Here is a 115,343-nt window from a genome sequence, read left to right as displayed (position 1 = left end):
TGTTAATTCTGTGATGCGTTCAAAGTGGGCCTCGTAGGAAGCATCAAATATTTGGGAGTTTTGTAGCACTTTTAATCGTTCTTTTTCATTTTCGGGAAGAGGAGTGTATTTCATATGAAAGGTTACCGATAGAACATCTTTAACAACCGAGTAAAAATAGTTATTTATACATAAAGTATATACGTAAAAGCTATAAAAAAGCTTTCGCTGTCCTCTGTTTGTTGGTTTTTTATGTATAATTGATTGATTTTCAGTTATTTAAATTTAATTTTACTTATGTTGTTGATCGTATTTTCTTTATTGATAGTTAGTAAAATGTGTTAATAACGGGAGAATGTGGGGATTTTTGTGTGTGTTGATGAGCAAAATCCCCAGATCGGGTAATTTTAGGGAATATTTTTTGGATTGAAGATGCGCGATTTCATTATTAATTGAATTGGAATTGTTGCCTTTTATTAATTTTGGATAGAAGGAACCTGCTTATTTGCTTAATTTTGCTTGAGAATTGATGAATTTAGTTTAGTGGCCTGATTTTTTCAATTGTTTTGGTGAAAAAGTAATGAAAATGAAAATCTCAACCCTATTGATTCTTCTCATTTTATCCTTTAGCAGTTGCAAAAAGGAATCATTAACGAACGACTTGTCAAATGTTGTCCTTAATAATAAGGGTATTTTACGAGTTGAATGTAATGATTGCCAGATAAGCTACTCTGTTCAAAACAAGGATTATAATGTTAACATAAAAAATGGAAGCGAAGACATCGCATTTTTTTATGTAACAGATTTTAACTTGAAAACTCAGGTTAAATCACTGGAAAACCAGGGTATACGATTGATGGTCATTGATTCCTTTGGTCGGGTTGTATCCAATGAACTTAATTCTTGCCTGCAAGGCGAGGTAAGGGAAGGGTCTTTCCGGATAAATGCAAAGTGATTTTTGATTCATTTTTTGACTAGCAATACAGGTTGTGTTGCATGGTTTATTGTGTAGAAATTTATCTTTGCAATATTTATTAATTTTTCGAAATAATAGCTAAATTGAATCATTAAATATTTAATGAAATGTTTAAAATTATAGATAAGCATCAATGGTTTGATGATGAGTTTGTTGTTGATTTTAAAGAGATGATAAGTTTAGCCTTTTTTAGAATAAATAGCTAGATTAACATGAATAGATGTTGGAATTATTTGTTTAAGTTTGAATTAATTTTACTAGGCAGACAAATTAAATCGCTTAATACCCATGGAGAGTAAGGACGGTAGTAAAAAGATAATATTAGTGGTTGATGATGAACCAAGCATACTTAAGTTGTTGAATTTTATTTTATCTTCTGAATATACATTGATTATTAAAACAAGCGGTATAGAAGCTATTGCTTGGTTGGAGGAAGGGAATGACCCCGATTTGATTATATCTGATTTGATGATGCCCTATTTTGATGGAAGTACATTGATTAGAAATCTTAAGATTAGTGGTTTTTATAGAAATACTCCGGTTATATTATTGTCTGGCGCTGATGATTTGGAAGATAAAGTAAAAGAGATGTCTTTTAAAATAGACCGTTTTATGGAAAAACCGTTTAACCCAGCAATCTTAAGATCTCACATAACAGAACTTCTCGCATGATGATAACGACTACTATTAATCGGCCTGAGATAAATGCGAAAATTGTGTATTTCGGTAAATTGCTTAAAAATGCAGTTTTCGAGGACTTTGATTCGAATTTCAATATCGAACACTTAGAGGACCCAGATCTGTTTAGAAGCTACCTGGATAGTAGGTCATTATTGACTTTACCTGATATTATTTTAATAGAGGTAGACGATAATAAGGAGTGTTTTAACCAGGTAAGCTATATTAAGAGCAATCCTCTCCTTCATGGATTGGTTATCGTTTTATTGGGGGTTAAAGAGGATAGAGAGTGGAGGAACAAGGCCTTGAAATTAAAGGTGAATGATTATTATACCTATCCTTTTCCTATAGAAGATTTTTATGAAAGACTTAATTTTTTAATAAAATTTAAGTTGATTAAGCCTAAGCTTCTGGAGCTTTCTAAACAGATGGATGTTGAGTATCAAATTCCCATGACGAAAAGGGTTTTTGATGTGATTGCTTCAGGCTGTGCTTTGTTTTGCCTAACTCCTTTGTTTATTGTTGTTGCTATTTTGATTAGACTGGAATCGAAAGGCGATGTAATTTATAAAAGTAAAAGGGTGGGGGCCGGATATAAGATTTTTGATTTCCTGAAGTTCAGGTCGATGAGAAGTGATGCGGATCAGATGATTGCTTCTATCGCCGGATTAAACCAGTATGCCAGTGAATCGAATAAGAAAAACGGAAAAGCGGCCTTCGTAAAATTTAAGGATGATCCCAGGATTACAAAGCTTGGCGCATTTTTAAGACGGACAAGTATTGATGAGCTGCCACAGCTGGTCAATGTGTTTATCGGTGATATGTCGCTGGTCGGCAACAGACCGCTGCCATTGTATGAGGCAGAACAATTGACTACTAACGAATGGTCGACCAGGTTTTTAGGGCCAGCAGGCTTGACAGGGTTGTGGCAAATTAGTAAAAGAGGAAAGAAGGATATGTCTGAAACCGAAAGAAAAGAATTGGATAACTATTATGCAGCTAATTATTCGATTTTGCTGGATTTGAAGATCATACTAAAGACTATACCGGCTTTAATACAGAAAGAAAAAGTTTAAAAAAAAAATAATTTTAAAATATAAATTAACCTACCAAAAAAAATAAATTCATGAAAAAGTTATTAAATATCATCCTGGTTTCCCTGATGTTTTTAAGTGTTGATGCTGTAGCTCAGGAGTCGATTATTCCGGAAATTAAATATGCTGATCTGGATAAGTACATTGCGTTAGCAAAGGAAAATTATCCAAGAAGGAAGATTTTTGAAACTAGAAAAGAAGTTATAAAGACTGGGATTCCAATGGCACAGGTGTCATATCTGGATTTGTTTAGTGCCTCATATTTTTATAGACCTGATCAGAAAACTGCACTTGACCCTTTAAATCCATATAATGTAAATGGATTTCAGTTTAGTGTAAATTTAAATTTAGGTAATTTTCTCCAAAAACCTTTTTTGGTTAAAAAAGCGAAAGCGGAGTATAAGATTTCTCAATTAGAAGAGCAAGAATACAATACTCAGCTTGAAATGGAAGTGAAAAGGAGATATTATGATTATATTCAACAAATTAATCAGCTAAAAATCTATACTCAAAGCGCTCAAGACAACAAAGAAGTAAATGATGGCCTACGTCGTAAATTTGAGAAGGGAGAAGTTACTTTGGATGTATATAGCCAATCTAGAATTAATCAGTCTGCTGTAAGTACGGCAAAAATACAAGTGGAAATTGCCTATTTGAAAGCCAAAGATTTATTAGAAGAAATAATCGGTCAGAAGCTTTCGGAAGTTAAATAATTTTTTCTCGTAAATAAAAATGGATATTAAATCATTCCTAAAAGTACTAAAGAGATATAAATGGGTGCTTATTTTAGTCCCTATTGTCGTTGTTCTAATCACCTATTTTTTTGTTCAGAATTTACCAAAGGAATACAGTTCTGAGGTTCAGATTTCAACTGGTTTACTTGATCCATCGAAAAAAGTGATCAATGAGCAGAACGTAGATTTTTTTAAGGTTAGCCAACAGTTCAGTAATATTATGGAGAAATTGAAAATGAAGAAGGTTATGAATCTTCTCTCATATAATTTGATTTTACATGATTTAGAACAACCTGAAAAAGCCTTTAGAAAACCTAGTGAAAAGATTGATTCTTTGAGCGTAGAGGATAAGCAAGCCGTGATTAGATTGTTTAAAGAGAAGTTGTTGAATAAATCCGTTTTAACACTAGCTGATAATCATGGAAAATATAAGCTGTTGGATATTGTTGCGTCTGTTGGTTACAATGATTATGCCCTTTCAAAGGAGTTAGATATTAGTCATGCAGATAATAGTGATTATATAACGATTCAGCTTGTATCTGAAAATGCTGATCTTTCTGCTTATGTAGTAAATACGCTAGCTCGTGAGTTTATTAATAATTACAGCTCAGATGTCAGTACTAATCAAAATAATTCAATCGTTTTGCTGGATTCCTTATTAAAAAATAAGGCGCAGGTTATGAATCAAAAAAATGAGGCTTTATCTTCATTTAAGCGAAACAAGGGCGTTTTAAACCTTAATGAACAATCTGCTATAGTTTACGGTCAGATCTCAGAATATGAAGCTCAAAGAACGCAGGCTCTTAAAGAGATTCAGTCAAATCAAGGAGCTATTAACATTATTGAGGGGAAACTGAGGGGGAGCGACCCATTGTTAGCAGGAAGCAGCAGGGCTGATAATAGGGCTATTATTGACTTGAAAAGACAGTTGGAGATTGCGAATTCGAATTTGGTTGATGGAAACTTTAAAGCGGCTGACCAAAGAAAGGTAGATTCCTTAACCCGGTTAATCACGGCGAGAAATAATCAAAATTCTGATGATAATGTAGTGGATATAAGGTCTTCAAAACAGGCTTTAATACAACAAAAGCTTGCATTAGAGGTAGCTTTGCAGCAAGCCAAAAGCAGCATCAGTTCACTAGATAAACAATTAAGCGTGTTAAGATCTCGATATAGCGGTATGGTTCCATATGACGCTGAGATATCAAATTATCAAAGAGATGCCGAGTTGGCTACTAAGGATTATATGGCTGCTCTTGATCAATATAATAATAATAAGACTGAGCAAAATTTAGGGCTCAAGTTACAAATAGAGGAGATAGGTGTTCCTGGTTTACCCCTTCCGTCAAAAAAGTGGTTGTATCTTTTGGGTGCAGGAATGGTTAGTTTTCTACTTGTGTTAGCAGTTGTTTTTATTATTTTCTTTTTGGATGGATCTATCAATAATTCGAGACAGCTCGAATCAGCGACTAAAATGCCTGTCTTGGGGAATTTGAATTTTCTTTCTAGTTCTGACAGGAGTATTAGAAGCATATGGAATCATAAGGAAGAAGAAAAGGAATATGGCATTTATAAAAATTTGCTTAGATCTTTAAGATTTGAGATCAGTAACCGCTTGGTTAAAGACGCTAGTAATATTTTGGGTGTTACTAGCTTAGATAGTTCGGAAGGAAAGACCACTATTGCCTATAATTTAGCATATTCGTTTGCTATGGTAGGCAAGAAAGTATTACTAATTGGTGAAGAACCTAGACCTGTTGGCGATGCTAATATTAAAAGTTTGACTACCAGTCAGAATTTTGAGGCTTTCCTTGTAAAAAAGGAAATTGTTGCTGAAGATCTAATTACCATTCTTAGTAAAAGTGTTGTGAATGCGTCAATACTGGAAATGCAAGATGAACGCAGTTTAAAGGCTGGTTTTGATGTGCTCAAAGGACAATTTGATATGATAATTATTGATATTAATAGCCTAAGAGACACAAACCTGGCAAAAGAATGGTTGTCTTTTACCGAAATGAACCTTGCAGTTTTTGAAGCTGGAAAATCCATTAAAGATGAGGACAAGGAGTATCTTGATCTTTTGAAGAAAAGTAATGGATTTCTAGGATGGATTTTAAATAAAATTAAATTAACTGAGATCAAGACTAATCAGTCTGCGGGTTAAAGAACTAGAACGCTGATCACCGGGTACTATGGCTGCAAAAAGGATATTGTATTTACTGTTAATTTATTGTTTCACATCGTGGTTGATCACTCGAGAATTTAGTTTAAATTTCCCTTCTGGAACGTTAATAGAAGGGTTTTTGGTTATAGCATTTATTGCAGCTATTTTTCAAGTTGCCAAAACTGGTTGGGCTAATGCAAATAGTGATATATTTTATCTGATGCTATTTTGGTTCTTCATTAGTGTAATTGAAGTTATAAATCCAGAAGGGGCTAGTGTTATCGGCTGGCTAAAAGAAATCAGGTCTGCGGCACTTTACCCGCTTCTGATTACTACACTTTCGATGGTTATTTTCGATGAGATCAAAGACTTGAATAATTTTATATTATTGGTGTTGATTTTCTCCACGCTGGCTGCACTAGATGGGTTTAAGCAGCAACACATTGGGTTATCAAAGGGAGATATAGAATTTTTAGCCAGTGGTGGCGCTAATACTCACCTGCTGTGGGGACGACTTCGTGTATTTTCTTTTTATTCAGAAGCAGCTCAATTTGGTGCCAGTCAGGCACACATCGGACTGATGGCATTAATTCTTGCATTGGGGCCTATCCAGAAGAAATATAAGGTCATGTTGCTGGTTGCCTCTGCGTTGATGTTTTACGGAATGCTGATCTCGGGGACGAGAGGCGCGTTGTTTGCACTGATCCCCGGCGCCTTTACGGCTATTATTCTGAGTAAAAAGTTTAAGATACTGATCATTGGTGGCGTACTCGGTATCTGCTTTATCTGTTTTTTGAAGTTCACTTATATTGGTAATGGGAGTTATGAAATCTATAGATTGCGTTCGGCGTTGAACCCCGACGATCCTTCTTTGAATGTTCGTATAAACAGCCAACGCATACTCAGGGAATATATGAGTGACAGGCCGTTCGGTGGAGGATTGGGGGTAACGGGTGCAAACGGTATGTTGTATAACCAGGATAAATTTTTGTCGAAGGTACAGCCTGACAGTTATTGGGTCAAAATCTGGGCAATGTACGGAATTGTCGGATTTACATTATGGTTAGGGATTATGATGTATATTTTGGGCAAATGTTGTGGAATTACGTGGCGGATTCGGGATGAGGGACTTAAAATTAAGGCAATTGCGTTAACCTCCGGTTTTGCAGGGATCCTAATTTGCAGTTACGGAAACGAGGTCATCAATACAATGCCCAGTTCTATCATAATTTATATGTCCTGGGCCTTTATTTATAAAATGCCTAAATTTGATCAGGAACTTACAGATGCCAAACTTTTAACCAATTAAAAAAGAGAAGTATGCCTTACGAAATATTTGCCATTCCTGTAATTTTATGTTTCATAATTGGCTTTTTCAGGGGGCTTAAATATCTGCAAAATGAAGAAGAATAATACTTAACGCAATTGTACATGTCTATCATTTCAAAGATAAAATCGAATCCAGGTTTAAAAAGGATGGCTTTAAAAATGCTAATTCCCGCAAACGAGCATAGACCAAGGTTATGGGTAAGGTGGTTTTTAAATCCTTTTAAACACAAACGTGGACGGCATTCGATCATTAGGAATCGGACCAGACTTGACGTATTTCCTTTTAACGAATTTACATTGGGTGAAAAGTCTGTAGTAGAAGATTTTTCTACAATCAATAACGGCGTTGGTAATGTCATTATCGGAAACGGCACAATTATCGGGATAGGCAGTGTTATTATTGGCCCAGTCACAATCGGTAATGAGGTGATGTTAGCCCAAAACATAGTCGTGTCCGGCTTAAATCATGGGTATCAGGATATTAGCATATCGCCTTCAAAGCAACCGGTAAGTTGTAAGCATATCATCATTTCAGATCATGTGTGGATCGGTGCAAATAGTGTGATTACTGCCGGAGTTACTTTAGGGAAACATTGTGTGATCGGCGCGGGTAGTGTAGTAACTAAAGACGTTCCTGAATATGCTGTTGCTGTGGGGAATCCGGCGCGCATTATAAAAAAATACAACCAGGCCACTGAGATCTGGGAGAAATATAACAGTTAAATTGTCTCTTGAGCAAAAAATATTAAGTGAATGGCTGAACCGATAAAAAAATTTGAAAAAGTAACATTACTCATTACACACTACAACAGGAGCAAATCTTTAGAGAGGTTATTGCTTACATTTTCAAAGGGCGGCTGTGCGTTTGAGGAAATTATTGTTTCGGATGATGGAAGCAAAGCTGAACACTTAGATTATATAAGGCAATTGCAGGACCGTTTTGCATTTACTTTATTGACGACACCGAAAAATAGGGGTCTGGGAAATAATATAAATAAAGGGCAGGACGCAGTTAAAACGGAGTATACCTTATATGTACAAGAAGATTTTATTCCTCTTGAAGGTTTTTGTGCTAATTTTGAAAATGGCCTTAAGATTATAGAAAGTGATTTGGACGTAGATAGTGTACGTTTCTATTCTTATATAAATTATCCGAAACTCAAGCCATTTAAATATGGTTTCTCTGAGATGATATTTGATCCCTGGTCTTTGAATTTGGATAAAATAACGATGTATAGTGACCATCCTCATTTGAGAAGGAGCAATTTTTTCGAGAAATTCGGAAGATACTCAGAAATTAAAAGTTCTGATCAGACAGAATATGACATGATGATCTCATTTTTGAAGAAAAAAAATAAGGCTTATTTTTTTGCGGATTATAAGGCTATTTTCGAGCCAATTAATAGTTCAGATGAACCAAGTATGGTAGCCAGGAATTACTGGAGAAATACAGACAATTTCTTCGTTGCAATAGCCAGAAGGATTTACAGGCAGCTTAAATTTAATTATAGGTACTTTTTGTGTAAATAGTCTTAGTATCGATTAATGATAGTAAACTCGGATGAAAGATAAAATGGACGATAAACACTCGCTAAGGGGATATGACATCATTGTAATTGGTCAGCAGCCGTGGGATACCGAAATCGGGAGCAACTGTAAAAATATTGCTATTGAATTCAGTAAAAGCAACCGGGTGTTGTACGTTAATTCTCCCTTGGACAGAATAACACTTTACAGAAATAAAAAGGATGAAAAAATCTTAAAGAGATTAAACGTTATCAATGGCAGTGCTGATGGGCTTGTTCCTATTCAAGACAATATTTGGAACCTGTACCCGGATTGCATGGTTGAATCTATAAACTGGCTTTTCGGAAATACCCTTTTTGACATAGCTAATAAATACAACAATTACAAATTCGCGTCTGCTATCAAAAGAGCGATCAAGTTATTAGGTTTTAAAAAATTTATCCTGTTCAATGATAATGAAATGTTTAAAGGATTTTATCTAAAAGATTACCTAAATCCATTTTTAAGTATTTATTATTCAAGAGATTATATGCTTGCTGTTGATTACTGGAAACGTCATGGCGAGAAATTTGAACCGAAACTCATTGCAAAAAGCGACGTATGTGTTGCGAATTCTGTTTTTCTGGCTGATTACTGTAGAAAATATAACCCGGCATCATTTTATGTAGGCCAGGGCTGCGAACTGGATCTTTTCGAGGATAGCAAATATCCAGTCCCGCCAACGGATCTTGCCGGTATAACAGGTCCTGTTATTGGTTATGTTGGTGCACTGGAAAGTATCAGATTAGATTTAGAGATAATTCGTCGGATTGCGACAGAAAAACCCGAATGGTCAGTTGTTTTAGTTGGACCTGAAGATGATCTATTTAAATCAAGTGAGCTCCACCAACTCAGCAATGTCTTTTTTACTGGAATTAAACCTGTTCGCACATTGCCTGCTTATATCAAACAATTTGATGTTTGCATCAATCCTCAATTGCTCAATATGGTCACTATAGGAAATTACCCGAGAAAAATAGACGAATATCTTGCCATGGGTAAACCTGTAGTTGCAACTAATACTAAGGCAATGGAGGCTTTTAGTGATTTTGTGTACCTCGCGGATTCAAAAGATGATTATGTTACATTAATAGAAAAAGCATTGAAACAAAACAATACTGAACTGGCGAGAAAACGAAGAGCATTTGCCCTTGAACATACCTGGGAGAACAGTGTGTCCTCAATTTACAAAGCTATTTCTTCTTATCTTTAAACTAGGATAAAACAATAATTTATAACTTTTCTGATGGATGCATTATTTATTTTCTGGAATTTAATACAAGCCTGGATAGGAATCTACCTGCTGCTGCCGCTGATACTTTATATATTCATTATCATAAGAGGAAAGGGCAGAAAAGTGGTCACAGATGTTAGTTCGGAATTAGATTATGCTATTATCGTTACCGCATACGAACAAACAAGTCTGCTTCCCTCGGTAGTTGATTCTATCTTAAGATTAAAATATGATCGTTATCTGGTTTATATCGTCGCAGATAAATGCGACATCTCTGCGCTTAAATTCCCCAGTGAGCGCATAATTTTACTAAGGCCTGAAGAAACACTCGCAAGTAACACGAAGTCCCATTTTTATGCGATCCGCAACTTTCAGAGAGCGCATACACACCTGACGATTATTGACAGTGACAACCTGGTTGAATCTGATTATTTGAATGAGCTGAACTACTTTTTCAAACAGGGGTACACTGCAGTGCAGGGTTTACGCGTAGCAAAGAACCTGAATACAAATTATGCCTGTTTAGATGAAGCAGGCGATATGTATTATCGTTTTATCGATAGAAAATTACTGTTTGAAGTGGGGTCTTCAGCCTCGCTTGCAGGCTCCGGAATGGCATTTTTAACTGACTTTTACCGGGAATGTCTTGAGCTGTTAAATATTGAAGGCGCCGGATTTGATAAGGTTCTGCAGATGGAAATCCTCAATAGGGGTGAGCGTATTGCTTTTGCAGAGAATGCCATTGTATATGATGAGAAGACTTCTAAGCCTACACAACTCGTAAATCAGCGGGCAAGATGGATAAATACCTGGTTTAAATATGCAGGAAAGGGTATTAAGCTTGCGGTCGTGGGACTTTTAAAACTAAATTGGAACCAGTTTTTATGTGGATTGGTATTCTCCAGACCCCCATTATTTATTGTTTTCGGGCTAGCAGGCTGCGCTATTTTGATCAACCTATTTGTGGCTCCCCAATGGCTATACTTCTGGTTATTTGCCCTATTGAGCTTCTTTTTTATCTTTTTTATTGCACTTCGTTATTTTAAGGCTCCTATCTCGGTTTATAAGGCTTTAGGTAGTGTACCTATGTTTGTATTCTTGCAAGTACTGTCCTTGTTTAAAGCCAGAAAGGCGAATAAAATTTCTACAGCAACGGTGCATTACCATGAGCATAAAATTGACGAAGTCTAACACATCCCATTAAGCTTATGTTAAGAAAAATAAAGATCCTGCAGGCGATCAGACAAGGTAAAGTTGGTGGTGGGGAAACTCATGTAATGGACTTGGTCAATGAATTGAATAAGGAAGAATTTGAGTCTGTCATTCTTTCATTTACTGATGGTCCGATGGTAGAACGACTACGTGCAGATGGTTTCAAAGTTTATGTGGTACAGACCGAAAAACCTTTCAATTATAAGGTCTGGAAACTGGTTAAGAAAATTGTGGAACAGGAAAAAATAAATCTGATCCATGCACATGGAACCAGGGCAAATTCCAATACTTTTTCAACCGCAAAATCTTTAGATATACCATTGATTTACACCGTTCATGGCTGGTCTTTTCATCCTGATCAATCGTTAATAGTTAAGATAATCAGGACGTTAAGTGAACGCTTTCTGGTAAAGAAGGCAGATCAGACGATTTGTGTCTCTGAAAGCAACCTGAAAGAAGGCTTGTCGAGATTTCCGATGGCAAATGCCACCGTAATTTTAAACGGAATCAATCAGCAGAAATTTAACCCAGATCAAAGATTTAAGGATGTCAAAGAGGAATTAAATATTGCAGCAGACGCAATTCTTGTAGGATATATTGCCAGAATTACCGCACAAAAAGAACCGCTTAATTTTCTGAGGGCGATTGCTCAGGTTCCAGTGCATTTGAATGTGAAGTTTATGATCGTTGGGGATGGAGAGCTAAAAGCCGAAATGTTGGAACTTGCCTGCTCATTAAACTTAAATGACCGTGTAGTTTTTCAGGATTTTAGAAGCGATATTCCTGAAGTATTGAATGCCCTGGATATTTTTTGTTTGCCTTCACTTTGGGAAGGTTTACCGATTGCGTTGTTGGAGGCGATGGCCATGAGAAAGGCTATTGTAGCTACAGAAATTGATGGGATTAAAGACTTGATCAAGGCCGGCGAAAATGGATTACTAATCCCCATTTCCTGTCCTGATAAAATTGCTGAAGCCATCATTTTATTGATCGAGGATCCTGAATTACGAAGGAGACTTGGTGAACAGGCTGGGCTTACTATTCGCGACAAATTCAATGTAGAAAGGATGACCAGGAGTGTAGAAGAGGTATATAGAAAGTTAGTTCCACTTACGTAGGTGGGTGAAACTTAAGTTTTTTACGAGCCTATCGTAAGTCGCTTTATAAATCCCGCCATCTATCTGAATTCTTCTGTCGGTAGTCCAGACAATACTTCTGTTTGCCATTACCCAATGAAATTTCCCATAACCTTTCTCACGGAGTTTAATAGCCAGCCAACCATCTTCATTGGTTCCAGCTGGGTGATTAAAGCCGCCTACAGAAAGGCATTCCAACCTACGACAGGAAGAATTAAAACCGTATACATTTAATGCTTCTTCCTTAAACAATTGACAGATTTTACGGTTCAGATCTGATACATATTCGTAAAAGAAATAAACTATTCTGGGAGTTGCTGCAATGGGAATAAAAGAAAATTTACCGTAGGTCAGACATACTGATGGATTATTGATGAGCGGTGTAACCATGTCATCAATCCATGGGGCTGGGTAAATTGTGTCTGCATCTGCATTAATGATGTATGTTCCTTTTGCAATGGACAGACCACTGTTCCTTGCATTGGTAATTCCCTGTTTCGGTTCTGTAATACAAATCACCCCACAAGCTTTGGCGAGCAGTTCGGTCGCATCTTTGGAATTATTATTTACCACAATCACTTCGATGCGATGTAAAGATGTAGTTAATGAAAGAGAATATAAAGTTTTTAAAATATTTTCTTCTTCATTGTAGGCAGGTATGATGATGGAAATCAGCGGGTTTTCTGAGTGTAATCGCTTGAAGTTTGCCGCAATATTTGGGATCTCTTTTTCTAGTTCTGTCCGACCTTTGTTAAACTTAGATATGTTTTTTGGAATAGATAGGGGTCTCATTAAAATGATTCTAGCAATAAAATTCAATAAATATAATAAATTACCTCAGAATACTCAATAAGTGTGCCTTATAATGGTTTAAACTTATTATTTGGAGTTTATTCCTTTCTGAATCTGATATTATATTTTTATATTTGAGTTGAAATGCTTAGGTTATTTAAATTAAAATGAACAGAAGGACGCTAATAAAAGGTATCGCTGTCTTCTCATCATTGGGGGTCTCTTCTTTTTCCTTATATAAGTGGTTTAGCTTAAGTGCGAAACCAGATTTTCGTACGCTTCATCATATGCAAGGTTTAATTGCTGAATTGGCGGAAGTCATCATTCCCAGAACTGATACACCGGGTGCAAAAGATGCGATGGTGGATGTATTTATTGTGGATATGATTAAATCTTGTACAGATGTTAAGACCCAGAATAATTTTATCGTCGGGTTAAATGAACTGAAAAATTATACTTTAAATAATTACCATACTTCATTCTCAGACTGCTCCATCAATGATAAATTTGCAATCTTAAAACATTTTGAGAAAAAATCTACCTACCATTTTGATAGCTTAAATAAAATAGACCGTAAGTTTTTAGGTCTACCTTTTTTTATTAAGCTCAAGCAGCTCACAGTAGAAGGCTACTGTATTTCTCAAATAGGGGCAACTACGGGGCTAGTATACGATTATATTCCCCATAGTTTCCAGGCTTGTATCCCACTCACCAAAGACCAGAGATCCTGGGCAACAAAATAGTTTTATATGTATAGTTCAAATAATGCTGGTACTGGTTATGATGCAATAGTAATTGGGTCAGGGATTAGTGGCGGTTGGGCAGCGATGGAATTGTGTAAAAAAGGAATGAAAACACTGTTGCTTGAAAGAGGCAGGGAGGTACAGCATATTAAAGATTATCCTACTGCTATGTTAAATCCCTGGGATTTCAAACACGGCATGAATCATACCATTGAGGAGGCTAAAATGAGCCCTGTTCAATCCAGAAATTCTAATCCAGGAAATGCTCATTTTTATGTAAATGATACTGATCATCCCTATATTCAGGAAAAACCATTTGATTGGGTCCGAGGATATCAGGTTGGAGGACGTTCTTTAACCTGGGGGCGACAATGTTATCGCCTGAGTGACCTTGATTTTGAAGCTAATTTAAGAGACGGTCACGGAGTAGATTGGCCAATTCGTTACAACGATATCGCCCCCTGGTACGATTATGTAGAACGATTTATCGGGGTAAGCGGTAAAAATGAGGGGCTTTCTCAGCTGCCGGATGGTGACTTCCTACCAGCAATGGAATTGAATTGTATTGAAAGTCATCTAGGGGATGTAATTCATAAAAATGATCAGAATCGATTGCTAACCATTGCAAGAGTTGCCAACTTAACGAAAGGGTGGGACCATAGAGGTGCTTGTCAGAATCGGAATTTATGTTCCAGAGGCTGTCCTTTTGGCGGCTATTTTAGTAGTAACAGTTCTACAATCCCTGCTGCTTTCGCAACTGGTAATTTGACTTTAAGGCCCCATGCTATTGTAGCAGAAATTTTATATGACGACCGACTTCAAAAAGCAATAGGGGTCCGGGTAATTGATAGCCTGACGAAGGAAAGTTTCAATTACTATGCAAAAATTATTTTTTTAAATGCCTCTACAATTGCAACTTCAGGTATCTTAATGCAGTCAAAGTCTAACCGGTTTCCAGATGGGATGGGTAATGACAGCGGAGAATTAGGCCATAACCTGATGGATCATCATTCTTCCTCAGGAGCTTATGGTGTATACGATGGCTATAAAGAATTTTATTATAAAGGTAGGAGGCCAAGTGGTTTTCTGATCCCAAGGTATCGGAATTTAAAAAATGAAACACATCTTGATTTTGTTCGCGGTTATAATATTCAGGGACATGGAGAGCGTGCGGAGTGGAATGATCGGGCTGGAGAAGCAGGCTTTGGAGTAGAGTTTAAAGCCAGATTAACTAGTCCGGGACCCTGGTCTGTTTGGATGGCAGGATGGGGCGAATGTTTGCCTTATCATGACAATAAGGTGAGTTTGGATACTAATCTGCGAGATAAATGGGGACTCCCTCTGCTAAAGGTTGATTTCGAGTTTAAGGACAATGAAAACCGAATGATGGATGACATTAAACATAGTTCGGGAGAGATGTTGAATGAGGCAGGTTTTAGAGATATACAGATCTTTAATTACCATAGACCGGGAGGTGCTACGGTACATGAAATGGGAACGGCAAGGATGGGAAGAGACCCCAAAACCTCCGTTTTAAATGCTTATAACCAGATTCACGCAGTTAAAAATGTGTTTGTAACAGATGGAAGCTGTATGACCTCTTCTGCTTGTCAAAATCCATCTTTAACTTATATGGCACTCACCGCAAGAGCTTGCGAATATGCAGCTCAGGAGCTGAAAAATGGAAATCTCTAAAGACTAAGTTCTAAAATATTTGCTGTGAAATTTATTTGGATTCTTTTTTCGGAGGGTAAATTTGGAAGGAATAGGGATTAGGAATTGGACTTTTATAGGGATTGTAAAGCCCCAGGTAATTGATCATTCTGGTTTCGTCTGTCTTATAAATAAAGAAATCTGTAGATAATAAATAGTATTTAATTAGGTCATATACTTGTGTGGATTGTGTCGGACTAACTCTCAGATAATAAAAGGTTTTCCATTTCAAGTTAACCAGCATATTGTTGATTGAACTGTTAAAAAAATCGTCTACATACTTCTCTACGCCATTAGGTTCCAGCTTTAGATAATTAAGTTCTTTATAAATTAATCGTACTGCAAATTTTCTTAACGGCGGTGCAGAGATGTATAAAGCTGGGGGAAGGATCAGTAATCCTGTTGAAAGACCTGCTAGTATAAAAAATCTTCTTCGTTTCATAAAGTTAAAATGAGTGGTCTGCGGAGTATAAGGATAATGCTGATAGTGTTAGTGTAGGATTGGAAGCACTAAACGTGGTAAAGGAACCGGCGCCCAGTATGAATAGGTTTCGATATTGGTGGTGTATCATATTTTTATCCACGACACTATCTGAAGCGGATCGGCCCATCCTAGTCCCACCAATAATATGACCTTCATTGGGAAAGGGATCCAGATATTTTAATTGCTCTACCGGTAGACAAGATAATATACCCGGAAGTTTTTTTTTCATATTTTCGATTCCTTTCATTGTATAGTCAGATCTTTTGGTAAAACTTACTCTTGGAATCAGCTTATTCGCCGAGGGTTTAATGAAATTTTCGTCTAATGGAAGGTCTTCGAAAAGCATCCGGAAGGAAGCCATATTTAACCATTTTCCACGTTCTAAGCGAATGTAATAAGGGGCATTATTGGTTTCGATCAGGCAGGCCGCATAGTCTTTACGATGTTCTCCATCGTAAAGCATATATCCATTCGCGTTTACCCAGGTGCTACCTCCTGTATTTTTCATATTGTTCAGGTAAATGAGTACTTGCATACCCAGTTGTTCCCCAAATCCCTTTCCAGTAAATCTATTAGTATCTCCCGCATTGAGGAGTATATTGGAATTGAAAATAGGGTTGGCTCCCAGAACAATTACTTCGCCTGTAATTTCAAAATCTTTTCCATCTTTCACATAAAGAACCTTTTTAATCTGATTTCCCGCAGTCTCCAGACTAAAAACCTGAGCGCCAAAAACAAGCTCGATTTGCTCATTTTCATAGATCCTCATTTGTGAGTTCTCAACGGTAAATTTAGCATCTACAGGGCAGACGTCGCAGGTAGACTTTGCAAAACAAGCATTTCTGCCTTTGGTAGGTCTGCTGGCTCTAGCACTGGGCTGACTAATGTATTTATTACCATAGGTTTGATTCAGTATTTTATCGACAGCAGTAAAAGTATGTGGTGGCAGGGGGTATTTTCCTTTTCTTGGAAAGGGGGTGTCTTCTGGGCCAGATATAGACATCAATTCTTCAGCTTCATAGTAATAAGCATCTAGTGCATCATAGTCCAATGGCCAGTCTTTTTCTACGCCAAATAAGGTATTCATTTTGAAATCAGAAGGCATGAATCTTGGTGTACAGCCCCACCAGCAATTGGAACATCCACCAAAGCCTAAGGTAAATGGCCATCTCTTTGCTTTATTTTCGTTGATGATCGCATCTTCCCATGGTTCTTCCATATGGGAAAAATCAGAAGGTTCTCCTTGTTTGACCTTTAACCGCTCGGCATGAGGGAAAAACTGACCCCGGTCTAATACCAAAATTCTTTTTGTTGCTTTGTTTTTCTCGAGGTATTTTTTCAAAAAGAAGGTAGAGGCAAAACCGGTACCTACCACAATTAAATCATAATAATCGTATTTCATCTTTAAATAGCTTTAGTAATTGTTGGCGTTTTGAAGGAACCAATGTAGCCATGGAATTTCAACGAACATTAAGATACACAACAGGGAGGTAAATAAAAAAAGATAAAGCATAAACCATTTTCTGGTGTGTAGTTTCTCAGAACCTTGTACTGGAGAGTCGTTCAAAAGACCAATCCTAAGGTACCAGGAAAATAGCAATGCAAAGAAAGGAAAGCTGACTAACAGCTCAATCCGATCTTTAATTAGAAAGATCCCCATAAAAAAAGCGCAGGTAATGGCGTAGAAGAACATCGAAACGAGGAGGGAGTTTTCCGTATAGTATTTAAAAGATTTGCGATATTGCCCCGCTAGTTCCGGGTTACCAATCAGGCGGTACTCAGCAAATCGCTTGGTAGCCATTAAAAATGCACCACCCATCCAATAGGCAATGATGATACTGGCCGGTGGAAAGGTGTTGATCCAGTTGAGATCCCATTTGGTATCGGGTATACCCAAAGAAGGGGTGAAGATAAACCAGCCCAATGCGAAACGGATAGGGTTATTGATAGACTCAGAAAGTACATCTAAAAATACCCGTTCTTTACTTCTAAAAGGACGTACATTATAAATGATACCCATAAACAGTAGAAAAGAATTGGTAATCAGGAATTTCCAGGATACATGGTAAGCGATAAACAATCCTGCTATTACTAATATGGCATACTCAAGGTAAACGAAATTGGGATTTACCTCACTAACTACCAAGGATCTTTTCTTTTTTAGTGGATGAAACTTATCAAATTCCACATCTAAATATTCATTTATCACATAATTTGCAGAAGCAATCAAACAGGTGCTGATTACCCCTGCAATAATTTTGAATAGTAAATGGCCATCAAATGGAGTTTTAAATATAGAAAGGGCAAACAACATCCCCGGGATCATAAATATGTTCTTCACCCAATTGTCAGGGCGGGCAATGGCAATATAGTCTTTGAGAACAGCCGCTTTTTTCATCTTCAATCCGTTATTTATTTAGTTTGTATTTGGTATAGTTTTCTATCAGTTGATTATAAAATTGATTTGCGTCCTTTCTTTTTTTGCTGATCAAAAGAAACGGCATGCCTAGTTTTAACGCAGATTGACCATCTAATTCCTCCCGGTCCCCGATAAACAGACAATTAGAGGCAGTGTAGTTTAAGGTATTTAAAATAAAATTTAACCCTTTAGGATTTGGTTTCAATGCACTTACTTCCGGATCGGTAGCGGCTACAACAAGATCAGCTGGCAGTCGCATAGCCTTAAGTTTTTCAACTGCAGGGTAGTCAGAATAGATCACAATTTTAAATCCTTCTTTGTTCATTAAGTTTATAAATGGAAGTAGGCCAGGATACCTGTAGGCTGCTAAGTACTGGTTTGGTTCCTGGAGAATCCATTTTGTAATCACTTTTTTAACCTTTTCTTCAGGTAGGTTTAGCTGTTCAGCACAAATGCGGTATTGTGCCTCTTCCAGTTTTTCAAACTGTTGACCCGCTATTTTCTCACGCTCTTTGCGGAAATGATACAAAACAAAAAGATCTTTGATTTGCCATGGATGGAGTAAATAGTGTTTCAATAGCAGAAACAACATTTTCTTTCTTAATTTCGACTGATGATACAGGGTTCCATCCACATCCAGTATGATTGCTTTTAAGTTTTTCCAGTCTAAAATATTCACCTATAGTAGATTATTTTTATAAATTTAAACATATTTCTATTATTTATATACTGATGTTCACCGATGGTTCTTAAAATGAAGCGAACCTTGTTTTATAATTATAAAATTTGGTTCATATTATTGCTAATAGTAGGAATAGTGCTAAGGTTGTACCATTTTTTTTATAATCGTTCTTTATGGATGGATGAAATTTATCTTTCCAGCAGTTTGATCAGAATGAACTACCATGAACTTGCCACTCAGCCTTTGGATTATCAGCAAAAAGCACCCATTGGCTTTCTGTGGACGGTGCGTTTCTTTATAGACATTTTCGGAGTGAGTGAGCAAGCATTGCGGCTCTTTTCTCTGATTTGCGGAATTCTATCGTTATTTTTATTTATTCCTGTTTGCAGGTACTTTAGCGATGAAAAAGGGGCTTTATTGGGGCTAGGAATTTTAGCTTTTTCTACACCACTTGTTTTTCATGCAGTGGAGGTTAAACAATATCAGGTAGAGTTGCTGGCAACGCTAGTGGTTTTATATAGTTATATAAAGTTTCATGAAAGAAATACTTACGCTGACCTGTTACAATGGGGATTTATTGGAGCCCTTGTTTTGTGGTTTTCTTATTCGGCTGTTTTTGTTCTTGCGGGGATTGCAACTGGTCTCAGTTTTTATAGAATAATTAAAAAAGATTGGGAATTGTTCTTTAAACAATGTATTCCTTTCTTGATTTGGTTCCTCAGTTTTGGTATGAATTACCTCTATTTTACCCACAAGCATGCCGAATCTAAATGGATTGTGGAGTGGTTTGATTTTTACAAAAATTTTATGCCCGTACCTCCACATTCCTTGGAGGATTTAAAATGGTACGCCCTAAATCTATATCGTTTGTTCGATTATCCCTTGGGATTCCTATGGAATGTAAAATGGCTGCTGGTATTACCACTTGGTTTTCTATTTCTGGGGCTGGGTCTTTTATATCAATGCAGACAGAATTTTTTGATCTTGTGTTTTCCTTTTTTCTTTATGTTTTTGGCTTCAGCTTTAAAACTGTATCCACTCACAGAACGGTTTTGGGTGTTTATCAGTCCGATTCTAATTGTGATACTGGTAAGGGGGTATTTGTGGTTAATGGATTGTTTTAATAGTCTGGTGCTTAAAATTCTTTTTACTTTGTTGCTGTGTTCCGGTTTGTTTATCAATACTATTAAATATGTATTATATCCTAAAGATTTTTTGGGGCATAAACGTTCATTTCAAAGAGAAGCCCTTGCAACAGTAGCTGAAAAATTCCAGAATGGAGATGTCGTGTATATCTATTGGAATGATCTTCCTGGGTATAAAGTGTATCATAAAATTCATCCAGACCATTTTACCACGATTGAGGGGAAGGATTACCGCTTTCTCTCGAAAGATTATTTGAGTTATTTAAATTTGTTAAAGTCTGATTTTGATGGTTTTAAAGGAAAAAGAAGGGTTTGGTTTCTCTACAATGATTATTATAAAACGGATATTGGCGATCCAATAGGGGAGCCAGCCTGGTATTATGAAAAAGGCGCAGATCCAGTCTTAAAGCTACTTAAGCATTTGTCTACTATGGGCAAACCACAGGAAGTTTTTAATTCTTTTGATGTAAAGATATTTTTAATCACATTAAAGAACAGATAAAACTGCAATTATTCTAAAATATGAATTAACTTGCTGTGAATTTATGCGAATCAAAATTATTTATTGGAGTGCTGATATTAGGACTGGCCTAAAAGTTGCATGTTCAGAGCTGAATAAATAGGATGATTTAAGGTTTTAGATCGCTGTGCCACTACTAATAATATATGTCCTTTATAAAAACTATACTTTCATCCTTTAAAAATATACATTTTCAATCTTTACTGGGGAATGGTGTAATGGCCATCTTTGGAGTGGTGACTATAGCTATTCTGTATCGTGCACTTCCTTTTAAGGAAATAGGAGTTTATGTTTTCTTCATGACGGTATGGGGACTAGTGGATACGACCCGATCAGGTTTTTTAACAAATGCCTTCATTAAATTTTATTCAGGAACAGCTAAAGAACGCGCAGATGAGGTTGTTGCTTCTACCTGGTGCCTGGCTTTAAGTATTACTGGATGCTGTGTCTTTGTCAATATCATTACTTTCTTTTTATCACATTATATTACCAATGAAGGAATGACTTTATTCCTGAAATATTTCTCATTGATTTCTGTGGCTACGCTTCCTTTGTTTATGGCCAATCTGGTGGTTCAGGGGGATAAGCGTTTTGACCGTCTGCTTTGGCTTAGAATGATCAATCAAATACTTTTTATGGGAACTGTGATTGTGTTGATTTTCCTTAAAAAAGCTTCTTTGACTGCAATTGTACTCACTTTTATTGGTTCAAATGCCATTGCAAGTATGAGTGTGCTGATTTTAGGCTGGACGAGGTTTGGAGCGATTTCCAAAGTAACAAAGTCTGGTTTGCTGGAAATTTTTCATTTTGGAAAGTACAGTGTAGGTTCAGGATTAAGTGCCAATCTATTTAAAGTCACCGATACCTTTTTTATCAATTTTTTCTTGGGTCCTTCCGCGTTGGCGATTTACAGTTTAGGTGGTAGGCTGATGCAGATTATAGAGATCCCATTATTGAGTTTTGCGGCTTCCGGAATGCCGAGCCTTTCTGCACACTACAACAATAATCAGAAGGAAGAAATGATGTACGTAATGAAAAAGATGATTGGTATGTTATCTGTCTGCATTATTGGTATCGCCTGTGTATCTATTATATTTGCGGAGCCCATCATAGGCCTGATTGGAGGAGCCAAGTATATGGATACGGAAGCACCTAATTTATTCCGTATATTTATGACTATGGCTATTTTATTCCCTGCGGATCGTTTCTTTTCACTGACTTTGGATGTCATTCATCTTCCGAAGATCAATTTTTATAAGTTACTGATCATGCTCGCTGTAAACTTTACCGGAGATTTAATTGGAATTTACCTGTTTAAATCTGTGTATGCCGTAGCTGTTGCTGACGTTCTTCCAGTGATTATTGCCATTATTATTGCTTATTATCCGCTTAATAGGTATTATAGGTTCAACTTTTGGGAAATTTACGTTGTTGGCTATAAAGAAGTTATTTTATTTATAAAACAGATATATTTTACACTTTTCACCAGAGACAAGACCGCAAACTATTAAGCACCCCATCTTATTTTAAATATGAAAAATAATAATAACATTTCCATAGTAGTAGCTAGTGATAACCACTACGCTATATTAATCGCTGCATTGTTAAAATCTATCGAGGTTAACCATAAAACTGAGGAGCATATCGATTTTCATATTATCGATGATGGGATTTCTCCAAAAGTCAAAAAGAAGTTAAGTGCGATTGCTGATCCGAAAATGATCACATTGAAATGGTTTAAAAGTAAAGAAATTATTCCATCTAATATTGTGATTCCTGTTGATAATTCGGCATTTCCATTAACAGTATACATGCGCGTGTTTTCTCCTTATGTAGTAGATCCAGAGGTAAGTCGTTTGATCTATCTGGATGTGGATACGATTGTACAGGATGATATTTCCAAGCTATGGAATATTGACCTGGGGAATTATACTGTTGCTGCGGCTCAGGATGTGGGTAAAACTGTAGATTGTGAATGGGGGGGGATTAAGAATTATAAAGACCTAGGACTGACCGCAGATACGAAATATTTCAATTCTGGTGTGCTAGTTATCAATCCTAAAAAATGGAGAGAAGAAGATTTATCTAATCAGGTGATCACTGCATTGAGCACTTATAAAGAGTATGTGCAATTAGCAGATCAGTATGGATTAAATGTTGTGCTTGCCAACAAATGGCAGATGTTAGATCCGAAATGGAATTGGTTTGCTTTTCAGGAGGATAAAAATCCGTCATTGGTACATTTTCTTGATATCAAACCAATATTTACTTCATACAACTCGCAGGCGGTTTACAGAGATGAATTTTACAGATACTTATCTATGACTCCCTGGAAAGGTTTCAAACCGATTAGCGGCAACCAGCGTTATGTTAGGAAAGTCATCAATAAAATTAAAAAGGCATTTTTGAAGTTGTAATTTCTTTCAGCATTTACAATAGATTATATACACTCTGGTTTTACCTATTGAAAATACTTAAAGCAAAAAGCCTCTCTAAACATGTAATTTAGAGAGGCTTAGCTTTTTATTGTGGGTAATTAAATCCCCGACATTCCTACTCCTGGAAATTTAGATGCGAAATTTTTTGTGTCTGAAACGGCACTTTCCCAGTTAGCGGAGTATTTGTTATTTGATTCAACAATAATTTTTGTATCGCCCATGTTGTTGATCATGTTGCCTATCGTCTTTTTGCTATTTAAATCAAATCCCAGGTTATTGTAATATTCAAGTGTACCGCCGGTTTGGTACAAGTCAAGGATTTGTCCCTCAAAATCCTGTGAGGTATTCATCCTTCCAACCGTATTGTTGTATACTTTTGCGTTTGCGTAGGTTGATTTCCCAGGGTACATGTTCCGGTCAAACGCTTGAAGTTCAAATCCGCCGTATTTTCTGGTGTTGTAACAAAGATTATTATAGATTTCTACTGTAACAGGCGTATTTCCTCTTGAATAAAGCCACATTCTAATGGAATTTCCTTGATAGTTGGTCAGTTTATTATCATGAAATTTACCATTTCCCTGCATATAGAATATACCGTTATGATTATTGTTGTTCTGGTTAACATTGTCTACTGTGTTGTGGTGGATGTTGTAGTCCTGAACATTTGTGAAAGAACAGAGTGTGCCCGCGTCAGTATTGCTAAATGAGTTGTATGCGATTTCAACGTCTTTAAATAGACCGCTGTCTTCACTATTACCCTTGTTCAGATTACCTCCGAAAGAAATGGGCCCGGTATTATCGAATTTGCAATAAATAACCTTAAATCTTTCGGTTCTGCTCTCGGCACTTCCATTATAAGGGAATGCGTCACCATTACTCTTTTCACCGGCTATCACATAATCGGCAACATTTTTAAAACTGATATTTTTAATGGTTACGCCGTTCATTTTCCCATTCATACTGATTGCTCTAAAAGCAATATCTTCAAACTGGAAACCATAAGTTAAATTGGCGACATTGTCTCCTGATATAGTCAGATTATTGACGTTATCAGTATTCAATATGGTTTTAATCATGACTAGTCCATCATTTTTGATTAGTAAGGGATTGCTTTCTGTAGCATTAATGTTCTTAATCAAAATCGAATTATAAGTACCACCTTTAATTCTGACAACCGAATTTTTAACAAAGTTCAATGTGGTGCCGTCTACGACAAGATCGCCCTTTCCTGTTCCCAGGTCGTAAAATGTAGCGTCTGTGGGGATATCGGTTGGAGGAGGAGGGGTGGTGGTCGGTGGAGGTACTATCGGAGCAACTATTTCAGGATTTGGTTCTTCCGGAGTGACGTTCCCCTTTTTACAGGCCACGAAAATAAACAACAGTGCTATTAGTAATAGCGGAGTTTTACATTTTAAAATCATAAATTCTATATCGGCTTTTATCCCTGGTGCCGCACAATTGTAATGAATTTTATACACAATTTCCTATAGTAATAATAAGTTTATGGCATGATAATGATAGCGTAACTGCTCGAAACCTTTATTTCCACAATATGGGTAATGTTTTTCCCGGGTTCAGCAGTTTTTTGTATGTTTTTTTTATGACATTTCGATGACTATTTGGTGCTTTTTGAATGGGCAACTAAATTGTGTCTGGCAAGGCAGAAAGTAAAAATTATTGAAACAAACGGAAGATAAAGTAATGTTCTGCAAGCAAATACTTCTTTTTAAAATCTTCTCTGATTAACCAAGCATTTTTCTATCTTAGAAAAGTTTTTAAGACAATGGGATTATCTCTATTAAGTGGTATTTTTATTGGCGCTTATATTGAGAATAGTCATGTACATTAATAAATCTTAACATGAAAATTGCCCATTTGATAATGGCATACAAAAATCCAGATCAGATAGAGCGGATGATCCGGGCTATGGATCATCCTGATTTCTATTTTTTTGTTCATCTTGATCTTAAGATTAACTATAAATCTTTTGAGCATTTAAGTAAGATTGACCGTGTAATCTTTATAGAAAACAGAGTTTTATGCAATTGGGGAGGATTTTCTTTTGTCAAAGCGATATTTTCATCCCTCTCTGAAATTTTAAATAGGCATAAAGATTTTGATTTTTTTAACCTGATGAGTGGCCAGGATTATCCGATCAAGCCGATAAATGACATCCATAATTTTTATTTGCAAAATCCTGGTAAATGCTTCATTTCTTATGATGTAGACCCACAACGGAATTGGTGGGGGCATGCTGAAAAAAGAGCTCAACTGTATCATTTTACTGACTTTAGCTTTAAAGGAAGGTATTTTTTACAAAAAATGTTAAATAAGTACTTCCCTGTGAGGAAGTTTCCCCTGAAAATGAAACTTTATGGAAGCAGTAATTCATCTTGGTGGACGATTAGTGCGGAATGTGCAGCTTACGTGACGGATTTTATGAAATGTAATCCTAAACTAAATGACTTTATGAAATTTACCTGGGGATCAGATGAATTTCTATTGGCAACTATTATTATGAATTCAAGTTTCAGCGATAAGACAGTAAATAACAATTTCAGGTTCATTACCTGGGTGGATGGAATGGCTAATCCTAGGATATTAACAGCAGTTGATTTTGAGTCAATCAAATCATCACCTGATTTCTTCGCCAGGAAGTTTGATACAAATGTAGACACGGCGATTTTAGATAAACTGGACAGATTGATCAATTCGTGACGAGCAGCACATCTGCTTATGATTGTTTTATAACTACTAAAAGACAAATATACATTGATGAAAAAAAATAATACTACTAAGGCTTTTCTTTTATCTTTTGCGATGGTCATTGCTTTTTCTGGCTGTCGTACAGAAGAAAAAGATATTCCAGTTAATGAACTGGCATATAAAAACATAAAGATTAAAAATCTTTTCGGAGTAAATGCTTTTGAATGGGATTTTTTACAGGACCCAAATAATCCCAATGACGGAAGTATGGTTTTCGAGCCCAAGATGAATTTGCTTAGATCGTTTTCATCAGTCCGGCATTATATGGACTGGGAGAAATTGGAAGATAAACCGAACATGTATTCATTTAACCCGACAACAAGAGGAGGCTGGAACTACGATGCTATGTATGCACGGGCCAAGACTGATGGTATATTTATGCTGAGTTGCCTCAAAAACACACCGGACTGGTTATATAATACTTACCCTAAATCGATGCAGGGTGTTGATAATGTACCAGTTAAATATGGTGCTAATAGGGAAGATCCGGCTTCATATATTGCGCAGGCTAAAATGATATACCAGTTTGTAGCAAGATATGGCGCCAATAAAAATATTGACACTACCGTAATTAAATTAAATACTACACCACGCTGGTCGGGTGATAAGGTAAACCAGGTAAAGGTAGGGCTTGATCTGGTTAATTATGTAGAGTGTAACAATGAGCCGGATAAATGGTGGCAGGGAAAAAGGGCGCAGCAAACAGGTGCTGAATATGCAGCTAACCTTTCTGCTTTTTATGATGGACATAAAGGAAAGCTCGGAAAATATGCAGGAGCGAAGACAGCGGATCCTAATATCAAGGTAGTGATAGGGGGATTAGCAAGACCTGATGTTAATTTTCTTAAGGAAATCGTTGAATGGTGCAGGACAAACCGTGGGGTAAAAGCCGACGGCAGTGTAGATCTTTGCTTCGATGTAGTAAATTATCATCTTTACTCAAATGACAATACTGGGTGGTTTGGTAAGTTTAAATCTAATAAAAGAGGTATCGCTCCAGAACTGAGTAATATGGGTGAAATCGCTGATAGTTTTGTACAATACACCACGCAGCTTGGTAAAGGAATTGAAGTATGGACTACAGAAACAGGATATGACCTAAGCGATAAAAGTGTTCAGAGAGCAATTCCTATAGGTCAGAAATCCGCATTAGTTACCCAGGCTGATTGGATTTTGAGGACTTCACTAATGTATGCAAGGCACGGGCTTAGTCGTGTGTTTTTTTATATCGCCTACGATATAGATCCTCCTGGAACACCATCTGGTAGCAGTCCATTTGGTACCTCAGGATTGTTAAACCAGGGGGGGAGGAGACCTGCGGCTGATTATTTGCTGCAGACAACGAAGCTAATGGGTGAGTATATCTATGAGAATACCATCAAAAAAGATCCGTTCGTTGATATATACGCTTTTAAAGACAAGAAAATGTATGTATTGGTTGTGCCAGACGAAAAGGACAGGACGGAAGTGTATGAACTTGATCTCGGCGAAAAAGTAAAAAAAGCACGGGTTTATAAACTAAAGCCCGGAGCCGATGAGATGGCACATGAAGACATTGCTACGAAGGGAGGAAAGATTAGTGTAACGGTAACTGAGACGCCAACGTTTATTCAGGCAATTTAGCCGCATAACCACCTTTGGATATTACTAAATGTCAGGTGGCTATGAAGGTTGTTTTTTTCTCAATTCAGTAATTTTTCTGCTTAACCCTAGAAAGAAAATATTGGGGATAGTCTTCAACGTAAAAGGGATATCCATAGACATGGATGTCCCTAATAATTTTACAGAGTCAATAAAATTAAATTCCCGGATTAATTTATGTTTTGACAGTTCTACCAAGCTGCTCATGTAACGTTCCTGTAAAACCTTGATTTCATCAATTGTTAGCAGATGTTTAAATTTGTTCATATTTCTTTTTAAATCTGCTATGTGAAGAAATTCTAAAACTTCACTCCATTTACGACCGTCATACACGTTAATGTCATCCACCCTTTTCTTCCATAGTTTCTCCATAGTAAAGGCTACTTTACATTCCTTGTTAAGGATCATTTCCAGGTACATACACCAGTCGTCACCGATATTCATGCGTTCATCCCAACCTGAAATAATGGATGATTTACGCATCACTACTGAGGAAGAAGGAGAAGGACAGGAATGTATAAACAGACTTCTGACTTCCTCATAATTAAGCGTTATCCAGCCGTCTTTCTGTTTATTAAGATATGGTGTCAGAAATGGATCATTATTGAGAAAATCCCAGTTTTTCCCATGCCTGGTTTCCTGTTCCCAGTTCGCAAATACAAAATCAAGCTGATTAGACTCCAGTTTATTGATGCACTTTTCAAGAAAATCAGGATTCCAAACATCATCTGAGTCCAGAGAAGCCACAAAAATTCCTTTTGAATACTTTAAACCTGTATTCCTGGCCGAAGCCTGTCCAGCATTATGCTGAAAATAATATTCCACCTGCGGGTACTTTTTAATTAGTTCTGCGGTCCCATCGGTAGAGCCATCATCGATTACAATGATCTGAGTATTTTTGTAGGTTTGATTTAAAGCGCTTTCAATAGCTTCTCCGATTTTTTTATCTCTGTTGTAAGTTGGAATAATAATAGTAACAAGATTTTCAATTTCCATTAACAAATTTATTTTGGGATGCACTTTCGAATAGCTAAGATAGGGTATATGAAGTTTAAAGGACAATAAAAAAAAACTAAATTTTTATGGGTAAACCAATATAGCTGCAAACTTTCAGGTCGGGCGTTTTCTCTAGAACGGCATCGCCGCGTTGCATCCTGTAAGAGAATAACTGCCCTTTTGAAACGGGTGACTTTAGCTTGAGTAGCCAACTTTTTCCCGAACCCTGTAGTCCTAAAACTACATTGTCACTTACTTCATATGCTGTATGTTTTTTTTGACTAACCGGTTTGTCATAACTGATGCTAATTGTATTGCCATTGGCTTTTAAGCCGGTAATTTGAGGTGGTAAGACATCTTTAAACGGATCTTTTACCCTTGATCTGTCCATTTTATAAATATTAACTAAGCCTGTTTTAGTATTGAAAGTAACGCTGTTAGCACCGGTAGCGATTACATTATTTATTTTACCGCCTATTAATTTTAGGCTTAGATTTCTCCAAATTACATTTGGATCTACTTTACCCATATCTAAAACGATGGTATATTTACCTGTTTTGTAATCATAAACTTTAGTGTCAACGTTTACTTTTTCCTTTGTTTTTACAAAGTCCATCAATTCTTTAGAAGAAGTTATCCAAACACTATCCTTGTTGCCGGGATGGTTTTTGATATAATTTAAAAATTTAAAGAAAACATCAGCGGATTCAGGATGGTCTGAAAACGGACCATGACTAAATGCGGTACCTACAGGTTTTTCATATCTTTTAGGATTGTTGAGTATGTAATCCACGAATACTTTCACATTCAGTAGCTCTTTTTCGTTCCACTGGTCACCCAGGTTAGTCCTGGATACCAGAATTCTTTTGAGATTCTGGGTGGTCATGGGGATGTAACTTCCCCAGGTCATATGCTCATTACCAGGATCGTTGTTCCCGTCCGGAGTGGGTTCCCCAAATTCTGATGAAAACATGGTATAACCAAGCTGTAAGCCTGTTGCGACAAATCCTTCATCATTACCGGGTGGTACCAGTTCAGTCATCCGGTAATGGGTATTTGTCCAAAGGTTCTTTTCTGCATCTTTAATTGCCTTTAGTTTATCTGTGCCACCATGATAGAGTGTATGGTTCATAATGGCATGACCTTTCGCAACCATTTCACTCATTTGCGCCCAGGTAGTTGCATTTTGTGAGGTTGAGTGCTCGTCATTTGGATTAACTGCAAAAGAATATTTATAATTTATGTTTTTTCCCGCGCCATCTGTAAAAGTAAAGCCGGGATATTTTTTTCCGTTGACTACCCCGCCATTCAGTATCTTATAAACTATGGTGTAGTCGGTAACAATGCCATCATCCTTCATCAACAAAAAGCCTTTACTTTTATCGTACAGTAAATCTGTAAACGAGAAATCAGGTTTTCCATGTGCGGTCATATCGATTTGCAACTTCACATATCTTGAAGTATCACCCAAATCAATTTTAGGTACTATGATACTTTTGATGTTTGTGACCGCAACGGAAGGCGTTTTCTCATTGCATGTCGGAAAAAATGAGCTGATTAGCATGAATGCATGCCTTATCGCCCTTGAAACGATATTCAATGTCGACATTTTATTAATTTATTATCCCAGCATAAAGATAGATGATTTGTTCAGATTTTGATTAAAATCTTTAATAACGCGTCGGGTAAAACAGATTCTAAACAAGTTAATCATAGATGCGGTGTACTTTCACGGCAACATGTTTCAGCGTTACACCTTAATATCTATTTAACTAGCACTTAATTTAGAGAACCTTTATATATTTACGGAATAATAGCCAGGTTTCTATTAAATATATTCCGAATTTCATGTTAGGATCTTTATCTGTTAAGCTGCAAGATATCAAAACAAATCTCAATATCGGACGCACTATGCGTTTGGTTTGGTCAGTCACAAAAAGCTGGACGATTATTGTGATAGTTATGATTTTCCTGGAGACGATTTTTATGCTCGCGTCTTTATATTCATTAAAATTGTTGGTTGATGTTGTTTCGAAAACTAATCTTAAAAATTTTGGTAGCGAAAGCTTAGTAATTCAGTACGTGGTATTAGCTGGTGTTCTTGGCGTTCTATATAATGTTATACGTTCTCTAGCCACGTATACGGGTGAAATTCAGGCAGCCAGGGTTTCTGAAAGCATTGATGATAAAATACATGATATTGCGGCTAACCTTGATCTTGCATTCTATGAAAGTCCTGAATATTTTGATGTACTCAAACGGGCGAAGGACGCTGGTTCGTACAGGCCCAATCAAGTGATTCTCTCTATTTTAGAAATTCTTAAAAATATACTCAACCTGATGGGGGTAGCTTTGATCTTGATTACGATCAACTGGATGTTACTACCAATGCTTGTTCTGTTTGTATTGCCTACATTACTTGTGCGTATTTATTTTTCCAACAAGCAAAATATACTTAGGATAAAACATACACCAACAGAGCGGAAAACATCTTATTTGAGTACCTTGATTACTTCTGATACTACAGCTAAAGAAGTTAGAAGTTATAATCTGGGCAACTTTTTTAAAACCCAATATTATCAGATTAGGATGGCCTTATTAGAAGAACGTCTTAAGATTAGTTTTAATCGGACTGTAGGTGAAGCCATTACTTCGGGATTGTCTAGTATAGGTTTTTTTGTTTGCATGGGTTACATCATGCTCCGGGCGGTTCAAGGTAATTCTACATTAGGTGACATTACCTTATTTCTTGTTATTTTCCCCCAAACATTTAGCTTATTGCAGAATATTGCTTCTGGCATATCGACAGTATATCAGAACAATATTTTTGTATCCAGTATTTTTGAGTTGTTTGATTTAAAAAAAGAGATTCCTCTTAGACAAGGCAGCGAGGCAATTCCCGAAGATCATTCTTTAGATCTTGAATTGAGAGATGTCTGTTTCTCTTACCCTAACATGCCCAAGCCTGCACTCAGGAATATCAACCTTAAGCTTCCTGCTGGAAAAATTATTGCAATTGTGGGATTAAACGGAGCTGGTAAAACAACATTGATAAAATTGCTTTGTAGACTATACGACCCCGACTCGGGATTGATTACACTGGGTGGAAAAGATATACGTGATTTTTCTATTGAGGATTACCGCAAGCAAATTAGTATGGTGTTTCAGGACTTTTGTAAATATAATTTCTCTGCAGCTGACAATATCAAATTCGGAGACATTAATCGGTCAGTACATGCCATGGAAGATATAGTCAATGCGGCTAAACATTCGGGGGCACACGAGTATATCAAAGGTTTCGAAAATCAATACGACACAATGATGGGTAAGATTTTTGAAGATGGAAGAGAAATTAGCATCGGGCAATGGCAAAAATTGGCTACGGCACGTGCACTCTATAGTTCTTCAAGGTTTCTTATTCTTGATGAAGCGACAAGTGCACTTGATGCTGTCGCTGAAAAAGAATTGTTTGATTCGTTTAGGCAGCATATCGGCAAACGTGCAGCATTGGTCATCAGCCATAGACATTCCGCAGTAAAGCATGCGGATTATATTTATGTATTATCAGACACCAGGATACTACAAGAAGGAACAGACAAAGAACTTTTGGAAATGGAAGGCGATTACGCGCGTTTATTTAAGAAACAGTTGGATAAAAAGTAGGCATTATGAACTTAGAAAAGATTAAACCTTTGGGAAATGTTGCCATTATATCGTCCTGCAGTGAAGATTGGGGAGGAAGTGAAGAACTATGGGGTAGAAGCGTTCCTTTATTACTAGCTGAGGGTTATTCGGTAACGGTTTATAAAGCTAAGATTAATAGGAATCACCCGGAATTTCTAAAACTCGCGTCTCTGGGTGTGACTTTCGTGGAAATTGATACGCATGTGCCCTTTCTGAAAAGAAACTTTAAACGAATCATCGGAAAACTTGAACAATTAAGAGGAAATGGTAGTGCCTTTACATTTGTCAATAATCCCTGGGTAAACAGGCTAACTGTACTGCTAGCAAAAAATAAACATGTATTTGCCCTTGTTTCTCAAGGTATAAACTTCGATGGACTTGGATACGCTTATGCCTGCAATTCGGTAGGGTTACCCTATGTTTTGGTCGCACAAAAAGCAGTTGATTTCTATTGGCCAGGCAGAAGTGACAGGCCAATAATGACAAAAGTTATGAAAGAGGCTGCTGCATGTTATTTTGTTTCAAAGCATAACCTTATACTGACAGAAGAACAGTTTGGTACAAGATTAAAAAATGGGTATGTCATATTTAACCCGCTTAAAATTGGTAGCAAATTACCTTATCCTGCTATAGACAAGGGCTATAAGCTTGCATGTGTTGGCCGACTCTTTGTCCTTGATAAGGGGCAGGATATTCTTTTGCGTATTTTAAATCAGGAAAAATGGCGTGAAAGGCCAATTACCATAACTTTCGTCGGATCAGGTGTTGATGACGAAGGCCTGAAAGATATGGCTGCATTACTGGATATTAAAAATGTTAGTTTCGCTGGTCAGGTAAAGGATATGGATACCTTATGGACACAATATCACGCCCTTGTTTTACCTTCCCGGAGTGAGGGTTTGCCACTATCGATGGTGGAAGCTATGGCTGCAGGCCGCATTGCAATCGTTTCTAATGCCGGCGGAAATACTGAGCTTATAGAAGAAGGTGTTACTGCTTTTAGTGGCCATCCAAATGAGCAGGCATTTGAAGAGGCGATGGATCGGGCCTGGGCGCAGCGTGAGCAATGGGAAGAATTAGGAAGTATTGCGGCAAGCCAAATCTCGAAACTTGTCCCCGCATCCCCTGAAGCAGATTTCGTAAAATCCTTTTTACAAATTTTAAATGGCTCAAAGTAGGTTAAAACAACTCACGCGCTCTCATGAATGGTGGGATCATAAGACCCCGCAAATTCTTTCCCTGGCTTATGCCACTGCATTAATGGGGCACACACCTTTGTATCTGCTTCTGGGTAATGCTTTCCTCATCTTATTTGGAAGTCTCGTTCTCATCGCTGTTTATGCAAGCATCATTAATGATGTGACTGATTTAGAAATAGACATTGCTTGCGGCAAATCTAATATGATGCAGCGGTTATCCCCAGCTTTGCGACTTTTTCTAGTGCTGCTTTCCCTAGGTTTCGTATTCCTGGCGGCCTATTTTATCTATCCACGAGTATATGCTGTTGTTTTCTATCTGTGCATCGTGCTTGCAATCAGCCTGTACTCTTTTCCTCCGGTAAGGTTAAAAAAAAGGAGGGTATGGGGAGTCATTTCATGTGCAACAGCTGAACACATGTTTCCTGCCTTATTCGCAGTTGCAATTATTTTCTATTTTTCTAATATGGAGATTGAATGGAAATGGATGGTCGCAACTGGTTTATTGTCTTTTTGTTATGGCCTTAGAAGTATCCTTTGGCATCAGTTTTTGGATAAAGAAAATGATGAGCGATCAGGAATAGATACATTTGCAAATGGCATCGATCCTAAAACTTTCGGTTTGAATGAAAAAGTAATTCTGCTCGTAGAGGTTATTACGTTGGCCATTTTACTCTTCCAGCTAAATCTTTGGATTACTTACATCTCATTAATGCTTTATGCAGTTTTTATCCTTTGGCGGCAACGGCAGTTCAAATCAAAAATTATCATCATCATTACCCCTGAAAACAAATTTTTCCAGATTCTGATGCTGGATTTTTATACTGTTTTTTTTCCTATGTCATTATTGTCTTATTGTGCATTTACGCAGCCCTACGGTTGGGTTCCATTGTTGGTGCATACGTTGTTGTTTTATAAAATATTATTAATGACATTTATGGACGGATATCATCTAATAAGGGATGGTATAAAACGAATCATTCGTTAGAAGGGATCTCCGAAATACATCAACTCCCAGATCGCATGGTCATTTTCGAAAGTTTCCGATGGGCCGTCTTTATAGTTAACTTCAAGTTTTGCATCTCCTGCAATTCTAAAATACGCTCCATTAAATCCAAGAAATATTTTAGCAAGCTTCCGCTGAAAATCCTGCTGAATTAGGTAAGTTTCAATGATGTTGGTTTTTCTGGTAAGTTGTAAGCTTAGGTTAAACTCTGAATTTTCGTAATTGAAAATTAGTTCGTTGCTGATTGGTTTGTTACCTGTGGTTACTTTTATGGGATAGCTTCTGTGTAATTTTAATTTAGCAGGATCATCGGCTAGTTTTTTTCCTTCTTTCGCTATGTAAACCAGATCGATTGGTATATCGCCGTATTTTTTTTCCGGAACAATCTGACAGGCAATTACAGTGTAAGGACCAAATTCTGCTCTTGACCAATACCAGTGATTGATGAGCTGGTGCATACCTTTATTACCCCAGTTATGATCGTGATAACAAGAACCTGAAGTATGGACAGTGTATTGACCAATTGAATAGGTGACTGTAGCATTTCCTTTTGGGACGGCGACAAACCAGGAAAACAGATTTTGCTTATCACCGAAATAAAAATGTCCTGTTTCTGGTCTCCAGCTTTCAGCAACACGATTAAATTCCACATCTAGTTTAAAGTCGTAATCTTCCAGATGGATTGAATAGTTTTTTAAGTCACCTTTAAAGGTATTTGCTCCGATTTTCACATCACAGGATGTTTTGGATGCACTGAAAACCGATGATGGTAAGTAGCGCTCTAGTTTTGTACCGTCTTTATAGTCGATGTTCAGCGTTGCATACGCTTTTGTAGGTTTATTTACCTCGGTCAGTGCTTTTGTATAAAACACAATGACCATCTTCGACCCATCTGCAAGGTGTGTGTCAAAATACCACCATTCATATGTCCCTTTACCTCCATGCGTGCGCATTCCATCTTCCCATTGCTCAGGGACACCTTTTTTGAGGTTTAATGTTTCGTAATCGTTTTCTGTCGTTGCTAAATAGCTTAAAGGTGCCATGGGTCAAAGGATTAATCTAAACAGTTCTCGAAGTTAAAACCTCTGGTGAATTTTTATTTCGTTTAAACAAGTTAAACAAGAAATAAAGCAATTGACTGCATATTTTATTTAATGGTTTTTCCACGAGTTGGTTTATCAACCAGGAAGAGCAGATGACCAGGGCTAAAATTGAAAGCAATAAAGCATCTTCTTGAATAGAATCTCTGAAATACCAATATACAATGAGAAAATAAACATGAAATAAGTAAAATGGATAAGCAATTTCCCCGAGCATTACTGTTATTCTGTTGCTGCTGATTTTAAATCGATCGGTAACAATCAGGTAAAATATCCCGTAAATTGCAGCAATAATAGTCACAGCTATCCAGGAATTGATGGTTTGCACATCATCTACTCTACCATTAAGGTATCTCTCTAAGGTACGACCAATCATCAAGGATGAAATGAAATTAAGACACAACAATATTCTAAGGTATATGGGATTTCCGTATTTTATTTTAAGGTAATAGAATAAAATTCCTCCCGCAAACGGAGGAATTACTATATGAGAATATGCTGTAGCGTCCAATCCTCTTACGATGCAAAATACAGTCAGTACTCCAATGATCAGCAACATTCTGTCCCATAATTTGAATACAATAATTATAGCGATAAAAAAATAGAACAAGAGTTCCAATAATAGTGTATGATAGACAGGGTTGATCAACGGTGTTCCAAGTAAGCCGGGGACCATAGTCATGTTGATCAGGTATGTATTAAAACTGGAAAATGCGATGAATGTATGTTCATTAACTGCACGAGGTAAAATAAATGCGACAGTGCAGCTGACCCAAAATAAGGGATATATTCTGGAAAGTCGGATGACTATAAAATCCTTAATGCTTTTCTTCATTGAAGTCATAGTAATCACATAACCACTGACGATAAAAAAGGCCACAAGTGCCAGACTTCCATATTTGAATATCGGCAGGTATTTAAGGTTTTCGGGTACAATCTTGTACACATAATTGAAGGTATCAGTATAGTGCGAAAAGAAAACTATTAGCACAGCTAAAAATCTGAGTAAATCAAGCGCACCTGACCTTTGGGAGAGTTTATCGTTTTTCATTTAGTTTCCAAAAAGATCCTTCATAGCGAAACGGTTTAAGTTCTATATAGTATTTCTCATTTTCTGAGATGAAGTCGAACACCTTGTCATAATTTTCTTCAAGTTGGGATTCCAGTTTTAGCCGATTGAAAAATGTACAGGGGTATGATGCTTCTATACCATAAAAGATCGGGGGGACACGCTGAATGGTAATTCGGTCTTCAATCTTATCATTATATCCTACTAGATCCAACATAAGATATGGTATATGATAAGATTGGATGTCTCGGAGTAATTCATAAGGCTCGGGTATATATTGGAGTACACTCGAAATGAGTAGCAGATCCGGATTGGGATGTGCGGAAAAGCAATCTGCTAATGAATAATAGAATTTGATATGGTCATTTTCAAAAGATCTCTTTCCTATTTCTACAAATTTTGGTTGTTCAATAATACACCAATTCAAACTTGTGAAATGTGAAAGATATTGAATGTTCTGATAATAGGATGTGCCCAATGACCCTCCGAAATCAATAATAGTTAGTTTATTGTTATTTCTAGAGGCCACCAGAAGTAGTGCGTTTAACAAATGAAAATTGAGATGGACTTCGTCATAAACTATGCCGTCACGTTCGTAAGCAATCTCTCCTTTTTTTACTTTATCTGTCGTATTCACGATTCTTTCGAGGATATGGTCTTCATCATATCCTTTGCATTTGACCTTTGCTTGCTCATAAGTTTTGTAATTTCCTTTCCATCCATATTTAAAGCTGTACCACCTTAAGGCATTTAGGATAGGAGGGAATAACTGTTTGATTAAGTAATGCATAGCTTTTATTTACTAAACTGATTCAATACATCAACTACCCTGAGTATATCTTCGGGGGTATGGGCATAAGAGCAAGGCAGGCTTAGTGTTGTCCGGTGGATTTCTGTTGAAACCGGGAAATTTAAATGCTGCATTTGCCGCATTGCTTTCTGCTGATGCGGTGCAACCGGGTAATGGATCTCAGTCCCTATGTTGTGGTCCATCAGATAACTTCTGATCTGGTCTCTCTCCGGATGCCTGATGTTAAATATATGATAAACATTGTCGAAACCTTCCTTAACAACCGGCATAATAAAATCGCTCTTCAAACCTTTTAGATAAATCTCTGCGAGTCTGTTTTTATGGTTGTTGATTGCCTCCAGATAGGGTAACTTAATTCTCAGGAAGGCGGCTTGGATTTCATCAAGCCTGGAGTTGTACCCAACGATACTGTTGTGGTATTTTTTTTCTGAGCCGTAATTTCTTAACTGCCTGATTTTATCATAATCTGCTTTAGATTTACATATTACGGCACCAGCGTCACCTAAAGCACCCAGATTTTTAGTAGGATAAAAACTGAAGGCACCGAAATCACCGAAAGTGCCTGCGAGTCTGTTTTTGTATCTGGCACCATGAGCTTGTGCACAGTCTTCAACTATTTTTAGGTTGTATTGGTTGGCAATGGAAATGACTGGATCCATTTCACAACACTGTCCATACAGATGGACAACCATTATGGCGACTGTTTTTTTTGTTATTGCTGCAGCGATCTGATCCGGATCAATGTTATACGTTTCCAGATTGGGTTCAACCAATACGGGCACTAAGTTGCAATGTAATATCGCGAGAATACTGGCGATATAAGTATTAGAGGGGACAATAACCTCATCACCCCGGTTAAAATCTAAACATTTTAAGGATAAAATCAGCGCATCTAATCCATTTGCAACGCCGACGACATATTTTTCATTGTGAAAATTTCCAAATTCCTGCTCAAAGGATGATACTTCTTCTCCAAGTACATACCAGCCTTTTTCCAGGAAATCTGAGAATTTATCTTTTAATGAATTTTCAAAACGCTTGTTGAGTGTTTTTAAATTCTCGTAGGGGATGATAGGGTTCATATATGTAGTCGCTGGGGTCGAATTCTGTTGAGGCAAGTACAAGCAGAATGGCATCTCTGCTGAAATCATGCATGACATGCCAGTCTTCAGGATTTAATATTAAGCACTTTTCGGGACTATCCAAGACAAAAGTTTCGATTTGTTTATTGTCATCGTTCGTGATGCTGCAACTACCTTGAATGCAGATGGCTGCCTGGTGCGTATCATGGTGGCGGTGTCCTCCTCTGTCAGAATCATCCACAGCGTAAATGTAAAATAAACGTTTGATCTCAAAATCAACAACGCTGTCTAAAACGGTTAAAATTCCTCTCGTATCTTTAAAAGTTCTGAGATTGATTATATGTGCCATGTGATTATACTAAAGAGCATTAAAAGTTCGGTATCAATGAGGTCAAAAAGTTTTGCACTCTTTTCGATGTTTAATTTTCTGGCGAATAGCATGTCAGATGCCTTGATCTGTTCAAAATCATGCTCGTCTAATAATTTGGGGCTTGCACCGCCAAGCGACCAGTCAATATATCGGTAGTTATTGTTGATGATCCTATCTCTGTACGGGGAGTTCATTAAAATGGTTTGAAACACAAACTCATCGCTCGCCCAACAATAGTAGAAAAAGTTTGTGAGTTTCCGATCCGATTCAACTTTATCGACTACATACAGTGCTATTTCAGGACTCAGCATCCAGAACATGGATTTGCCATAAGGGTGCATATTGTAGGGCACGGTCCGTTTTGGCATCAAGACGTTGATCAGTCTTTCCAGGGTATGCCTTCCTTTAAAGGTATGGTTAGCCAGAAAATATCTTTCCATTCTGATCAGTCCTTCTTTCCAGTCATTTTTAATGTCCCTGTAACTCATAAATTCCTTTCCTTTATTTTTTTCAAAGAAATCCATGAGACGTGCCGGAGATGTTAAAGGATAGTCCTGTCCGCTTAAAAAATTAATGAAATCGTATTGGATACCTGTTGCCACGATTTCTTTAATGCATCTGAAAGTTGCTTTAACCGTATTGTACCCCGCCCATTTGACATCTGTTCTGTCATTAATGAAATAAACGTTTGGCAGATCTTTTAAGAATAAGTGGGGGTTAATGTCAAATTTTTTGTCAACATGAATGTAGAAATCAAAATGATCATGCGCCATATTTCTTATCATCCTTTCTGTCTGATGAGGATTGGTATAGGTTAAAATTAGATGGGCAACTCGCATAAATCCGGTGTAATAAAGCGTTATCATTATGGCAATACAAATGAAAGCCAGTTAGTAAATACGAAGAATAAAATTTTTGATTATCTCTACCTACCAAAAATAGAAAATTTAATCATTAAGAATGACGAAGTTGATTTTTTTATAGGTAATAAATTAGTTATATAACATCTTTGTAATCTAATTAGTGCTGTCACAGCAACTCATATCTGATCAGATTAATATTTAAAATGTCATTCAGGAATTAAAAAATTAGTTCATTTTGGGTAAAAGAATTACTTTTATAGGAATGAGTAGCACATCAATAATCTCTGTAAATTTTAATCAACCCCAGGTAACAATGGACTTCCTCCGATCTTTGAAAGCAAATACCGTGGATGAAGATGTTGAAGTCATATTGGTAGATAACGGGAGCAGAGAAGATCATGGATTATCCTTTAAATCGGTTTATCCAGAGCTGATTTATATCAGATCAGAGGTCAACCTTGGCTTTGCTGGCGGAAATAATCTGGGTGTCAAAGCAGCCAAGGGCGATTACCTTTTGTTTCTAAACAATGATACAGAGATTGTTGAAAATATGGTTGAAGTGATGAAAGAGGAATTTAAGCTTCATCCTGAAATAGGCATACTTTCACCGCTAATCTTATATTTTGATCAGCCAGAAACAATACAATATGCGGGTTTTACACCCATGAATTACCTTACTTGCAGAAACAAGGGCATTGGTAATATGGAAAAGGACAAAGGGCAATACAACTTGGATAGCAGGGAAACTGGCTATTGTCATGGTGCAGCAATGATGTGCCGTAAAAAAGATCTTGAATCCGTTGGTCTTATGGCCGAGCATTTCTTTTTATACTACGAAGAACTCGATTGGTGTGAAAAATTTAAAAAGGCAGGTAAACTAATCTGGTTTACTGGGAAAACAAGAATATACCATAAAGAATCTATAAGTGTGGGAAAAGAAAGCAGTATAAAAACCTATTTCATGACAAGAAATAGAATGCTCTTCATTCGAAGGAATACCAATATAATAAACACTTTTTTCTTTAGTATCTATTATATACTATTTGCTTGCACTAAGCAAATTCTGGCATATTTTATAAAGGGCCGTTCAGATTTGGTGAAATGGGTTTTTAAAGGAATAATTTGGAATTTTACGAATTCGAAAAATAGTGATAAACTAGGCTTTAAAATATAATAAATGATTATAACTTTTTGGATTTGCTTGTTTTTAGTAATTTATACCTTTATCGGTTACGGTTTTATATTGTTTTTACTAGTAAAACTTAAACGTTTTTTTGTCAAACCTTTTAAATATGAGGCTGCTGTTGAACTTCCTTCGGTTACGATACTGATAGCAGCTTATAATGAAGAAGATTTGATCATTGAAAAGGTGAACAACACATTGGCGCTAAACTATCCTCAGAATAAGCTCCAGATCATTTTTATTACAGATGGCTCTACAGATCAGACCGCTGAAAGGATAAGGAGTTTTACCGATATTACCTTATTACATCAGGAAGGGCGTAGCGGAAAAATGGCAGCAATTAAGAGAGCTATTCCTTTTATAAATGGTAACATCACTGTTTTTACGGATGCTAATACCTTTTTAAATAAGGATGCAATTATGGAATTGGTAAAGCATTATCAAAATCCAAAGGTTGGGGCGGTGGCAGGAGAAAAAAGAATTTTCGTAGCCGAAATGGCAGATGCAAGTTCGGCAGGAGAAGGATTTTACTGGAAGTATGAGTCCTTTCTTAAAAAGCTGGATTATGAATTGTATTCGAATGTAGGTGCGGCAGGAGAGTTGTTCAGTATACGGACAGCACTTTATCAACCCGTTGAATCCGACACAATTATAGACGACCATATGATTGCTATGCGAATCGCAGAAAAGGGATATGTGATTGCTTATGAACCTAATGCTTATGCAATGGAAACAGCATCAGCTAATACCAAAGAAGAGTTAAAAAGAAAGATAAGGATCGCAGCAGGTGGCATTCAATCTATTTTAAGGCTAAAAAAAGCAGCTAACCCTTTCTACTATCCGGTTCTTACTTTTCAGTATATCAGTCACCGTGTTTTAAGGTGGACCATTACACCCATTTTACTTATATTGGTTTTTATATTAAATTTATTTATCGTATTAAATGGCGGTTCTATATTCTATCAGTTAATCTTTATCGGACAAGTCCTCTTTTATTTACTTAGCCTTGCAGGCTTATTTTTTGAAAGCAAAAATATACGTATCAAAGCCTTTTTTATTCCTTACTATTTCTGTGTGATGAATTATGCAGTAATGGCTGGGATAACCAGGTATTTTAGAAAGCAACAAAGTGCGGCTTGGGAAAAATCAAAACGGAAATAGATTAGAACTTCATTCCGAAGAGCTGACCTACTCGACAAGCATTACCAATTGCAGTTGCAGCAAGATAATCCACTATAGCTCTATATTTGTTATGATATTTTTTATATACATAGACATCTCTTCTCCATGCTTTATAATTTGAATTGTTAACCTGATCTACAATGGTCGAAATATTTTGGCCATGTGCAATTGTTGTATGCCATATTCCACTAGGAATATACATAACTTCTCCGGCCTTTAGTATGGCGCGGATGGGGGTTGCTTCCCTAAATCTAGGGTATTTTTCGTAATCTGGGTTCATAATATTTATTGGCGATCGAGATTCTAATAAACCACCTTTTTTAGGATACAGCAAAGGCTCCTGATCCCTTGGGAATACAATCACCTCTTTTTCTCCATACAGTTGAATTAGCCAGGCATGCACATCATAAGCATCTTTGTGCATTTCATAACTATTTCCAATACCTCCAATATGTAAATCCATTGCATTGCCAAGCTTATTTTTTAGAATCTTGCTTGTCAGCCAATTGGGTTTAATCATATTAAGGTGCAGCGGACTCATATGTTCCAATAACTCTGGTAATTGTGATAGTATATTGAACTTAATAGGATATGGTGCAGGTTGCTCTTTGGTACTTGCAGCAGTTAAATCTAATAATTCACTAATTGTGTATTTTTTATTTGAAAATGAGGCACTACGATCTCCGAACTTTTCTTTAAAAAAAGCTGGTGTGAACATCAGGTTATCCTTCCACACTTTTGTGGCATTTTCAAGAATTACAGGGACACCTTTACTTTGATATTTTTCAATAAATTCTTTGTAAGAAATATCACTTCTTTTTTCTATCGCTACCATTTTTATAGGTTAAGTTGTTTCTGCAAATTCTTTAAAATGCCAATAATTGACATTGCTATTGTCATTCATCGCCAAACTCATTATATATTCATTATCAATTATATGGCTACTGATATCGAATACACTATTTTTTCTTTTTGTGTAATTAGAAAGAGAATCTAAGTCACAAAGATCATCAGCTAATCCTTCACCAGAAGCCTTTAATATAGCCTCCTTTCTGGTCCATAACGTATAAAAATTAAGTAGCCTATTGTCATAATTATGGATAAAAGTTTGCTCATTTTGATTAAAACAATTTGGTAATATTAATTCATAATCAAAATTTTTGTTAATAAATTCTACATCGGCTCCAATCATTTGAGGTCCGATAGCTATAACAATAAGATTACCACTATGACTTACATTAAATTCGATTCCTTCAATAGCAGGTTTCTTATTGGCAATTGTATTGAATTTCAATGAAGCGGGGGAGATGCCCGTGAAATACGATAAGATGATGCGTAATAAGTATTTTCCTATAGCATATCGTTCACCATCTAGTTTTTTGATGAAACGCTTTGATTTTTTAAGCTCTTGAATACTTAACACCGACTTGCTATCCTCCTGTATTAGATGACTAAAGGAGGATAATGAGGCTTTGAACACATGAGTCTTATCGGCCATTAAATTTAATTCATCATTAAAAAGCTTCCATTCAATTTCATTATGTAATAATGGATTAATCATTAAATTATCTTTAGCTATTGAGGGCCTTTTGTAAGATCATTGCAAATTCCTTATCCATAGGAGGCAATAAAAATGTTTTATGATCACCAGGAACTTCATAAATATCTATACCTTTTTTAGCATATTCACTCCATCCTAAATAAACCATATCATCTAAGTAGTACAATCTCTTTTTTGCTCTGAATAGTGTGATTTTAACATCAAAAGGAGTCAATTTATAGTTATTGTGTGCCCGATCATATTGCTTATAGATCGCCTTCTCATAATCTGTAAAAATACTTTCTTCTATAGTTGCGTCGGGGATAAAAATTTTTCTTATTTTAAATTTAATGAGTTTTTGTTGATAGGAAAAGGATTCCTTGGGAAATTCAATAAACGACTTAATAAGAACAGGAATTTTAAAGAATTGACGTTTTACTTTTCTTAAAATTCTATTATAAGTAGAGTCCTCATGCACCTGATTTCCTGCATAAGTATCCATTACTCCTAATAGCTTAATTATTTTTCCCATCTCACTTAATTGCTTCGCGATTTCAAAAGCAATAAAACCTCCTAATGAATAACCCGCAATAAGGTATGGCCCATTAGGATTAACTTTCAAGATCTCTGAGACATAATGGGCTGCAATTTCGGTAAGATCATTTGGAATTTCCATTTCATGGTTTAGTCCCAATGCCTGGATTCCGTATACCGGTTGATCCTCATCAAGATATTCACCTATAGTTTTAAAGAGAAGAACATTTAATCCCCCTCCATGAATTAAAAAAATAGGATCTTTTGTACCCTTAGTTCTGATTGGAACTAAAGCTTGCCATTTTTCAGAAGCGTTTGTTTGTATTTTTTTTGCAAGTGATTCAATGGTTGAATTTTCAAATAAAGTAGCTAGAGGAAGGCGCTTGCCTGTTTCCTTCTCTATTGCAGCCATTACTTTTACCGCGAGTAAAGAGTGGCCCCCTAACTCAAAAAAATCATCTTTGATATGAATATTTTCTAAGCCAAGGGTTGACGCCCAAATATCAAGTATAATCTTTTCGTGCTCATTTAGTTTTTCATCTACCTGATCATATTGCGTCAATCTGGACTGAGGTTGGGGTAAAGCATTCTTATCAATCTTATGGTTTGGTGTTAATGGGAATGCTTTGAGCGCAACAAAATCTCCTGGTATCATATAATCAGGAAGATTTTTTCTTAAAGAATCCTTTATGTGCTCGGTCATGGATTTTGAAAGAAAAACTTCATTAGTAGAAAGCGGTGTTCTGGCAAAATCACTTGGCTTAAGCTCCCTTAACAGCTCTAATGATGGAGGCTCAGGTAAAGCCATTGGTAAATTATCTGGTATAAATACTATGTCAAAATTTCCATCAGTACCATCAGTACTCCACCTCACATGGCTATGATAGCCATATTGCTGGCCTAGTCTCCAAAATAAGTCGGGATTAACCCCAGTCTTACCCGGTTCTTGAAGTTCCTTTTTAATTTCTAAAAGTGTTGAATGGTCATCCGCAGATGACATCCAATTAACTAAAGCATAGTCCTTTATTGTTCTCTCGTTGAAAATATCCCTTACTTCTATGATTTGCCCTTGATGAGTTTGTAACTGCTGTTCTAATAAATCTATCGACTTCAATTCTTCCCAAAGTAGCCTGTGGTCTGGTTTAGTCGTAGTGTGCTCAGAATTTACATAGATCCAAACATCATAATGGTACTTCGTTGTTTCATTTTGAGATTGACCTTTCCTCAATTGTACATCAACACCTGTAATGTTAGGTAATAGTTTTGGTAACAGGTAAAAAAATCCAGGATCGGCAACAAATTCATCTTCAATTCTCACCCGATTATTTACCACCTCCTTAAATTCAGATAAAGTCGTCTCATTTTTCGCATGAGACAAATGATCCATCGCATGATACATGGTTAAAGAGTTTTTTCCCTGCATATCACCAATAAATAGGCATCCACCAGCACTTAAGCGTTTAACAGACTCTTCAATAACCTTTAAAAAATAAGCAGTATCAGGAAAATACTGTGCCACGCTATGGATTAATATGAGGTCAAAAGAAGCACCTATAAGCTTACTAAAATCATCAGCCGCATTTGCGTTTGCTGCGACATGTTTCCATTTCTCTGGTGCTGCGGCAAGTTTCTGCTTAAGTTCCTCAATCGCAGTCTCCGCATAGTCGGTTGCCATATAGGATTCACAATTAGGGGCTAGTTCAAATAGTAATTGCCCACCACCACTACCTATTTCCAGGATATGTTTTGCATTTAGTGCTTTAATTCTATCTGCCGATACCTGAAGCCATTCTGCGGCTTGTTTAACAAGATCTTCACTATTTTCCCATTGCTCAAGTAGTATACCATCAATTTTTTTATCAGAAGGGGCAGAGTTTTCAGCAGATTTAGCAGCCATATCATATATGGTATCCCAACGGTCTTTCCATGAAGGGGTATTATTTGTAGATTCATGGTTAACCAAAATAACATAAGCAACAAGGCGCTTATGATCAAGATTATCCTCTTTCGCAATGACTACCGCTTGCTTTATTTCTTTCTGTTCAGCTAATAGTGTCTCTATTTCCCCTAATTCAATTCTATGTCCACGTATTTTAATCTGCTGATCTATTCTTCCCTGGTAAAGAATTTCCCCATTTTCAAGAAACTTACCTAAATCCCCTGTTTTATATAACTTTCCATCCGGGTTATGGCCAAAAGTATCAGTGATAAAACGCTCCTTTGTAAGTTCTATACGGTTTAAATATCCTGCAGCAACCCCTTCTCCGCCGATGAATATTTCACCGGTAATTCCAGGAGCCAATAAATTATTCTCTTCGTTGAGGATATAAATTTGTGTGTTTTGTATTGGATGACCGATTGTTAATACCAGGTTTTCTTTTTGAATTTTTTTTATGGTCGACCAAATAGTAGTTTCAGTAGGGCCATACATATTCCACAGTTCTGCTGATTTGTCTACGAGAATTTCGGCCAATTCTTTCGGTAATGCTTCACCACCACATAATACTTTCAATAATGGACTTTTAGTCCAACCAGAATCAATCATCATTCTCCAGGTAGACGGGGTAGCCTGCATAAATGTGATATTTTCCGACTTGATTAAATCTAGCAATAACCTTCCATCTCTCGCTGTTTCAGTATCACAAATGAATAGTTCTGCCCCCGAAATTAGTGGTAAATACAATTCTAGTCCAGCAATGTCAAATGATATGGTTGTAATTGCAAGCAATCGATCATCTTGGGTAATTCCAGGTTCAGACTGCATACTGATGAGAAAATTCATCAGATTGTGGTGTTTGATTTGGACTCCTTTTGGTTTTCCTGTTGAGCCGGATGTATATAAGATATAGGCAAGATCTTCTCCTGTGACCTGTACCGTCCGAAGTTTTTTTGGACAATGTTTTACCTCATTATGCAGGTCTTCAATGACAAGTTCAGACGCTATAGATTTGAATTTTCCTGCATATGCTCTTGAAACCATTAAAAACTTGGCATTTGAATCTGAAAGCATAAATTCAATCCTATCCTGAGGGTATTCTGGATCAAGCGGTACATACACAGCTCCCGACTTTAGAATTCCTAGCAAACAGATTAGCATATCTATAGACCGGTCTGATGCCAAGGCAATGATATCGCCAACTTTTATTCCTTTGTCTATTAAATAATTTGCCAATTGATTAGACTGTTCGATGAGATCGATATAATTTAATGACTCATTTTTATAAACCACTGCAGTTTTTTGCGGTGATTCAAGCTCATATTTATCTATGAGACTCATAAACGGCTCATCTTTTGGATAATCTGAATAGGTGTTATTCCATATTGCCAATTGTTCTTTCCATATCCCCGTATTGCCTAAAGCGATTTCTTTAATTATGACATCTGGATCTTTAACAATCATTTGTAACAGCAGTTCAAATTCCCTTGCCATGCGAGCAATAGTTTCCGGCTTAAATAGCTGTGTATTATACGACCATTCAAATGTAAATGCTGTTTTCGAACCGGTAGCATTCAAAAATATTTCAAATGTTTCGTAAGCTCTGGGATTGGAAATTAGCTGATAATTTAAATGATCAAAGTCGACCAGGTTATCCATTCCCATGTCAATATTAAATACAACAGGTACTAAAGGAATTCTGGAATGATCTCGTTTTAGATTTAACTGCTTAACGAGTTGTCCATAAGTGAATTGTTGATGTTCGTAAGCGTCAAAAAAAGCAGATTTTCTATTTTTTAGATAGGTCTTAAATGTACTGTTTGTATCAATTATACTTCTAAGTGGAAGGAGATTTACGCAATGGCCAACAAGTCCAAAGTCGCCAGTTGCCGATTGCCCGGCTGCCGGAAGCCCAACTACGATATCGTCTTGATTAGTTTGAAGATAAAGAAATACTTCAAATGCACTAAGTAATGTATTTACCAGACTACATCCGGCCCTTGCGCCCATTTCTTTCAGTTGAGAAATTAGGGCTAAGGGTAAATTAGAATCTATGCGGTGCGCATTGTATGTACGTAAAGCTGGTCTCGGAAAATCAGTAGGTAAATCCAATATGGGTACCTCATTCTTATACATATTCAACCAGTAATCCTGAGTTAACTGATAGGCGGGGCTAAATTTAAAAGCAGCCATTTCCTTAGCATATTTGCTGATTTGAGGAGCTGGAGGTAATGATAAGTTTTCATCACGGACTTTTGCGTTATACAGCTTACTTAGGTCTTCAAGAATTACACCTGTAGACCAGCCATCACCAATGATATGGTGCTTAACAATGGTGAAGAAATAATGTGTTTCATTTAATTTATGCAGGTAAGATTTGAATAGGGGACCTTCCTGCAAATCAAATACATATTGCATTTGATCAGCAATAAAAGTATCAAGAATTGATTTTTGATCTACCTGAGTTGAAATATCTTCAACCGATATTTCAAAGGGTATATTCTTATATATGATAAGCGTTTCTCCATTCGCACTAATCGTAGCACGTAAGGCTTCATGTCTTTGAACGACCTTTTTAATAGCTTCTAAAAAATGTTCAGGGTAAAACATCCCATTAAAATCAATAGAAACTGATTCATTGTAAGCTAGATTTGATGCATCGCCACCAATAATGCAGGATAGCCATATTTCCTTTTGTGGCTCATTAGTAAAAACGATTTTATCTATTTCTTTTTCCTCTTCAAAGGGGTTAAAGTTTATAGGAGTCAAAGTATAATTAGACATGAGCTATTAATTTACTTGAAAGAAGTTTCCCGGATTTTTTTCATCTTGTATAAACCAGGCTGGATTACCTTCTTTATCTTTTCCCAATCTGGCATTTGGTAAAGGTGGGGAATCGAAATTTATTTCTTCAAAATATTCTGGAATAAATTCTACTGCTTTTAATTCTGTTAAACTTTCTTCAAAAGCAGTAATAATTTGATCAATATCAGATTGTGTATGTGCGGTTGTGAGAAAACAAGAAAAACCTTCAAGGATATGAATTCCTTTATATCGCATTAAGGTGAAAAATAACTCAGTGTAAGGGTATTCCTCTTTAAATTTTAAACGCCATAAAGAACCAAACTGTGCGATATACATAGGAACTTTCAATCTTTTACAAATTGCATTCAGTGTATCCGCAATGTACTTTGTTTTCTCATTTAGATCTGCTTGTAATTTAGGTCCTTGCTCTTTCATGAAATTTAACGAGGCTTTTGTCGTAGCAAGTGCAAGTGGATGGCGTACAAATGTACCAGCAAAATAGGTAACACCAATTTCAGGGATAGAATCATCTCCATATTGCCAAAAACCTCCGTCCAAAGCATCCATAAATTTACGTTTTCCAGCAATTATACCTATTGAGATTCCTGCTCCAGCAACTTTTCCATAGGTTCCAAGATCTGCCTTTATGCCAAACATAGCTTGAGTTCCTCCAGGATGAAAACGGAAACCTGAAATAACTTCATCAAAAATTAAAGCTGTCCCAGAGTTTTCTGTAACCACGCGTAATTCTTTAAGAAACTCGATTGGCTGAAATTCTGGTCTACGACTTTGAACAGGTTCTACAAGTACAGCTGCCAATTCATGTGCACGTTCTTTAATAATTTTTAAAGATTCCTCAGTTCCATAGTCTAGAATCAGCATATTTTGTACAGCCTCAGGCATAATTCCGGGAGCAGCCGGAAAGGATTTTAGCTTTTTGCTACCCCGTACAATAACTTCATCTACAATACCATGGTAAGATCCTGCAAAGGCTACGATTAAAGAACGCCCTGTAACGGTCCGTGCAATCCGCATAGCACCCAACACCGCTTCCGAACCAGTGTTGCATAACGCAGCACGATCAAAATCAGTGAATTCACAGATCAATTTACTGACCTCACCAGCCAACTCATGTTGAGGGCCAATCTCATAGCCTTTTTCTATCTGATCAATTAAAGCATTTTTTATAACTTCATGTTGGTAACCTAACATGTTGGAACCAAATCCATTAAGCGCATCTATGTATTCATTTCCGTCTAAATCCCAAATTTTACTTCCTTTGGATTTTTTAATCACAATAGAATAAACTAGTTCCTTTGTCGCTGGTTTAAAACCTGATACAACCCTAGGATCGGCCATATGTGCTCTATTCTCCTGGGTGTAGTTTTTACTACCCTTTGTTTTCTCGGTATATTTTTTCGTGAGTTCTTCCAAATATTGCTGCTGTTCTGGGCTTAAGGTCGCAGATTGCTTCTCTATACGCGGACTTGCACCAAATGGCTTCTTAATTTCAATAAGCTCTTCAGGAGTTAAATCCGATGTTCCATTACGCTGTCCATTGATGGCTGCGGAATTAAGTGGGACTTGGACCTGAACTTGTGTAGATACTGGTTGGCCATTTTGTAATAAAGATACCTGCTTAGCCAGCAGTTGTAATTGTTGCCCAATCAGGTCTAGTGCAGTATGATTTGTCTCAGCATTATGATTGTTATTGATCAACTGATTCAAATCCGGAAACTGATTATTTGTGGATTGAATCAGTTGTTCTTGAAACAATTCTGCAGGCAACTGTTTATCCAAATATCCTGCAAGTGCATCTAAATTACTGTATTCTTCGTTTAGTTGTCTAAATGTGATGGCTGTATTAAAATTTTTCTTTAATGCTATGGCGATCTGTGTAAGCAAGAGTGAATCGAGGCCCATTTCTATAAAACTTACATGATTTGAAACACCTTGCATTTCAATACCTGAGGTATTTTCCAGGATATTTTTTATTTGATTGATTAATGATTCTTTTCTCATTACTATACTCGGCTGCTGCACTTCCGGCGAAGGAATTAATGTTTTAGATGTTCTGTGGTTTAAAAATACGGGTTCCGTTGGAGGCGAAACCCAGTATACTGATTTGTTAAACGAATAATTAGGCAAATAATTAACCTTATGTCTTTTCTCTTCTTTATAAAATAACGTCCAGTCAAAATCAAATCCATTAAGCCACAGCTGTCCAACTGATTTTATAATAGTATGATAAGCCGACTCATTGTTTTTTGGCAGCTCCAAAGTTGTTAAAACTAAGCTATTTTTACCTAGGGATTGCTGACGAATAAATGTAGAAGTAGCGTTACCCGGTCCAATTTCCAAGAAGGCCTTCTCCTGATTTTCTTCCAATAATCGTTTAGCTGCACTATCAAAAAGAACTGTTGATCTTAAATGACTTGCCCAATATTCCGGATCTTTAGATTGCTCGTCTGTTAATCTATCACCTGTAACAGTAGAGTAAATCGGTATAGAAGGAGCATTTAATTTTATTTCATTAAAATATGATCTGAATGGAACAATTGCATCATCCATCATGTGCGAATGGAAGGCATGACTAGTGTGTAAGAGTCTATTTGGAATTTCTTTTTCATCCAATAACTTACTAAAACTAGCGATCGCATCAGTACTCCCAGCCAATACAGTTAATTCTGGTGCATTAACAGCAGCCACTGATATAGCTGAAGACAAATAGGGCTGAAGCACCTCAACACTGGCTCTTGCAGAAAGCATGCTCCCCAAAGGCAATTCACTCATCAATCGGCCGCGGGTAGCAATAACCTTTAATGCATCTTCTAAATTTAAAATACCTGAAAAATGTGCGGCTACAAATTCTCCGATACTATGGCCTATAAATGCCGATGGATAAACTCCCCAGCTCATCCAAAGCTTTGTAAGCGCATAACCTATCATAAAAAGTGCAGGTTGACTATACTTTGTATTTTTTAGATGCTCCTCGGCCGCTTTATTCAGTTCCCGAGGATAAATAATGCTAAGTAAGTCCTCATTGAGCTGTTTTTTCAACAATTCATTACATTGATCCATTGCATCTTTAAAAACCTGCTCATGATCGTATAAAGCTTTTCCCATATCAGGAAATTGTGAACCCTGACCGGGAAACATAAATACAACTTCACGAATGTTCCTTGTTTGACCCGATGGCGAAATTGGTTTATGTAATTGTTGTGTTAACTCATCCTTATCGGCAGCAACTACAAAATTTCTGAAATTGAATCTTTGCCTGTATTTATTTAAAGTATAGGCAATATCGGGTAGTTGTTCATCCGGAAAATCAGCAATAGCATTGGATAAATTAGTCGCAAATCGATTTAGACTAGTTTCATTTTTCGCCGACCAGGTATAGAGTTGTACCGGTCTGGAGGATGTACTTTCAGCAGTCTTATTCTCATACTCCTCTAAAATCACATGGACATTTGTACCTCCTACACCAAAAGAACTTAATCCAGCTATTCTTTTATCGGTAACCGTCCAGTTCTTTAGTGACGTATTTACAACGAAAGGACTATTAGTAAAGTCTATATTGGGATTAGGTGTTTTATAGTTAATTGAAGCTGGTATTTGCTGATGAAATAGCGATAAAGCAGTTTTAATTAAGCCTGTTACACCAGCGGCACAGGTGAGGTGTCCAAAATTACTCTTAACAGATCCTATAGCACAATATTGCTGTTTATTTTGCTTGCCAAATGCAATATTCAGCCCCTCAATTTCTATCGGGTCACCTAATGGCGTTGCCGTTCCATGTGTTTCAATATAGCTGATGTCAGCAGGATCAACACCTGCATCTTCAATTGCCATAGCAATTGCTGCTGCTTGCCCTTCAGCACTAGGAGCCGTAAAGCTGCCCTTATTGCCGCCATCATTACTTAAGCCAATACCTTTTATAACTGCAAAAATAAAGTCTCCATCCTTTATCGCATCTTCCTTACGTTTTAATAGCACAACTCCTGCACCGTCGCTAAATACAGTTCCCTGGGCATCCTGATCAAAAGGTCTGCAGTGCCCGTCATTACTTAACATTGCACCTTCTTCATAAAGATGACCTATATTTACGGGAGCATTTATTGTAGCGCCTCCAGCTAATGCCATATCACATTGACCACTTCTTATACTCTGGACAGCTTGGGCCACCGCCACTAATGATGTTGAACAAGCTGATTGTACGTTTACCGCAGGCCCTTTTAAGTTCAAGGCATAAGCGGTTCTAGTGGCCACATAATCCTTATCATTTAATGTAACAACTTGAAATCTGCCTACGTTTTCAATCATTTCAACATTTGGCAGTACATTATAGGCATAATAAGTATTGTGTCTAACACCAGCAAAAACGCCAATGGTGTGATCATGTTGGTCATTTGCATAACCGGTCTTTTCCAGAGCATCCCATGCGATTTCCAAAAATACCCTTTGCTGAGGGTCCATCAGTTCTGCAAGTTTTGGCGTGATCCCAAAAAATCCGGCATCAAAAGCTCCTGCATTATCAACAATGCCTCTTGCTTTCACATAGTCTGGATTGTTTCTTAATGCAGATGATATACTATTATCTAGCTCCTCATCACTAAAAAATTTGGTAGTTTCTTTTCCTTCTTTTAAAATATCCCACAACTCCTCAACTGAATTAGCTCCAGGGAAACGGCCCGACATCCCGATAATTGCAACGTCATCGTTTATATTTTGGACAGATTTTCTTTTCTTAATGGTTCTGCTCATTTGTCGTCCATCAAGAAATGCCGCCAGATCTTTAATTTTAGGGAATTGATAAAGTTTTGTAACAGGCAAGGAGAGTTGATGTCGAGTTTTTAAATGCGAAACCATTTTTTGAGCTAGTAAGGAGTTTCCTCCCAATTCAAAAAAGTTGTCTTCAATACCTACTCTTTTTACGTCCAGAATCTCTTTCCACAATTCGGAAATCTTAAATTCAGTCTGATAATTAGGTGCGTGGTACTCGTTTGTCAATAATGTAGAAGCATCAGGGTCTGGAAGGGCCTTCTTATCAACTTTTCCATTTAAAGTAAATGGGAGTTCCTTAAGTTCCATTAATAATTGGGGAACCATATAGTTGGGCAGTTTATCTTCAAGATAGGCCATTATAGCCTTTTTGTCGTATTGATCTTTACAAACAACATATCCTATTAGTCTTTTGTCAAGCGTTGGATGCTCTTTGGCTAGTACTACGGCTTGTTTTACCCCCGGTGCTTTTTGTAATATGCTTTCAATTTCACCCAATTCAATCCTATAGCCTCTTATCTTTACCTGGTCATCAATCCTTCCAAGATATTCAATATTGCCATCACTCAGTTTACGAGCCAAATCCCCAGTCCGGTACAACCGTGCGCCTTTATCATTAAATGGGTCTTGGATAAAACGTTCGTCTGTAAGGTCAGCTCTATTTAAATAACCTCTGGCCAGGCCCGAGCCACCAATATAAATCTCTCCTGTAATTCCTGTTTCAACTTCTGTAAGATGCTCATTAAGCAAATAGACAGTAGCATCCGTAAATGGCTTTCCAATTGGAATAGTATGCTGGTACTGGGCTTTCCTGTCTACAATATGAAGCAATTTGCCAATAGTGGTTTCAGTGGGGCCGTAGTGGTTAACAATAGTGCAAGCGTTTGATATATTACTCAGGACTGACTGAATAATCGTTTTGTGTAGTGCCTCTCCACCGAAAATCAATAGTTTTTCTGGCAATAGATCTTTTCCTTCAAATGATAGTGACTTCCAATGAGATGGGACTATTTTTAAGCAATCTATAGCATGCGTTTTAAAATACTGGTGTATATATTCAATATCATTAAACGATTGCTTAGTGAATAAATGAAGCGTTGCACCTGATGTGATAGAGCTATACAAGACGGTATTCCCCAGATCAGTGGCAAGTGTAGCCCCAATGGCATAGTTCCGACAATTTGCAATTGGAAGATGGAGAAACAAGCCCTTGATGTAATCCGTTAGACATCCGTGTTCAATTAAAACACCTTTAGGTGTACCGGTCGAACCAGAAGTGTAAATCACATATGCAAGGTTAGTCCCGCTAACATTTACATCGGGAAAACTAATTGGGCTGTTTTTCAATTCATCCCAATTGTTATCAGCTAATATTACCCTTTTACTTGCTGCGGCTGATAAAAATTCAATAGAATTTTTATCAGCTATAACCACTTCGGCAGAAGTATCATTTATCATAAACCTTATCCGGTCCGCAGGAAAGTCGGGATCTACAGGGACATAAGCAGCTCCCGATTTAAGGATGCCTAAAATTCCGACTACCATATCCAAAGGATTGTGTAGACTAATAGGAACAAGTGTTTCTTTCTTTACACCTAAGGATTTTAAGTGATTTGCAAGTTTATTGGATAAACAATCTAATTGTTGGTAATCAAGCTGGGAGTCATCGAAGACAACGGCTATGTTATCGGGCGTTTTTTTTACTTGTTTAGAGAATAAATCGACAATAGTATCTTTACAATACATAAGGAGTAGGTGAGCGTTTTGTCCAAATTTACAATTATTTTATATTTAGTATGAAAATTTAAAAAATATCATGCTTAAAGATATAAATATTATGCGAATTAAGGTAGCTTCTAATGCATATTGATAGGAACGGTGGCTGTTAATTGATGTATACTTTTAGGTTTGTGCTATTGTGTTAAACAAAAGAGCCAATCCGTAATTGGATTGGCTCTTTTAAATATCTTGGTAAGCTTATTTCTTCTCTGGAGGAGTATTTACTATTTCTCCAAATTCGTTTACCCAGGCCATCATGCTTTCTAGATCTCCACCAGTAGAGTTCTGTTGACGCTCCTGTTTACGTTGTTCTTTATCTTCTTTTTTCTTTTGTCTGTTCTTTTCTAGTTGCTTCTTCATGAAGGTAGCCTGAGATTTAGCCATAAATTCAATGTATTAGTTAAAAAAATAACTGTTCTCTGCTCTTACCTGTGTAGACTGCAACATGATTCAAGATCATTGTGGGGCCTGGATATAATTTAATTCTCGGCGGCAACGGATCAGCAACCTGGAGAAATTGAAACCCAATCAAAGGATTAATTGGCAAGTAATATTAAGAGAATAGTGTAATAAATATCCCGTTTTATGCAAATATAAGGTTTTTTATGTTAAAAAACGACTCTTATTTTGATAGCGTAATCGTATATGTTGCTGCTATTGCAACTTTCATGGGGGTGGTGGTGATTTTTTTTGCTTTAACAATCACATTATAATTAGGAGAATTGATAAGGAACGGCTTTAGCTCCTCGGGAAGGATACTAGGGGTTAAGGATAGGTTACTAGTTTTTGAAGTTTGAGGAATAATTACGTTAGCTATATTCCCTGTATTTCCTCCAGCAGAAATTCCAAACTTTAGGGTTTCCAGATTACCGAAATTGTTGTTGGGATCAATGCCAAGAGAATCTTTAGTAGGGTTTAGAATTATAGGTGCTAATATCAGATTCAAACTTGTGATTTTAGTCGTTTTGATATTTTCAATAGTAAAATTATTCGCACTTTTTTTGACCTGTTCTTCCAGATTTAAAGTCGATTTTATTTCTGTTATAGCCGGAGAAGAGGTGAGGTCAGTCAGTACGGGTATCTCAAAAGAAACGGTGTCTTTAATAAAGATGTCCTCTTGTATATCCTCTGTTATTTTACTACAAGAAGTATATACAATGACAAACGAAAGTAGGACGATATATATGATTTTACTTTTCATGATTGTTGCAAGGTAGTCATGTTTATTTTAAACAAAAAATTCAAATCATATTCAACGCTGAAAGGCTTTAAATTTGTATGTTTGAATAGGGGGCAGAAGGGGGTTAAAAAGCTGCTGACTTATATTATATTTGGCGTTTTTGGTCCTTAGAATTATATTTGGTTATATTATTTAACTAATTGTTTTTCAGATTACATAATCATTTCTTCTTAACTTTTAATTTACTTTTAGGTTTTGTTTTGGGTTGATCACCATCCGAATTGCAGAATATAGTTTTGTTGTTGTTTTATTCGTGCTGTATTACAGTTAGTTAGTGTTGTTTTTCTGAACTAATACTGTTGTCTGTTGTAAGCCGCAGAAAAATCAGACCTCATACCTTTAAAACGTTCAACAACGGTGGCTATAAATGTCTCATCCAAGATCTGAAAAATCTCGTTCGCACCCCCTCCGGTTAAGTCAAGTTCTGATAATTTGTAGCTCTGTTCAAGTGTACCTTGCTCAAACTTTATGATGTATTTTTGGTTCATGTTAAACAAAGTGATTTTGCAATCTGGGTGCGGTAGTTCTGCTATTACTCTCATGTCTTTTTGCTTTAAAAAAGCCATCCCCTAAAGGATGGCTTTCGATTATATATTGATTAATTAAATGGCGTTAAATCTTAACCCCTATTTCCTTTAAAAGGAAGTTTGCTTTGTCGATTTTAGCGGCTACCCATAGTACATAACGAATGTCTACGCCAATAGATCTGCTATAGCTTTCATTCCATGCGTAATCGTTAATGGTGGCACCGTAAGCACGGTCAAAATTTACACCGATTAACTCGCCTTGTGCATTCATTACTGGAGATCCAGAGTTACCACCTGTCGTATCCATATTGTAAAGGAAGGCAACAGGCACATCCTTTAAGTCCTTTTTAGCAAATGGGCCAAAGTCTTTAGCTTCCCAAAGTGTCCTTATTTGTGCTGGATAGTCAAATTCAGGGTTTCCAGATGTTCCCTTCTCTAGTATTCCTTTGATAGTCGTGTACGGGCGCATGTATGAGGCATCAGCAGGCCAATATCCTCTTACGTAACCGTAGGTCAGTCGCAATGTACTGTTGGCATCAGGTATAAAGTCCTTTTTCAGGAATTTTTCTTTTACATTAACATAATCGCCCATTAATTTATTCAATACGCCATCACGACGATCTTTTTCAGGCTTTAATTCTGTAATTTGAGTAGCAATATCCTTTTCAAAAGATAAAAGCGGGTCGCTATAAGCTGCAATCGATTTTGGGGATGCTAATAAAGTGTTAAAGACATAAGTTGTGTCTTTAAGCTTGGTGGTTCCAAAAACGTTGTTCACAAAGTCATCAATTGCCTTTTCGTTGTCTGTAGATTTGTTTGAGATTTTAACAACAGCATTTACGGATTGATTGGAAGAAAATTCTGAGGCGTCCATAAGCATCTTTTTTAAGATCTTTCTATCTGCATCAATATCATAAGCTTCGTAATTACCTGCCAAAAATTGCTTCAAGCGCGGTTTGTTTTGGTTAAAGAAAGCCTCCCTTAGGTTTTCTGGCTGAGCATTAAGCGCTATTTTAAACGCATTGATGTTTTTGGATACACCCAGTAAACTAGTTGAATTGTAAATTTGAGTTAGCCAAAGGTCACGTTTAGCATCGCCATTAATCAGCTTATAAAGGTTGTCGATGTCGCTCATTAAGTTGCCATAGCGTGCTTTAACATCAATATTATTGTTGATGAACTTAGCCAATGCAGCATCTTCAGTCTTCTTTTGTGAAATAAGATCTATTCCTTTTAGTCCTTGCAGCTTACCGCGGTAGTTTTTTAGGACATTAGCATTTCTTTTAATTCTGGTAGCCAGTTTAATTTCTGTTGCCTTGTCCTTCTTACCTGCATTTTCCATAGTTGTATTCTGGAAGTCATATAAGTCAGATACATAAGGTAGTACAAACTGTTGTTGGTACTCTATAAATTGAGCTGGTCGATGGCGGAATGTTTTTCCTGGGTAACCTAAAATAAATACAAAATCCTCTTCATTTGTGCCATTAGGGTTTACTTTAAGGAACTTCTTAGGTGTATAAGGGATGTTGTTTTTAGCATATTTCGCTGGTTTACCATCTGGTGCTACATAGGCACGCATAAAAGAGAAGTCTCCAGTGTGACGTGGCCATACCCAATTGTCAGTTTCACCACCGTACTCGCCAACCTGGCGGTTCGGAACATATACCAATCTAACATCCTGTATGGTTTTGTATCTAAACAGTACATACGTTTTTCCGATAAACATTTCAGATACTTCGGCTTGAATGCTGGGGTCTTTTTTCTCAGCTTCAACCGCAATGTTTTTCATAGCGTCGTTAATTAATTTTAGTCTTGATGATGGGTCTGTGATTTGAGCAACGGCCCCTAAGATACGATCAGATACATCTTCATAACTGTCAGTTATGCGGCATGTTAATCCTTTTGCCTCAATCTCTTGTTCATGTGTTGCTGCTACAAAACCATTGGTTAAGTAATCATGCTCAGGGGTGCTGGCAAGCTGTACGGCACTAAAAGCGCAGTGGTGATTGGTAATGATAAGCCCCTGGTTGGAGATGAAAGAGCCAGTGCATCCGCCAACGTTTACTAATGCGTCAACAAGACTAGTTCCATTGGGGTTGTAAATATCATTCTGGCTGATTTTTAAGCCAGCTTTTTTTAGATCAAGCTTATGGATTTCACTTAAAGGGAACATGCCCTCTTCCCAGGGCTTGTAGCCTGATTGTAAGATGCCAACGCTGAGCAGTGAGCACGTTAACAGGGATGTAATTAAGGTTTTTTTATTCATTTATGTTTGTGTTTATTAATAGTTAGTTTCGGATAAGAGTCACCAATTCTACAATCGACGAGATGTTAAAAAAAATCAAATTTAATTATTTTAGTTGTTTTAGCGTGTAAAAGCGCAGATAACCTTAAGTAAGATGACTAGAGTGGTTGTAATTTTGATGTGGCGTTGAGGATTAACTTTCGTAGTTTTGCAACTCAAGTATATTATCCAATGGCAGAAGATTTAATTATAAGCACGAATTTAAACAAGGAGTCTCAGTATATTTCACTTATTCCTCAGATAAAAGCATTGATAACAGGTGAAGATGATATGATTGCGAACTTAGCTAATATCGCAGCAGCTTTAAAAGAGCAGTTTGCTTGGTTTTGGGTAGGATTCTATTTGGTTAAGGGAGATGAATTGGTGTTAGGGCCATTTCAGGGGCCAGTAGCTTGTACCAGAATAAAAAAGGGAAAGGGAGTTTGTGGTGCTGCATGGCAGCAAGATGAGACCTTAATTGTGCCTGATGTAGATCAATTCCCCGGCCACATTGCATGTGCCTCAGCCTCAAGATCTGAAATCGTTTTACCTTTACACAGAGGGCAGGAGGTTATTGGAGTTTTAGACGTTGATAGTGAATATCTTTCTCATTTTGATGAAGTTGACGCTAAATATTTAAAGGAAATAATTAACCTTATTTCAGGTTATTGAATCACGATGATGACAAGGTCGAACTACTTACAAACTTAATACACAGGCGTAGGTAACATCATTGCTTCGACGAGCCCCTGACTGTCTTCCTGTAAGCGATAACGGACAATCAATGAATCATTCACTGTGAAATGTGCAGAAAACATGGAGGAGAAAACTTGTCCGGAACGGTTCATCTTAGAACTGAAATGACCTGTAGCTATTGCAAAATCACCCTCTACCAGGATATGGTCTATTTGCGCAGATATAGGCTCAATACTTTGCCAGAGTAGGGTGAAGAATTCCTTTACTTCACTTCGCTTTGTGCGCTTGCCTAACCAAGGCGCAAGCTCTTCATTACCCGGGATGTCCCAATCGACCACTTCCGCAAACAATTGAGTTAATGTTTCTAATTCTTTAATGGATAATGCCTTATAAAAGTTGTTAATGACTTCCCGTGTTTGAATAGTCTGTGTCTGGAGCATGGTCGATTTTGTTTATTTTCAATAACAAAGAAAACATGCGTCACTGACAACCCTATGGCAGTGTGATATTTTTTATATTTTATTAATCTCCTTTAGAATACAATCACTTACTTCCTTAGCATCGGAATAAACCATGAAATGCCCGCCACCCTTAATGGTAATGTCAGCCTGATGATACTTAACGGGTAAGATGATATCAGCTGTTCCATGTATGTGGGTTAGATTTGAAGGACGCTCCTTATTTCGCCACTTCAGTATACATGTTAATGCCCATTTTATGAAATTTGGGTCACTATCAATGATAAGTTGTTTCAATAATACCCTTTCATCATGAGTTTTAGCTCCTAAAAAATTCATACCAATATTATTAATGCGCTTAAATAAAGCAACAGGAATCATTTTTTGTAACCTCAAATTTCCGGCTCTTTTGTAATACCAGGGCAGCCCAGAAAAAACAGGGGTACTAGATATAAGGAAGGTATGGACAGGACTTAGCTTCTTTGCTATTTCTGTGGCTAACATACCGCCAAATGATAATCCAATTAAATAAAATGGGATAGAGGTGTCGATTTTAAGGGCTAATCGAGATGCGTAGGATTCTAAAGATTCACCAAGCTCAGGAGTAATCCAGTCAAGATACACCAGGTCGATATCTGTGGGAAAAACCAGCTTTTTAAAAGCACGTCTGTCTGCACCAAGACCACTGATTAAATAAATTCGTTTAGCCATGATTATATCTAAGGTACAATCTTTCTCCATATTAAATGGACTAAGACATTGTGCTTTTTCGAACGATACTACTGGCTAGGATCTGAGCAACATTTTTGCACGTTCCAAATCAATAGGCTGGTCGATTGGCATCGCTAAAAAATAATCCAGTTGCCATTGCTGTGTTTGTCTTGCTTGTCTACTCGTAGGTTCATCCCAGGGGGGATATACTCTTATGGCACGTTTTCCTTCTCGTTCAGGAGTTGAAAGCACGCCTTGTTTTAAGAGTACCATTTTAGGAAATATGAATTGTCCTAGAAGGTCACCTTTGCGAGTGCTGACAATTAAGAAATCTATCTTATCGGAAACAGAATAGGGTTCAATTGGGCCATTATCACTTCTTTTCCATATTGTTACAAACTGTCCAATTTTTGTAGGTGTGATCTTAGCCACTCGATATCTTATTGCGAGCTCGTTAAGCTTAAATTCGTAGGCACTATAGTCGGAGCTTTCAGGCTCTATACTAGCCGCTGTAAAACTATGACTACTAGGTAAGTAAACAAGTTGTTGTGCCAAAATAAGGTCAGGGGATAGAGCTACTGCCATAATTCAATTTTAAATTCCGTCAAATATATCATTAAGAACGATAGCTAAGCCTAATGTATTTTGTTGTTTACAAATCACATTCTGGGCTACAATTTGTGTAGTATTGGTTACACACAAATATAACCGATATGAAAAAATTACTCATCATCGTGATGGCTTGCTATGGCCTGAACGCCCGTGCACAAGTGCACGAGTCCAGAAAGTTTCTGTACCTCTATTCCGATTCGATTATTTACGCGGCAGACATTAAGCTCCGGCCCGATTTTTTAGGCGCAATGCAGCTCAGAGCAGATTCTAAACGTGTTAAAATGGAACAGGTCAAGTTCTTTAACAATGAAGACGGGTTCTTTGCCAATACCAAAAGGCTGAAATTTGGTAGTAGCCCTTCATTTTCTGAACGAATCGTAGAAGGTCGAATCAATGTTTTTCAGGAGATAACCTACGATCCTTTCTTTTATGAGCGTGGTTACGGCCGGCGTGATAGGAGGTACAGTCATCGGGATAGAAGGCTGGAGGCCATCAATCTGAACATGTACTACAACAAGGGGTATGGTGACCTAAAAAAAGTGAATTATAATAACCTGAAGAAAGACATGACTGATCACGCGGCAAGCATGGATTTGCTGGAGAGTTACAACAAAAGTTTGAGGACTAGCAGGTTATTGTATACTGCGGCTGGTGCATCCATTGTAGCTGGCATGATTACCTTTCTGACGAATGCCAGCGCAAATGGGAAAGGGGGAACCGCTAGTTTTGCATCAAGTTTTGCTTTATTGGGGCTGGGAACAGGTTTCGCACTAGGTGGATATAGCGTATCCTTGTCTGGCAACAGGCACCTGGAAAATGCCATTGATGAATATAATAAATAAAAACTACAGATTTTCTACAGAATTATTTATTACATTTGTCTCGAGAGCGTTAATTTAATAACCCGTTTCCCGGTATGGGTGCGGGTTATTCCTTTTTTATGGATTCCTTCTTTCTTATTCGTTATATTTACATATACGAACCTAAGAAAAATAAAACCTGATTCTGATGAAAACATCCATAGCTCATTTACCAGAAACAAAACAAAGGGAAATTGCTCATATACTAAAGATCATTAGGGAGGAAGTCAATCCTGAAAAAGTAATCCTGTTTGGTAGCCATGCCAAAGGTAACTGGGTAGAAGATGAGTATATAGAAGATGGTGTGCGCTTTAGCTATATCAGCGACTACGATTTCCTGGTCATCATAAAAAAACAGGAGATAAAGGAACAAGAGATCCTTAGTCAAATAGAAAATCGTTGCAATAGTTTCAAAAATGTAATCAGTCCAATTATTCATGATATTGAATACATCAACGAAGGTTTGCGCGTAGGTCAATACTTTTTTTCTGATATCATTGCCGAAGGCATATTAATACATGACACAGGAATTTTTGAGTTCGAAAAAGCAAAAGAACTCACACCGAAAGAAGAAAAGGAGCGGGCGCAGAGCTATTTTAACATGTGGTACCCACAAGCATCACAATTTCTAATTGATGCAAAAAATGCAGCCGAGCGCGGAAAAGATGGTAGAAGAAATAGTGTATTTTACTTGCATCAGGCAACGGAATGTTTCTACAGTGCGGCCTTATTGGTTTTTACAGGATATAAACCTAAAACTCATAACCTCGCGAAATTGAGAAACTACGCAAAACACGTATCGGTTGATTTGTATACCTTGTTTCGTATGCCTATTTTGAATGACTACGAATTTCATCTCTTTGATTTGCTAAAACGAGGTTATGTGGATGCACGTTATAAATTAGATTACGACATTAGTGATGAAGAGCTAAAGGGGCTGATTGATAAGGTTACGAATATGCAGGAGATTGTTAAGACAATTTGTGAAGACAAAATCAAATAGCTTTTGAAGCACGCTGTATCAATTCAATTATGCCTTCATTCTGAACAATATACATGCCCAGTCGCTCAGTTGATACTCCTTCCTTTAAGGAGTAGGTAAATACTGGCTTTTTATCTTTAAAATATACGTCTAAGTATTTGAAAGCAATGTTTTCGAACTTCTTTAATTCTTCGGCCAATTCTACAATATGTGTAGATATAAAGAAGGCCGAATTGCGAATAGCAGTTAATGCCGATATGATCAGCAGTGATCCATCATAAGCATCTTTTACATTCGTTCCTCTAAACAGTTCATCGAAGATGATGAACATATTATCATGGTCGTTTAACAACGATGCTGCCTGTTTAACTCGTTTTACCTCACTATAATAATGACTTAAGCCTTTGTTGATGTCGTCGGGCAAGTTTATGGTGGTCATCAATCCGCTAAAAATGGACGTCTTCATATAAGTGCAAGGCACTGGAAAGCCTATGTGTGCGAGGTAAACAGCTATCCCGATAGACTTTAATAACGATGATTTCCCAGCCATATTAGATCCAGTAAGGAAAATCATGTTGTTTTGCTTGTCTACGCTTACATCATTGCTGATCGGGTTTTCTATTGAGGGATGAAACAACCCGTTAAGCTCCAACTTAAGGTCGGCAGTAGCCGTATACTCAGGGAAACTAAACCCTCTTTTTCTTGCCACATAGGCCAGGGTCTCAAATGCATCCAACTCATATATACATTGTAAAATCTCAGAGATTTGCGACTTGCCTATTCCTCTAAACACCCCGTCTAGTTTACTGATATGATGAAACCTTAACTTGTCAGCATCTGGTAAAACAGATTCTTTTAATGGAGCTGAAGTAAGTAAGGTTATTATCCTGGTCGACATGTCAACCAAATATTGAGGAGCATTTACAGCAGGCATTATGGCTAAAAATTCTGAAATGTCTTTAATCAGTTTAAGGATAGAAGTAATGCCGATAGAGATGATATAATAATCATTGCTTGGGTTTAATTTATGACTTGCAAAATCATAAAATGAATCAATTATGTTCCTTTTTAAAAACGTTTTATTGTGCTTAAGGTAATGATCAGCCAAATCCAATCGCTCCCGACTCAGTTTTAGCGAAATATTATGATCATAATAATATTTAATAGCTTCTTTTCTGGAGTTTATAACATGAATGTCGGTTAGAGGATTGTACATCATTTCATGAATTTTTTCCCGCCCACCAATGGTGTTGGTCAGCTTAAAAATATTAAATAATGCATCCGCATCTGAAGAGGATGAAAATACGTTCAGATCCTTATAGGTCTGACTGTCCATATTAAACTTCATATTGAATCTAATATAGCCTAATTATCATCTATTTGTAAGTTTAGAAGGATAAATAAAACAGAAATAATCCTTTTTAAGTATTACAAGTCATAATAGGAAATTGAGAAAGTTATGAAAATGGCAAGATTTAAATGGTTGTTGACGTTAGGATCAATCGTATTGATGACTGGTTTTACGACTAACGATGTTTTTGCACAGCGGGGTGGTAGCGGCACTCCGCGGCCTTCACGTCCTACGGGCGGAACGAGCAGACCTCCAAGTGGTGGTAGACCACCAAGTGTAAGTCGACCACCAAGCGGAGGAAGACCTCCAGGGGTAGGCGTTAGACCTCCTAATTACAGGCCGAACAGACCTTTGTACAGACCAAATTATCATTATTATAGACCTGGGTTTTCTTATCACAGACCGTATTATGGCTTTCATAGCTATTACAGACCGTTTTTAGGTATTAGCTTAAGCGTATTGCCTTTTGGCTATTATCCATTCTACTTTGGCCCTAATCAATTCTATTATGCTGGTGGCTTTTTCTATCAACAAGCTGATAATGGATATAAAGTAGTTGTTCCACCTGTTGGTGCGCAGGTGCCTAGTATTCCGTCAGAAGCGAAAGCAATTTCAATTAATGGTCAGAATTACTACGAATACAAAGGTGTTTATTACAGTACCTCAGTGGATGCAAATGGTAAAACAGTGTATGTAGTTGCAGGGAAAGATGGCGTTCTGGAAACCGGTGGTAATAGCGATAACAATGCAGGTTCCTTAGATGACGTTGGTCCGTTGCCTCAGATTGGAGATATTGTAAATGAACTTCCGGCCGACACAAGAGATGTGGTGATCAAAGGAGTGTTATATTATGTATCAGACCAAGGCGTTTACTACGAGAAAATAGTAGAGGGGGAGAAGGTTACTTATAAAGTAATTGGTATAGGTAACTAAATATAGCGTCTTTTAAAATATAAGAGCAGCCTGGTAAATTACAGTTTATCAGGCTGCTCTTTGCTTAATAAGGTAATGATACGCTCTTTATCATTGATTTGATCCTTTAAGGTCGCTACCATTTCTTTGCAGCTTTTAAGTGATGATTTTAAATCGCCATATTCAACAGGAGGTTCCGATACCATATTTTGGTCGGCGGCTAAACCTTCGCCGTTTTTATTGAAAAAGCAGCATGGCGATACCTCAAGTATCTCCGCCATGAGCAAGATATCTTTGTATTTAATAGATTCATTGATCAGACCAAGCCTTAAACCATCAAAGGTTTTTCCCATACTAATGGCTAGCCAGCTTAGCGATCTGTGCTTATCTCTTATGATTCCGTCAATTATTGCTTTTAAAGACATACGCTTCCTTTTTTATTGCAAAATAAGAATATTGTGTTAAAAAGCATATATTCTTTGATGAAATCGCATAAAAATATTGTGAATAAGGTTAAAGAACTTGTTTAATTAACCATAAAAATTTTGGAGTTTTAACCAAAATTTTAGACAAAAGAGAATGGAGCGAAAAAAAATATATTTCCATTCGCTTGACAATCAATATTTTTTTTCTAATTTTACACTTGAGAGCGTTAATTTGCGGGGGCAAAGTCTATTAGACTTGCTTCCGCTTTTTTTTGCCCATCGCTAATAAACCCCTATATATTAGAGTTTAACCTGGCGGATGATATTTTTGAGATTTAATTCAATAATATCAGTCATACTTTTACATTCAAGATATTGTGGGTCAGTGAAATAATTAGACATAGCTAACTTTAAAGTCTCTATGTTTTCAAGGGTAGTAAGTATCTCTGTATTGGATACATCCCGCAGATCTGCAAGCCGATGACGTTCACTACGAACCCGGTGTAACAAAGAGGATTTCTCTTCCTGTTGGTACTGTAAATAGGTCTTTTCTGTCAAATGTTCCATACCCAATTTTACATAAGGCAAGTTCTCCTTAAAAAACTGGGGAAGGTATACCTTTATATTTCCTTCATAAAATTGCTGGTCAAAATCAATCGCCCTTATTCTAAACTGTATGTCGTCAAAATCAGGTGTAATCTGGACAACAAAATTATAAGCCCGCATATCACCCAAAAGCATTACCAAACAACGCTCATTGAACTTCACAAACTCCTTAGCAATACGGGTTGGGTTGTATTCAGAATTTTGTAGGTAACTTTTTGCAAACACATCGCCGGGGATTCCTGCAATATGTTCCTCGATCAGTGTTTCCCGATCTACCAGATAATTAACTTGATTTGGAGATAAGATGTGTTCCAGTTCTAAACCATATATTCTCGAAGCATCAGCTTTTTTTACATAGAAGTAATCGTAAACATCATTTAAACGGTTTACAATTCTAATCCTAAAAGGATGCGTATTGCCAAAGGTGCAATATTCAATTTTATCGATGTATTTATGCTGTACAATCCGCAAGTTGCCTGATGCCTTTAAATTGGCATAGACTATTTTTAAGCCGTTGTGCAGCTCTTCAATCCTGTCGTTCGCATAAATAGGGGATTCCCATAATGAATCTTTACCATTCTTGTCCATAATAGGAAAAGCCTCAGTAAACATCCTTAAGTCGTCATAAGTGATCGGAAGTTTGGAATCACGCTGATAGACTTTAAGGTATTTCTGTAAGGCCGGAGATACCGGAAATATGGGTTTCTTACGTGAAATTCTTACATCATTGGATTCCATAACTGGGTAATTTATGCTCAATTTCGTGTATTTCATTTGAATTTCATAATGGTGTAGGTTTTAAGTCATATCAGTCCAGATATAGAAAATATAATAGCGTTGGAATGTAGTTTTGTAATACGATGAAAACACTGCTCAAAAACATACCATATTCTGTACTTGACCTTGCGACAGTAATAGAAGGCAAAACGCCTGCCGATACTTTTAAAAACAGTTTAGACCTGGCTCAACATGTGGAAGCCTGGGGATACAATCGCTATTGGCTTGCCGAGCATCACAATATGATCAGCGTAGCCAGTTCAGCTACCGCTGTAGTAATCGGGCATATTGCCGGTGGAACAAAAACCATCAGAGTAGGTTCTGGCGGGATCATGTTGCCAAATCATTCGCCTTTAATCATTGCCGAGCAATTTGGAACATTGGCATCTTTATACCCGGGACGCATTGATTTGGGATTGGGTAGGGCGCCAGGTACAGATCAGGTTACAGCAGCAGCAATAAGAGGTGATTTACGTTTTCAGGCTGCACAGGATTTTCCAAGGGAAGTTATAAAATTACAAACCTATTTATCTGCCGAGAACAGCAGGGCTCAGGTAAGGGCAATCCCCGGCGAAGGACTGGATATTCCGATCTGGATTTTAGGTTCAAGTACCGATAGCGCACGTTTGGCCGCTGCAATGGGTTTACCATATGCTTTTGCCAGCCACTTTGCTCCGGCGCAATTTATGACCGCTATTAATATATATAGACAAAATTTTAAACCTTCAGTGCACCTGAGCAAGCCATATGTATTGTCTTGTGTAAACGTAGTTGCAGCTGACACCGATGCAGAAGCTAATCGTTTGGTGACTTCGCTTTATCAGTTATTTCTAGGTATAGTTACCGGAAAACGCAAACTATTACAGCCTCCTGTAGACGATATGAATGAAGTGTGGGATGTATATGAAGAAGAGCAGGCCAATCAAATGCTCGCCTGTACATTTGTTGGAAGCAAGGAAACGCTTAAAACAGATCTGCAACTGTTTCTAGATCAAACTGGTGTTGATGAGCTAATGGTTACCTCCCATATTTTTGATCATCAGGCAAGGTTAAGGTCGTACCAGCTTTTAGCAGAAGTGTTTAAAGGCTAGGTATTTTTGCCTATAGAATCCTTTATACAGTAGTAAAAACATAGCATAAACTAAGAAAGAATAGAATCATTGGTTCAAATGTAACAGTAATTTGAAAATAATTATTTAATATTGGCTTAATCTTATTAAAATATATTTAGAACTTGGTTCTGATTTTAAATAAGAAAGAAGTTTTAACCAAATGACATCTGGGGTTGCTTAGTTTATGCTGTATATAGAACTATCTGATACTGAGTTGGTAGACTTATTGAAGTCTGGGAACAGAGCCGCGTTTACTGAAATCTTTAATCGATATCAGGCACTGCTTTATATCTTTGCCTATAAGAAAGTAGGGGATAGAGAAGAGGCAAAGGATCTTATTCATGAACTTTTCTTAACTTTTTGGGAGAAACGTGCGCAATTGAATATCTGCGGCGGCCTGCCGGCTTATCTGTTTACCATCCTTAAAAACCGGATGTTTGATTTGTATAAACACAAAAAAGTATCCCAACGCTACCTTGAATCTTTTCAGACCTATTTAGATACGGAGCAGAATGCTACCGATTATTTGGTACGTCATAATGAGCTATCCTCCCTTATTGAAAAAGAAATAGCCGGCTTGCCCCATAAAATGCGCGAAGTATTTGAGCTGAGCCGCAAAACCAACTTATCTCGTAAAGAAATCGCCGCCGAGCTTAACCTATCCGAACAAACCGTTAAAAGTCACATGCACCACGCCCTAAAAATATTAAAAGCAAAACTGGGGCCTATGGTGATATTCGTTTTATAGTTTTTTCATTTTCATTTAACCCCTGCGTTTAGGCAAATCGTTATGTATTAAAAGAGCATGAAATGATGCAGCATAGAGACGCAGAAAGTTTAATTAAGAAATATCAATCAGGATTATGTAGTCCGGAAGAGCAGGCGATTGTAGAGAACTGGCTTACTTTTGGCGAGGCAAGGAAATTTGACTTAACCGAACAGGAACTTGAAGCTGATCTAAAAGACCTGCAAGGCCGGATAGCTAAGGCCCATGTTGTAAAGCGTATCAGCCTATGGCCACGTATGGCTATCGCTGCTACCATTCTATGCTTTTTAAGTATTGGTTTTTACTTTTATGCTAAGCTTAAAAATAACAATGATATAACGCAAATTGCTGTTCATAATGATATTGCCGCCGGAAAGAACAAAGCCATTTTAACTTTGGCTAATGGCGCTAAGATATCAATTACAGACGCTGTAAATGGTGATCTGGTAAAAGAATCAGGAGTGGTGATTTCTAAAACATCAGATGGACAATTAGTTTACAAGGTCACTGAAAAAGCCACTCCTTCTACAGGCAGCGCGAAGGGCTACAATACTATTGAAACTCCGAGAGGCGGACAATACCAGGTGGTATTGCCCGACGGGACCAATGTTTGGTTAAATGCACTATCCTCCATTACCTTCCCTGAGAAGTTCACAAACATTTCCGAGCGTAGTGTTGAACTTAAAGGTGAAGCTTATTTTGAGGTAGTTAAAGATAAAAAACGTCCATTCATTGTTAGAACCGATAGGCAGGAGATTGAAGTACTGGGTACGCATTTTAACATCAATAGCTATACTGATGAACAGAAATCGGTAACCACCTTATTGCAAGGATCTGTTAAAGTCGCGCCTGTAAGGATGGAAAAAGGGAAAGCAGATGTGGTTTTACATAACCTTTCAACAATCATTAGTCCGGGGCAACAGGCAAGCTCAACACGTCAGGATATAAAAGTAAACCTTGCGGATCTGGACCAGGTGATGGACTGGAAAAACGGTGATTTTATATTTAAGAAAGAAAGCCTTGCAGGCATCATGAGAAAAGTGTCGCGTTGGTATGATGTAAGAGTTGAATGTGATAAAGGAATAGATCAGAATCAGACTTTTAGTGGCTCGGTTTCCAGGTCTAAGAACATTTCAGAAGTATTAAAGATTATGCAATCCGCCGGTCAGCTCAGGTTCGACATTGTGGGGAAAAAGGTGCTGATCACCAAATAAACAGAATTAAACATAACCAAACAAGATGAAAGAAAACTACAAAAACAGTACTTAAACACTCATCATGGCGAGATTAAATTTACCGGAAGTGCTGAAACACCCCCGGTAAAAGTTTAATGCTTATCCATTAAACCCAAAGATTTGGGCATTGTGTAACCAATTATTTAATGAATGATATGAAGTGTTTCCCCTTGTAAGCAAGCACCTCATAGACTTAAACAGAACCAAATGTATGAAATTTTACATTAAAAGCCCATGTCGGCCACCGGCATGTGCAGCCACCTTTTTGTGGATCATGAACCCGTTAAAGCGGATAGATCCAACAATTAAAAGACAGATTATTATGAGGGTTAAACTAGTTGTAGTCCTGCTAACAACCACAATTTTACACCTGAGTGCCAGTACTTATAGCCAAAATGTAACCTTGAAGTATAGCAATGCTACATTGGTCAATGTATTTAAAGAAATCAGGATGCAAACCGGTTATGATTTCTTTTACAGCGACAAGCTAATGAGTGATGCAAAGCCAGTGAATATAAACCTGAACAATGTAAGCCTTGACAAAGCATTAATGATTTGTTTTAAGGATCAGCCTTTGAGTTACAGGATAGAAAATAAAACGGTTATTGTAAAAGAGAAAGAAGTCTCCATCGTGGACAAGGTAATCGGTTATTTTTCGGCTGCCGATGTGCGGGGACGGGTATTGGATGAACAAGGACTGCCATTGATTGGGGTAAGTGTTAAAGTGAAAGGAAGCCCTTTGGGCGTGAGTACAAACTCCAATGGTGAATTTACCATTAAACTTCCCAAAGGCGATGAAACACTTGTGTTTAGTTACATCGGTTATCAAAGCAAGGAAGTCGCTGTAAATAACGGTACGTTAATCAATGTTACCTTAATTGAAGCAAACAAAGGCTTAGATGAGGTAATTGTTATAGGATATGGTACGCAAAAAAAGAGAAATGTAATTGGCTCTGTCGCGCAAATCAACAGCGAAGATTTGAAACAGATGCCTACCATGAACATTACCAACATGCTATCGGGTAGGTTGCCTGGAATTACCACTTTACAACAATCCGGACGTCCGGGTGCAGATGATGCCACACTTAGAGTGAGGGGAACTTCATCTTATCAGGGAAGTCAGGGGCCAATTGCCATAGTTGATGGCGTAGAGCGTCCTTTTGCGCAATTGGATCCAAATGAAATTGAAAGTATATCTATACTTAAGGATGCAGTAGCATTATCTGTATATGGCTTACAAGCGGCAAATGGGATCATATTGGTGACCACCAAACGAGGAAAGGCACAACAACCAAGCATCAGCTATGATGGTGCCGTGATGGTCAATTCGAACACCCGTTTCCCTAAGTTTTTAGATGGCCCGGATTATATGGAGTGGTTTTCTAAAGCAGAAGAACTGGACAATGAATACCGGATCAATACAGATCAGGACCCTAATCCTTTAACCTATAATAAATCACAGATCAATGCGCTCAGAAATGGCACGAATACCAATCCTCTGCTGGGAAATACAGATTGGATGGGCGAGTTTTTGGGGAAATCCAGTACCTCTCAAAGTCACGGAGTAACCGTTAGAGGTGGTACAGACAGGATTAAATACTTCTCTAATATAGGTTACCTGGATCAGGATGGGGTAGTGGCAAATACAGGCTACAAACGTTTTAACCTGCGTACCAATTTGGATGCTAAGTTGAATGATATATTATCTATTTCATTTGACATCAATGCCAGAATGCAAAAGACACATACACCAGGGATATCTCCAGACAACGCATCTTACATGAATCCATTTTATCAGGCGGTAAGGACTTTGCCAAATATGCCCATGTATGCACCTAATGGATTACCAACGGCTTACAACAGTAATGCAGGTTATGTAAATCCAATTGCCTCAGTATTGGAGTCTGGTTATCAACGTGCAGAAACGAATGTATTTCAAACAACTTTAATTTTTAATGTAAAGGTGCCATGGGTAAATGGCCTATCCGGTAAAGTACAGACCTCATTTGATAAGAATGCAACAGAGAATAAAGGCTGGACCACACCATACAAGTTAATGGGCAAGGGTAGAACTCAGACTACAGGCGATTACACACTGATTGCCAATCCTCCGGGAATTACTGTGAATACCCTTCGTCAGAGTTATGTTCAAAATAATAGATTGACTTTTCAACCCAGCTTAAACTACTCCAAAACATTTGGTGATCATACGATTAATGCTTTGGCACTCTATGAATGGTCTAAGTATAACAGCAACTTGTTTTCTGCTGCCACCCGAAACTTTGCTTTAACTGAACTGCAAGATATTGATTTTGGTAGTACAGCCGCCGCCGATGTGATTAGTCCAACAGGTTCTAGTGGTGCCACTGCAAGACATGGTTATGTTGGAAGGGTTAATTATTCATATAAAAATAAGTATTTGTTTGAAGCGGCTCTCCGTGCTGATGCTTCCATCAACTTTCCGGAAGAAGGACGTTGGGGGTATTTCCCAGGTGCGGGATTGGGTTGGATAGCCAGTGAGGAGAAATTCTTTGAGCCTTTTAAAGGCACAGTTAATTTTTTTAAAATCAAGGCATCAATTGGTGTGTTGGGTAAAGAAGAAACCTTAAGTACTTTTGCTTATTTGCCAACCTTTAGTTTTACAGATAACCCTGTTGCCGTTATTGGTGGAGCAAGTGTTTCTGCGTTGTATACCGGAACACCCCCTAATAAGGATCTAACCTGGGAAAAACATCGTATAACCAATGTGGGCTTTGAAGCTGAGTTGTGGAATGGGAAATTGGGGATAGATTTTGATTATTTCTATAAGGTTGTAACCGACATTTTAACCACCAGATCTGGTCTATATCCTGCTTCAGTAGGCGGTAATTTTCCTTCAACATTTAATGATGGAATTACAGATAACAGAGGTTTTGACCTCCAAATCAGACATCGCAATAAGATTGGGAAATTCAGTTACGGTGTAACAGGTAATTTTAACTGGGCAAGGAATAAGATCATTCTAATTAATGAAGTTCAAAGCTTGCCATCATGGCAAAGAAGGACGGGCAGACCAATAGGTGAGAAGCTTGGTTTTGTGGTAGATGGATTTTATAACACTTGGGAAGAAGCTAGAAATGGTTCTTCCCCAAGTAGTGGTATCATAGCCCCTGGATATTTCAAGTATAAGGATTTGAATGGCGATGGTAGAGTAACCCGGGATGCGGATATGACTTTTGTGGGTAGAAGTAATATGCCCGAAATTATGTACGGTTTAAACATTGACGCCGCATATGCTGGTTTTGATTTTTCTGTGCTATTTCAGGGGGCGGCTTTATCCAGTATTGCCTTAGCCGGTGTATATGAAGGATCATCAGGTACTTCAGGCGTTGAAGACAATACGCCTTTTACTAAAACCTTTTATGGATATGGTAACTCACCATATTATTTGGTGGAGCAAGCCTGGAGACCAGATAACCAGAATGTCAATTATCCACGGTTAACATCTGGAGGTGTTGCACTTTCACCACATAATGCAAACGCCAATTCCGGTTTTATAAAAAGCAATGATTATATCAGGTTGAAATCTATTCAGATTGGCTACACACTACCTAAAAGTCTGTTTAAATCTAAAATAGAGAAAATGCGCTTTTATGTTTCCGGGTTTAACCTGTTTACATGGGATAAGCTGAAATACCTCGACCCAGAGATGCCTAACGTAAATAATGGATTTTATCCTCAACAGAAGATGATCTCCGGAGGAGTTAACCTAATATTTTAATTAGAGCTATGAAAGCATATTTAAAAACACTAAAAAAATCATTCCTCATAGCAGGTGCAATTCTGGCCATGACTGGGTGTAAAATAGATATTGATCCATTAGATAAATATACTGATGTAGCTGTTTATCAGAATCCAACTAATATCCGTCTATACATTATAGGAATGTATGCCGAATTTGGCACTTTTAAATTCGGTACCTTTCCTATTGGTTACGACAATGCAACTGATGCCTTAACCGATATCATGAAATATTCATCGGGTGTTGCTGGTAACGGAACCGTTAATATCCTGGCATCAGATGCTTCAAGAGTAAGTGCCGCCGGTCCGATGTTGAATTATTGGACAAATGGATATGTTAGAATTCGTCGTTTAAATGAGTTTCTTGAAGGATTGGATACCAAAGCACAAGGACTTGATGAAGCGACTAAACTGAAATTTCAGGCCGAAGCACGTTTTATTAGAGGCTATGTTTATTTCTGGTTAGTCAGATTGCATGGAAGTGTGATATTGCTGGATAAGTTGACCAGTGAAAAAGATAAGCAACGTGCTAGTGAAGATGATTGCTGGAATTTTATAGCTGCAGACTTTGCTTTTGCAGCAGAGTATCTTCCTAAAACCTGGGATAGTGCAAATACAGGTAGGGTTACAAAGGGCGCAGCTTATGGAATGCTGGCAAGAACATGGTTGTACGCGGCATCTATAGCAGAGTACGACAAAAAGCAGTTTAACGCTGATCCGTTAACTGGTGTGCCTGCAGCAAAAGCAATCCCTTATTATACAAATGCTTCCAAAGCTGCGGATGAAGTGAAAAAATTAGCTGGGGAAGGTTTGTATGAACTTGAAGCAAGTTTCACTTCTATTTTTACCAATAAAAACACCAAAGAGGCCATTTTTAAGATCGACTTTGTTCGTCCACAATTTACCCATCAGTACGATCTTGGTTTTGCTCCACCAAAAGATGCACCTGGACAAGTATTGGTTTATGGCGTGCCTACTGCAGAATTGGTAGATGAGTTTGAAATGAGTGACGGATCAACCTTCTCATGGTCAAATCCTACAATGGCTGCCAATCCTTATGTGAACAGGGAAGCTAGATTTAATGCGACCATACTGTTTAATGGATCGAGTTGGAAAGGTCGTACCATAAATACTACACCGGCAGATGCGGTAGAAGGGATCACAGAATTTGGGGCCTCCACCGATCCTAAAAAGACAGTGAGCGGTTATTATGCGAAGAAGTTTCTCGACCCTTTAAACACTGATATTGTAGTGAATAAAAGTGATCAAAGCTGGATTGAACTACGTTATGCAGAAGTTTTGTTAATTGATGCGGAAGCCAAATCCAAGATCAACGATATTTCCGGTGCAAAAACATCATTAAATACCTTAAGAAACAAAAGAGGCTTACCCAATACACCATCTCAAACCCCAGAGGAGTTAATGCGGGCGGTAGAGCATGAACGTAAGGTGGAGCTGGCATTTGAGGGACACCGGTATTGGGACCTGAGAAGATGGCGAAAAGCACACATCCTGTTAAATAATGTAAAGTTTACTGGCCATAAAGGCGCACCAAATGGAGCCGCCTTTACCTATACTACGGTTTCTGTAGACAACACAAATCGTCAATTTACGCCAGCACTATATTACATTCCAATTCCACTAGACGAGATTTTAAGGAACAATGCAATTACCCAGATTAAGGGATGGTAGTATTTTATAATATTAAACTTTTAATGATGAAGAGATTATCATTGGTTTTTATAGTTACAGTACTGGCTGGTCTGGTACTTAACTCCTGTAAAAAGGCAGAAGAGGTAGTTCGTAACAACAAGAACGATCTGATCGATATTTACGGTACTATAGAGGGAATGGGGAGCAGTAGATTGTTTGAACCGACCTTTAGTCCAAGCAAGGATACCGTTTATTTCGAGATGCCGTATTATTATCCTGTTAATTCGGATAATGAAGTAGACCTCAGCAAGATTATCCTGAGATCTAATGTACCCTCAGATGCAATGGTAACACCTTCCTTGGGTGTTGTCCAGGATGTGTCCAAACCCTTTAGGTTAAACATCACTTCAGGATCTGGTGAAGTAAGGTCCTTTGTCGTTGTGTCTAAAAAGGTAGGAGATGTATCGATCACCAAAGCGAAGGTGCTGTATCAGGCCGGAACTTCAACGCAAGAAATAGAGGCAGTAATCAAAGGCGACGATGTGTTGTTTTATATCTTGCCTGGGGTAGATTTATCAGCTGCAACCTTAAATCTGGAGATCAATAGCCACTCTACCAGTTCTATTGCAAGCGGATCGAGCATCAATTTATCACAAAATCTACCATTAACAATAACTGGTGTTGACGGGAAGAAAAAGACCTATACTTTAAAAGCAGCTGAGCCGGTTAAGTTGGATTATGGGGTAGGTATAAATAGAAGATTGTGGACGAAAACTGCGGCAGAATTAGGCTTTACGACTAATAACGAGTCTGCATTGGCGGTCTCTGGTGATTATCTGATTACCGTTGTACGGACAAATCCAGCGTCTTACAGGGTGTTTAACAGGCATACTGGTGCGTACATCAAAAATATGGCCCTGCCATTTAGCGCATTGGCCATGCAAATTGTAAATGACTCGGAAGGCAACTTAGTCATGACTACTTTTGCTGGCAAAAATGGCAAGTTCCTGGTTTACAAATGGGCCAATATTGACGCTACCCCAGTAAAAATCATAGATTGGACCAACAATAATCCTGCTGGAATAACCGGCGATGGTGGAGTAGGACGACGACTAAACATCTATGGAAACGTAGAAAGCAATGCAGTGATTATGAGCACCGGCGGTCAGTCTTCGATCATTTATAAATGGCGCATCGCAAATGGGGTACTGGTTAACAATACGCCTGAGGTGATTACTTATAAATCGGTTACTGGTGGAGCGGCCAGCTTTATGGGCTATCAAGCGGATGCACAACCGGTTTCTACAGATGCAAATACCGACTATTTTATCAATTACCAATTTGAGATTGGCTTGGTGAATGGAGTTACGCACGAACGAAGCATAGGTTTTGCAAATGAAGTGGCTGTATTTGGGATATTTCATTTTGCTACGGATTACATCATATTTAATAATGCCAAATACCTCGCAGTACAGAAGTTTGTAAAAACAACCAGTTATAACAATGCTATACTTGGCCTATACGATGTAACGGAGAGCTCGAAGATCAATCTGTCTGCCGCTGATCCAAGGTACCGCAGTTTTAACATCTACAATTCTGAAGAGTTTTTAGGGGCTACCGTAAATAGCAACGGAACTGGAGATGTGTGTTTTGGACTTTCTCCCGATAAAGAGCGCTTGCAATTGTACATGCTGCTTACCAATGGCGGTATAATCGCACATGAGTTTACGAAATACGCTCCTTAATATCAATTAATACCCTGCAGCTTACCGTTTTTGGTTAGTCGGTAAGCTGCTAATTATGATGAACCTAAAAAATAAATCTGATGAAGAAGATTGTTTATAAAATATTCGCATGGTCTACAGTTTTGGTGCTCGGTTTTACCGCCTGTAAAAAATCAAATGTTGCAAAAAATATGTTGCCAGATGAAACTGAAAACATCTTGCCCGATACCATGCGCCGCAACGAGGCCATAGCTTGGGTAGATGCGCGTTCTAATGTTTTCGGAACTTATGGTAGGTTTAGTGATACCGCCAAGATCCGAAGAACACTTGATACACTTAAAGAAGTTGGCGTAACTGGTTTGGTACTAGATGTAAAAGGATCAAACGGGTATACCATGTATCCAAGTAATTATGCTCCCCAACTCACCAGTATGGATGGTAAAACTTTTACCCCGGGGGTGGATTATGTTGGCTTTATGATTGCCGAAGCAAAAAAGAGAAATTTTAAGATCTATGCTTCGATTGTAACCTTTGTTGAAGGTTCGGCAGGTAAAGGTAAAGTATATGAAGATGCCTTATGGCGGGATCAGTATCAGTCTATTGTATGTGATGAAACCGGTAAACGAGTGCCGATTGTATCAACAGGTAAAAATGGCTTCGTTAATCCTGCAATTCCGGCAGTTCAGGAGCGCGCGCTTAACATCGTCAAGGAGATCGTAGCTAAATATGATATTGATGGATTATTGTTAGATTATGCCCGTTATACTGATATTAACGCTGATTTTTCTGATTACAGCAAAAATGATTTTATTAAATTCCTGGAAACGAAATACGGGGATACCCAGGCCAAACGAATGGATTTTCCGATAGATATTGTTAAAAGCTGGAAAATTGTAAGTGGGGTAGTTACACCAAATGTTACGGGCAAATATTATAAGCGTTGGTTGCTTTATCGTGCTACGGTAATTCATGATTTTTTTGTAAAGGCTAAAGGCGCAGTTAAAAGTGTGAAGCCAAATATGAAATTTGGCGTTTATGTGGGTGCATGGTATACCACTTATTACTCGGTTGGTGTAAACTGGGCAAGTCAGGATTATGATCCCTTTAATGACAATGAGTTGCGTTTTGATTGGTCATACCCAGACTACAATAAAACCGGGTACGCAGAGCAGTTGGATTTGATCATGACAGGTAATTATTTTACCCAATTGATGTTGGCTGATAATCCGGCAACGGCAGGCTTAGCTTATCACTGGTGGAGTGTGGAAGGCTCATTAAAAGGAGGGAAGTACATTACCCGCAATAAAATGCCATTATATGGAAGTATAGATATGGGAAATGTGGATTGGCCTAACCAGCAAGCGATTAGCAATACCATTAAATACATTCGTGCAAATGCATCAGGTGGGGTGATGCTGTTTGATGTGGTCCATGTTTATGCACCACAGTACAATCGATTAAAACAGCCACTCTGGGAAGCACTTAGACAAGGCTTAAAGAAATAATGCGTTAGGTTTGGATAGGGGCGGCTCCCACCCGTCCCGTCCTTTTTCATCTAAAAATGGATTTGTTATTAAATCTTAGTATTTTGCCGCTAAGCGTTTTTAACTATGAAAAGCCTTTATTTTAGAAATTTATTACTGTTCGTATTTGTCTTCCCTGTATTACTGCCTTTGCAATTACAAGCGCAAAGTAAATTACAGCGATTTGATGATCAGGTGTTGATCAACTTATCAGAAACAAGAACTCCTGAAAAAACTGGCGTTTTCCTTTTTATATCCAATCACAATGATTGGGTAAATGTGGGTGTTCCTGTAGGCTTACTTGCCGCAGGGGTAATTAACGACGATAAATCTATGCGACAAAATGCATTGTATGTGGCCAGCAGCTCGGCCGTAAATGTGCTTTTTACCATGCTGATTAAAAAGATCGTAAAGCGCCCAAGACCTTTTTTGGCCAATGTGAAGATTAAAGCCGTGTATCAGCCTGCACAATATTCATTTCCATCCGGACATACCTCTACAGCTTTTACTACGGCAACAGCACTTTCTCAGGCTTATCCCAAATGGTATGTCATAGCGCCATCATTTCTGTGGGCAAGCTCAGTCGGCTTTTCCCGTTTGTATTTAGGGGTTCATTACCCTACAGATGTAGCGGCAGGCGCAGTTCTTGGCACTGGCTCAGCTTTCTCGCTGCGATCATTACGTGGAGAATAATCTGCTAAATTGCTACAACAATTATTGTCTTCGGTTTGTTATCATTGCTCATAATCATAAAAAACATGAATTCAGTAAAATCTTATGCCGCTAAAAGCGCAGATAAACCATTAGAGCCCTTCCATCTCGATCGTCGCGAACCTCTAGCAGATGATATAGAAATTAAAATATTGTATTGCGGAGTATGCCACTCTGATATTCACACTGCGCGTAATGAATGGGGCGGAACCATGTATCCAATTGTTCCGGGACATGAAATTGTAGGTAAAGTAACCCGTATAGGGGCCGATGTAAGCAGATTTAAAGTTGGCGATACCGTAGGTGTGGGCTGCTTTGTAGATTCATGCGGACATTGTGGCAATTGCAAGGAACACAATGAGCAATATTGTGAAAATGGAGTTTCGCAAACTTATAATTCACTTTTACAGGATAAGAAAACCATCACTTATGGTGGATATTCAACACATATTGTAGTGACCCAAAAATTCGTTTTAAGCATTTCTGATAAACTACCTTTAGAAAAAGTAGCGCCTTTATTGTGTGCTGGTATTACCACCTATTCTCCCTTAAAATACTGGAATGTAAAAGCAGGAGATAAGGTTGCCGTGGTTGGTTTAGGTGGCTTGGGCCACATGGCTGTGAAGATTGCAGCATCAATGGGGGCAGATGTAACTGTATTGAGTCGTTCTAAAGACAAAGAGAAGGATGCAGCGAAATTAGGTGCACATCATTTTGAGTTGACCACAGACCCAGATAACATGAAAAGATTGGGTAGTAGCTTCAATTTTATTATCAACACTGTTTCGGCACAACATGATTACAATCAATACCTGGCTTTATTAAAAACGAATGGGGTTATGGTATTATTGGGAGCGCCGCCAAAACCTTCCGAGGTTTCCGCATTTCAATTGATTGGTGGTCGTCGTAGCCTGGTGGGGTCCCTTGTTGGTGGTATCAAAGAAACTCAGGAAATGCTAGATTACTGTGCCGAACATAACATCACCTCAGATATTGAGTTAATCAACATCGACCAAATCAACGAAGCATATGAGCGTACACTGGCCGGTGATGTACATTATCGCTTTGTAATTGATATGGCTTCATTAAACTAGTTGATTTTTAACCAGCCGGTAATGCTCATTCTGGGTTTATTGGTGATCAATACCTCGTGTTCCAGCTCGCTGCTTTTAAAGAAAACACTTTTTCCGCTCGCTGGTGAGATATTTTGCAAATGATCAAGATGGTGGATACAGAGTTCTCCGCCATCTTCTGCTATCCAATCTTCATTTAAATACATAATCATAGAGTACTGTCTTACCTCATTATTTCGAAACTGATCTACGTGCTTTTTATAAAAAGCACCTTTTTCGTATAAGGTATAATGAAACTCATAGCCCGTAATTCCGGTATAACAGCTGCGGTTTAGATGGCTGATAAAAGTATCCATCAGATCAAAGAAGCTGTTCTCATGAATGTTATTGTGCTCGCGATCCAGCCAATATATCTTGTCGCTGCGGTACATTTTATCATGTACCACAAGGGTATCGTTGCCAGTCCCAGCAGAAAGCATCAAGTTATCCTTGAACAAGCCTTTCAGGTTGCTGATGAGGTGTTTGGATAAATCTTTACTTAAAAAGTTTTCTGCAATACCTACTTTGTTTTCCATAAAGCTGTCAATAAGCTGGTCAAAGATCTTTTCCAATGAAATATTTAAGCGGGTAAGGTAGCATTAAATACTTACCTTCGCGTTTATTTAACAGTAAAGCATTAAGAAAAGGAATTAAATATATGATTTGGGAAAAGTTATTGTCGTCTAAACGTTGGGGAAATGAAGATCGATTTATTGGTAACCAGAAAGAATCCAGGTCAGAATTTCAACGTGATTACGACAGAATCATTTTTTCTTCACCTTTTAGAAGATTACAGAACAAAACACAGGTGTTTCCTTTGCCAGGTAGTGTGTTTGTCCACAATAGGTTAACTCATAGTTTGGAGGTAGCTAGTGTAGGTCGCTCGCTAGGGACCATCTTTTATAACAAAATGAAAGATCAAGAGCCTTTAATTGATGATACCTGTCCTTTGCTTTGTGAAGTTGGTAACATCATTGCATCGGCCTGTTTAGCACATGATTTGGGTAACCCCGCATTTGGGCATTCGGGTGAAGCAGCGATTTCTCATTATTTTACTGATGGTGATGGTAAGGTTTATAAAGATCAGGTATCCGCAGCGCAATGGGAGGACTTGATTCATTTTGAAGGTAACGCAAATGCCTTGCGCATTTTAACCCATCCTTTTGCCGGGAAAGGTACAGGTGGCTTTGCGCTAACCTACGCCACATTGGCTTCTATTGCAAAATATCCTTGCGCATCGATAGCTGGACACAACAAACAGCATATTTTTACTAAAAAGTATGGCTTCTTCCAATCAGAGCAAAGTGGTTTTGAGAAAATTGCTGTCGAAATGGATCTGATTAAAGTGCAGGAATCTCCATTGATCTATAAAAGACACCCGCTGGTGTATCTGGTAGAGGCCGCTGATGATATTTGCTATAATATCATCGATCTTGAGGATGCGCACCGCTTAAAAATCCTGTCTTACAAAGAAGTAGAAACGTTGTTATTGCCTTTGTGTAGAGACGAAAAGATGCCTGCGCGATTGGCAGAAATGGAGGATGATGATGCTAAAATCACTTTGATGCGCGCAAAATCTATCAGCACATTGATTGGTTTATGTTCTGATGTGTTCTTTAAACAGCAGCAGACTATCCTGGATGGTAATTTTAATCAAAGCCTGATGGATGCCATTGAAGAGCCCTTTCTTTCTGTAATGAAAGATATCGAAAAGGTCTCAATTAAAAAGATTTACAACTATTCATCTGTAGTACAGATTGAGGTAGCAGGCTATCAGGTGATGGGTGGTTTATTGGAAGAGTTTATTCCAGCTTATTTGCAAAATGAGTCGAAATATCATAAAAAACTGGTAGAACTGATTCCCAAACAATTTTTAACAAGGCAGACAGATGCTTACACTAAAATTCAATGTGTGTTAGACTTCGTATCGGGCATGACTGACATCTATGCGGTAGAACTGTTTAGGAAGATCAAAGGAATATCATTCCCCTCGATGAGTTAATTTTTTTTTTGCCATATTAATAACATGTTTAGTATTCATTAAATATTAAATTGAATAACTTTCTAGCTTTGTTTAATACAAGTATAATTAGAGCGATGAAAGTAGGAAATTTGGAGCCACAGGCACTTTGGAGTAATTTTGTAGCATTGAATGCCATACCCCGGGCTTCAAAAGAAGAGGAGCGTGTCATACAATTTATGGAATCTTTTGGTAATCAACTGGGTTTAGAAACCATCAGAGATCATGTAGGTAATGTGGTAATTAAAAAACCGGCAACCGCAGGTATGGAGGACAGACAAACTGTGATTCTTCAATCGCATTTGGATATGGTTCAGCAGAAAAATAGTGATAGCGACTTTGATTTTGCAACACAGGGCATCGATATGTATGTAGATGAGGACTGGGTTAAAGCAAGAGGGACTACTTTGGGGGCTGATAACGGAATAGGTGTAGCTACCATTATGGCTATTTTGGCTGCAGATGACTTGGTTCATCCGGCTTTAGAAGCCTTGTTTACCATTGATGAGGAAACAGGGATGACGGGCGCAAAACAGCTTGATCCTAGCAATCTATCGGGAACTATCTTATTAAATCTGGATACTGAGGAAGACGATGAATTAACCATTGGTTGTGCCGGTGGTATAGATACAACTACTGTATATAAATACAAGCAAAACCCTGTTGCACAAAATAGTATAGCTTTTAAAGTTTCGATTAAAGGTTTGCTAGGAGGACATTCGGGCATGGATATTCATAAAGGAAGGGCGAATGCCAATAAGCTGATGAATCGCCTGCTGTACAATGGCAATAAGGTATTAGATCTGCAGTTGGGCAGCTTTGAGGGTGGCAGTTTAAGAAATGCAATTCCTCGTGAAGCCAGCGCTGTTGTTGCTGTGGCAGGTGATCAGAAAGCTGCATTCCTTTCTTTTATTGCTGATTTCTCTGAAGTTATTAAGGCCGAATATCAATCTATCGAGCCAGCTTTAAACATCAGTGCCATAGAAACAGAACTTCCGGCAGAGGTTTTAGATAAACAAGATTACCATAAGATCATCAATGCTTTATATGCAGTTCCAAATGGCGTTTTTAGGATGAGCCCTGATATTCCTGACCTGGTAGAAGCTTCTTCTAACCTGGCCAAAATCATCATTAAGGATGGCGAGTTTATCACTTTATCTTTGCAGCGCAGCAGTGTAGAAAGCACTAAAGAAGATGTAGCAATAGCAGTAGGTGCAGCATTGGAGAATATGGGCAGTACAGTAACTACTAGTGGAGATTATCCAGGTTGGAAACCTGATGCGGATTCGGAGATTCTTTCTTTAATGAGCAAGCTTTATAAAGTGAGTTTTAATGCCGAGCCGAATGTAAATGCTTGTCATGCTGGTTTAGAGTGTGGTATATTGGGCGCGCATTTGCCGGGTATGGATATGATTTCGTTTGGTCCGACTATACATGGAGCACATTCTCCAGATGAGCGTGTACAAATTTCATCGGTTTATAAATTCTGGCACTTCCTTTTAAATGTACTGGAAGAAATACCGGCTCGTTAAATAACACAATAATTTCATTTCTTTGTAAGATCAAATTAACGCTTTAATCACCATACAATGAACGAGGAATTTTACCTTCATATTTTTAATAAACAAAACAGGATTGAGCCAGTGCCTTCTAATCAGGAGATTGCAGACTGGGCCATTAACCTGATGAATTTATTGTATCCGGAGCGTTTAACTACGCCGGATTATTCAATAAACGAAATCAAGCGCTTGTTTTTAAAACAAGAAAAGGAATTGATTAGGCTCTTAAATGCCACTAAGGCATGTGAGGATTTTAACAATGAAGGAATCGTTACTGCCTTTTTTGAAGGTCTACCGGAGTTGTACAGAAAGATGAATACCGATATCGCTGCTATTTTAAACGGAGATCCGGCAGCAAAGAACGAGTTTGAGATCATTAGAAGCTATCCGGGCTTTCTGGCCATCGCATTATATAGAATTGCACATGCCTTGTTAAAAGCGGATGTTCCACTGATACCGAGAATATTAACAGAATATGGACATTCCCTTACCGGAATAGATATTCACCCAGGCGCTTTGATTGGTGAGTACTTATATATCGATCATGGAACTGGACTGGTAATTGGGGAAACCACTGTAATTGGTAATCATGTTAAATTGTATCAAGGCGTGACTCTAGGGGCTTTAAGCGTTGAAAAATACATGGCCGATACCAAAAGACACCCGACGATTCAGGATCATGTGATTATTTATTCGGGAGCAACAATATTGGGTGGGGAAACTGTCGTAGGAGCCAACTCTATTATTGGTGGAAACGTATGGTTAACCAAAAGTATACCTTCCGGATCCACTGTATACAACCAATCGTCCGTAAAAGTTATAGAAAAAAAAGACACCAAATAGAAATGGGAAACATTGTAGAATTTATTGGAAATACCCCTTTGGTAGAAATCAGCAAGTTAAATCCAAACCCAAATGTTAAGTTATTTGCAAAACTAGAGGGTAACAATCCGGGTGGAAGTGTAAAGGATAGAGCTGCTTTAAATATGATCAGAAGCGCTATGGAGCGTGGTGAGATTAAAAAAGGTACTCGCCTGATCGAAGCCACAAGTGGCAATACTGGTATTGCATTGGCTATGATTGCTGGCATATATGGATTGGAGATTGAACTGGTAATGCCTGCAAGTTCTACCAGAGAGCGGACTTTGACCATGGAAGCTTTTGGAGCCAAAGTTACCTTATTAGAATCTATAGAAGTATGCCGTGATTACGCTGAAGAACAGCGTGATAAGCATGGGTATTTTTTGCTGGATCAGTTTGCAAATCCAGACAATTACCTGGCGCATTATAAAACTACAGGTCCGGAAATATGGCGCGATACCGAGCAGAAAATTACTCATTTTGTGAGCTCTATGGGGACTACTGGTAGTATCATGGGTAACTCTATGTTTCTAAAAGAACAAAACCCTGCGATACAGATAGTGGGTTGTCAGCCTACTGAAGAATCTTCGATTCCCGGTATCCGTCGTTGGCCAGCTGCTTATTTACCTAAAATTTACGATGCAAGCCGGGTAGATCGAGTAATGGACGTTTCGCAACAGACTGCAACAGAGAAAGCCCGTGAGTTGGCGAAAGTTGAAGGTATATTTGCTGGAATGAGCAGTGGCGGCGCTTTAGCTTGTGCTTTGGAGCTTTGCGAAGAGCTGGAATCAGGTCTGATTGTGTTCATTGCATGTGATAGAGGCGACAGATATTTGAGCAGCAATTTGTTTGGATAGCCTGAATGTGCTATTTTTGATTACACAATGAAGCTACAGAGATTATTTTTATTATTCCTTTTTGTTTCCGTTACCGCCGCCAGCTTTGCCCAAACCAGTTCTGAACTGAAGCGGAACAAGGAGGCTATACAGCGCGAAATTGATTTGCTACAGCGAAATCTGAATGAGACTTCGAGTAGTAAGCGGTTGACTATGGGCCAGATCAGGGCTATCAATAGTAAAATCAGGCTGATGCAGAATAAAATTGCTGTAATTAACTCTGAAGTAAAGAATTTGGACAATCAAATCCATGAAAATACGAATGAGGTACATACTTTAAAAAGCCAATTAGGCCAATTGAAGAATGAATATGCAGGAATGGTTCGTTTTGCACAGCGGAACCAGAATGCTTACGATAAAATGATGTTTATTTTCGCTTCTGAGAGCTTTAATCAGGCTTATAAGCGCATTAAGTATTTCCAGCAATTTGGTCAATACCGTAAGAAACAAGCTGACTACATACAGGGGACAAAGAAAAATATCGAATATAAAATTGTTGTACTCGACAAAAATTTAAAGGCCAAAAGCAATTTGCTGACTGAGCAGGAACAAGAAAAAGTAAAGCTCGGTAAAAATAAAACTGAACAAGCCCAGATGCTGAATCAGTTTAGTAGACAGGAAAAACAGTTTAGACAAGATATTGCTGCGCGGAAGCGTAAGCAAGCAGAAATTGATCGTGCAATTAGAAGTGCCATTCAGCGCGAAATAGAGATGGCACGTAAAAAAGCCGAGGAGGAAGAGCGTTTGGCGGCACAGAAGGCTGTTGCCGAAGGTAGGCCAATACCGGTCACTAAAGAGAAAACCACCAGCAATTACTTAACCGCTTCACCAGAGTCAGCGAAGCTCTCTGCAGGCTTCGAAAATAATAGGGGACGTTTACCATGGCCTGTTGGTCAGTATTCGATTGTTGAGCGCTTTGGTAACCATACTGAAGGGCAGGCAAGCTATACCAATGATGGAATTAATATACTTACAGAGCAAGGTTCGGCCGTTAAAGCTGTATTTGAAGGTGAGGTGTTATTTGTAAAGGAATTGTTTGGCACTTATATCGTGGCCTTGCGTCATGGTGATTATTTTACGGTCTATCAAAACTTAAAAAGTGTTAGTGTAGCTAAAGGTAATAAAGTGGAAACGAAACAAACATTAGGAATTGTTGCTTCGAAAGAAGATGGCCCGATCTTGCATTTCGAGATTATGCGGGGGCAAACTAAATTGAATCCTGAAGCCTGGATAGCGAAATAGAAACAAAAGCCTTATCTTCGTGGCAAAAAGTAAATGCTTGAAATTGTATATCAGGACGACCATTTAATTGCGATCAATAAACCTCATGGATTGCTTGTACACCGATCGTCAATTGCCAGTGATGCCAAAGAATTTGCCTTACAGCTATTAAGAGACCAGGTTAGCCGACACGTTAGTCCAGTACATAGATTGGATAGAAAAACAGGAGGCTTGCTTTTGTTTGCTTTCGACAAAGATGTTGAGATCGCTATGCATCAACAATTTAAAAATGGAGAGGTGATCAAGAAGTACCTGGCTATACTCCGTGGTTATGCCCCAGATCAATTAGATATCGATTATCCGCTTGTTAAAGAGAACGGGGCTATCCAGGAAGCCTTTACCTCATTCGTTACTTTAAAACGGGCCGAAATCGACGTAGCCTTAGGGAAACACCCAACTTCCCGCTATTCTCTGGTAGAAGCTACACCAACAACTGGACGTATGCACCAGTTGCGAAAACATTTTGCGCATATCTTTTATCCTATCATAGGAGATAGGAAGCATGGTTGTAATAAACAAAATAAGTTTTTTAAAGAGCAATGGGAGATGACCACGATGTTGCTCCATGCTTCTGAATTGAGCTTTAAACATCCGGTAAGTGGAGCCCAAATTCAGTTGGAAGCTCCGGTTCAAGCCGAGTTTTTAAGGATGATGGAGCTGATGAAATGGTGAAAGTTTTGCACACTCTTCGGAGTTATCAACAGGAGGTTTGTTGGGAGTGATTTCTATTCTTTTGCAGTAGAGCGAGTTATAAAAAAGGTCAGATTTTATAACTTAATGTTAGTAAAATTTATCATCTTCGCACTCCCAAAACGACTGGTCTTTCCGCCGTTTTATTATTAGAAACCTTAAAATATTAAAGAAAAATATGCAATACACTTGTACACAAGTATGGAATAACTGTCTTCAAATTATAAAGGATAATATCCCGGCCCAGAGCTTCAAAACCTGGTTCGAACCGATATCAGCCCTTAAGCTGGAAGATAGGGTTTTAACTGTACAGGTACCTAGTTTGTTCTTCTATGAGTGGTTAGAAGAGCATTATGTAGGCTTGCTGCGAAAAACTGTAAAACAACAACTCGGTGATGAAGGTAGGTTAGAGTATAATATTGTTGTAGATAAGTCGACAACAAATGGTGCTTTACCATACACAACCAACATGCCATCAAATGGTAACGGATCTACCAACAGGAAGCAGTCAATGCCGGTTCCTGTAAACATCAATAGGGATATCAAAAATCCTTTTGTAATTCCGGGATTGAAGAAGATGAATGTAGACCCTCAGTTAAACGCAAGTTATACTTTTGAGGCCTATGTAGAGGGAGACTGTAATCGTCTGGCACGTTCGGCCGGACACGCTGTAGCAGCAAAGCCAGGTGCGACATCATTTAACCCGCTGATGATCTACGGAGCATCAGGTTTAGGTAAAACTCACCTGGCTCAGGCCATAGGTAATGAAATCAGAAGAAGCTTGCCAGATAAGCTGGTAATTTATGTGTCTTGTGAGAAGTTCTGCCAGCAGTTTGTAGAATCATTGAAAAACAACACGATCAATGATTTTGTGAACTTCTACCAGGCAATGGATGTAATCATCATGGATGATGTACACAACTTTGCAGGAAAAGAAAAGACACAAGATATCTTCTTCCACATTTTTAACCATTTACACCAGTCAGGAAAGCAAATTATCATTACTTCTGATAAAGCGCCTAAAGATTTATCAGGATTGGAAGAACGTCTTTTAAGTCGTTTCAAATGGGGACTTTCCGCTGATCTACAAGTACCGGAATTAGAGACAAGGATCGCTATTCTAAGAAAGAAAATGTATGCTGACGGTATTGATTTGCCAGATGAGGTTGTAGAATATGTTGCACATAACATTGACAACAACGTACGTGAGTTAGAAGGAGCGATGGTATCTTTATTGGCACAATCGACCATGAACAAGAAAGAGATAGATTTGCAATTGGCTAAGTCGATGCTTAAAAACTTCATCAAAAACACGACCAAAGAGGTTTCTATAGATTACATCCAGAAATTAGTCTGTGATTACTTTGAAGTACCTGTTCACTTACTTAAAGCGCCTACTCGTAAACGTGAGGTAGTACAAGCTCGTCAGATCTCTATGTACCTTGCTAAAGGAATGACTAAAAGTTCGTTAAAAACTATCGGTGCATTTTTTGGAGGTAGGGATCACTCGACCGTAATTTATGCTTGCCAAACTGTTGAAGATTTAATACAGACAGACAAGAAATTTAGGGCTTACGTAAACGATATTGAAAAGAAACTAAAGATGAGCTAAGGCTCATCTTTAGCCTAAGTGCAAGATGATCAGAATGATCGGAGAAGGTAGTGTGATTTTATTAAAAAACTTTCAAAAAAAGTTTGGCTGATTAAGAGAGAATACTACCTTTGCAGCGCTGAAAGGCAGAAAATGGCCCGTTCGTCTAGGGGTGAGGACGCCAGATTTTCATTCTGGAAACAGGGGTTCGATTCCCCTACGGGCTACATAAGGAAACGACCAGTTTTGGTTGTTTCCTTTTTTTTTGCAGCTAAAAGATTGATTTACGGTTTTTTTCCTTCCCTATTCTGCAATGGAAATAGTGTTCGACCATATTTAGTGTACTGGTGGCGACAAACAGAATTTTAGCTATTAGATACGAATGTAAAGTGCACTGCGTATATTTGGACATTAGCGGTCATTATAAAATGACCAACAATAACAACTATGATACCATTAAACGACACTTTAATTTTTGCACTATCTGCATTGGTCCTTGTTATCAGTCCGGGACCTAATATGATTTATTTGATTTCCCGTTCTATTACCCAAGGCAGAAAAGCCGGATTAATCTCTCTGGTCGGAGTAATTTGCGGCTTTCTGTTCCACATTGTTATGGTTTCCTTTGGGCTTACTGCTGTACTTTTTGCAGTGCCCCTTGCTTATACAACATTGAAATCATTAGGGGTTATTTATCTTTTGTACCTGGCTTACCAGGCAATAAAGCCAAATAGCAAAAATATTTTTGAAACGAAAAAAGGTTTGGCTGACGACAGGCCGGCCAAGTTATTCAGTACTGGTTTCTTTACCAATGTACTCAACCCGAAAGTTGCCGTATTTTATTTATCCTTTTTCCCGCAGTTTATAAAAACTGAATACGGTTCTGTTATGACCCAGAGTTTACAACTTGGCATTATTCAGGTTGCAGTTAGTTTCACTATCAACCTTATTATTGTATTGACAGCTTCAAAAGTGGCGCTATTTTTCGCAAAAAAACCTTCCTGGGTAAAAGTACAAAAATGGTTTATGGCAAGTGTTTTGACCGGTCTTGCGATTAAAATGGCATTTTCAAAAACTAAATAATAACAACAAATTCAAATCGGATAATACCACATCTAGAGCTATGTCCTTCTGGGTTTTTGATTACTTCCGTCTTTACTCAACATCGAGGCCTTTTTTTATTTAAGATTGCTTCCGCATACTTTGTTTAATTTTTTCTCTGTGCTGCTCACCCCAGGCATTCAGTTCAGCCAACACATTTTTTAAAGTCAGGCTATAACTGGTTGCTTCGTAAACAATAGTTACCGGTTGGGTAGGATACACATTCCGTTTGATAAAGTCATTTAATTCCAAATCCTTTAATTCTTTAGCTAAGACTTTGGAGGAGATCCCGGAGACTTCATTCTGAATCTCATTGAAACGCTTGGATGATTGTACAAGGGAAAGGATCAAAGCCAACCTCCATTTTCCGTTTAACACGTATAGCGCATCAAGGACATTTTTAAGTGAGCTTTCGCATTCTGCCTTGCATGGTATTGCTTGATTTTTAATGACTTTCATAACAACAAAGATAGTCACTTACCTCAATGTAAGCGCTTACCTTTAGGTAACGACTAACTTTTTATCACCTGGTAGCGCTAGTTTTGCTCTTGATAATTAATCAATAAATTTATGAAACATATCCTTCATTTAAAATCAAGTATACAAGGCGCAACATCGTATAGCATTAAACTAGGTAATGCCATCGTCGACGAAATTCAGCAAAAGTATTCTGGTAGCACAGTTGAAGAATTAGACCTCGTTGATCTTGAAATACCACATCTTAACCCTGAAGTCCTTCGTACATTCTTTATTCCCAGCGATCAGCTAACTGAAGGGGAAAAAGAATCTATCCAACTTTCAGATCGTCTAGTTAAACAACTATTTGCTGCAGACATCATCGTAATTGGGGCACCATTAATTAACTTTACCATCCATTCGGCACTAAAGGCGTGGATTGATCATATTACCAGGGCAGGAATAACTTTTGGGTACGGTGAAAATGGACCTATAGGAATGGTTACAGGGAAAAAGGTTTATGTAGCTATGTCATCGGGAGGCGTTTATTCAGAAGGACCAGGGAAAGCCAACGACTTTGTTGCACCTTATTTAAAAGCGTTTCTTGGGTTTTTAGGTATGACAGATCTTACGGTATTTCGTGCTGAGGGACTAAAAGTGCCAGGGATTAAAGATTATGCTTTTGACAAAGCAATTAAAAGTATAGAGATTCATTAAAATAAACCCCCGCTTTACGAAAGTAGAGCGGGGATAAGCTTTTATAGGAAATTTACCTCAAAGGCGCCATAACTCAGCATTTCTGCATTGTGTGAAACGAAGAGCTTCAAATCTAACCTTTCGATCAGGTCTTTAGCTTGGGTAATGTTTCGGTGCATGTCGTTGATGCCTCTGATCTCAATGCCTTTTGTCATCATTTTAAATTTGCTTGGCTCGAATTTTTCAATGAATTTTTGCAGATCAGTGCTGACCTTTAATTGTGTTTTTTCCATGTTAATATAGTCTTGCAATTTGATGCAAAATAAATCATACTGTTTTAACTTACTGGTAGCTCTATGTTATGGTTTGATTATCCTTAATACTTCACGATGATTTAACATGGGTTTAATAAAGCGCCTTTATATTTGTGATATAAATATTTGGTTAGTATTTATAAGTTTAGGTTTAGTTGATATTTAAGGGGTCTGGCTGGTTACCGGAACCCTTCTTTTTTTAGCCCATTCTGTAAAAGAACTCGTCAGCGGCGATTTTTCCATCTTTTACTTCATAAACACAGATCTCGCTCATTGCCATTCTTCCATGCGCTTTATAAGTGGCATCAATATTCATAACGATTGCAAAATGGCTGTCTGCAACAATAGGATCTGAGCAGGAAGCGCTGTGAATTTCTTCTACGCTTTCTTCCCATTTAAGGGTTTTGTTTTTAACGGCTTCTTTACCTTCGGTCAGTTCCATGTCTGATCCTTTGGGTTCTTTACTGATCACATTTTCTGCATAAAGCTCTTCAATGGCTTGATCATTTTTACCTTCGCGGCATAGCTGTACCAATTTGTCAGCAACTTCTTGTGTTGTCATACGATTTCAATTAGTTATACCCTAAATTATTCAAAACCTGTCTCTTTATTGTTCAGCAAGTTTTATGTTTAGGTTAATATAAAAGCAAATATGGAGCACATTTGTTTATGGATTCCAAGGAAATCGCGCTTTTTAAATATCGACCTTCAGATTTCGAAACTTATCACTCTTTAGTAAAAGAGGATGACGTAATGAGATATATTACGGAGAAAGGTTGACAAAGGCTACCTTTTTGGATAGCCTTTCTATGGTTTTTGGAAGATAAGTTTTGAAAATAGTGGATTAAGTTGGACTTTTTAATTCATCATTAGTAATACTAGCTGCCAGAATCATCGTATGAAGATATTCGTAAAAAGCGATCAAATTAGCGCGTTCTGCATTAGGTAATATGCGGCTCTTGGTATAAAAACTTTGCTGGATCATTCTCCAGAGATATTCGAGACTGTCATCAAGTGGATAGGTTTCAAAAAACTCTTTTAATTTAGTTTTCGCGAACGTGTTAAGCTCAGCTTTGGTGCCTGATGGTCTTTTGTGTAGAAATTGGTCGGGTGTATACATATGCTCATTTTTTATTTTTAAAAATGAGTCTCAATTGTGGGGTAAAGAAAGCTATAGGAGGTCCCGTTCTATCAGATGAACGAAGAAGCACTATAGCAAGCTCTATATACCGCATCAACAGGTTTCTCACGACCTTAGGAACGGGTTTACAATAGAGCCCATGATGCTATAGTGCACTTCAAAAGTACAACAATATTTGTCATGGGCATTAATCTATTGTCTCTTCCTTGTGCTTGTGAGAATTTGTTGATAGAGACTCTTTAAATTAATACCTCATTTAAGAAGTTTGATCTGTTATTGTCGTTTCTTTATTTCATTGGCTATCTGTTTTATATGTTATTTAGAATTATATCTACTGCAATATAATTAATGTAAATTGATTGAACTATATTTTCCTGTAAGGTTACTGTAATGTTTTTATGAAAAAATATTGCAATGAAATACAATATTTTGGATACCTCATTCTTTAGAATCAAAGCCTGTCACAGCCATAGCCAAGAACTAGGTTTCTTCACACCTTGTTCACACCTCCTTCACACCAAACCCACAAAAAGGTACCTTTTCGTGGAGGATGTGTGTCTAATGTGTGTATCATGTGAGGACTAGCCTCCCAAGCTGCAACGCGTAGTACCAAGGGAAACGCGAAACCGGCGTTTTCTTTAAAAAGGTAATATGGTAGCTCTTGCCATGATTTTTATGTTTTTTCTAAATGTAGAACTAAAGGTTTGATAGCCAACTTATCTGGGTGCGGTCTGAGTATTTCTGAAGGAAAATCACTTAAGTTCTAATTAACCAGTGTTCAGCGGATGCTGAACGGCTCCACCCGTTCAGTGTCCGTTCAATGTCCGTTCATAAGCCGTTCAAATGCCGTTCATTATGCGGACACTTTGCCTTAACTATAAAGAAACTGCTCGGCACACCTGGGGCGACGTTAATGCTGTAGAAAAAAGAAACCATGTACAAAACGCTGAAAATTATATATTTGCAAGCGGGGGACATCTATTAATGGCGCAATATAAACTATATGGAGATCAGGAGCTAGTCCAGCTTATGCAAAATAGTGACGAACGCGTATTGGTGGAGATTTATGATCGTTACTGGGATAAAATGCTGGCAGTTGCCTTTAACCGTTTAGGCAATCAGGAAGAAGCTGAAGAATGCGTTCAAGATGTGTTGTATAAACTATGGAAGCTGCGTCATGACTTTTCCCTCAAAAAGGTCATGCTTGCTAATTATTTGGCCCGTGCTATACGTAACCAGTCCTTCAATATGTTGGACCGGCGTTATCGTGAGCGTATAAAATCTGAAAGTTATGCTCCACCAGAGGATATCAATTTCTTATCACCTGAGCGCGAGTTGATGATACGTGAGTTAAAACAGCAGATAGACAATTCAATAGATGCATTACCCCCTCAATGTCAGATTGTCTTTAAGCTTAGCCGCCATGAGGGTCTTTCCAATAAAGAGATTGCCGAAAAATTAAATCTCTCAGAGCATACAATCAAATCGCACCTTAAAAAGGCAAATAAAGATATCCAGGGCAATATTGAATTGCTGATTACACTAATATTTATTCATATGTTTTTCCAGCGATAACGTTCTAAAAACGATATTAAATAAATATTATTAAATAATTAATTCACACCACTCATCCCTTGCTTATTTTTTTCTGTCTATACATATAGAAAAGCAAACAGCATGTCCACGAATACTGAATACATAGAACAATTAGTTTTTAAATTTAATACCGGCAATATCAGTAAAGAGGAACTACAAGTTTTAACGGATTGGTATAACAGCCATGACGACCAAGATGTAGTTATTCCTACGACAAGACGTGAATCTCCCGATGAGGTTAGATCGCGGATGCTTGCCGGCCTATTAGCTAAAGTTACTGATGAGCAATCTAAAACCATCAAGCGTTATCCGACGATCAGATGGGTAGCTACCGTAGCAGCGGTACTTGTTGTAGCGCTTGGTACATGGACGGCCGTAGAATATAAAACATCAATTGGAGTTTCTGAACAAGTAAGTACGAGCATTGAACCAGGAGGGAACAAAGCCACGCTAACGCTGGCCAACGGTAAGATTATAGAGTTGAGCAATGCTCAAGCTGGTATTGTAACTGGAAAAGAAATCACCTATACAAATGGTGTTCCAATTGAAAACATTGATTTGGATCAAGCTTATGATAGCCGAAAGTTGTTAATGCTGCAAACTCCACGCGGAGGTACCTATAAAATCACATTGCTTGATGGTACACAAGTTTGGCTCAATGCTGCTTCTAGGATAAAATATCCGTCGCGCTTTGCTTCGGATGAACGTATAGTAGAACTTGAGGGGGAAGCCTATTTTCAGGTGAAACCAGCTTATCGGAAAAATGGAGAGAAAATACCCTTTAAGGTAATCAGCAACCACCAGGAAGTGGAAGTCCTCGGTACCCAATTTAATATAAATGCGTATCGGGAACAGTTAGCGATTAAAACAACTCTTGTAGAAGGAACAGTTGCTGTTAGCGCTAATCAAGATCGTGTTATCCTGTCACCCAATCAACAGGCTATCGTTTCTGCAGGAAAGACCAAGGTGAAACAGGTTGACGTTGCTGATTACATAACATGGCGCGACGGCAAATTCAGCTTTGACGGCAAAACATTTGAAGAGACTATGAGTGAAATTGGACGTTGGTATGATCTGGACATTGTTTATGAGAACGGGATACCAAAAGAAGAACTCATAGGAGATGCTTACCGCAACCAAAAGATCAGCCTTGTACTACGTTTACTGGATGTAGCTGAAATTGACTATAAACTCGACGCTAGTCATCGAAAATTAATTATTAAAGGGAAAAAATAGAATGTAAAACCTAAACCAAAAAGCAACCACATGATGAAAACCTAACTAAACTAACCACCAAAGCCCCTAAAATCAATAAAAGGAAAGGACTGCCATCCTTCCCTTTAAGAATGATTAGTGCAATCGACCTAAAACGAATAAGCAGATACTGCACCACCCATATCAACGCAAATTTAATGAATAAATATTACTTATCGCGAGTGATGAAAATCATCATGTTTTTACTTATAGCTGGATTTACGACAGTAAGTGCCGCCAGCTATTCACAGCAGATTACACTCAAAGGGAAAAACATTCCCTTTTCGGCTGTAATCGACGCCATTAGAAAACAAAGCGGATATACCGTTTTTGGAACTAAAAAACTGCTTGAATCTACCAAGCCTATCACAATTGATGTAAAGAATATGCCTTTGCAACGATTTCTCGAAAAGGTAACTGAAGGTCAGCCGCTGGAATTTGCCATCGAAGACAAGACCATCTCATTTTCCAGTCCACATGCGACGCGGAATACCGGGACCAGCTCTATTTCTATTCAGCAAAGTATGCTTACAGGCGTCGTCCGACATGTAGAAACCAAGCAACCGCTGGAAAAGGTTACCATCAGGCTTAAAGGCAGTCTTCTCAATACAGTTACCAATACAAAGGGGGAGTACCGCATAGCTGTCCCTCCCTCAGATAAGAAACAAACATTGGTGTTTACTTATATTGGAATGAAAACTCAGGAAATCGCCTACCAAAAGCAAGAAAAGCTAGATGTAGATTTGGAGCCGAAAGAAGATTCGATGGATGAGGTTGTAGTTACTGGAATCTATCAGCGTGACCGGAATGCTTTTACGGGTTCCTCAGCTAGATATTCAGCTAAAGACTTGCAGATTGTGGGTAACCAGAATGTTTTGCAAAGTTTAAAAACGTTGGATCCATCATTTGCAATTATAGATAATAACTTATTTGGATCGGATCCGAACCGCTTACCTGATATAGAAATAAGAGGAAAAAGTAGTGTGATCGGATTAACTGATGAATTTGCTACGAATCCCAACCAGCCATTATTTATATTGGATGGTTTTGAAAGTACCTTGGCGATCATCAGCGACCTGAGTATGGACCGTGTACAGAGCATTACCTTGTTGAAGGATGCGGCCGCCTCTGCCATCTACGGCTCTAAAGCTGCAAATGGTGTAGTGGTAGTGGAAACTAAGCAACCAACTGCCGGTTCATTACGTATAAATTACAGCTTGAATTCGACTATCGGTTTTGCAGATCTCACGGATTACAACCTGATGAATGCCGAAGAAAAACTACAGTTTGAGTATCTATCCGGATTTTACAGTTTACTAACTGATCAAGGGAATTTTGTTATCCCCGGAAATCAGGATTCTCAAGCGCTGTATTACAAGCGCCTACAGGAAGTTCGGCGAGGTGTAAATACGTATTGGGCGAACGAGCCGCTGCGTACGGCCATTAACCAACGACACACTTTGTTTGCTGAGGGTGGTGACGCCAATCTGCGGTATAGTGCTTCATTTAACTACGGACTTATAAATGGTGTGATGAAGGGGTCAGATAGACAGACGACTAGCGGAAACATACGGCTGCTTTATAGAAAAGGTAACTTTTCTGTAAACAACTCTTTAAGCATTGATAATGTTCGGGCCAACAGGGAAACATCACCATTCGCCGACTTTTCGAGGGCCAATCCTTTTTTTCGGAAATATGATGAGAACGGGAATGTAAGAAAAGTTCTGGAAGATTTTAAAACCTACGGTAATCCAGCACTGCTTCCGGTTTACAGTCCGTTGTACGATCAGAGTAACCTGAATATCAACCAGCAGGAATCACAGGGATTTACAAATAATCTGGAAATGGAATGGCGATTAACAGAGGCTTTACGTGCACGTGGTCGCTTGGGTATACGTAATTACGGAACACAAGATCAAGTATTCCGGTCTCCTTTTAATATTGAATTCGAAAGCACAGATATTCTTGAAAAAGGTCGCTACACGGAAACAAATGGAAAGAATCTAAATTATGATGGTGAATTTAGTCTAACCTACGGAAAACTATTCGCTGAAAAGCATATGTTGAATGCTGTGGGAGGTATGCGAATGGAGCAGGCAACAACTCAGAAAAGCGCTTATCAGGTGAGGGGATTTGTGGATGATGAATTTGCCAACCCTAATTTCGCATTGGGATATCCTGAGGGGAAGCGTGCTGACTACCAGGAATCCAAAAGACGCGGCGCTAGTTTCTATTTTAACACAGGTTATTCATATGATCAAAAATATTTGGTAGATGCTACCCTTCGGCTAGACGGATCATCCGTGTATGGCTCTGACAGACGGTTCTCTAGTAACTGGTCTGTTGGTTTGGCCTGGAATATACACAATGAAGCATTTATTCAGGATTGGAAATGGATCAGTCAACTTCGTTTACGCGGATCGATTGGTACTCCGGGGAACCAGAATTTTGATGATTACATTTCAATGCGGATCTATCGTTACAACAATGAAAACCGTAACCCATTTGGTGCCAGTACTATTATATCCAATATGGGGAACAGAAATCTGAAATGGCAAACCACGCTGGACCGTAATATTGGCCTTGACCTGACTACACTTGATAACCGGATGCGTTTTAACCTCGACTATTTTGTTAAAACGACTGACCCATTGCTTGTATTTATAACATTACCTTCCTCTACGGGAGTGTCAAAAGTTGCACAGAACTTGGGTGAACAGATTACACACGGATTTACCTTAACAACGGATTATACGCTGATTAGAAAGAGACAGCTAAACTGGCGTGTAAACCTTAACATGAGACAGTTGACAGCCAAATACGGTAAAATGGGAAATCAGCTGGAAAATTTCAATGAGAATAATAAAAGTCGAAACTTAACCCGGTATTATGATGGCGGAAGTCCTTCTGACCTCTGGGCAGTTCGATCAGTGGGTATTGATCCGGCAACTGGACGTGAAATATTCCTAAACAAAAACAATGAACAAACCTTTGTCCATAATTTCCAGGATGAAGTAGTAGTTGGTAACAGCGAACCAAAGCTGGAGGGTGTAATTGGTTCTAGTTTTTCTTACAAGGGCTTTCTCGTCTCAGTTAATCTAAGATACCGTTTAGGTGGACAGGCATTTATGCAAACACTTTATGAGAAAGTTGAAAATATAACTACTCAAGAGGTTACGCTAAACCAGGATCGCCGGGCATTGTATGACCGCTGGAAACGTCCCGGAGATAACGCCAGTTTTAAAGCCATATCAACAACGGAGACCACTCCAATGTCCTCGCGATTTGTCGCAGATAATAATGTGCTAATAGGCGAGGCTTTTTCCCTGGGGTATGAAAACACGACCGCAGCCTGGTTAAAAACTGTGCGTGCTTCCTCCATAACACTAAGGGCTTACATGAACGACATTTTCAATATTTCAACAATAAAGAATGAACGGGGTATTGACTACCCATTTGCAAGATCAGTTTCTTTTTCAGCTTCGGTTCGATTTTAATGTATTAACTATAATAAAATGAAAATATTATATAAACTAAGTATCTGCCTATTACTAAGCTCGTTTTCGCTTTCCTGTAACAAGTGGATTGACGTTAAGCCTACCGACCGGCTGTCGGAGAATGTGCTATTCGCAAATAAAGAGGGGTATCTAAAAGCATTGAATGGTGTGTATATAGAAATGACCAATCAGGCACTTTATGGACAGGAGATGACAAGTGGTGCATTGGATGTGCTTGCGCAATACTATTTTATGAATTCCAGTACTCACCGTTATTATGAATATACAACTTTTGTATACACGGCTGATAGACCCAAAGCTACGTTTGATAATGCTTGGCGTAAAGCCTACGAATTGATAGCCAATTGCAACGTAATCCTGGAAAAATGTGGGGATAGTCCAAGTGAAGCTTTGCCAGAACCGTATTTTGGTATTATTAAAGGAGAAACGCTTGCACTTCGCGCATTTCTACACTTTGACATGCTTCGATTATTTGGCCCTATTTATACGGAAGCCAGTAAAACAAAAGCAGTACTTCCCTATATTTCTAAAAACACATTCAGTGTTGCGCCCTTTATTAGCTCCGAACAGTTCATGCAAAATGTCACAGATGATCTTAAAGCTGCCATTTTACTAATGCAAACCACTGATCCTATACGTACTGCGGGGGTGCGTAATGCCGGTAATCCATCCGGTAACAACGACCTCTATTATCGTCAGTATCGATTAAACTATTATGCGGTAAGGGCGCTGCTTGCACGGGCGTATCTGTGGCAGACTAAAAAAGCTGAGGCTTTTACTGAAGCTGTGGAATTACTTAACGAAGTACAATTGCCTACTAAAATCGTCTTTCCGTATGTGACGAATGCAAATGCAACGAGTACGCTTAAACCCGACAGAGTTTTCTCTACAGAGGTGATGTTTTCACTCTATGATATCAATCGAGATGAATTATACAAACGACTTTTTGACGTAAATCTGCTGGCAAATGCAAAGCTATCATTCAATGGTGGAGACAGTAATGAAGGACGAGTTACAAATTTGTACGATGATGCCAATGATTATAGGCGACGGAGCTGGCAAATTTTGTCTTCAGGAACAATTACTGCGCTAACAAATCTGAAGTATCAGGATATACCAGATGGACCAGGCCGTTATATGATTCCACTGATCCGCCTTAGTGAAGTGCTCCTTATAGCAGCCGAATGTAGTCCTGATCTTTCTGTGGGTATTGGCTATTTTAATAAGGTAAGAACGGCCCGCAATGCGCTGAGTAAAACGCCTGTGAATGACGCTACCCTGAAAACAGAAATCTCTAATGAATACAGAAGGGAAATGCTCGGGGAGGGGCAGCAGTTTTTTTATTACAAAAGAAATTCCACGCTAACCGTTCCTAACAATGCTGCCGTAACCGGAACCAAAGCTATGGTTTTAAATAATTATGTAGTTCCATTGCCGGAAAGCGAAACCTCACAAAGAAATAATTAAAAAAAACACAATGAAAAGAAAAATACTGATAGGATGTCTATCACTGCTTGTTTTTTTATGTAGCTGTGAAAAGGAAATCATGAAATATGAAGGTCGAGAAGGTGTGTATTTTGCTGTGCAACATGGCTCAGAAGCCTTCAGTGAAAGTAACTGGCCATACCAACCTTACAGCCCTGTTCAATTTATTAGAATTAATCAGGATGCGGTGAACTTTAGGGTCAAGATAATGATTACAGGACCAGTAAAAGATTATGATCGAACCTTCCGTGTCGAAGTAAACCCGGATTCTACAACAGCGGTTTTGGGTGTGCACTATGAAGCCCTAAAGGAGCAATGGACCATTCCAGCCCATGCTGTTTTCACAAATATAGAGGTCCGTTTGAAGCGTACGCCTGATTTGGAAACCGAAGAGAAGACATTGGGTTTAAGATTGGTAGCCACAAAGGATTTTTCGCTCTCTTTCCCAGAGTGGGATGCAATCCCTTCCTTAAAGCAAGGTGTCGTAGTGCCGGAGTTTGATGCAAGCCTGCATACGTTGCGCATCAGCGATATTATGGTGAAACCAGCAGTCTGGCCGGGAGGCTTGGCCACCGGAACCAATCGGGAAACGGGAACGATGGGTTTTTTTACGAAGAAAAAGATGGGTTTCCTGACCGAAAACTTTGGACTGAAATATGAGGATTTTGCTAGTACGGTAACTATGCCTATGGCCCGTATTAGTCTGATTATGCAGGATGCTTCAGCAATTTTAATCCGACGTTTTAATGAAGGTAATCCTGTCTTGGAAGAGGATGGCCGTCTGATGTATATTGGAATTGTACCCTGGACATCTACCCTCGGTGTACCTTATGTCAAGTAGTCAATTTAAAAGCAAAATCACATGAAAATATTTCATTATACAATTATTCTTTTAGCGTTTTTAATCGCCGGTTCCTGCAGTAAGGACCTGGGCAATTATGAATACAAGGATATCAATGAGCTGTCCATCACTGGTGTAAACAGCACTTACAACATGCGCAAGGGCTATGATACCTTGCGTATCAATCCCAAAATTAACGCTACAATGGATGATGGGGATACTTCCAGGTATGATTATTATTGGATTTTGTCTAAAGGTGTTAGATTAACAGACACCATAAGCAGAAAGAAACAATTAAATTATCCTGTATTGCTGGATCCGGCCAACTATCCCCTGTTTTACAAGGTAGTGGACAAAAAGACCGGTGTGGTTTGGCGCGCGAATTCAACACTGAATGTCAGCACACCTGTTGCGCGGGGTTTACTGATCATGGGGGAAGACGAACAAGGTTACGCCGAAGCTGAAATGCTTGCTATGTTAAACGACACCCTACATATCAGGCAGATTTTGTCAAAAAGTGGACTTCCCCGCTTACGCGAGCCAGTCAGCTTTGTCCATACCGGAAACGGCAGTTCCAATGCAGATATTAAGCTATGGGTATTTACGAAAACAGGGTCTTATTTCCTTGATCGTGGTGCATTGACTGGGACAACAGCAAATAACTTTAGCAGGTTATTGTATGTTTCAGAGGCAATCAACCCGGAAACATTGCATCCGATTTCGTTTGCCCCACAGGTAATTACTGCCGCCGGAGCACCTACAAGCCCGTTGTATCGGGCATTAATAACCCAAGGTGGAGATGTTTTTGTGTCCTTCCTGTTAATTAATGGTGGTGATTTATACAATAATCCTATCAATCGGGTGAGTACGGCACAACAAGTCCGGATTCCGGCAGCACCCTATTTAATTTATTCTATTGGAAATATGGCCTCTGTGATGTGGTATGATACGATAAACAAGCGTTTCATGAATTATTCAAGCTTTGGAAGTGGTACTGCATCTGTTGTCTTGTCTGATGATAAAGATAAGGACGGTAACGAACCCATTTTCCCTTGGAACAATGCGGCACTTGGCAGGACGCTGGTATATGCCGAGAACACACGGAATACCGACCTGGGATCGACCAATGGAAATTCTTTTGCTATCATGAAGGATGCGAACAATGCCCATTATGTTTATAAATTCTATGCCAGCGGAGCTGCCCCGGCCAGACGCGCTGCTTATAAAATCAGTCCCATAGCTGTCGATTTTGATAAAGCTGATTTTTATGCTTTTTCTTCTAATAGAACGGTAATTTTCTATTCCGTAGGCAACAAGCTTTATGCTTACGATTATAATCCTAATAATGAAAGATTCTATCAATATTCTGAAACAGGAGGGAATCAGATCACTATGCTCAAGTTCGATACACAAATCGATCACGTAACAAACAGCTTATATATTGCTACTTATAACAGCAATACCAAAGGTACATTACGTCGCTTTAGAGTAGGCACTAATCCAAACATAGTTGAACTGTTACCCCAGGAAAATAGTACCTGGACTGACCTCGTAAAAGTTAGAAACATCAATTGGCGCGCAGTCAACTAAATTTTAATAAAGAAATATGAACTCAAAAATAACAAAAATAGTCCTGGCACTGTCACTAGTGTCATTAACAGGATTTTCGCAAGCGGTAAACTTTAATATCGAAGGTAAGGTAAACCGCAAACACGATGGTAGATTTATAAAGTTAACTTATGAAGATGCTAAAATTAAAAAAGCCGACAGTGTATTGGTGAAAAATGGTGCATTTAAATTTACAGGCAATATCAGTTCAGCTACACTGGCTAAACTTAATTTTGGTAATGAACTGACTGGCGACAGAATAGATTTGTTTCTATCTGCAGGAACTGTTCAAGTATCGGCTAAGGATTCCATTCATTATGCCAATATTAAAGGGACAAAGTTGGCTGAAGAGCACGAGCTATTTGCAAAAAAACTAAGACCTACTGAGGATAAATTTACCGGTTTAGTTAACCAATTTAGGAATCTGCCTGAAGGTCCGGAGAAGAAAGCGGCTGTGACTAGATTTTTAGCCGGATTAGAGGTGTATAGCCAGTTCAGGAAGGTAACCATTGATCAATTTGTAAATGAACATCCTTCATCTTATGTTTCTCTTTATTATTTAGACCAAACTGCTCAAGGAAGATTGGCTAATTATGAAACAACATATCCTACATTTTCTAAATTGAGCCCAGAAATAAAAGCTACAAAATTAGGAAAAGAATTAGAGGAGCGACTTCTTTCCGTAAAGGGCAAGTTGGTGGGAGAGAATTTTATTGATTTTGTTTCAACTACTCCGGAAGGTACTCAACTTAGTTTGAAAGAGGTGGTTAGTAAGAATAAATATACATTGGTTGACTTCTGGGCCAGCTGGTGCGGTCCCTGCAGAAAGGAAAATCCATACGTCGTAAAAACCTTTAACGAATTCAAAGGAAAAGGATTTACTGTAATTAGTGTCTCTCTGGACGAGGATGCTGCCAAATGGAAGGCTGCCATTGAAGCAGACGGAATGCCATGGTATCACGTATCAAGCTTAAAAGGCTGGAAAGAACCCGCTGCTGCACTTTACAATGTACGTGCGATCCCACAAAATGTACTAGTTAATAGTGAGGGTAAAGTAATTGCAACCAATTTAAGGGCTGAAACACTTTATAATAAAGTGAAGGAAGTTACTCAATAGTCACAACAAGGTGATAAAAAAAGGGGAGCGCCGCTCCCCTTTTTTTATCACTAAATTTCAATTTACAAAATTACTGATGCCACCAGCTATAACTAACATTACCGTGATATCCTTTAATGACGCCCGTAAATGTTTAAGCGCATGGGTAATCTGATTTTCGACTGAACGTTTCGAGATACCGAGTTTTTCCGCAATCTCTTCATTACTCATCAATTGGCGGCGACTCATGAGAAAAATCTCCTGACATCTTTTTGGCAGGCTCTTAAGGTAAGATTCCAATTCTGTTTCCAGGTCATGGTATGCTATGCGGTCAAAACCGTTATTTTCCGCCGAACCGTTCGAAAAATCTTCCAGATCTTCTTTATAATCGATAGGAATAATTTTGCTGGCATGGATGCTTTTGTAAACTCTATAGCGGCCTGCGGAGGTGAGATAATTTTTGAAGGACTCAATTTGCAGTGTCTTTCGGTTGGTCCAGACCGTTAAAAAAATATCATGCACAATTTGTTCACACACCTCTCTATCCCTTAAGTAAGCATAAGAATTACTGTAAATCCGCGAAGAGTAGCGATGGAATAAAGTAGAAAAAGCACGTTCATCATCTAATTTGATGGATTCCCAAAGATCAGTATCGGAGGGAATCTGTGTATTTCTATTTGGCATAAAACGAAATTACATTTTTTAAGATGAAATATAAATAAAAAATAATTTTAAAAGTATGTGTGTGGGAAGTCTAAATGGGTACTATACATATAACCAATTATAAATTATGACGAGGGAAGAATACATCCTGTTGTATGAAAAGTGCATACAGGGTAAATGCACCGCCGAGGATAAAAGAGAACTTGATGAATATCAGGACGATTTTTCTTTAGATAACCTATACTGGGATGAAGATCGTTTGGGCGACGAACATCAAATAACAAGCAGTATATATCGCAAACTCCAAAAAAGTATAAAACATCAGCGACCTAAAAAATTGCAATGGTATAAACTGCCGCTTGCTGCGGCCATTACATTGATGACAGTTGCTGCGGGTATTTACCTGTATTTTAATACATCTTCTGATCGCACAAAACAGCAGACACAGATTGCTGACAAAATTGTTGCCGGCAGTAATAAGGCGATCCTTACACTATCCGATGGTAAGCAAATTGCTTTGACCGATGTAAATAATGGTGAACTAGCAGAGCAAGGTAATACCCGGATTTCAAAAACAGCAGATGGCAAAATTATTTATGAACCCTCAACAACCTCTGGTTCTTCTGGTAAGGCTGTTGTTTATAACACAGTTAGTACGCCAAGAGGTGGACAATTTCAGGTTGTGCTGCCTGACGGATCTCATGTATGGTTAAATTCGATCTCCAGCATTACCTATCCATCAAACTTTTCAGGAAAGGAAAGATTGGTTCAATTAAAAGGAGAAGCATATTTTGAGATCGCTAAAAATCCGGAGAAACCATTCAAAGTGGATGTGATTGGCAAACAGCAAATTGAAGTGCTGGGTACACATTTTAACGTAGAGGCTTACCTGGAGGATCATGAAATCAAGACCACACTTTTAGAGGGATCGGTTAAGCTCCTGGCTCAAAATAAAGAGGTCAAATTGAAACCGGGCCAAATCGCGGTTAATGATCTGAATAGAAATTTAACAATTAAACAGGCTGATGTAGAGGAGGTAATGGCATGGAAAAATGGCTTGTTTGTTTTAAATGATGTCAACCTCAAGGATGTGATGAAAAAAGCATCCAGATGGTATGATGTTGACGTCGAATATCAGGGGAATGTCTCAAATAAAAAATTATGGGGTACAATGTCGAGGTACAAAGATATTACCGAATTGCTGGAGAACATCGCTATTACGAGTTCATTGCGTTATAAAATTGATGGAAGGAGGGTAATTTTGATGAACTAGTCTACACCAGATCAAATACCACCTGATAAAAAAAATAACCAGGAGCGTTGAAGCCGCCCCTGGAAATTGCACAGCTTGAGAACTGCTATCAGGAAAATCTTAACGGTCACTTTTACACAACCAATTTTTCATTAACCTAATTTCCAAATGTATAAAATTTTAACTGTACTCAGATACGGGATGTCCTCTTGTGTCCACCCTAAATTATGGCGAATTATGAAACTGTCCTTTTTTATTTGTCTTCTGGCATTTTTGCACGTCAGCGCCGCCTCTGTAGCACAAAAAATAAGTTTAGATAAGAAGAACGCAACACTTCGTGAAACACTCAATGATATCCGTAAGCAAAGCGGGTATAGCATAATTTGTGATGTCGAACTTTTGAACGAAGCACAGCGGATTAACCTCCATATTAAAAACGTTTCATTGGATGAAGCTTTAAAGCAATGTTTCCTTGATCAGCCTTTGTCTTACGTAATTAATAAGAATACCATTGTCGTTACTCCAAATCCTCCGGCTAATTCCATAGTTAAGAAATGGCTAAGTATTTCTGGAAGCATTATAGATGAAAGTAAAATGCCCTTGCCGGGTGTTACCGTTAAGGTTGAAAATAGTCCAACGGCAGTTTCGACCAATGAGAATGGTTTTTATACGATAAATGTACCAGATGAAAAAGCAGTGCTGGTGTTTTCATCAATCGGTTATCTTACAGAGCGACGGGTTGTTGGGAAGACCAGGATGATCAATCTCCAAATGACGCAAGAGAATAGCAAATTAAATGAAGTTGTTGTAGTTGGCTATGGTACCGTATTGAAAAAAGATCTGACTGGCTCGGTTGGAAGTGTAAAGATGGATGAAATGCAGAAAGCACCTGTGCGTTCTTTTGAAGAAGCATTGGCGGGTAGGGTAGCCGGCGTGGCGGTAGCTAGTGGTGATGGACAGCCTGGGTCTTCGAGTACAATCACGATTCGAGGAAACAATTCTATCACCCAGAATAATTCACCTTTATATGTTATAGATGGATTCCCGCTAGAAAATGCGGATAACAATGCCATTAACCCAGCTGAAATAGAGTCTATCGAAATCTTAAAAGATGCTTCTGCGACAGCTATCTATGGCGCCAGAGGTGCAAATGGTGTAATCATGGTTACTACCAAAAGAGGGAAGACTGGCGAACCCGTTGTTACCTATAATGGTTATTACGGACTCCAGAAAAACAGGAATGAAGTGGCATTAATGAATGCTTATGAGTTTGTGAAATTACAGCAAGATCTTAATGCGGCAAATGCTGACAAACGATACTTTACCAATGGCCGTACTTTGGAGAGCTATCGGACGGAACAAGGGGTTAACTGGCAGGACCGTTTATTTAGAACGGCAGCTATGCAGAACCATTATATGGCTGTTAATGGGGGTAATGCCAATACTAAATATTCTCTTTCCGGTTCGATTACAAACCAGGATGGGATTATTCTCAATACCGGATTTAATCGTTATCAGGGACGTTTAATTTTGGATCAAAAAATTAATGATAAGTTCAAAATAGGTGCTAACATAAATTATTCAAATACCAGCAGTTCGGGTAGTGTCGTGTCTAACAACTATGGAAGCTTAAGTACCTTAAGCTTAATGTACAGTGTTTGGGCTTATAGACCTGTAAACGGAACAGGTAACACTGATGATCTGATTGATGAACTTTATGATCCGGCTATTGATGTGAATAATGATTTGAGATCGAATCCAGTAATCACTGCGGAAAACACTTACAATAAGCGGATCGTTAATTCTTTGATCATTAATGCCTACGCTGAATATAATTTTACCAAAAGCTTAAAACTTAGGGTTACCGGAGGTGCTAATCGTTCGGATCAGGTGGTTAATATCTTTAATAATTCGCAGACACCATTAGGCAATCCCCTAAGCCCGCAGGGTAAAGGTGGCCCCAATGGCTCTGTGACCAATAATAGAATCAATGATTTATTAAATGAAAACACCCTTACTTATAACGGTGTAATCGGGAAGAACCATAAAATCAATGTATTGGGTGGCTTTACGGTACAACAAACTAACTTTAATAATTTTGGCGCAATTGCCTTACAGGTTCCCAACGAGACTTTGGGGGTAGGTGGATTGGATGAGGGAACCTCTTCAACAATTACTTCAGTTACTTCGTTAAATAGGCTGGTTTCCTTTTTAAGTAGGGTTAACTATAGTTATAAGGAAAAATATTTGGTTACGGCATCCTTCAGGTCTGACGGTTCTTCCAAGTTCGCACCTGGGAATAAATGGAGTTATTTTCCATCTGGTTCCGTTGCATGGCGATTGACAGGGGAAGATTTTATGAAAAACTTACCTGTAATTACGGATGCTAAATTACGGGCTAGTTATGGAATAACCGGAAACAACCGGGTAAGTGATTTTGCTTATCTGGCCACCTTGGTTTTGCCAAACTCGGCAGTTTATCCTTTCAATAATGGGATTAACAAAGGAGCCATTAAAACAGCTTTAGGAAATCAGAATCTGAAATGGGAAAACACCTCACAATTGGATTTAGGTATGGATGTTTCGTTGCTGAAGGACAGGGTGTCTTTTACAGCGGATTATTATCGGAAAACTACCTATGATTTATTGTTAAATGCCAATTTACCCCCAACCGCAGGTCTACCTAATGCTTTTAAGAACATTGGAAAGGTGAGAAATGATGGATTTGAATTTACAATCAATACGACTAATATCAGCAATACAAATTTCTCCTGGACCACAAATTTCAATATTGCCTTTAACCGTAACAAAATATTGGCACTAACCGAAAATCAGGAGAACATTTTAACCAATCTTGCCTGGGATGCGAACTATGTAAATACACCGCTTTACACAGGTAAAATTGGTGAGCCTATTGCTCAGTTTTATGGATATAAATGGGATGGCGTATATCAATACAGTGATTTTGACAAGTCGACAGCGGGAGTGTATACCTTAAAACTTGATGTGCCTACCAATGGTAACACACGCGGAAGTATTCAACCAGGCGATATTAAGTACGTTGATATAAATGGCGACGGGGTGGTTAACGCTGACGATAGGACTGTAATTGGTAAACCTTACCCCTTATATACTGGGGGGCTGTCTAACACATTCAAGTATAAAGGCTTTGATTTAAATGTGTTTTTTCAATGGTCTGCGGGTAATGATTTATTTAATGCCAATCGCCTGGTTTTTGAAGGGAGTACCCGGCTTGATCAAAATCAATATGCCAGTTTTACGAACAGATGGACACCTGATAACCAAAACAATGACATGTTCAGGGTTGGTGGGCAGGGACCTTATGCCTATTCATCGAGGGTGATAGAAGATGGTTCGTTTTTACGATTGAAAACCGTAGCGTTAGGGTACAACTTACCAGCTCCTTTTGTTAAAAAAATTAAATTAAAGACTTTAAGGGTATATACAGCTGCGCAAAATCTAGTAACGTGGACTAATTATTCAGGTCCAGATCCGGAAGTGTCTGCCAGGAATTCAGCATTAACGCCTGGATTTGACTACTCCGCTTATCCTCGAGCCAGTACAATAACATTTGGTTTAAACACAACATTTTAATAACGTAAATCATGAAAAAAATCATTTACATATTAATGATCACGGCTATTTTTCCATTGGCTTCTTGTAAAAAGTTTCTGGATGTGGCACCAACGGATTTTTTAAGTCCGATTAATTACTATAGTACAGAAACGGAAGTTGAAAATGCACTAACAGGGGTTTATGATCCGCTGGGAAGGGAGGCGATGTATGGACGATATTTGTTTACTACGTTGGCGTATGGTAATGACGAGGGATTAAGATCAGCTTCGGCAACTACTACTGGTTTAGAAGTATTTAATTATACACCTTCAGATGGCATAGTTGGGAATTTATGGACATCTTGTTACCAGGGTATTGACCGTGCCAATGATCTATTGGCTAATATAGATAAGCCAAAAATGGATAAGACGAAACGAAACCGGATAAGGGGGGAAGCACTGTTTTTAAGAGCGTATTATTATTTTTTACTGGCCGACAATTGGGGTGATGTACCCTTAAAGCTAAGTCCGACAGTTTCGGCCAGTGATGTAGATATCAAAAGCAATCCTAAAAAAGAAGTCTTTGAACAAATATTGAAAGATATGGAGACTGCTGAGCCATTGGTTAGTACGTCGACGGAATTGAAGTTTAGTGGAAGGGTATCTAAAACAACAATTGAAGGGATAATGGCTCGTGTTTGCTTAACGATGGCTGGAAGCCAGGTAAATGACCCCAGTAAGCTTAACGATGCACTGAAGTGGGCTGAGAAAGTTCAGCAATCAAAAGAACACAGTTTAAATCCCGATTATAAACAGATATTTATTAACCAATCTAAAGATATCTATGACGTTAAGGAAAGTATGTGGGAAATTGAGTTCTATGGTAACGGTATAGGGAGTTACAATGAAACCTCTTGGGTAGGCGTTTGGGGTGGCATATTGGCATCTGGGCCTGATCTGCAAACACCTGGGTACGGTTATGGCGCATTGTATGCGACTAACAAATTATATAATCTATATAAAGATGCAACCGATGTGAGGCGCGACTGGAACATATCACCCTATTATTTTACGACGACTAACCCGACTTATTTTACGGCAACCCAGTTGTATAATCGCTATCCCGGTAAATGGCGTCGCGAGTATGAGGTGGCAATACCAAAAAGTAAAAATGTTTCGTCTACAAATTTTCCTGTTTTGAGGTATGCGGACGTTCTTTTAATGCTGGCCGAGGCGGAAAATGAATTGAACGGCCCGACACAAAAGGCACATGACGCTTTGAACGAGGTAAGGGCAAGGGCACATGCTTCTGAGTTTAAAGGTGCTACAATCATTACAGATAAAATTGTTTTCAGACAGACTATTCAGGATGAACGGGCAAGGGAGCTTGCTTTCGAAGCTTTGCGTGACCACGATTTGAAACGTTGGGGCATATTTATCAGTACAATGAAAGATTTGTCAAAGACCATTACCGCCAGCTATCCGGCAAATTTGAGGTTCCTGGCGTTAGCGGGTAACAACATCGCTGAAAGACATTTGTATTTACCAATACCAAGTTTAGAATTATCACTTAATAAAGCCATCAAACAAAACCCTAATTGGTAAAAGCCGTTTAAAATTAACGTTCTGGTTCAATAGTATAAAATTATAAGTACAATTAAAATGAAACATAATTTATATCTGTTTGGGGTAAAGTGTGCCCTGATGACAACGTTGTTGATCGTTTGTTCTTGTAAGAAAACAGCAATAATTTTGCAAAGCGATGAGGAAGCCAAAATGATTTCAAAACAATCCAGTTTATCGGTTGCGTCGCTGGCAATGGTTAATGTTTCTCTGGATATTGCCTCATCAACCATCGGTGCAAATGTGCCCGCTAATTTTGTGGGCTTGAGCTATGAGAAATCTGATCTTGTTAATCCGACCTGGCCTTATTTTAATGAAAACCAAGCCGTGTTTCTGCAGTTAATTAAAAATTTGAAAACTGGGGTGCTGCGCCTGGGAGGTAACTCATCTGATAAAATCTTTTGGGTAGATTCGCTAAGGGGCACATCTACCTCAATTACCAATGTTTACAGGGATGATGTGAGCAAGCTGAAATTATTTATGGATCAGTTAGGATCGGATTGGAAATTGATTTACGGATTAAATCTAGCCAATGACACGGTACATAGCTCTGAGGTTAATTTTGTTCAGACTCAGTTTGGAACAAGGGTTTTAAGTTTTGAAATCGGTAATGAGCCAGATTTGTATCCACAGCAAGGTTATAGGCCAACAGGTTATGGTATTGTTCATTACAAACCGGAGTTTGAGGCCAGTTATAATATTTTACATGCAGCAGTTCCGACAGCTCCTTTTTCCGGACCTACGGTTTCCTCTAAGACTGCCTGGATCCAAACATTCGCTACCGATGAGGCTAGCCGAATTAATTTTTTAACTACCCATTATTATAAAATGGGTTCGACCGGAACGATTGCGCAATTGATGCAGTATGATTCGACCTTGGTTTCCCGATCGGGGATAATCGCGACGGCATCTGCAAGTAGTAGTCTGCCTTACCGATATGCAGAGTGTAATTCTGTCAACAATGGCGGCAAAGATGGCGTGAGCAATGTATTTGCCTCGGCATTATGGGGTGTAGATATGATGTTTTATCTGGCACGTAAAGGTGCTATGGGCGTTGATTTTCATGGTGGACGGAGGTCTTATTATTCCCCAATTTATTACAATACCAATAATACATTTAGTGTAAAGCCGCTTTATTATGGCCTACTTATGTTTGCGTTGGCAGATATGAAGCAGTCTTTAAACCAATTGTTAGATAAGAATGGCTTAAACATAACCGCTTACGCTTTTAAGAATTCGGCTGGTAAAACTTGCGCGTTGGTTGTTAATAAGGATGCGGCCAATACGGCCTTGTTGACCATAACCAATGCCTCGACCATTATATCCGCCAAATTGCATGAACTGGTTACCAGCGCTGCGACGCCTTTATCAGCGACAACCGGCATAACACTGGATGGGGCAGCAGTAAATGCTACAAATGGAACCTGGAATGGCACGTCTACAACCTCCGTTGCCGGTACAGGTACTTCAGAAATCACCTTAACAATTAATCCCGCCAGAGCGGTACTTATAGAATTGAATTAATGAATTTAAAGAAATTAAATCGGGTAGTAGTCTACGTATGTATGTTGCTACTCTGCTTATCAGTTGGTGTAAAAGCACAGGTTACACAACCAAATATCAATAAAGTGCTTCATGTAGCTGAAGAACAATACCAAAGCTATTTGAAACTATATCCCAACGCGGCACTATATCCACGCAGTATAAATAAAGACGGCGCGATCAGGTTAGTTAAGGCTAAAGATTGGACAAGTGGATTTTTTGGCGGTAACTTATGGTATATGTTTTATCTAACCAAGAAAAGCAAATGGAAAGATGAAGCCATCAGGTATACTGAAACCTTAGAAAACGAAAAATACAATAAAACGACTCATGATCTTGGTTTTGTCCTATACAATACCTATTACAAAGCTTACCATACCACACACAAGAATAGCTATAAGGAGGTTTTGTTAGAAGCTTCAAGATCATTGTCTTCGAGATATAGTCCAAAGGTTGGGGCAATCAGGTCATGGGATTTTAAACCTTTCAAATATCCGGTTATAGTCGACAATCTGATGAACCTGGAGATGTTGTTATGGGCATCTAAAATAAGTGGCGATTCGTCTTTTTATCATATTGCTGTTTCACATGCAGATGTTGACTTAAAGTCTCGTTTTAGGCCCGATAACAGTACTTACCACGTACTTGACTTTGATCCTGCAAACGGTGAGCTGATTAAAAAGCAAACTTTTCAAGGCTATGCAGACAGTTCATGTTGGGCCCGTGGACAAGCCTGGGCGATTTATGCGTATACTTTTTTATATCGGGAAACGCGAGACCCTAAATATTTAGTGCAAGCTGAAAAAGCAGCGAATTATTTTTTGTCACGAACCGATCTCGCTCATGATCCTATTCCTTTTTGGGATTTTAACGATCCGGAAATTCCGAATGTGTCAAAAGATGCTTCGGCAGCTGCTGTAGCGGCATCCGGTTTACTTGAATTGAGTACTTATGCGGTCGAAAAAGATAGATATTATGAAAAAGCGCAGACTATACTGAGCACTTTATGTACAGATGAGTATCTGGCTAAGGCTGGAACGAATCAGTATTTTTTGCTAAAACATAGTACTGGACACCGCCCGCATCATGACGAAATAGATGTCCCGCTTATTTACGCGGATTATTATTTTTTGGAAGCCTTATACAGGTATCAGCATTATAAAAATTTAAAAGGGAACTTATAAATCATATGGCAATGAAAACAATCGGTGTGCTTGTATATTTATTAATTTCCAGTTGTCTATCTTTTAAGATATATGCGCAG

General features: G+C 38.2%; 93 protein-coding genes and 1 tRNA gene (2 of these 94 running past the window's edge). 58 read left to right on the top strand and 36 right to left on the bottom strand.

Annotation, left to right across the window (positions count from 1 at the left end; translation table 11 throughout):
- Positions 1–114: the 5' portion of a response regulator gene (locus tag BLS35_RS05785; RefSeq protein WP_090778716.1), read on the bottom strand. The gene continues 3,426 nt to the left of window position 1, outside the view; only the first 114 of its 3,540 coding nucleotides appear in the window; it begins with the start codon at positions 112–114; its stop codon lies off the left edge, out of view.
- A gap of 694 nt (positions 115–808) precedes the next feature.
- Positions 809–946, bottom strand: a complete 138-nt coding sequence (locus BLS35_RS27670; protein ID WP_165973232.1) for a hypothetical protein — start codon at positions 944–946, stop codon at positions 809–811.
- A 297-nt stretch (positions 947–1,243) separates the two neighbouring features.
- On the opposite strand from BLS35_RS27670, the gene BLS35_RS05775 reads away from it, so the two are divergent.
- The 10 genes from BLS35_RS05775 to BLS35_RS05730 all read left to right on the top strand — a co-directional run bounded on the left by BLS35_RS05775 (position 1,244) and on the right by BLS35_RS05730 (position 12,084).
- Complete coding sequence (locus BLS35_RS05775) at positions 1,244–1,627, top strand: response regulator (protein ID WP_090778714.1); 384 nt, start codon at positions 1,244–1,246, stop codon at positions 1,625–1,627.
- On the top strand, positions 1,624–2,709 hold the full coding sequence (locus BLS35_RS05770; protein WP_090778712.1) for a sugar transferase: 1,086 nt from the start codon (positions 1,624–1,626) through the stop codon (positions 2,707–2,709). Before BLS35_RS05775 ends, BLS35_RS05770 begins: the two co-directional genes overlap by 4 nt.
- 50 nt (positions 2,710–2,759) lie before the next feature.
- Complete coding sequence (locus BLS35_RS05765; protein ID WP_090778710.1) at positions 2,760–3,440, top strand: TolC family protein; 681 nt, start codon at positions 2,760–2,762, stop codon at positions 3,438–3,440.
- 19 nt (positions 3,441–3,459) lie between these two features.
- On the top strand, positions 3,460–5,625 hold the full coding sequence (locus BLS35_RS05760) for a Wzz/FepE/Etk N-terminal domain-containing protein (RefSeq protein WP_090778708.1): 2,166 nt from the start codon (positions 3,460–3,462) through the stop codon (positions 5,623–5,625).
- Positions 5,626–5,764: 139 nt separating this feature from the next.
- Complete coding sequence (locus BLS35_RS05755) at positions 5,765–6,934, top strand: O-antigen ligase family protein (RefSeq protein ID WP_165973231.1); 1,170 nt, start codon at positions 5,765–5,767, stop codon at positions 6,932–6,934.
- 122 nt (positions 6,935–7,056) lie between these two features.
- A complete protein-coding gene (locus BLS35_RS05750) occupies positions 7,057–7,677 on the top strand; it encodes an acyltransferase (protein ID WP_090778704.1) in 621 nt (206 codons plus the stop codon).
- A 30-nt stretch (positions 7,678–7,707) separates the two neighbouring features.
- On the top strand, positions 7,708–8,484 hold the full coding sequence (locus BLS35_RS05745; protein ID WP_090778702.1) for a glycosyltransferase: 777 nt from the start codon (positions 7,708–7,710) through the stop codon (positions 8,482–8,484).
- 31 nt (positions 8,485–8,515) lie between these two features.
- Positions 8,516–9,733: a glycosyltransferase gene (locus BLS35_RS05740; protein WP_090778700.1), complete on the top strand. Its 1,218-nt coding sequence runs from the start codon at positions 8,516–8,518 to the stop codon at positions 9,731–9,733.
- 33 nt (positions 9,734–9,766) lie between these two features.
- The gene (locus BLS35_RS05735; RefSeq protein ID WP_090778698.1) at positions 9,767–10,945 is read left to right on the top strand and encodes a glycosyltransferase; all 1,179 of its coding nucleotides are present in this window, start codon (positions 9,767–9,769) and stop codon (positions 10,943–10,945) included.
- 17 nt (positions 10,946–10,962) lie between these two features.
- Positions 10,963–12,084: a glycosyltransferase family 4 protein gene (locus tag BLS35_RS05730; RefSeq protein WP_090778696.1), complete on the top strand. Its 1,122-nt coding sequence runs from the start codon at positions 10,963–10,965 to the stop codon at positions 12,082–12,084.
- On the opposite strand, the gene BLS35_RS05725 is transcribed toward BLS35_RS05730, so the two are convergent.
- A complete protein-coding gene (locus BLS35_RS05725) occupies positions 12,067–12,894 on the bottom strand; it encodes a glycosyltransferase family 2 protein (RefSeq protein WP_090778694.1) in 828 nt (275 codons plus the stop codon). The genes BLS35_RS05730 and BLS35_RS05725 overlap by 18 nt on opposite strands.
- A 167-nt stretch (positions 12,895–13,061) precedes the next feature.
- Here BLS35_RS05725 and BLS35_RS05720 point away from each other — a divergent pair, with 167 nt between their 5' ends.
- Together BLS35_RS05720 and BLS35_RS05715 are read left to right on the top strand one after the other, a co-directional pair.
- Positions 13,062–13,637, top strand: a complete 576-nt coding sequence (locus BLS35_RS05720) for a gluconate 2-dehydrogenase subunit 3 family protein (protein ID WP_090778693.1) — start codon at positions 13,062–13,064, stop codon at positions 13,635–13,637.
- Between the two features lie 6 nt (positions 13,638–13,643).
- The gene (locus tag BLS35_RS05715; protein ID WP_090778691.1) at positions 13,644–15,332 is read left to right on the top strand and encodes a GMC oxidoreductase; all 1,689 of its coding nucleotides are present in this window, start codon (positions 13,644–13,646) and stop codon (positions 15,330–15,332) included.
- A gap of 31 nt (positions 15,333–15,363) precedes the next feature.
- Here BLS35_RS05715 and BLS35_RS05710 read toward each other — a convergent pair whose 3' ends face one another.
- From BLS35_RS05710 to BLS35_RS05695, 4 genes are read right to left on the bottom strand one after another with little or no spacing between them, the layout of a single operon-like run.
- Positions 15,364–15,792 (bottom strand): hypothetical protein, encoded by a 429-nt coding sequence (locus BLS35_RS05710; protein WP_090778689.1) that lies wholly within the window; start codon positions 15,790–15,792, stop codon positions 15,364–15,366.
- 4 nt (positions 15,793–15,796) lie between these two features.
- Positions 15,797–17,236 (bottom strand): GMC oxidoreductase, encoded by a 1,440-nt coding sequence (locus BLS35_RS05705; RefSeq protein ID WP_090778687.1) that lies wholly within the window; start codon positions 17,234–17,236, stop codon positions 15,797–15,799.
- 12 nt (positions 17,237–17,248) lie between these two features.
- Positions 17,249–18,232: a UbiA prenyltransferase family protein gene (locus BLS35_RS05700; protein ID WP_090778685.1), complete on the bottom strand. Its 984-nt coding sequence runs from the start codon at positions 18,230–18,232 to the stop codon at positions 17,249–17,251.
- Positions 18,233–18,242: 10 nt separating this feature from the next.
- Positions 18,243–18,932, bottom strand: a complete 690-nt coding sequence (locus tag BLS35_RS05695; RefSeq protein ID WP_090778683.1) for an HAD family hydrolase — start codon at positions 18,930–18,932, stop codon at positions 18,243–18,245.
- Between the two features lie 180 nt (positions 18,933–19,112).
- On the opposite strand from BLS35_RS05695, the gene BLS35_RS05690 reads away from it, so the two are divergent.
- From BLS35_RS05690 to BLS35_RS05680, 3 genes are all read left to right on the top strand, one after another.
- The gene (locus tag BLS35_RS05690; RefSeq protein ID WP_165973230.1) at positions 19,113–20,582 is read left to right on the top strand and encodes a glycosyltransferase family 39 protein; all 1,470 of its coding nucleotides are present in this window, start codon (positions 19,113–19,115) and stop codon (positions 20,580–20,582) included.
- A 164-nt stretch (positions 20,583–20,746) separates the two neighbouring features.
- Complete coding sequence (locus BLS35_RS05685; RefSeq protein ID WP_090778679.1) at positions 20,747–22,111, top strand: lipopolysaccharide biosynthesis protein; 1,365 nt, start codon at positions 20,747–20,749, stop codon at positions 22,109–22,111.
- 21 nt (positions 22,112–22,132) lie between these two features.
- Complete coding sequence (locus BLS35_RS05680) at positions 22,133–23,017, top strand: glycosyltransferase family 8 protein (protein ID WP_090778677.1); 885 nt, start codon at positions 22,133–22,135, stop codon at positions 23,015–23,017.
- A 119-nt stretch (positions 23,018–23,136) separates the two neighbouring features.
- Here the strand turns inward: BLS35_RS05680 and BLS35_RS05675 are convergent, their stop codons facing one another.
- Positions 23,137–24,459, bottom strand: coding sequence for a hypothetical protein (locus BLS35_RS05675; RefSeq protein WP_090778675.1), 1,323 nt, complete (start codon positions 24,457–24,459; stop codon positions 23,137–23,139).
- Between the two features lie 439 nt (positions 24,460–24,898).
- On the opposite strand from BLS35_RS05675, the gene BLS35_RS05670 reads away from it, so the two are divergent.
- Both BLS35_RS05670 and BLS35_RS05665 read left to right on the top strand, forming a co-directional pair.
- Positions 24,899–25,756: a beta-1,6-N-acetylglucosaminyltransferase gene (locus tag BLS35_RS05670; protein ID WP_090778673.1), complete on the top strand. Its 858-nt coding sequence runs from the start codon at positions 24,899–24,901 to the stop codon at positions 25,754–25,756.
- 57 nt (positions 25,757–25,813) lie between these two features.
- Positions 25,814–27,427: a hypothetical protein gene (locus tag BLS35_RS05665; RefSeq protein WP_090778671.1), complete on the top strand. Its 1,614-nt coding sequence runs from the start codon at positions 25,814–25,816 to the stop codon at positions 27,425–27,427.
- 39 nt (positions 27,428–27,466) lie between these two features.
- Here BLS35_RS05665 and BLS35_RS05660 read toward each other — a convergent pair whose 3' ends face one another.
- Both BLS35_RS05660 and BLS35_RS05655 read right to left on the bottom strand, forming a co-directional pair.
- On the bottom strand, positions 27,467–28,441 hold the full coding sequence (locus tag BLS35_RS05660; RefSeq protein WP_090778669.1) for a glycosyltransferase family 2 protein: 975 nt from the start codon (positions 28,439–28,441) through the stop codon (positions 27,467–27,469).
- Between the two features lie 76 nt (positions 28,442–28,517).
- Positions 28,518–30,050: a polysaccharide deacetylase family protein gene (locus tag BLS35_RS05655; RefSeq protein ID WP_132225938.1), complete on the bottom strand. Its 1,533-nt coding sequence runs from the start codon at positions 30,048–30,050 to the stop codon at positions 28,518–28,520.
- A gap of 239 nt (positions 30,051–30,289) precedes the next feature.
- Here BLS35_RS05655 and BLS35_RS05650 point away from each other — a divergent pair, with 239 nt between their 5' ends.
- The 3 genes from BLS35_RS05650 to BLS35_RS05640 are packed head-to-tail and all read left to right on the top strand — an operon-like array spanning position 30,290 to position 34,309.
- Positions 30,290–32,104 (top strand): ABC transporter ATP-binding protein, encoded by a 1,815-nt coding sequence (locus tag BLS35_RS05650; protein WP_090778665.1) that lies wholly within the window; start codon positions 30,290–30,292, stop codon positions 32,102–32,104.
- Positions 32,105–32,109: 5 nt separating this feature from the next.
- Positions 32,110–33,303, top strand: coding sequence for a glycosyltransferase (locus BLS35_RS05645; RefSeq protein ID WP_090778663.1), 1,194 nt, complete (start codon positions 32,110–32,112; stop codon positions 33,301–33,303).
- Positions 33,290–34,309, top strand: coding sequence for a UbiA family prenyltransferase (locus BLS35_RS05640; protein WP_090778661.1), 1,020 nt, complete (start codon positions 33,290–33,292; stop codon positions 34,307–34,309). Before BLS35_RS05645 ends, BLS35_RS05640 begins: the two co-directional genes overlap by 14 nt.
- Here the strand turns inward: BLS35_RS05640 and BLS35_RS05635 are convergent.
- Genes BLS35_RS05635 through BLS35_RS05610 form a run of 6 tightly spaced genes read right to left on the bottom strand, consistent with a single transcriptional unit; the run spans position 34,306 to position 39,625 of the window.
- Positions 34,306–35,370, bottom strand: a complete 1,065-nt coding sequence (locus BLS35_RS05635; protein WP_090778659.1) for a lipocalin-like domain-containing protein — start codon at positions 35,368–35,370, stop codon at positions 34,306–34,308. The two genes, BLS35_RS05640 and BLS35_RS05635, sit on opposite strands and share 4 nt — an antisense overlap.
- 16 nt (positions 35,371–35,386) lie before the next feature.
- Positions 35,387–36,478, bottom strand: coding sequence for an acyltransferase family protein (locus tag BLS35_RS05630; RefSeq protein WP_090778657.1), 1,092 nt, complete (start codon positions 36,476–36,478; stop codon positions 35,387–35,389).
- Positions 36,465–37,286: a methyltransferase, TIGR04325 family gene (locus BLS35_RS05625; protein ID WP_090778655.1), complete on the bottom strand. Its 822-nt coding sequence runs from the start codon at positions 37,284–37,286 to the stop codon at positions 36,465–36,467. Before BLS35_RS05625 ends, BLS35_RS05630 begins: the two co-directional genes overlap by 14 nt.
- A gap of 5 nt (positions 37,287–37,291) precedes the next feature.
- Positions 37,292–38,389, bottom strand: a complete 1,098-nt coding sequence (locus BLS35_RS05620; RefSeq protein ID WP_090778653.1) for a DegT/DnrJ/EryC1/StrS family aminotransferase — start codon at positions 38,387–38,389, stop codon at positions 37,292–37,294.
- Positions 38,337–38,738, bottom strand: coding sequence for a sugar 3,4-ketoisomerase (locus tag BLS35_RS05615; RefSeq protein ID WP_090778651.1), 402 nt, complete (start codon positions 38,736–38,738; stop codon positions 38,337–38,339). The genes BLS35_RS05620 and BLS35_RS05615 overlap by 53 nt, the downstream gene beginning before the upstream one ends.
- A complete protein-coding gene (locus BLS35_RS05610) occupies positions 38,726–39,625 on the bottom strand; it encodes a beta-1,6-N-acetylglucosaminyltransferase (RefSeq protein WP_090778650.1) in 900 nt (299 codons plus the stop codon). The genes BLS35_RS05615 and BLS35_RS05610 overlap by 13 nt, the downstream gene beginning before the upstream one ends.
- Before the next feature lie 259 nt (positions 39,626–39,884).
- On the opposite strand from BLS35_RS05610, the gene BLS35_RS05605 reads away from it, so the two are divergent.
- On the top strand, positions 39,885–40,796 hold the full coding sequence (locus tag BLS35_RS05605) for a glycosyltransferase family 2 protein (protein ID WP_090778648.1): 912 nt from the start codon (positions 39,885–39,887) through the stop codon (positions 40,794–40,796).
- 3 nt (positions 40,797–40,799) lie between these two features.
- On the top strand, positions 40,800–41,966 hold the full coding sequence (locus BLS35_RS05600; protein ID WP_090778646.1) for a glycosyltransferase family 2 protein: 1,167 nt from the start codon (positions 40,800–40,802) through the stop codon (positions 41,964–41,966).
- Between the two features lies 1 nt (position 41,967).
- Here BLS35_RS05600 and BLS35_RS05595 read toward each other — a convergent pair whose 3' ends face one another.
- The 8 genes from BLS35_RS05595 to BLS35_RS05560 all read right to left on the bottom strand — a co-directional run bounded on the left by BLS35_RS05595 (position 41,968) and on the right by BLS35_RS05560 (position 59,396).
- Positions 41,968–42,822 carry a cupin-like domain-containing protein gene (locus tag BLS35_RS05595; RefSeq protein ID WP_090778644.1) on the bottom strand — a complete coding sequence of 285 codons (855 nt, stop codon included), beginning with the start codon at positions 42,820–42,822 and terminating at the stop codon, positions 41,968–41,970.
- 9 nt (positions 42,823–42,831) lie between these two features.
- Positions 42,832–43,548 (bottom strand): 4'-phosphopantetheinyl transferase family protein, encoded by a 717-nt coding sequence (locus BLS35_RS05590; RefSeq protein ID WP_090778642.1) that lies wholly within the window; start codon positions 43,546–43,548, stop codon positions 42,832–42,834.
- 10 nt (positions 43,549–43,558) lie between these two features.
- On the bottom strand, positions 43,559–48,781 hold the full coding sequence (locus tag BLS35_RS05585) for a non-ribosomal peptide synthetase (protein WP_090778639.1): 5,223 nt from the start codon (positions 48,779–48,781) through the stop codon (positions 43,559–43,561).
- Positions 48,782–48,787: 6 nt separating this feature from the next.
- Positions 48,788–55,330, bottom strand: coding sequence for a type I polyketide synthase (locus BLS35_RS05580; protein ID WP_090778637.1), 6,543 nt, complete (start codon positions 55,328–55,330; stop codon positions 48,788–48,790).
- Between the two features lie 231 nt (positions 55,331–55,561).
- Entirely contained in the window at positions 55,562–55,723 is a 162-nt protein-coding gene (locus BLS35_RS05575; RefSeq protein WP_225874691.1) for a hypothetical protein, read from the bottom strand.
- 262 nt (positions 55,724–55,985) lie between these two features.
- Positions 55,986–56,564 (bottom strand): hypothetical protein, encoded by a 579-nt coding sequence (locus tag BLS35_RS05570; RefSeq protein WP_090778633.1) that lies wholly within the window; start codon positions 56,562–56,564, stop codon positions 55,986–55,988.
- Positions 56,565–56,893: 329 nt separating this feature from the next.
- Positions 56,894–57,145, bottom strand: a complete 252-nt coding sequence (locus tag BLS35_RS05565; RefSeq protein ID WP_090778986.1) for a hypothetical protein — start codon at positions 57,143–57,145, stop codon at positions 56,894–56,896.
- A gap of 70 nt (positions 57,146–57,215) precedes the next feature.
- Positions 57,216–59,396, bottom strand: coding sequence for a S46 family peptidase (locus BLS35_RS05560; RefSeq protein ID WP_090778631.1), 2,181 nt, complete (start codon positions 59,394–59,396; stop codon positions 57,216–57,218).
- A 210-nt stretch (positions 59,397–59,606) separates the two neighbouring features.
- Between BLS35_RS05560 and BLS35_RS05555 the strand changes: the two genes are divergently transcribed.
- Positions 59,607–60,086: a GAF domain-containing protein gene (locus tag BLS35_RS05555; RefSeq protein WP_090778629.1), complete on the top strand. Its 480-nt coding sequence runs from the start codon at positions 59,607–59,609 to the stop codon at positions 60,084–60,086.
- Positions 60,087–60,121: 35 nt separating this feature from the next.
- Here the strand turns inward: BLS35_RS05555 and BLS35_RS05550 are convergent, their stop codons facing one another.
- From BLS35_RS05550 to BLS35_RS05540, 3 genes are all read right to left on the bottom strand, one after another.
- Positions 60,122–60,550 (bottom strand): nuclear transport factor 2 family protein, encoded by a 429-nt coding sequence (locus tag BLS35_RS05550; RefSeq protein WP_090778627.1) that lies wholly within the window; start codon positions 60,548–60,550, stop codon positions 60,122–60,124.
- 72 nt (positions 60,551–60,622) lie between these two features.
- Entirely contained in the window at positions 60,623–61,309 is a 687-nt protein-coding gene (locus tag BLS35_RS05545) for an alpha/beta fold hydrolase (RefSeq protein WP_090778625.1), read from the bottom strand.
- Positions 61,310–61,354: 45 nt separating this feature from the next.
- Positions 61,355–61,834: a MepB family protein gene (locus tag BLS35_RS05540; protein ID WP_207909088.1), complete on the bottom strand. Its 480-nt coding sequence runs from the start codon at positions 61,832–61,834 to the stop codon at positions 61,355–61,357.
- 158 nt (positions 61,835–61,992) lie between these two features.
- On the opposite strand from BLS35_RS05540, the gene BLS35_RS05535 reads away from it, so the two are divergent.
- Positions 61,993–62,733, top strand: coding sequence for a hypothetical protein (locus BLS35_RS05535; RefSeq protein WP_090778622.1), 741 nt, complete (start codon positions 61,993–61,995; stop codon positions 62,731–62,733).
- 166 nt (positions 62,734–62,899) lie between these two features.
- Complete coding sequence (locus tag BLS35_RS05530) at positions 62,900–63,754, top strand: HEPN domain-containing protein (protein WP_090778620.1); 855 nt, start codon at positions 62,900–62,902, stop codon at positions 63,752–63,754.
- On the opposite strand, the gene BLS35_RS05525 is transcribed toward BLS35_RS05530, so the two are convergent.
- Entirely contained in the window at positions 63,747–65,081 is a 1,335-nt protein-coding gene (locus BLS35_RS05525) for a MutS-related protein (protein WP_090778618.1), read from the bottom strand. The genes BLS35_RS05530 and BLS35_RS05525 overlap by 8 nt on opposite strands.
- A gap of 117 nt (positions 65,082–65,198) precedes the next feature.
- Here BLS35_RS05525 and BLS35_RS05520 point away from each other — a divergent pair, with 117 nt between their 5' ends.
- Positions 65,199–66,017 (top strand): DUF6515 family protein, encoded by an 819-nt coding sequence (locus BLS35_RS05520; protein WP_254778689.1) that lies wholly within the window; start codon positions 65,199–65,201, stop codon positions 66,015–66,017.
- 38 nt (positions 66,018–66,055) lie between these two features.
- Here BLS35_RS05520 and BLS35_RS05515 read toward each other — a convergent pair whose 3' ends face one another.
- Positions 66,056–66,421 carry a hypothetical protein gene (locus tag BLS35_RS05515; RefSeq protein WP_090778616.1) on the bottom strand — a complete coding sequence of 122 codons (366 nt, stop codon included), beginning with the start codon at positions 66,419–66,421 and terminating at the stop codon, positions 66,056–66,058.
- A gap of 300 nt (positions 66,422–66,721) precedes the next feature.
- Entirely contained in the window at positions 66,722–67,765 is a 1,044-nt protein-coding gene (locus BLS35_RS05510; RefSeq protein ID WP_090778614.1) for a hypothetical protein, read from the bottom strand.
- 122 nt (positions 67,766–67,887) lie between these two features.
- Here BLS35_RS05510 and BLS35_RS05505 point away from each other — a divergent pair, with 122 nt between their 5' ends.
- The 9 genes from BLS35_RS05505 to BLS35_RS05465 all read left to right on the top strand — a co-directional run bounded on the left by BLS35_RS05505 (position 67,888) and on the right by BLS35_RS05465 (position 81,402).
- On the top strand, positions 67,888–68,895 hold the full coding sequence (locus BLS35_RS05505) for an LLM class flavin-dependent oxidoreductase (protein ID WP_090778612.1): 1,008 nt from the start codon (positions 67,888–67,890) through the stop codon (positions 68,893–68,895).
- 205 nt (positions 68,896–69,100) lie between these two features.
- A complete protein-coding gene (locus tag BLS35_RS05500; protein WP_090778610.1) occupies positions 69,101–69,664 on the top strand; it encodes an RNA polymerase sigma factor in 564 nt (187 codons plus the stop codon).
- Positions 69,665–69,726: 62 nt separating this feature from the next.
- Positions 69,727–70,896, top strand: a complete 1,170-nt coding sequence (locus BLS35_RS05495; protein ID WP_090778608.1) for a FecR family protein — start codon at positions 69,727–69,729, stop codon at positions 70,894–70,896.
- Positions 70,897–71,239: 343 nt separating this feature from the next.
- Positions 71,240–74,677, top strand: coding sequence for a TonB-dependent receptor (locus BLS35_RS05490; protein WP_165973228.1), 3,438 nt, complete (start codon positions 71,240–71,242; stop codon positions 74,675–74,677).
- A gap of 8 nt (positions 74,678–74,685) precedes the next feature.
- Positions 74,686–76,389, top strand: a complete 1,704-nt coding sequence (locus tag BLS35_RS05485) for a RagB/SusD family nutrient uptake outer membrane protein (RefSeq protein ID WP_090778604.1) — start codon at positions 74,686–74,688, stop codon at positions 76,387–76,389.
- A 23-nt stretch (positions 76,390–76,412) separates the two neighbouring features.
- The gene (locus BLS35_RS05480; protein WP_165973227.1) at positions 76,413–78,095 is read left to right on the top strand and encodes a DUF5018 domain-containing protein; all 1,683 of its coding nucleotides are present in this window, start codon (positions 76,413–76,415) and stop codon (positions 78,093–78,095) included.
- An 80-nt stretch (positions 78,096–78,175) separates the two neighbouring features.
- The gene (locus BLS35_RS05475; protein WP_090778599.1) at positions 78,176–79,579 is read left to right on the top strand and encodes a family 10 glycosylhydrolase; all 1,404 of its coding nucleotides are present in this window, start codon (positions 78,176–78,178) and stop codon (positions 79,577–79,579) included.
- A 105-nt stretch (positions 79,580–79,684) separates the two neighbouring features.
- A complete protein-coding gene (locus tag BLS35_RS05470) occupies positions 79,685–80,290 on the top strand; it encodes a phosphatase PAP2 family protein (protein WP_090778597.1) in 606 nt (201 codons plus the stop codon).
- A 65-nt stretch (positions 80,291–80,355) separates the two neighbouring features.
- Positions 80,356–81,402 carry an NAD(P)-dependent alcohol dehydrogenase gene (locus BLS35_RS05465; protein WP_090778595.1) on the top strand — a complete coding sequence of 349 codons (1,047 nt, stop codon included), beginning with the start codon at positions 80,356–80,358 and terminating at the stop codon, positions 81,400–81,402.
- Here the strand turns inward: BLS35_RS05465 and BLS35_RS05460 are convergent.
- The gene (locus BLS35_RS05460) at positions 81,399–81,956 is read right to left on the bottom strand and encodes a 2OG-Fe(II) oxygenase (protein WP_207909087.1); all 558 of its coding nucleotides are present in this window, start codon (positions 81,954–81,956) and stop codon (positions 81,399–81,401) included. The genes BLS35_RS05465 and BLS35_RS05460 overlap by 4 nt on opposite strands.
- 122 nt (positions 81,957–82,078) lie before the next feature.
- Here BLS35_RS05460 and BLS35_RS05455 point away from each other — a divergent pair, with 122 nt between their 5' ends.
- From BLS35_RS05455 to BLS35_RS05415, 9 genes are all read left to right on the top strand, one after another.
- Entirely contained in the window at positions 82,079–83,422 is a 1,344-nt protein-coding gene (locus BLS35_RS05455; protein ID WP_090778591.1) for a deoxyguanosinetriphosphate triphosphohydrolase, read from the top strand.
- Between the two features lie 95 nt (positions 83,423–83,517).
- On the top strand, positions 83,518–84,972 hold the full coding sequence (locus tag BLS35_RS05450; protein ID WP_090778589.1) for an aminoacyl-histidine dipeptidase: 1,455 nt from the start codon (positions 83,518–83,520) through the stop codon (positions 84,970–84,972).
- A gap of 57 nt (positions 84,973–85,029) precedes the next feature.
- On the top strand, positions 85,030–85,842 hold the full coding sequence (epsC, locus tag BLS35_RS05445; RefSeq protein ID WP_090778587.1) for a serine O-acetyltransferase EpsC: 813 nt from the start codon (positions 85,030–85,032) through the stop codon (positions 85,840–85,842).
- A gap of 2 nt (positions 85,843–85,844) precedes the next feature.
- A complete protein-coding gene (gene cysM, locus BLS35_RS05440) occupies positions 85,845–86,717 on the top strand; it encodes a cysteine synthase CysM (protein WP_090778584.1) in 873 nt (290 codons plus the stop codon).
- Between the two features lie 27 nt (positions 86,718–86,744).
- On the top strand, positions 86,745–87,998 hold the full coding sequence (locus BLS35_RS05435) for a murein hydrolase activator EnvC family protein (protein WP_090778583.1): 1,254 nt from the start codon (positions 86,745–86,747) through the stop codon (positions 87,996–87,998).
- A gap of 33 nt (positions 87,999–88,031) precedes the next feature.
- Entirely contained in the window at positions 88,032–88,709 is a 678-nt protein-coding gene (locus tag BLS35_RS05430) for a pseudouridine synthase (RefSeq protein WP_090778581.1), read from the top strand.
- Between the two features lie 196 nt (positions 88,710–88,905).
- Positions 88,906–90,339, top strand: coding sequence for a chromosomal replication initiator protein DnaA (gene dnaA / locus BLS35_RS05425; RefSeq protein WP_090778579.1), 1,434 nt, complete (start codon positions 88,906–88,908; stop codon positions 90,337–90,339).
- A 134-nt stretch (positions 90,340–90,473) separates the two neighbouring features.
- Positions 90,474–90,545, top strand: a tRNA-Glu gene (locus tag BLS35_RS05420).
- A 220-nt stretch (positions 90,546–90,765) separates the two neighbouring features.
- Positions 90,766–91,401 carry a LysE family translocator gene (locus tag BLS35_RS05415; RefSeq protein ID WP_090778577.1) on the top strand — a complete coding sequence of 212 codons (636 nt, stop codon included), beginning with the start codon at positions 90,766–90,768 and terminating at the stop codon, positions 91,399–91,401.
- Between the two features lie 99 nt (positions 91,402–91,500).
- Here the strand turns inward: BLS35_RS05415 and BLS35_RS05410 are convergent, their stop codons facing one another.
- Positions 91,501–91,878, bottom strand: coding sequence for a winged helix-turn-helix transcriptional regulator (locus BLS35_RS05410; protein ID WP_090778576.1), 378 nt, complete (start codon positions 91,876–91,878; stop codon positions 91,501–91,503).
- Between the two features lie 111 nt (positions 91,879–91,989).
- Here BLS35_RS05410 and BLS35_RS05405 point away from each other — a divergent pair, with 111 nt between their 5' ends.
- Positions 91,990–92,592, top strand: a complete 603-nt coding sequence (locus BLS35_RS05405; protein ID WP_090778574.1) for an FMN-dependent NADH-azoreductase — start codon at positions 91,990–91,992, stop codon at positions 92,590–92,592.
- 41 nt (positions 92,593–92,633) lie between these two features.
- Here BLS35_RS05405 and BLS35_RS05400 read toward each other — a convergent pair whose 3' ends face one another.
- The 3 genes from BLS35_RS05400 to BLS35_RS05390 all read right to left on the bottom strand — a co-directional run bounded on the left by BLS35_RS05400 (position 92,634) and on the right by BLS35_RS05390 (position 94,005).
- Entirely contained in the window at positions 92,634–92,864 is a 231-nt protein-coding gene (locus tag BLS35_RS05400; RefSeq protein ID WP_090778572.1) for a hypothetical protein, read from the bottom strand.
- Positions 92,865–93,084: 220 nt separating this feature from the next.
- Positions 93,085–93,447: a nuclear transport factor 2 family protein gene (locus tag BLS35_RS05395; RefSeq protein ID WP_090778570.1), complete on the bottom strand. Its 363-nt coding sequence runs from the start codon at positions 93,445–93,447 to the stop codon at positions 93,085–93,087.
- A gap of 282 nt (positions 93,448–93,729) precedes the next feature.
- Positions 93,730–94,005: a hypothetical protein gene (locus BLS35_RS05390; RefSeq protein ID WP_090778568.1), complete on the bottom strand. Its 276-nt coding sequence runs from the start codon at positions 94,003–94,005 to the stop codon at positions 93,730–93,732.
- Between the two features lie 876 nt (positions 94,006–94,881).
- Here BLS35_RS05390 and BLS35_RS05385 point away from each other — a divergent pair.
- From BLS35_RS05385 to BLS35_RS05355, 7 genes are all read left to right on the top strand, one after another.
- Entirely contained in the window at positions 94,882–95,601 is a 720-nt protein-coding gene (locus BLS35_RS05385; protein WP_165973226.1) for an RNA polymerase sigma factor, read from the top strand.
- A 102-nt stretch (positions 95,602–95,703) separates the two neighbouring features.
- The gene (locus tag BLS35_RS05380; RefSeq protein WP_090778564.1) at positions 95,704–96,858 is read left to right on the top strand and encodes a FecR family protein; all 1,155 of its coding nucleotides are present in this window, start codon (positions 95,704–95,706) and stop codon (positions 96,856–96,858) included.
- Between the two features lie 176 nt (positions 96,859–97,034).
- Positions 97,035–100,373, top strand: coding sequence for a SusC/RagA family TonB-linked outer membrane protein (locus tag BLS35_RS05375; RefSeq protein WP_254778686.1), 3,339 nt, complete (start codon positions 97,035–97,037; stop codon positions 100,371–100,373).
- Between the two features lie 18 nt (positions 100,374–100,391).
- On the top strand, positions 100,392–101,861 hold the full coding sequence (locus BLS35_RS05370; protein ID WP_090778562.1) for a RagB/SusD family nutrient uptake outer membrane protein: 1,470 nt from the start codon (positions 100,392–100,394) through the stop codon (positions 101,859–101,861).
- A 10-nt stretch (positions 101,862–101,871) separates the two neighbouring features.
- Positions 101,872–102,720, top strand: coding sequence for a DUF4843 domain-containing protein (locus BLS35_RS05365; RefSeq protein ID WP_090778560.1), 849 nt, complete (start codon positions 101,872–101,874; stop codon positions 102,718–102,720).
- Between the two features lie 21 nt (positions 102,721–102,741).
- On the top strand, positions 102,742–104,310 hold the full coding sequence (locus BLS35_RS05360; RefSeq protein ID WP_090778557.1) for a PKD-like family lipoprotein: 1,569 nt from the start codon (positions 102,742–102,744) through the stop codon (positions 104,308–104,310).
- A gap of 16 nt (positions 104,311–104,326) precedes the next feature.
- Positions 104,327–105,445: a TlpA disulfide reductase family protein gene (locus tag BLS35_RS05355; protein WP_090778555.1), complete on the top strand. Its 1,119-nt coding sequence runs from the start codon at positions 104,327–104,329 to the stop codon at positions 105,443–105,445.
- A gap of 57 nt (positions 105,446–105,502) precedes the next feature.
- Here the strand turns inward: BLS35_RS05355 and BLS35_RS05350 are convergent, their stop codons facing one another.
- Positions 105,503–106,108: an RNA polymerase sigma-70 factor gene (locus BLS35_RS05350; protein ID WP_090778553.1), complete on the bottom strand. Its 606-nt coding sequence runs from the start codon at positions 106,106–106,108 to the stop codon at positions 105,503–105,505.
- Positions 106,109–106,214: 106 nt separating this feature from the next.
- Between BLS35_RS05350 and BLS35_RS05345 the strand changes: the two genes are divergently transcribed.
- The 6 genes from BLS35_RS05345 to BLS35_RS05320 all read left to right on the top strand — a co-directional run.
- Positions 106,215–107,360: a FecR family protein gene (locus BLS35_RS05345; protein ID WP_090778551.1), complete on the top strand. Its 1,146-nt coding sequence runs from the start codon at positions 106,215–106,217 to the stop codon at positions 107,358–107,360.
- A 216-nt stretch (positions 107,361–107,576) separates the two neighbouring features.
- On the top strand, positions 107,577–110,954 hold the full coding sequence (locus tag BLS35_RS05340; protein WP_090778549.1) for a TonB-dependent receptor: 3,378 nt from the start codon (positions 107,577–107,579) through the stop codon (positions 110,952–110,954).
- Between the two features lie 11 nt (positions 110,955–110,965).
- On the top strand, positions 110,966–112,519 hold the full coding sequence (locus tag BLS35_RS05335; RefSeq protein WP_090778547.1) for a RagB/SusD family nutrient uptake outer membrane protein: 1,554 nt from the start codon (positions 110,966–110,968) through the stop codon (positions 112,517–112,519).
- A 57-nt stretch (positions 112,520–112,576) separates the two neighbouring features.
- Positions 112,577–114,061 (top strand): hypothetical protein, encoded by a 1,485-nt coding sequence (locus tag BLS35_RS05330; RefSeq protein WP_132225937.1) that lies wholly within the window; start codon positions 112,577–112,579, stop codon positions 114,059–114,061.
- Entirely contained in the window at positions 114,061–115,263 is a 1,203-nt protein-coding gene (locus tag BLS35_RS05325; protein WP_090778543.1) for a glycoside hydrolase family 88 protein, read from the top strand. The genes BLS35_RS05330 and BLS35_RS05325 overlap by 1 nt, the downstream gene beginning before the upstream one ends.
- An 11-nt stretch (positions 115,264–115,274) precedes the next feature.
- Positions 115,275–115,343 carry the start of a polysaccharide lyase 8 family protein gene (locus BLS35_RS05320; RefSeq protein WP_165973224.1) on the top strand. Its footprint extends 2,289 nt past the window's final position, so 69 of the gene's 2,358 nt are visible here — the first part of the coding sequence; the start codon lies at positions 115,275–115,277; its stop codon lies beyond the right edge, outside the window.

The sequence above is a fragment of the Pedobacter sp. ok626 genome (assembly GCF_900100435.1).
Taxonomy (GTDB): domain Bacteria; phylum Bacteroidota; class Bacteroidia; order Sphingobacteriales; family Sphingobacteriaceae; genus Pedobacter.
This window is presented reverse-complemented; position numbering and strand designations above follow the sequence as displayed.

Excerpts from the sequence above, each read along its gene's own strand:
- BLS35_RS05665 (WP_090778671.1), top strand. The coding sequence starts at position 25,814 with ATGAAAAAAAATAATACTACTAAGGCTTTTCTTTTATCTTTTGCGATG.
- BLS35_RS05760 (WP_090778708.1), top strand. The coding sequence starts at position 3,460 with ATGGATATTAAATCATTCCTAAAAGTACTAAAGAGATATAAATGGGTG.
- BLS35_RS05415 (WP_090778577.1), top strand. The coding sequence starts at position 90,766 with ATGATACCATTAAACGACACTTTAATTTTTGCACTATCTGCATTGGTC.
- BLS35_RS05740 (WP_090778700.1), top strand. The coding sequence starts at position 8,516 with ATGAAAGATAAAATGGACGATAAACACTCGCTAAGGGGATATGACATC.
- BLS35_RS05715 (WP_090778691.1), top strand. The coding sequence starts at position 13,644 with ATGTATAGTTCAAATAATGCTGGTACTGGTTATGATGCAATAGTAATT.
- BLS35_RS05545 (WP_090778625.1), bottom strand. The coding sequence starts at position 61,309 with ATGGAGAAAGATTGTACCTTAGATATAATCATGGCTAAACGAATTTAT.
- BLS35_RS05380 (WP_090778564.1), top strand. The coding sequence starts at position 95,704 with ATGTCCACGAATACTGAATACATAGAACAATTAGTTTTTAAATTTAAT.
- BLS35_RS05655 (WP_132225938.1), bottom strand. The coding sequence starts at position 30,050 with ATGTCGACATTGAATATCGTTTCAAGGGCGATAAGGCATGCATTCATG.
- BLS35_RS05750 (WP_090778704.1), top strand. The coding sequence starts at position 7,057 with ATGTCTATCATTTCAAAGATAAAATCGAATCCAGGTTTAAAAAGGATG.
- BLS35_RS05405 (WP_090778574.1), top strand. The coding sequence starts at position 91,990 with ATGAAACATATCCTTCATTTAAAATCAAGTATACAAGGCGCAACATCG.
- BLS35_RS05455 (WP_090778591.1), top strand. The coding sequence starts at position 82,079 with ATGATTTGGGAAAAGTTATTGTCGTCTAAACGTTGGGGAAATGAAGAT.
- BLS35_RS05600 (WP_090778646.1), top strand. The coding sequence starts at position 40,800 with ATGATTATAACTTTTTGGATTTGCTTGTTTTTAGTAATTTATACCTTT.
- BLS35_RS05710 (WP_090778689.1), bottom strand. The coding sequence starts at position 15,792 with ATGAAACGAAGAAGATTTTTTATACTAGCAGGTCTTTCAACAGGATTA.
- BLS35_RS05330 (WP_132225937.1), top strand. The coding sequence starts at position 112,577 with ATGAAACATAATTTATATCTGTTTGGGGTAAAGTGTGCCCTGATGACA.
- BLS35_RS05690 (WP_165973230.1), top strand. The coding sequence starts at position 19,113 with ATGGATGAAATTTATCTTTCCAGCAGTTTGATCAGAATGAACTACCAT.
- BLS35_RS05770 (WP_090778712.1), top strand. The coding sequence starts at position 1,624 with ATGATGATAACGACTACTATTAATCGGCCTGAGATAAATGCGAAAATT.
- BLS35_RS05395 (WP_090778570.1), bottom strand. The coding sequence starts at position 93,447 with ATGACAACACAAGAAGTTGCTGACAAATTGGTACAGCTATGCCGCGAA.
- BLS35_RS05575 (WP_225874691.1), bottom strand. The coding sequence starts at position 55,723 with ATGAAGAAGCAACTAGAAAAGAACAGACAAAAGAAAAAAGAAGATAAA.
- BLS35_RS05500 (WP_090778610.1), top strand. The coding sequence starts at position 69,101 with ATGCTGTATATAGAACTATCTGATACTGAGTTGGTAGACTTATTGAAG.
- epsC (WP_090778587.1), top strand. The coding sequence starts at position 85,030 with ATGAACGAGGAATTTTACCTTCATATTTTTAATAAACAAAACAGGATT.
- BLS35_RS05325 (WP_090778543.1), top strand. The coding sequence starts at position 114,061 with ATGAATTTAAAGAAATTAAATCGGGTAGTAGTCTACGTATGTATGTTG.
- BLS35_RS05495 (WP_090778608.1), top strand. The coding sequence starts at position 69,727 with ATGATGCAGCATAGAGACGCAGAAAGTTTAATTAAGAAATATCAATCA.
- BLS35_RS05700 (WP_090778685.1), bottom strand. The coding sequence starts at position 18,232 with ATGAAAAAAGCGGCTGTTCTCAAAGACTATATTGCCATTGCCCGCCCT.
- BLS35_RS05450 (WP_090778589.1), top strand. The coding sequence starts at position 83,518 with ATGAAAGTAGGAAATTTGGAGCCACAGGCACTTTGGAGTAATTTTGTA.
- BLS35_RS05640 (WP_090778661.1), top strand. The coding sequence starts at position 33,290 with ATGGCTCAAAGTAGGTTAAAACAACTCACGCGCTCTCATGAATGGTGG.
- BLS35_RS05605 (WP_090778648.1), top strand. The coding sequence starts at position 39,885 with ATGAGTAGCACATCAATAATCTCTGTAAATTTTAATCAACCCCAGGTA.
- BLS35_RS05725 (WP_090778694.1), bottom strand. The coding sequence starts at position 12,894 with ATGAGACCCCTATCTATTCCAAAAAACATATCTAAGTTTAACAAAGGT.
- BLS35_RS05360 (WP_090778557.1), top strand. The coding sequence starts at position 102,742 with ATGAAAATATTTCATTATACAATTATTCTTTTAGCGTTTTTAATCGCC.
- BLS35_RS05515 (WP_090778616.1), bottom strand. The coding sequence starts at position 66,421 with ATGTCTTTAAAAGCAATAATTGACGGAATCATAAGAGATAAGCACAGA.
- BLS35_RS05335 (WP_090778547.1), top strand. The coding sequence starts at position 110,966 with ATGAAAAAAATCATTTACATATTAATGATCACGGCTATTTTTCCATTG.
- BLS35_RS05410 (WP_090778576.1), bottom strand. The coding sequence starts at position 91,878 with ATGAAAGTCATTAAAAATCAAGCAATACCATGCAAGGCAGAATGCGAA.
- BLS35_RS05535 (WP_090778622.1), top strand. The coding sequence starts at position 61,993 with ATGAAAAAATTACTCATCATCGTGATGGCTTGCTATGGCCTGAACGCC.
- BLS35_RS05565 (WP_090778986.1), bottom strand. The coding sequence starts at position 57,145 with ATGAGAGTAATAGCAGAACTACCGCACCCAGATTGCAAAATCACTTTG.
- BLS35_RS05375 (WP_254778686.1), top strand. The coding sequence starts at position 97,035 with ATGAATAAATATTACTTATCGCGAGTGATGAAAATCATCATGTTTTTA.
- BLS35_RS05615 (WP_090778651.1), bottom strand. The coding sequence starts at position 38,738 with ATGGCACATATAATCAATCTCAGAACTTTTAAAGATACGAGAGGAATT.
- BLS35_RS05680 (WP_090778677.1), top strand. The coding sequence starts at position 22,133 with ATGAAAAATAATAATAACATTTCCATAGTAGTAGCTAGTGATAACCAC.
- BLS35_RS05510 (WP_090778614.1), bottom strand. The coding sequence starts at position 67,765 with ATGGAATCCAATGATGTAAGAATTTCACGTAAGAAACCCATATTTCCG.
- BLS35_RS05465 (WP_090778595.1), top strand. The coding sequence starts at position 80,356 with ATGAATTCAGTAAAATCTTATGCCGCTAAAAGCGCAGATAAACCATTA.
- BLS35_RS05390 (WP_090778568.1), bottom strand. The coding sequence starts at position 94,005 with ATGTATACACCCGACCAATTTCTACACAAAAGACCATCAGGCACCAAA.
- BLS35_RS05745 (WP_090778702.1), top strand. The coding sequence starts at position 7,708 with ATGGCTGAACCGATAAAAAAATTTGAAAAAGTAACATTACTCATTACA.
- BLS35_RS05400 (WP_090778572.1), bottom strand. The coding sequence starts at position 92,864 with ATGGAAAAAACACAATTAAAGGTCAGCACTGATCTGCAAAAATTCATT.
- BLS35_RS05765 (WP_090778710.1), top strand. The coding sequence starts at position 2,760 with ATGAAAAAGTTATTAAATATCATCCTGGTTTCCCTGATGTTTTTAAGT.
- BLS35_RS05555 (WP_090778629.1), top strand. The coding sequence starts at position 59,607 with ATGGCAGAAGATTTAATTATAAGCACGAATTTAAACAAGGAGTCTCAG.
- BLS35_RS05345 (WP_090778551.1), top strand. The coding sequence starts at position 106,215 with ATGACGAGGGAAGAATACATCCTGTTGTATGAAAAGTGCATACAGGGT.
- BLS35_RS05350 (WP_090778553.1), bottom strand. The coding sequence starts at position 106,108 with ATGCCAAATAGAAATACACAGATTCCCTCCGATACTGATCTTTGGGAA.
- BLS35_RS27670 (WP_165973232.1), bottom strand. The coding sequence starts at position 946 with ATGAATCAAAAATCACTTTGCATTTATCCGGAAAGACCCTTCCCTTAC.
- BLS35_RS05645 (WP_090778663.1), top strand. The coding sequence starts at position 32,110 with ATGAACTTAGAAAAGATTAAACCTTTGGGAAATGTTGCCATTATATCG.
- BLS35_RS05650 (WP_090778665.1), top strand. The coding sequence starts at position 30,290 with ATGTTAGGATCTTTATCTGTTAAGCTGCAAGATATCAAAACAAATCTC.
- BLS35_RS05705 (WP_090778687.1), bottom strand. The coding sequence starts at position 17,236 with ATGAAATACGATTATTATGATTTAATTGTGGTAGGTACCGGTTTTGCC.
- BLS35_RS05340 (WP_090778549.1), top strand. The coding sequence starts at position 107,577 with ATGAAACTGTCCTTTTTTATTTGTCTTCTGGCATTTTTGCACGTCAGC.
- BLS35_RS05490 (WP_165973228.1), top strand. The coding sequence starts at position 71,240 with ATGAGGGTTAAACTAGTTGTAGTCCTGCTAACAACCACAATTTTACAC.
- BLS35_RS05630 (WP_090778657.1), bottom strand. The coding sequence starts at position 36,478 with ATGAAAAACGATAAACTCTCCCAAAGGTCAGGTGCGCTTGATTTACTC.
- BLS35_RS05775 (WP_090778714.1), top strand. The coding sequence starts at position 1,244 with ATGGAGAGTAAGGACGGTAGTAAAAAGATAATATTAGTGGTTGATGAT.
- BLS35_RS05620 (WP_090778653.1), bottom strand. The coding sequence starts at position 38,389 with ATGAACCCTATCATCCCCTACGAGAATTTAAAAACACTCAACAAGCGT.
- BLS35_RS05720 (WP_090778693.1), top strand. The coding sequence starts at position 13,062 with ATGAACAGAAGGACGCTAATAAAAGGTATCGCTGTCTTCTCATCATTG.
- BLS35_RS05435 (WP_090778583.1), top strand. The coding sequence starts at position 86,745 with ATGAAGCTACAGAGATTATTTTTATTATTCCTTTTTGTTTCCGTTACC.
- BLS35_RS05590 (WP_090778642.1), bottom strand. The coding sequence starts at position 43,548 with ATGATTAATCCATTATTACATAATGAAATTGAATGGAAGCTTTTTAAT.
- BLS35_RS05580 (WP_090778637.1), bottom strand. The coding sequence starts at position 55,330 with ATGTATTGTAAAGATACTATTGTCGATTTATTCTCTAAACAAGTAAAA.
- BLS35_RS05560 (WP_090778631.1), bottom strand. The coding sequence starts at position 59,396 with ATGAATAAAAAAACCTTAATTACATCCCTGTTAACGTGCTCACTGCTC.
- BLS35_RS05660 (WP_090778669.1), bottom strand. The coding sequence starts at position 28,441 with ATGGAAATTGAAAATCTTGTTACTATTATTATTCCAACTTACAACAGA.
- BLS35_RS05570 (WP_090778633.1), bottom strand. The coding sequence starts at position 56,564 with ATGAAAAGTAAAATCATATATATCGTCCTACTTTCGTTTGTCATTGTA.
- BLS35_RS05585 (WP_090778639.1), bottom strand. The coding sequence starts at position 48,781 with ATGTCTAATTATACTTTGACTCCTATAAACTTTAACCCCTTTGAAGAG.
- BLS35_RS05730 (WP_090778696.1), top strand. The coding sequence starts at position 10,963 with ATGTTAAGAAAAATAAAGATCCTGCAGGCGATCAGACAAGGTAAAGTT.
- BLS35_RS05480 (WP_165973227.1), top strand. The coding sequence starts at position 76,413 with ATGATGAAGAGATTATCATTGGTTTTTATAGTTACAGTACTGGCTGGT.
- BLS35_RS05355 (WP_090778555.1), top strand. The coding sequence starts at position 104,327 with ATGAACTCAAAAATAACAAAAATAGTCCTGGCACTGTCACTAGTGTCA.
- BLS35_RS05430 (WP_090778581.1), top strand. The coding sequence starts at position 88,032 with ATGCTTGAAATTGTATATCAGGACGACCATTTAATTGCGATCAATAAA.
- BLS35_RS05675 (WP_090778675.1), bottom strand. The coding sequence starts at position 24,459 with ATGATTTTAAAATGTAAAACTCCGCTATTACTAATAGCACTGTTGTTT.
- BLS35_RS05670 (WP_090778673.1), top strand. The coding sequence starts at position 24,899 with ATGAAAATTGCCCATTTGATAATGGCATACAAAAATCCAGATCAGATA.
- BLS35_RS05385 (WP_165973226.1), top strand. The coding sequence starts at position 94,882 with ATGCGGACACTTTGCCTTAACTATAAAGAAACTGCTCGGCACACCTGG.
- BLS35_RS05610 (WP_090778650.1), bottom strand. The coding sequence starts at position 39,625 with ATGATAACGCTTTATTACACCGGATTTATGCGAGTTGCCCATCTAATT.
- BLS35_RS05520 (WP_254778689.1), top strand. The coding sequence starts at position 65,199 with ATGGCAAGATTTAAATGGTTGTTGACGTTAGGATCAATCGTATTGATG.
- BLS35_RS05625 (WP_090778655.1), bottom strand. The coding sequence starts at position 37,286 with ATGCATTACTTAATCAAACAGTTATTCCCTCCTATCCTAAATGCCTTA.
- cysM (WP_090778584.1), top strand. The coding sequence starts at position 85,845 with ATGGGAAACATTGTAGAATTTATTGGAAATACCCCTTTGGTAGAAATC.
- BLS35_RS05485 (WP_090778604.1), top strand. The coding sequence starts at position 74,686 with ATGAAAGCATATTTAAAAACACTAAAAAAATCATTCCTCATAGCAGGT.
- BLS35_RS05475 (WP_090778599.1), top strand. The coding sequence starts at position 78,176 with ATGAAGAAGATTGTTTATAAAATATTCGCATGGTCTACAGTTTTGGTG.
- BLS35_RS05595 (WP_090778644.1), bottom strand. The coding sequence starts at position 42,822 with ATGGTAGCGATAGAAAAAAGAAGTGATATTTCTTACAAAGAATTTATT.
- BLS35_RS05365 (WP_090778560.1), top strand. The coding sequence starts at position 101,872 with ATGAAAAGAAAAATACTGATAGGATGTCTATCACTGCTTGTTTTTTTA.
- dnaA (WP_090778579.1), top strand. The coding sequence starts at position 88,906 with ATGCAATACACTTGTACACAAGTATGGAATAACTGTCTTCAAATTATA.
- BLS35_RS05635 (WP_090778659.1), bottom strand. The coding sequence starts at position 35,370 with ATGGCACCTTTAAGCTATTTAGCAACGACAGAAAACGATTACGAAACA.
- BLS35_RS05550 (WP_090778627.1), bottom strand. The coding sequence starts at position 60,550 with ATGCTCCAGACACAGACTATTCAAACACGGGAAGTCATTAACAACTTT.
- BLS35_RS05370 (WP_090778562.1), top strand. The coding sequence starts at position 100,392 with ATGAAAATATTATATAAACTAAGTATCTGCCTATTACTAAGCTCGTTT.
- BLS35_RS05470 (WP_090778597.1), top strand. The coding sequence starts at position 79,685 with ATGAAAAGCCTTTATTTTAGAAATTTATTACTGTTCGTATTTGTCTTC.
- BLS35_RS05530 (WP_090778620.1), top strand. The coding sequence starts at position 62,900 with ATGAAAACATCCATAGCTCATTTACCAGAAACAAAACAAAGGGAAATT.
- BLS35_RS05735 (WP_090778698.1), top strand. The coding sequence starts at position 9,767 with ATGGATGCATTATTTATTTTCTGGAATTTAATACAAGCCTGGATAGGA.
- BLS35_RS05525 (WP_090778618.1), bottom strand. The coding sequence starts at position 65,081 with ATGAAGTTTAATATGGACAGTCAGACCTATAAGGATCTGAACGTATTT.
- BLS35_RS05505 (WP_090778612.1), top strand. The coding sequence starts at position 67,888 with ATGAAAACACTGCTCAAAAACATACCATATTCTGTACTTGACCTTGCG.
- BLS35_RS05460 (WP_207909087.1), bottom strand. The coding sequence starts at position 81,956 with ATGGAAAACAAAGTAGGTATTGCAGAAAACTTTTTAAGTAAAGATTTA.
- BLS35_RS05685 (WP_090778679.1), top strand. The coding sequence starts at position 20,747 with ATGTCCTTTATAAAAACTATACTTTCATCCTTTAAAAATATACATTTT.